This is a genomic window from Comamonas sp. MYb69 (assembly GCF_037479315.1).
GTDB lineage: Bacteria > Pseudomonadota > Gammaproteobacteria > Burkholderiales > Burkholderiaceae_C > Comamonas.
In genome coordinates this window covers 123,737-232,336 of the sequence record NZ_JBBGZG010000009.1, presented here as the reverse complement: position 1 = coordinate 232,336, position 108,600 = coordinate 123,737, and the positions used below count along the sequence as shown (strand labels likewise).

The window sequence follows — 108,600 nt, the reverse complement described above, 5'->3', positions numbered from 1 at the left end:
GATGTCATTGTGTTTACGGACAAGCAGGCTGTCGCCTGCAGTGAATTGGCCGTTTACACAAAATTCTGCACACCCTCGGCTTCGGGTCGAAACCGGCAAATCTGTCAATGCTCGTAATACGTTCAACCCAGGAAACAAGGCCATGCCCCCGGCCAGTGGCCGCGCCCGACCAGGGTCACCCAAAATAAATGCGAGCAGACGGCGGGTGCATGACAGTTGCCTCCTGGTTGCACACCGTGAAGACTCAGCGCTTCCGCAAGCGGCATGGACTACAGCGGACTCCATGCTGGCAAGTCCGCTCGGTGGAGGGGTTGGCATCCACCCGATAGCGCATCCAGGTTTTCAGGCACCCCATCGAATTCGATGACGTCATTGAAGTCATTCAGTGCTGATGGTGGTTCGCCAGTCAGCTACCGTGCTGCCAGCTTTTGTAGACAAACTCCAGACTGTAGCCATCGAGGTCCCGGACCTGGGCGGCGAAGTAACGGGGGTCGTAGTGCAGTTGCGCGCCAGGGGGGTGAATCTCGGTTCCGCCAGCGGCAAGTGCTGCCGCGTGGGCGCGCCTGACCATCTCCTCGGATTCGGCCACCAAGCCGATGTGCAACGCCCCGGGAGCTGCCGTGCCCTGCCGAAGCCAGAAAAACATACGCCCCTTCGCGCCAAAGCCCTTCAAATCAGGATGTCCCGCAGGGCCGTCTGCGCCGTCGTAGTCGTGGCGGGCGCTGATGCCAAGGACAGGGAGCACCTTTTCGTAGAAGGTGAGCGAGCGGTCGATATGGTTCACCGTGAGAAATACATGGTCGAGCATCAATGCTTCCTTTCAGATGGTGTAGCCGCCCGCGACTTCGATGTTCTGCGCGTTGACCCAGGCGCCGTCGCTGGCCAAAAGCATCGCAATCACGCGCGCGACCTCGTCGGGCTCGCCGACCCTGCCCAGCGCAGTTTGCGCGGCCAGCAAACGCTCAAACTCAGCATTGAGGCCGCCACCCAGCTCCGTGCGGATGGCCCCGGGTGACACCGAGTTGACGCGGATTCGGCGCTCGCCAAACTCCTTGGCCATGTACCGTGTCAGCACTTCGAGGCCCCCTTTGAACGACGCATAAGGCGCCACCCCTGCCGTGGCCACGCGCGCCGTTGCACTGGTCAGGTTCACAATGCTGGCGCCGTCTCTGAGCAGCGGCAACAAAGTCTGGGTCAGGAAGAACGGGCCTTTCAAGTGCACGTTCATCAAGCCGTCGAATTGGTCCTCGGTGACGGCCGCAATGGGGTTGAAGATACCGTAACCCGCGTTGTTCACGAGGCCTGATAGCCTGTCAGCCTGCCAGGTCGAGGCCAAGGCCTCCTGCACCGCAAGCCCGAAGGACGCAAACGTGCTGATGTTGGCTACGTCTAGGGGCAAGGCAACGGCCTGTCCCCCGTCAGTGGCGATGTGCTGAACCACCTTTTGCGCAGCCTCCGGGTTTCGGTGGTACGTCAGGATAACGCCCTGTCCGCGGCGAGCGCAGTCAATGGCGGTGCTTGCACCGATGCCTCGGCTGCCTCCGGTGATAACGACGATGTCCATATGAAGTTCCAACAAGTTCCAGTGCTTCAACGATAGGCTTTCACGCGCGATATCGCCCACCTGTTCCTGCCTAACTCCTGCCCATTTCTGCTTGTTCGCTTGTATCGCTGCCAAGATCGCGGTCCAATGTCGCATGAATGAGCAACTGAACGAACTCCGCGCGCTGGCGGCCCATGCCGAAAACCGGAGGACGGAGACCGGTATCCCGCGCGTGGCGATGGTGCAGGGGGCTATTCCGGAGCACCAGCTGGCCGCCGTGTACGAACCGATGGTCAATCTCATTCTTCAGGGAAGCAAATCGATGTCCGTAGGCGGCCAGACCTTGCACTACGATCCTGCCACCTACTTTGTCATGTCCATCGAGCTTCCAGCGGCCGGGATCGTGCGCCCAAGCCGCACCGGGGAGCCCTATTTGGCCGTAAGCCTGACCCTGGTGCCTGCGCTGCTGGCGGATCTGCCCCATGCTGCGCAAGAACCCGCCAGGGAGTCGGGATTCTCCGTTGCGGCGGTGACGCCGCAGTTGCTGGACGCCTGGGTTCGCATGCTGCGACTGATGAAGGCTCCGGCAGACATTGCGGTGCTGGCCCCCGCCTACGAACGCGAGATTCTCTACCGCGTGCTCCAGGGTCCCATGGGTTGGATGCTGCGCGACATTGCCACGCCGGACACCGCCTTGGCACGCATCAACCGGGTGGTGCAGCGCCTGCGCCATGAGTTCGCGCAGCCCTTGCGGATGGAGGCGCTCGCGGCCGACGCGGCGATGAGTGTTTCTGCATTTCATCGCCACTTCAAGGCGGTGACCTCGCTCAGTCCGCTGCAATACCAAAAGCAGGTCCGCCTGCTCCAGGCCAGAACGCTGCTCATCACGGCAGGGCACAACGTCACCTCAGCCGCTCACGAGGTGGGGTACGAGAGCGCGACCCAATTCAGCCGGGAATACGCCAGAGCGTTCGGAATGCCGCCCGCCAAGGATGCGGCTCGTCTTGCGGCAGGCATGCGGTAAATAGGGCATACGCAAGCGGATTTGCGTCCCCTGCAGTGAGCGGCACGGGCATTGGCCTCTTAGCCGTTCCTCCCTTTTCCGCTGCAGTGCGCCGCGTTCAGCCGGCCCGGGGCAGCCGGCCCGGGGCAGCCGGCGATAGATCTGGGCCGCTCGCTGCTGCCCAGGGTCGTGGGTACGCTTCTGCAGGAGGAGAAGGCGCATGCACGGCGGACGTATGTCCAGCCTTTCGCGCCAGGCACCGCACTGCCACCTCAGCGCGCCTTCACAATCTCCGTCACCCCGCCCTCGGTCTTGAGCCGCACCGGCAGCAGCAGCGGCAGCGCCTGGGCAAAGCTGGCCGCCTCGCGCAGGTCAAAGCTGCCGCCCACCCGCATCGCAGCGACGGCCGGGTCGCGCACCACCAGGCGGGTATCGCCATAGCGCTCAAACTCGGCCAGTGCCTGCGCCAGCGGTGCGTCCTGAAAATTCACCCGGCCTTTGCGCCAGGCAGCGACATGGCCCACCGGCAGGGCCTGCGGCGCCGCCAGGCTGCCCTCGGCCTGCGCGGTCACCCGCTGGCCGGCCACCAGCTCCACCGCAGCTGGCCCGGCCAGGGTCTGGGCCTCCACACCCACCTGCGCCACCCGCACCCGGCCCGATTCGACCTCGACCACCGTCTGGCCCGCATCCAACCCGGCGCGGGTATGGCGTACCGAGAATCTGGTGCCCAGCACCGTCACCAGGGTGTGCCCCGCCCGCACCTCAAACGGGCGCTGTGCATCGGCGCTGGCATGGAACAGCGCCTGGCCTTCCAGCAAGCGCACCTCGCGCCGGCCCCGGAACAGCTGCACCTGCGCCTGCGATGCGGCATCGAGCAGCATCTGCGAGCCATCGGGCAGCCGTATCTGCAGCGCCTGGCCGCGCTCGGTGGCGTAGTGTTCGCTGAACAGCGGCTGGCTGCGCCAGTGCGACCAGCCCAGCCAGCCGCCCACCACCAGCACCAGCACGGCAGCGGCCATACCCAGATTGGGCAGCCAGTGGCTGGCAAACCACCAGCGGGCCTGGCGCCGTGCGGCTGGGGGGCTGGGCGGGATAGCGGCCGCAACGGTCGCTGCGGGTTCGGCAGCTTCAGCGGTAGCCGCCACTTGCTCCTGTGCTTGCGCCTGTGCTTGTTCCTTGTCGCGCGCCAAGCCCGCCCGCAGCGCATGCTGCAGCGCTGGCGGCATCGCACGCAGCCGGGCGTGGCTGTGCTCCAGCGCATCCAGCGCCTGCGCATGGGCTGGGTCGGCCGCCAGCCAGTCGGCCAAGGCGGCAGCCTGCTGGGAGGGCAGTGCCTGGCCGCTGCGCCGGCGCGTGGCCCACAGGGCGGCCTGCAGGCCCAGGACATCCTGGCCCTGCGCAAACGCAGCAAATGCGGCCTCATCGGCAGCATCCTGGCGGTCGGCATCGGCGGTGTGGGGGCGGGGCAAGGTCATCGCTGGGGGGTGTCGTCGTGCCGGTATCAAGGCTGGCGGGTGGCAGGCAAGGCGGCATCTGGCCGCTGGGCTGCGCTGGGCGCCCCGCCTTGCTGCAGCAGCTCGCAGGCGCGGCAGGCCAGGCGGCCACGGGCAATATGCTTTTCCACCATGCTCAGCGATATGCCCATGCGCTGGGCAATCTGGGCATAGGGCATGTCGTCAAACACATGCAGCATAAACGCTTCACGGCAGCGCAGCGGCAAGGCCTCAATGGCCGAGGCATAGGCGGCCATCGCCTGCGCGCTCGACAGCAGCGCGTCGGGCTCCTCATGCGCGGGGCCCGGGGGCTGGGCGGTTTCATCGAGCGCATGCAGGTCCTCGTGCGTGCGCAGCTGCGCGCGCCGGTACTGGTCCACCATCACATGGCGCGCCGTCTGGTAGAGCAGCGCGCGCGGCTCGGTGATCGCTGCGCGCGCCTGCTCCATCGCCAGCACCCGGGCATAGCTCTCCTGCACGATGTCGGCAGCGGCATCGCGGTCGCGCACCTGGCGCAGGCAGAAGTTCAGCAGTTCTCGGTAGTAGTGGACGAACACGGGGGCAGCGGCCAGACAGGGGGATCGCAGGGCTATCGCGGTGCCTGTGCAGTGCTTGTGCAGCCATGGCGCCATGCAATAACGCGAATGAATCGCATTATCCATATTTTGACTACTGTTTACATATAATAAGAACCATTCTCATCGCGTCACCCCCAACACCATGCACCCAGGCCCCGGCATTCCGCCCTCACCTTCTGTCGATCCGGTGCAGGCCCTGTACGAGGCACACCACAGCTGGCTGGTTGCGCGGCTGCGGCGCAAGCTCGGCTGCGCCTGGGATGCGGCCGATCTGGCGCAAAACACCTTTGTGCGCGTGCTGGGTACTCAGCGCCAGCAACTCCAGGCGCTGCTGGAGCCGCGCGCCTACCTCACCACCATTGCGCAGCGCCTGCTGTCCAACCACCTGCGCCGCCGCCAGATCGAGCGCGCCTACCTCGATGCGCTTGCGCTGCTGCCCGAGCCCGTGGCCCCGCCACCCGATGCGCAGCTGATGGTGCTCGAAACCCTGGTCGCTATTGACCGCCTGCTCGGCGGCCTGCCCGTGGTTGCCCGCAAGGCCTTTTTGCTGTGGCGGCTGGAGGACCTGACGCAGGAAGAAATTGCCCAGCAGCTGGGCATATCGCGCACCAGCGTGCGCCGCCATCTGGCCGCAGCGGCCGAGCGCTGCTACTTTGCGGACCAGGCCTGAGATGGCCGCGCCCGAACACCTGCCCGGCGGCCTGCCGCTGGGCGCGCAGGCCATGCCAGGCGCGCTGCCGCCCACCATCCCCCCCGCCGTTGCCCAGGCCGCCGTGCGCTGGCTGCTCGATCTGGAGCCCGGCGACAGCGCCGCAGCCCGCCGCAAGCGCCAGCAGTGGCAAAGCTGGCTCGATGCCGACCCGCTCCATGCCCAGGCCTGGCAGCGCATGGCGCAGATCGATGGCCAGTTGCGTGGCGTGCCCACGGCAGTGGCAGTGCAGACCCTCGCCTCGCCCGCCTTGTCGCGCCGCCATGCGGTGCGCCTGGCGGTCATGCTGGGGGCCGGTGCCGGCGGCCTGCTGGCCCTGGGCCACAGCCCGCTGGGCGAACAGGCCTGGCTCAGCGCCAGCGCCGATCTATCAACGGCCACCGGTGAGCAACAGCGCACGGTGCTGGCCGACGGCACGCGCCTGCTGCTCAATACCGCCACGGCCGTGGACCTGCGCTACAGCAGCAGCGAGCGGCTGATTGTGCTGCGCGCCGGTGAGATCCAGATCGAGAGCGCCGCCGACCCCAGCCCCGACCCTGCCACCGGCCAGGCCCGCCCCTTGCGGGTGCGCAGCAGCCAGGGCTGGGCGCGCGCCATTGGCACGCGCTTTAGCGTGCGCCAGTATGCGGACGACACGCTGGTGCAGGTGCAAGAAGGCCAGGTAGAGCTGCAGTTGCTACCAGATTTGCGCCACGACATGGGCCAAACCCTGCGCCTGGCTGCTGGCGAGCAAGGCCGCATCGCCGCCAGCGGGCTGCTGCGCCAGGGGCCCGCCCCCGCTGCCGGCCTGGCCTGGACCCAGGGCATGCTGGTGGCCGACGATATGCGCCTGGGCGACTTTATCGCCGAGCTGGCCCGCTACCGTCCCGGCCGCCTGCACTGCACGCCCGAGGCCGCCGCCTTGCGCGTATCGGGCAGCTACCCCTTGGCAGATACCGACAAGGTGCTGGCGGCGCTCAGCCAGACTTTGCCGCTGCGCATCAGCAGCCGCACGCGCTGGTGGGTCACGGTGGACAAAAGCTGATCACGCAAGCGCATCCCTCAGCGTATTGAAAAAAAGGTGGCCAATTGGCCCAACCCGCGTGTCAAGCCCTGCACAAGCGCCGCAAAACCATGGCGGCGCGCTGCCACCAGCTTGTCAAACTCGGGACCTATTCGCATGTACCGCACTCGCTTCTCTGCCCCCGCCACGCCCCGTGGCACCGCGCTTTGCGCCCATCTGCTGTGCCTGGGCCTGGCCGCCTGTGCCAGCCTGGCCGCACTGGCAACCACATCTGCGCATGCGCAGGCCCAGCAGCCAGCCAACACCCCTGCGGCGCGCAGCTACTCCATCCCTGCCGGCCCGCTGGCTGCGGCGCTTAACCGCCTGGGGCAGGAATCGGGCACCCTGATCTCGTTCGCGCCCGATACCGTGGCCGGCCTGCACAGCCCCGGCGTGCAGGGCGCGGCCGATGTGGGCCAGGCGCTGGGCAGCCTGCTGGCGGGCTTGCCGCTGCAGGCCCAGCGCGATGCCAGTGGCAGCTATGTGGTGCGCCGTGTGGCACCCACCGCCGCAGCACCGGCTGCCGCTGCCTCAGCCGCTGCAGAAGGCGCGCCCAGCATCACCCTGCCTGAGCTGCGCGTGACCGCCCAGGCCGAGCGCAGTGCCACTACCGAAGGCACCGGCAGCTACACCATCCGCAGCACGGCAGCCGCCACCGGCCTGCAGCTGTCGCCGCGCGAAACCCCGCAATCGGTCAGCGTGCTCACCCGCCAGCAGATCGAGGACCAGGGCATCACCAGCATTGGCGAGGCCGCGCGCCATATCACCGGCATCTCGGCCATCAGCTCCGACAGCGACCGCACCGATCTGGACGCCCGGGGCTTCTACATCGACAACTACCAGTACGACGGCGTGCCCACCTATGTCGCCAATGACTTTTTTGGCGCCTCGATGCTCGACCCGATTCTGTACGACCGCATCGAGGTCGTGCGTGGTGCGACGGGCCTGATGACCGGCGCGGGCAACCCCGGTGCTTCGGTCAACCTGGTGCGCAAACGCGCCAGCAGCAAAACCTTCACCGGCTCGGCCAGCCTCAGCCTGGGCTCCTGGAACGAGCGCCGCGCCACCCTGGACCTGAGCACGCCCTTGACCGACGACGGCCGCATCCGCGCCCGCGTGGCCGCGATGGCCGACGAGCGCGACTCGCACCTGGACCGCTACCACACGCGCAACCGCGCCTTGCTCGCCACCGCCGAGGCCGATCTGACGCCCGACACCACCGCCTGGATCGGCCTGGAGCACCAGGCCAAGCGCCCCACCGGCGTCACCTGGGGAGGGCTGCCCATGGTCTACCAGGATGGCAGCGCAACGCACTGGCCGCGCTCGTTCAGCATTGGCGCCGATTGGACCGAGTGGAACACCACCAGCCGCACCACCTACGCTGGGCTGGAGCACCGCTTTGACAATGGCTGGTCCATCAAGGCCAACGCCAGCCGCCTCGATGCCGACTACACCTCCAAGCTCTTTTATCTGCTGAACGAGCCGGACAAAAACACCGGTCTGGGCCTGGGCCCCTACCCCAATTACTCGCGCCAGAGCTTTGCGCAAAACAGCGGCAGCCTGCAGGCCACCGGGCCATTTGATCTGCTCGGCCGCAAGCATGAGGCTGTGCTGGGCCTGACCGGCAGCCAGTCCAACTACGCCTATGGCAACCATGCCTACACCGCCACACCCGTGGGCAATATCTTTGACTGGGATGGCTCCTACCCCGAGCCGGTCTGGGGCGCCTTCCGCCCGCTGGGCGATGACCGCACGCGCCAGACCGCCGTCTATGGCGCGCTGCGCCTGTCGCTGGCCGATGACCTCAAGCTCATCGTCGGCGGTCGCGAAACCCGCTGGGAAAGCCAGAGCCTGACGGAGACGCGCAAGCACAAGGTCTTCACGCCCTACGCCGGCCTGCTGTATGACCTGAACGCCACCTACACCGTCTACGCCAGCTATACCGATATCTTCCAGCCGCAAAACTACCAGGACACCCAGGGCCGCTACCTGGACCCTGTGACTGGCAAAGCCTACGAGGCCGGCATCAAGGCCGCGTTCCTCGATGGCAAGGTCAATGCATCCCTGGCCGTGTTCCGCATTGCCCAGGACAATGTTGCCGTGCAAGACGGCGACAACATGATTGGCGGCACCGGCAACCCCGCCTACCGGGGCGAGAAAGGTGTCACCAGCAAGGGCTTTGAGGCCGAGGTCTCCGGCGAGCTGGCCCGGGGCTGGCAGCTGATCGCCGGTTTTGCCCGGGCCGATGCCCGCGCGGCCGACGACTCGCGCCTGCAGTCACAGCGCCCCAACAACATGGCCCACCTCTACACCAGCTACCGCCTGCCCGGCAACTGGAGCGCCCTCAAGGTGGGCGGGGGCCTGACCTGGCGCGGCGCCACCTACGCTACCACCACCACGTCGACGGACGTGGAAGCGCGCCGCGACCAGGGCTCCATCACCCTCGCCAGCCTGATGGCCAGCTACGACATCTCGCGCCAGCTGTCGCTGCAGCTCAACATCAACAACCTGTTCGACAAGACCTACTTCGACTTTGCCGGCAGCCAGATCTACTACGGCGCGCCGCGCAAGTTCACGCTGACCGCCAAGTACGATTTCTAAGCGGCACCAAGCAGCAACGACAAAGCCCGCTGCTCAACCCAGCGGGCTGCTGGCCACAGGCTTGGTGGAGGGGTCGTAGAACCGCTGCTCTGCCCTATGGCTGGGTCTTATGGGTCCAGCAAACGTGCGGCTTGAAAACCCAAGAACATCTGCAGAATCAGTGCGAGCGGTTGATCGATCCATTCCCAGGTCCTTTGCAAAAATTCCCAATATCTGGGGCAGCAGTCCCACCGGCTGAGGAAACACATTTTCAGCACCCGCGCGTTAGCGCCCCGAGAGTCAAATGGGACTCTCCCAACTCGAAGCCTTTGCTATACTGCCGCGCACTCGCAGGAGAGCCGCCATCAACACCCCAGCTGACATCGACCTGAGCGTCCTCACTGCGACGAACTCCAGGGCCGCACACTACATTCTTGAAATCGTTAAAGCGCAGACTGGCATGGGGCTGGTGGGCATGGCCTGGGTCCGCTCCAACATGTGGCGTGCATGCGCTGTGGTGGACGACATGGGCCTGGGCATGAAAGCCGGTGACGAACTGGATGTGGACAGCACCCTGTGCAAGGACGTCATGGAATCCCAGCTCGGGATTGCATTCGATGACGCGCTGGACCACCCCGTTTTTCGCGACCATAAAACGCCCAAGCTCTACGGATTTCGCGCCTATATCAGCGAACCGATTCTGCTCACCGATGGCAGCTATTTCGGTAATTTGTTTGCCTTGGATGCAGAGCCCAGGCCCATCACCAGCGAGAAAAACCGCGCCATTTTTACCGCTTGCGCCGGTATTCTCGGCAAGCTTCTCCAAGACCAGCTGATATCCCAGCAGCTGACCAACGAGATTCAGAGCTTTAAAGAGACGGGCAACGCCCGCGAGGTGTTTCTGGCCGTTGTCGCCCACGATCTACGCAACCCTTTGCAGGCGATCACAATGGGCGCAAAGATGCTCGCGCGGGGCGACGAGCCCAAGGCGGCCAAGCTCGGCGAGCGCATCGCAACCAGCGCCCGCCGCATGAGCAAGCTCATCGATGATCTGGTCGATTACGCCAAAGGCCGGGCCGGTAACGCCATATCCGTGGCCCCCGAACCCACGCAAAACCTCGCGGCGGCCCTGCACACCGTCATCGATGAGTTTGTGGAAGCGCATCCGCAGCATGCGTTCATCGCAACGCTTGAGCTCCCAGCGGAGGTACGTGTCGACATCCCACGTATCCAGCAGCTCTTATCCAACCTGCTGGGAAACGCGGTGGCCTACGGCGGCTCGGACTTTCCGATTCAGATCACCGGCAGCCTGGAAGGAAAAGACATCGTCATTCTGGTCAACAACCGAGGCCCACTGGTGCCAGATGAAGTGATCGCCCAGATGTTCGACCCCCACTTCCAAGGCCCCAAGTCTGCCGCCACCAGCATGGGGCTGGGCTTGAGCATCTGCAAGCAGATCGTCGCAGCCCACCAGGGAAGCCTGACCGTGCTATCTTGTTCAGATGCCGGCACCACCTTCACGATCAGGCTGCCGGTGGTTCTGTAGGCGGACAAATAAACCGGGCGCTGGAAACGGCACGAGGTCGATAAGTCACCAACACGGCCCAGCAAGTCCAAAATGAGACTAAGACAGCCCCGAACCTGGCGCCCGTCCGAAGGCAGGGCACAGATCACGCCCCATACCAACAACGCAAAAACAGCCCGCTGAATAACCAGAGGGCTGCTTTGTATTTGCACAACGAACTGCGCTACACATTCAAGGGCCATTGCAGTAGGGAATTTGCCCCCAGCAACGTACCCATTCAAGGGGCTAAGACAGTTCTTGAGACTAGGCGTCCCGGGCGTAGGCAGTACTGCAAGTACGACAAGCCCGGGCAACGACGTATCAAGGGCTGTATTAGCCCCGCCCCGATCAGATCCAAGGGACGCCGTAGTATTCATTCACCTTTCGGCCGTATTCGTCGTTATAGTCCTGCGTCGTCTCACGCGCATAGCGCGGCGCGCCTTCCAGCTGCTCCTTGGTGAGCGACACGACATAGCCGCCCAGGCCCGTGTCGTACTTCAGCGTTTCCCAAGGCAGAGGGTACACATCGGTGCCCATGCCCAGAAAGCCGCCAAACTCCATCACCGCGTAGCGGACCTTGCCCGTGAGCTTGTCCAGCAGCAGGCTTTCCACCGAGCCCAGCTTGTCGCCATTGGGGTTGTACACCTTGGTGCCTTGCACCTTGTCCGAAGAGATCACGCTCGATGCTGTGTTGATCGTATTCATAGGGTTCTCCTGTGTTGGAAAGCGGGATTGCAAAGGGGCCGATGCGGGGTGCCGGTAAGAGCGCGTCCCTGATGTCTCGGCCTTGGATTCAATGCTAAACAGCGGCGCGGTCCAGCCGGGTAGTCATCGCCGTCCGATAGCCGTAGGACGGGCCGCACCGGTTTTGCAGGACTGGAAAAAGCGCCCATTGCTGCGGGGCGCATCGTCTCCCGTAAGCCCCTGCGCACGTGGGCTCGCCCACCACAGAAGCTCCTGCACGCCGTCTTGGATGGGCGAGCAGCTGCCACACCGCATTGGCAGGGCTGCGCCACAAGCGCCACGCGTCGCCCTGCCTGCGGTGCACCAGGCGGGGCTAGCGCCGGCGTGCAGCGCAGCCCCAGCGCCAGCCATTGCAGCAACGCCTGCAAACAACCCAGCCTGGGGATGTAACGCCACCAAGCCCAAAAATCCCGCCAATATATCCGCCAGAACCCTATAACCCGCTAGACACTTCAAAATTTCCAGTAATCAACGAAAACCCATCACTCGCACATCAGGACTTATCGCATAAAATTAAAATTATTAACACCCTCAATTAGATAATTTAAAAATAAAATAAAAAGCAAATTATCAATATTGTCTCTCCGCAGAAACAACTGAAGCCGTGACTACGGCATAAGCACGTAGTATCTTTCTTCCTCGGTGGTTAAAAATTCATTCGAATCTTGTATACAAATACCATACCAGCGGGGATTCATCATGGACACAGATCAGTGCATAAACGGCGCTTCAAAAGACAGAGAGAATGCCTTAGCCAAACCCCGGGTTCGCAGCATCGTGCGGGTGCCCATCATTCTGGCCAATGGGCACAAGGCCGCATCAGAAATCATCAGCTTTGGCAACCTGAGCGACAACGGCGAGCACTTTGCGGTGCGGTTCAAGCGCCCAAACGCCAAAGCGCCGCTGGTGCGCCTGCATTCAGAGTGCATCACGGGCGACGCGCTGGCCTCCGCACGCTGCGACTGCGGTCCCCAACTCCAGGAAGCACTGCAACGCCTGCATACCGAAGGGGGCCTGCTCCTGTATTTGCGCCAAGAAGGCCGAGGCATTGGCCTTTATCGAAAACTGGAAGCCTACCTATTACAAGATCAAGGATTGGATACCTTTGCCGCGAATCGGGCCTTGGGCCATAAAGACGACGAGCGCAGTTACCAGGTCGCCGCTGACATGCTCCAAGCGTTGGGCATTCAAACCATCCGCTTGCTCAGCAATAATCCCGACAAACAAAAGCAACTCAGCATGGCAGGCATTACCGTGGAGTCACGCATCCCTACCGGGGTGTTTGTCGATGCCGATAATCGCCATTACCTGGAAACCAAGGTCAAGCACTCACGCCACTCCATCGACGTTCCGGCTCTGCAAAAGGAAGCTCCATGATCTCCCATCTATCGCCCATCAGCGGCGTTGCCACCCATGGCGGTCGCTATATTGCAAGCGCCGTATACGACAACCAGGTGATCTTGTGGGACGCCCACCAGAAAATCGCACTGGCCCGTGCCTGGCATGACCATCTGGCTAACCAGCTGTCCTTCAGCAGCGACGGCCAGCATTTGATCAGCGCCTCCAGCGACCACACGGCCCGGTTGTGGTCCGTGCCTGGCATGAAGCTCATCTGCGTGCTCTCCGACCATGGGGATGATGTTGAAATGGCCCAGTTCCACCCCACCGAGGCGCTGATCGCCACTGCCTCGCGCGACCACCATGTGAGGGTCTTCGACTTCCAAGGCCGGCTCCGGCACTGCCTCGCAGGCCATAGCGCCGATGTGATCTCGATAGCCTGGTCCGCCAATGGCCAGACACTGCTATCGTCCAGCGACGACGGCACGCTCAAGCAATGGTCACTGGCAACGGGAGACCTGCTCCAGGACATTGACCTTGGCGGGGTGGAGACCGACACCATTGCCATCGCCAACAATGGCACCGTCTATGCGGGCAATGATGCCGGCATGATCTTGACCATCGACGGCAGCCATCGCCAGGCAACACCGGCACACCAGGCTGGCATCAAGCGATTGGTCTACCAGGACAACGAGCAATTGCTGGTGAGCTTGAGCTATGACCGGCTGCTGCGCGTCTGGAAAGCGCAATCCAGCGCCCTCACCCCCATGGCGCAGTCGAGCATTCCTGCACCGATATGGCCCAGGTCTTGCGCTTTTCTGGACAAGGACACCTTGGTTTTTGCCACCTTTGGCTCTTCCTACGCGCTCTTCCACATCCCAACGGGCGAATGGAATCTCGACAAGGTCTGCGCCACAGGCGGCATCAATGCCACCGCCACCCTGCAGCCCCCCTGGGGCGTGGTATCGATTGGCGACGCCGGCATTCTCAAAGCCCATGGCGAGCCCATCCGCGACCTGCGCAGCCTGTGCAACTTCCTCACGCCCCTCGGCGGCAAGATATGCACCGGCGGCCAAACTGGGGCGCTGTTCGATGCCGCAACAGGTGAGACGCTGTACCAACACCGATCCCCGCTCAACTGCGGCGCGGCATTCATGCGCAACGGCATTGCCCATATGGTCATTGGCAGCTATACAGGTGAAGGCCTCGTGTTTGCCCTGGCGCAAGATGGGGCTGTGCACCATGTCGCTACGCTGCAGCTGCATGACAACGCCGTCAAATCCATCGCCGCCTCCAGCCATAGGCTGTTTTCCGTGTGTGCGGATGGCAGCGCCGCCTGGTGGTCGATTGCGAGCTTGCACGAACTGTTCAGCAAACGCGATGCCCACAGCCGCATTGCCAATGGTTGCGCGGCACTGCCCAACGACCGCTTTGTCAGCGTCAGCCGGGATCGCAAGCTGCGGATCTGGGACGACTTTGCATCGACCGACCTGAACACCCCCCACCAGCATTCCATCAAATGTGTTGCCGCCAGCCCTGATGGCCAATGGATTGCCACGGGCTCCTACCATGGCTGCGTCGCCATCTACGACCATGCTGCAGGGCAATGGCAGCCCACCATGCGCCCCACCTCAGCGGGCATCTCGTCGCTGTGCTTTGACAGCGACAAGGCACAATTTCTGGCCGGCTCCTACGATGGCAATATCTACGACATCCCGATCGTAAAACGGCACTAAGCAGCGGCGTTGCGCCTTGCCCCATCGGGGCTGCGCAAGCTTGGCTCCATCGTCTCGGCCATCACGCCCAGCTCAGGCTCCCAGCTTGGTCTCCCAGCTCGGTCTGCCAGGCCTGCAGCCACGCTGCGTACCAAGGCGCCTCATCCAAGGCGGCCAAGCGCAGAGGGCAGGTATTGCGCACGCCCTGCCATCGGTCAACATTGCCAAAGCAGCAGGCAGCGCTGCAAATCAGCTGTGCCCTCAAACCGGCACAGACCGAGATGCGCCTATATACCAGCACCACTGCTGCGTGCGCCGCCCCAAACGCCACCAACAACACGGGCAGCCCTATGGGCTGCCCGGTTCAAGGTGTTGGGATGCGGTCGTGCCGTCAAAGGGGCACAAAGATCGCGATCAGCAGAAACACCAAAACAATCCCGCCGATGATGGCAAAACGCTTGTTGGCGAATCGCCCAGCGCGGGTGTTGGGATTGGTGGGCTTGGTAGGTTTGGGGTCAGGTGGGTTCATAGCTCACAATCTATCCATTGGCCTGGCGCGCACGCGTCGGACAAAGGACAGAAAGCAGGTCAGCGCTGAGTCGCGGGGCTTGTCGGTAGCAAAAGCTGGCCCCTACGTTGGGATAGAGGAAAACAGAATGCGTGGTTCGATGACTTTGGCAATGGTGCTGCTGGGCCTGGCACCGGCATGGGCGGCGGCGGGCGCTGCGGCAGCGGTGCCCCAAGCCGCACGCAGCGAGCCCCCAACAGCAACCGCCACCGCTAATGTCTGTGCCAGCGACCGCGACAGTGATTCTGACGAGCGCCCCGATGGCGACAAAACGCCCCGGCGCCCGCCCTCGTCTCAGCCCGCCAGTACGGAAACAACGCCATCTGCCCCCCAGCAGCCGGTCTTTATCATCAGCTGCAATGCCAGCGGCTGTACTGACAACCAGGGCCACTTTCTCACCCGCTCCGGCCCCCAGAACCTGGTGGGGCCCAATGGCATTCGCTGCCAAAGCATGGGCGGCAACTGGCAGTGCAACGCACCCACCGCACCGTAATGCACAGCGCTGGCCCAGCGCGCTTATGGGTTGCCTGACTGCGCCGGTCTAACGCACCGCCAAGGTTCACGCTGCTGGCGCGCAGCGCCTAAACCCCTGCGCCTTGGCGGGTCACTGCCAGCAGCCGCCGTTGTCGCCTGACTGCAACGGCCGGGCGTGGCTGTGCACGGGTTGCGCCAGCGATTGGCGGCGCTGCCAGTTGCGCGTTAGCGTGGGCCCCCAGCCCCTGCCAACCACCGCCAAACACCGGCGGGCGGCATATCCCCTCATCAATGCTGATTCTTGCGCGGCGTGCGCCGTTGCTTAACCAGCGCCCAGGTCGGGGAGCCTTGCTACGAGCGCCAATCCGGCAAGTCCGAGCCAGCAGCAGCGTTCAAACTCCGCCGCTGATCAGCGCAAACTTGATATACAAAAAACCAAATACCGCTATGGAATTGCAAATACTCATTAATTTCTTTCTCCACAGAAATAGATATTAAAAATTACATTGGTTATCAATCATTAATCAATGTCAATGCATCCATTCAATAACCAAAGCGTTCTTTGACCTCCAACATTTCAATCGCAAAGCTGTTTTCGACCTTCGATTTTTTAAAGGAAGCGCTATGCCAACGATTCGCCGCCACGCTTTACGCCGCTACGCCGCCATCGGCCTCTTAGCCTGCGCGGCATCCTGGGCACCGATCGCATCGGCACAAAGCCAGCCACCGCAGGTGGTGATCGACAGCACCGGCTTTGACTTCTACTCGGCGTATCCCGTGAGTGACAGCCAGTGGCGCGGCCCCGCGTTCACCACCGGCACGGTGCCAACGCGGATCACGGAGATCACCTTGGGTCTGGCCAACACCGACCCGGCAACCACCGCCCTGCTCCGCCTGTTCCAGCTCGACGGCAGCACTGAACTGCCCACGGGCGCCGCGCTGGCCTCGGCCACGCTGCCCATCGTCGTTCCCAATGATGGCGCCAACCTGAACGCCAATACCTACACAGCAGCCCAGCTGGGCTCCATCCCCAACACCACGTTGCTGGCGGGCACAAAGTACGCATTGATGGTGTCCAGCCCCTCAGGTGGCTATATCGGCCTGTCGGACAACGACGGCCCCAGCAATGCCTACACCTTTGCAGGTGGGTTTTCAACCTCGGCTGCAGGCTATGTGCAAACCCTTGACGCAGGCAGCACCTGGACCCAGAACGACCAGGTCACCCCCGCCATCAAGCTGACGGTGGTGCCCGTCGATGACCCGATTGTGGTTCCCCCCACTGCACCCACCCCGGTGCCGACGCTAGGCGCCGTGGGCGCCCTATCGCTGGTCTCCGTGATGGGCTGGCTGGGCCTGCGGCGTACGCGCAAATCGGCAGGCTAACGCCGTCCGTTAATAGCCAGCGCTCGCCATTCCCCCAGATTCACAGACCGCACCAAACAGCCAACCCCAGGCATGGTCAGGAGGTAGTACCACCCATACACAACACCCTTTTTGCCTTGGCTGCTGAAAAGCAGCCAATACGCCCTGCGCTACCGATGCCTGGCTAGACATTTGTCATTCATGGCGAATGGCAATGTCGCCAATGCCATGGGCCATCGCTTTATGGCCTATCTCCTGCAGATGGCCATTGCTCCGATGGGCAAGCAGACAGGGTCGGGTACCGTCCATCGCGGCACAACCGCATGTGGGCGACCAGGCCCAGCCCCTTGCCTGCACTGTCCATAGCTTTCTACAGCTTCAATGCATGAGGATTCTGATGAAAAAGCAAACTATGCCGCCCGCCCGCTACGCGCTGCTCGCCGCCTGCATGTTCGCGGGCCTGGCCCAAGCCCAGAGCATTAACTTCTCCGGGGACACCACCCCCACCGGCAACCAAGGCGCCAGCCATACCACCACGCAGGTGATTGTGGGCGACAGCGGCACCGGCGCGCTCAATATCCTCAGTGGCGGACAACTCGCCTCGCAGGGCGGCAATATCGGCCAGCAGGCGGGCAGCTCGGGCACCGTGGTGCTCGATGGCGCGGGCTCCTCGTGGACGCTGACCTCTCCGGGCTTTACCAGCCAGACGGTGGGCAATGGCGGATCCGGCAGCCTGCAGGTGCGCAACGGTGCCAGCGTCTCCACGGTCAGCAACGTCAACGTCATGTTTCGATCAGGCCAGCTTCCTGGATCGAGCGCGTTGGTGGAAGTCGATGGCGCCAACTCGATCGTGGAAGGTGACTACTGCGAGTTTGGCAACAATGGCAACTCGGTCGTTCGCATTACCAATGGCGGCGTGATCTCTTGCAAATTGGGAGGTCTGCTGCTCAATGGCGAAGTAAATATCAGCGGCGCGGGCTCCAAATGGGTCTCGGACACGCAACTCGAATGGGGCGCCCCTGCAGGCCGGCCTGATGCGGTGGTGACCGTTGGTGAAGGAGCATCCATCGAAGCGGTCAGCTACGTGATACCTGCAAGCAATGCGGCGGGGATCACTGGCCCTACCGCGCTCAAAATCGAAGGCGCGATCACGCCCGGTGCCGTTGTGACGCCCTCCATCGACTTTCAATCTATCGAAGGGGGCGTGCTGAACCTCAACCACAGTGATGCCTCAGGCAATTACCAGCTCGCGCCCGATATCTTGGGCTATGGCGGCGTAGATGTGAACAGCGCCGGCACCACCACATTGACGGGCAACAACAGCTACTACAACGCCACAAACATCAATTCCGGGCTGCTGCGCGCTGGCGCTGCCAATAGCCTGAGCCCCAGTTCCGATTTTGTCGTTGCCGCTGGCGGCACGCTGGACACCAATACCTTTAGCCCCACCGTTTTGAGCCTGGACAACAGCGGCTTGGTAACGATGGCAGCGGGCGGCACCAGCACCGTGCTGACGGTGGCCCAAAACTACACCGGCAATGGGGGAGTGATTGCGATGAACGCAGCGCTGGCAGACAGCGGCTCGCCCACTCAAAAACTGGTGGTGCAGGGCAGTACCAGCGGCAACACCATTTTGAATATCAGCAACCTGGGCGGCGCAGGGGCGCAAACCACCGGCGACGGTATTTTGGTGGTGCAGGTCGATGGGGACTCCAACGGCACCTTTAGCCTGCACGCGCCCGGCTATGTGGTGGCTGGTGGTTTCCGCTATTCACTGGTCCAGGTCGGCAACAACTGGTTCCTGCAATCAGAAAACCAGGTGGAAGCGGCCGGCCCCGAAGCCAGCGTGGTGTGCACGCCTGCGCAACTGAGCGATACGGCCAACCAGGTCGCCACCTGCACGGTCACGCTAAGCACTGCCGCTACGGCCGACCTGCCCATTAACCTGGTGCTGCCTGCGGCCAACCCGCGCTACACCACTACCTGCGCATCGCCCATGGTGGTTGCGGCCAATGCCACCCAGGCCAGCTGCACGATTACCGCCACGCCCAACACCACGGCAGGGGATGGCGATGTGACCGTCACGCTGGCCATTGCACCGCCCACCACCGCAGATGCCTATACGCCCGTGGGCCCTGCTGCGCAGGTCGTTATCCAGGATGCCAATGCGCCGCAGCCGCCTGCCAGCCCTACTGCAGTGCCCACGCTGGGCAGCTGGGGCCTGGCTGCGTTGGCAGCGCTGATGGCGGCTCTGGGCCTGCGCCGCTCGCGCAAGTCCGCTGCCTAAGGCAGCATCCAGGGGGTAGCGCCGCCAGGCGCTGCCCCGTATTGGCCATAACGAGCAGGGCGCAGCAGAGGCAACGGTTCTTTGGGTTCCCGACGGCTGCAGATGGGCTGCCGCTCACGCAATCGCCCAGCGTAACGATCAGCTCGCAAGCGGCACCGGCCGGCCCTGCACGGCGATAGCCTTGGCTTCGCTCCCCACCCGACCAGGGCAGAGGCGGCTGCGCATATACGCCACCCTGTCTCATCTATACGACTGTCAGCCAGCGTTCCCGCTTTTACATGCCTTTTCTTTTGTCATAACAATGACATGGAGAGGCTCACACAGATGCGGGTTGGTCACGCGGCATGGCCCCATTTTTAACGGCCGCTCGCCGTGCACCCATGCCTAGGCATCCCCTCTAACAGCGCCCCTACGTACAGCGGCGCTGCCTGCGCGCTGCTGCAGTGCAAAACGCCCCCGCAATAAGGCCATTGCTGCCCGCTATAAGCCCTGGCTCCATCAGCTCCAAGGCTCTGGCAAAAACCTATCAATAGATTAGTTTTTATAAACTATATGAATTGATCGTGCTAGGCTATGCTTTAAATCAATCTTGCATACATTGCTTGCACACATTTTGCGAACTTTCAGAACGCGCATGCCAACGCCCTGTGAGGAGGTCAGCACCATCCATACATCTGATTCGCATTGAATGGCTGAAACGCACCGCCATGCCTTTGGTCGCTGAATTTTTGTTAGACATTTGTTATGAATCACAAATTTCTAGTTGCTTTATGCTATTGATAGACGCTTTATTGCATACCACGCTTGAATGCAAGATAGGTGCCATTTTTTCCAACCTCAGAAGCAGAAAGTGGATGACGCTGCCCCTCTCCTCTCTCCAACCCGCCTCGGCTATCGGTGCGCCACGATGGTGGTGCCATGCGGCTTGGCAACGCCAACCCATGGTTTAACCACAGCTCAGTGCTTGATGCCAGGTACCTGGCTCTGCGCTTTTCCTTTCCCTTCGCTGGCTGTTTAAATAGCTTCATACAACCTATAAATCATAAATCCATATGAAAAAACGATTCACCCCTCCCGCCCGCTATGCGTTGCTCACTGCCTGCCTGCTGAGCGGCTGGGCGCAGGCCCAGAGCATCAACTTTACGGATGACACCAATCCCACAGGCAATATGGGCGCTAGCTACACCGCAGCGTCGGTCAGCGTAGGCACCACAGGCAGGGGCGCGCTGACAGTCATCAGGGGTGGACAACTGACTTCCGAAGAAGCGACCATCGGCGATGCCGTCGCCGGTGAGGGAGCCGTGGAGGTGAGTGACCGCAACTCCGTATGGAACTTTGCATCCGCTGCCCCTAAAAGCCTAACCATTGGCAACTACGGAGCAGGCGCTTTGTTCGTGCGTCAGGGTGCCACCGTATCCGTTATGTGGACGCTGCAATTGTCACGATGGCCAGGCTCCAGTGCTGCGGTGACAGTCGATAACCCCAACTCAATATTGAAGGCGGGCGACTGCCTTTTCGGGCCGGCCTCCTTCTCGAATGTCATGACCAGCGAAGGTGGATTGCTCCACTGCCAACGCAGCGCCAACTTCAGCAATGGCGAGCTGCGAATCACCGGAACTGACTCCAAATTTCTCGCAGACAATAATTTTTCGATCGGAGAGGGACCGACCCAAGCCGGTACAACCGTTAACATCTTTGAAGGTGGTGCCCTAAACGCAGGCGGCGTGATCACGCTACATGATTCCGCGCCGGGCATTCCTGACTCCCCTCTTATCTATATTGAAGGCAGGACCAACCCAGGTGTGGTCACCGCGAGTAGCTTGCGATTTGAGGGCTCTAGAAAGGGTCTGCTGAACCTGAACCACTCGAATGACTCTGGCAATTACCAGCTCACGCCCGATTTGGATGGTGACGGCCAGATCAACGTCAACAACTATGGCATCACTACGTTGACCGGTGAGAACACCAACTACCGCGGCATCACCCGTATCAATAGCGGCGTGCTGCGCGCAGGTGCCACCAATAGCCTGAGCCCTAGCTCCGATTTTGTAGTGGCCCCGGGGGGAACGCTCGACACCAGCACGTACAGCTCTACCGTCAAGAGCTTGGAAAACGGCGGGACGATAACCATGGCGGACGGCGGCACCAGCAGTGTGCTGACGGTGGCCCAAAACTACACCGGCAATGGCGGTGAGATTGTAATGAACACGGCGCTCGGGGACAGCAGTTCGCCCACCGAAAAGCTGGTTGTGCAAGGCGACACCAGCGGCAGTACCACGCTGAACATCAGCAATCTCGGCGGCACTGGTGCACAAACCAGCGGTAACGGCATTTTGGTGGTACAGGTCGACGGTGCATCGAACGGCACCTTCAGCCTGCCCGCGCCCGGCTATGTAGAAGCCGGTGGATTGCACTATGTGCTGGTCAAGGTGGGGGCCAACTGGTACCTGCAGTCAGACAACCATGTGGAAGCCGCCAGCCCCGAGGCCAGTGTGGTCTGCACCCCTGCCGAGCTGAGCGATACAGCCAACCAGGTCGCCACCTGCACCGTCACGCTGACAGCAGCGCCCACGGCCGACCTGCCCATTAACCTGGTGCTGCCGGCGGCCAACCCACGTTTCACCACCACCTGCGCATCGCCGCTGATGGTACCCGCCAATGCCACCCAGGCCAGCTGCACGATTACCGCCACGCCCAACACCACGGCGGGTGACGGCGATGTGAGCCTGGAGCTGGCCATTGCGCCGCCCACTACCGCCGATGCCTACACGCCTGCCGGCCCTGCCGCGCAGGTGCTGATCAAGGACGCGGGTGACACCACCACCCAGCCGCCTGCCACCCTCAAGCAGGTGCCTACGCTGGGCAGCTTTGGCTTGGCCGCGTTGGCGGCGCTGATGGGTGCTGTGGGCCTGCGCCGCAGCCGCAAGACGGTGTAAGCCACCGGGAGCACCTGCCCGGCGTACCACACATGCTGGGCAGGTACGCTGCCAAAGCGCACCCGTTGAACCGGAGACGTTTTACCAGCTGCAGGCTAGTTCCATCGCCAGCTCCCCAATACCAAGTGCCTGTTTCCGTGCTATCGCCCCTCTTCGCTGGCTATTTAAATAGCTTTATACAACCTATAAATTCAAAATTCCTATGAAAAACCGATTCATCCCTCCCGCCCGCTACGCGCTGCTGACCGCCTGCCTGCTGAGCGGCTTTGCGCAGGCCCAGAGCATTGACTTCACGGGGGACACCAACCCTACCGGCAGCCTGGGCGCCAGCCATACCGCCACCCAGGTAATCGTCGGCGACAGCGCTACTGGCGCGCTCAGCATTCAAAATGGCGGGCAATTGACGTCCCAGACCGGAAGCATCAGCGAGCAGAACACTGGAAGAGGCTCCGTCGTTGTGGAGGACACGGGATCTTCATGGCTGCTGACCTCGGCCACCGGTGCGGGCCTGGTGATTGGCAATAGGGCAGCAGCCAGTCTTCGGGTGCGCAATGGTGGCACGGTATTGACCAACGCGACACTGGGTTCTACCCAGTCCACCGTCTTTACCGTGGAAGTCGATGGCGCCAATTCCAGCTTGCGGGGAGCTAACTGCGATTTCGATGGCTCTGACGTCTCAACCCTGCAGATCAACAATGGCGCTTTGATGCACTGCGAGGGTAGCCTAATATTCAGAAACGGCGCACTGTCGCTGAGCGGCGCAGGCTCCAAATTGCTCGCGGGTGACGAAATCAACTTGAAACGCCCACTACCGGGCTATGCTTCACTCACCGTTGGTGAGGGCGCGACCGTCGAGACGGGCAAAATCTTGCGCGTGTCGACCTACCTTGATGGAGACCCAACTGGCCCGACCATGCTCACTATTGAGGGCACCACCACCCCGGGCGCAGTCATTGTGCCCACCATCGGCTTTGAAGAACCCACCACTGCTGCGCTTATGCTGAACCACAGCGATGCCTCGGGCAATTACCGTATTGCCTCCGACATCACGGGTTATGGCAGGGTCTTTGTCAATAACTTTGGCACCACGACCTTGAGCGGCAACAACAGCTACGAGAATGAAACGGTGATCAATGCAGGGCTACTGCGCGCAGGCGCTGCCAATAGCCTGAGCCCCGCCTCTGACTTTACGGTGGCCGCGGATGGCACGCTGGACACCAATACCTTTAGCGGTACGGTCAAAAGCCTGAACAACAGCAACCTGGTAACGATGGCAGCAGGCGGCACCAGCAATGTGCTGACCGTCAGCCAAAACTACACCAGCAATGGCGGTGTGGTAGCGATGAACACCGCCTTGGGCGCAGACAGCTCGCCCACCCAAAAGCTGGTGGTGCAAGGCGACACCAGCGGTGACACTATGTTGAATATCAGCAATCTGGGCGGAACCGGAGCCGCCACCACCGGCAACGGCATTATGGTGGTGCAGGTCGATGGCGCCTCGAACGGTACCTTCAGCCTGCCCGCGCCCGGCCATGTGGAGGCTGGGGGGTACCGCTACACGCTGGCCAAGGTCGGCAATCACTGGTACCTGCAGTCGGACGCGCATGTAGAAGCAAGCGGCCCCGAGGCCAGCGTGGTTTGCACCCCTGCCGAGCTGAGCGATACGGCCAACCAGGTCGCCACCTGCACCGTCACGCTGACAGCAGCGCCCACGGCCGACCTGCCCATTAACCTGGTGCTGCCGGCGGCCAACCCACGTTTCACCACCACCTGCGCATCGCCGCTGGTAGTAGCCGCCAATGCCACCCAGGCATCGTGCACGATTACCGCCACGCCCAACACCACGGCGGGTGACGGCGATGTGAGCCTGGAGCTGGCCATTGCGCCGCCCACTACTGCCGATGCCTACACGCCCGCCGGCCCTGCCGCGCAGGTGCTGATCAAGGACGCGGGTGACACCACCACCCAGCCGCCTGCCACCCTCAAGCAGGTGCCTACGCTGGGCAGCTTGGGCTTGGCCGCGTTGGCGGCGCTGATGGGTGCTGTGGGCCTGCGCCGCAGCCGCAAGACGGTGTAAAAGCACGCATCCGCTAAGCCTGCCTTAGCGCTGAGAGAACAGCCCCAGGTGCCACCACCTGGGGCTGTGTTGTTTGGGCGCTGGCCTGGGGGCAGGTTGGCGGGCGGGGGGCCAGCTAGGGGCCTGGCTGGGCGGCCGGCGAGGTGCGCCCGGCTAGGCGCCTCCGGCTAGGCGCCCCCAGCTAGGCGCCCCCGGCTAGGCGACCCCGGCTAGGCGCCCCCGGCTAGGCGCCCCCGGCTAGGCGCCGCGCCCAAGCGCGATCGGCAACGGTCGCAGTCGCTGAAAGCGCCACCAATGTGCACCGCTTTGGCGCAGCCAACCCGCATGCTTGGCGCCCTCTGCCCTGTCCTTTCACCATTTCCAATCACCACTTTTTCATTTCTTGATTGCGTAAAACTATCAATTATGAGAGGCTGATGGCGCCCTGCCTGCGGCGCAGGGCAGCAGCGCACAGAACGGGTGCCCCCGCACTGCGTAAGCCGCCCCGCCCGCGCCTGTTCCATGCCACCGCTAGTTGATAGCTTCTTACAACCAAACTAATGGAAAATGATGACCAAAAAGCAATACACCTCATCGGCCCTGCACACGCCGCTGTTAAGCGCCCTGCTCGCGGGCGCCTCGCTCTTGGGCAGCCTGCTGCCAGCAGGAGCACAGGCCCAGAGTGTCCACTTCAGCGGTGATGCAAGCCCCCTGGGCGATATGGGGGCCAGCCACCACGCTAGCGATGTGACAGTGGGCCACAGCGGCACAAGCGCACTGGCGATTCTCGCCGGTGGCCAGCTGGTGTCTGACAGCGGAATGGTCAGCGCGCAGGCCGGCAGCGCAGGCACGGTGCGGGTGGAGGGCGCGCAATCGTCCTGGACGGTGGCGGGCGACCTGCTGCTGGGCCAAGCCGGATCGGCCACGCTGCAGGTGCGCCATGGCGCCACGGTGCAAAGCCGCCAGGCCCTGGAATCAACAGCACTGGCGGGCTCCAGCGCGCTGATCGATGTGGAGGGCGCCTCTTCCACACTGCGGGGGGAGGAATGCCTTTTCGCGGGAGAAGGCATGTCGGCGGTGCAGATCCGCGATGGCGGCTTGCTCGACTGCGAGGTCAGCGCCCTTTTGTACTTTGGCACGCTGTCGCTGCGCGGCGCGGGCTCCGAATGGCGGGTGGGCACCCATTTGGAGATTGGCAGCTTTGCCGGCCTGGCCGACACCGCGCTCACCATCGGCGAAGGCGCCACCGTGGATGTGCGCGATACGCTGTGGCTGTCGTCCCCCGCACCGGGCGCGGCCGGCCGCGCAGAGCTGACGGTTGAAGGCAGCATCCGCCCGGGCGCATTGCGCGCACACACCTTGGTACTGGGCAATGCGGCATCGAGCGTGCTGACCCTGGACCACAGCGATGGCTCTGGGCAGTACCAGCTCGGGCCGGATATATATGGCAGCGGCCAGGTCCAGGTCAACGGCTTGGGCACCACGGTGCTGACGGGCAACAATAGCTACCAGGGCAGCACCCGTATCAACGCGGGCCTGCTGCGCGCAGGCGCTGCCAACAGCTTGAGCCCCGCCTCGGACTTTGTAGTAGCCGCTGGCGCCACGCTCGATACCGGCAGCTACAGCCCCACGGTGCAGAGCCTGGACAACAGCGGGCGGGTCACCCTGGCCGCCGGTGGCACCGGCAGTGTGCTGACCGTCACGCCGGGTTACAGCGGCGATGGCGGTGTGATCGAGATACACACGGCCTTGGGCGCTGATGCATCGCCTAGCGCGCAGCTGGTGGTGCGGGGCGATACCAGCGGCGACAGCATTTTGCACATCAACAACCTGGGCGGCGCGGGGGCTGCCACCACCGGTGACGGGATCATGGTGGTGCAGGTCGATGGGGTCTCGAACGGCACATTCCGCCTGCCCGCACCGGGTTATATGGAGGCAGGTGGATGGCGCTACACGCTGACCCAGGTGGGCAAGCACTGGTTTTTGCAGTCGGACCACCCGGCGGAAGTGGCCGGGCCCGCCCCCACCCCAGTGCCTACGCTGGGCACCCTGGGCCTGGGCGCAATGGCCGCGCTGATGGCGGCCGTGGGCCTGCGCCGCCGCAAAACACTGTAAAGGGCGCAGGACACAGCGGGCGCTGGCAGCAGCGAACCGTTGTGTACGGGGGCGGGAGCGCGGGCGCTGGAGCTGCGTTGGCTCAGCCATTTACTTCGCTTTAAAAATAGCTTTTCTCAACCATATAATTAATAACTACTATGAAAAAGCAATATACGCCTCCCTCCTCCACGTTCTGCGCGTTAGCGGCCGGCTGCCCGGCATGGCGCAGGCCCAAAGCAGCCCTTTCCATATTGACGCCGCACCCGCCCATCGGTTGGCGCTGCCCTGCTGGCGCGCAGTGCGCATAAGCGGAGGCGGCCCACGGCTTTTGCCGAGGCCCACTGAGCAAGCGGCAGATGGCGCCAGGCGCTGTCAGCCAGGCAGGGCTTGGTGCTGGCTGATGGGCAGTAGCTGGCCGCAGCCTGCCAGCCCTGCACAGATGCCGCCGCCGCGCATGAGGCGCCACATGGTGCGCCGCCGCCCGGCGAGGCGAATGCGGCACGACGGTGCCAAACAGGCTGCCCTCGCCATATCCATTGCCAGACCTACGCCCTACGCCCTACGCCCTACGCCCTACGCCCTACGCCCTACGCCCTACGCCCTACGCCCTACGCCCTACGCAGCCTACCCGCCTGCATGGCCTTGTGACCATCGGCTTGGCAGGCGCCAGGGTTCCACCTAAAAACAGCATGAAAAAACACCTCAGAACCTGTTGCGCTGCCGCTGGCGCGCTAGGCGCCGCATTCTGCGGGGCGCCTGCCAGCGCCCAGCATGTGACGCTGCCCGTGGTGGTGGTGGACAGCACGGCCCTCAGCCGCCACCATGGCCATACCGTCGATACCCTGCGCTGGATGGGCCCGGCCTTCCATACGGGGACTGTGGCGACACAGATCAGTGCGATTTCGCTGGGCATGCAGCACCCCAAAGCGATCGCCAACCCCTTGGACAGCTGGTGGCCCAGGTCTGAGCGTGACCGCTGGCCATCAGCGGTGGCGGTGGCGGCATCGTCACCTGTGGTGACCACCACGGCGGACTTCAAAAGATGCATGTCGGCACGCCCCCCTCCAGGCGCAGCATCTTGGGCCTGGGGCACACAGACCATTGCTGCGGTATTGCGGCTCTACCAGCTCGATGACAGCACCGAGCTGCCCCAGGGTGGGGCGCTGGCGAGCACGACCATCGATGTCGCCGTCTTTACGCCCAACGATGGGCGCCTCAACACCTACACCGCGGTGCAGCTGGGCAGCGTCGCCCGCACCACACTCCAGGCGTTTAAAAAATACGCGTTGGTGCTTGCCAGCAAGGACGGTTGTCCACTGGAGCTGTATGACAACCGAGGCCCTGCCAACGCCTATCGCTTTGCAGGCGGCTTCTCGGGCGCGGCCACTGGCTATCTGCGAACCCTCGATGGCGGCACTCACTGGAGCAAGGACGGCACGGTGACACCGGTGGTGCGTATGACGGTGACAGCGATAGCCGACCAAGGCACGGACCGCGACATGGGCAGCGACAACGACAGCGACTGGCCCGAGGGGGCGCTGCGCATGCCCGAACTGCCAGCCTGGGCGCAATGGCTATGGGTGGAGCGTTAGGCGGCGCTCTATATAGAGGCATGCAAGCTTGGCTAGGCTGATGGCGCTGCAAGGCCCGCGCTGCAGGCCACAGCCCACGGTGCGCAACCCTCGGGATCACCGCCGCTGAGCGTGGCCCACCCCAGGGGCACCTTCTGTATGCCTCCTGGCATCCCGGGCTGCGGCCCGCAGTCAATCGCTCCACAGGCCGGCAGCCAACCCCACAGGGTGGCTGCTGGCCTTTTTGTTGCCAGGTGGGGCAGATCGAAAAACATGGAGGCAAGGCAATGCCGCCACGGCTGGTGCGAGCCCGTACGAAGCAGCCCGCCCAGCGCGCCCGGGCAAGACTTACAAAAAACTTACATAATACCTAGCTATCGAACCCGTTTTTTAATACTTTTAATTTATGATCAGCACTCCTCTGGAGGGAGGAAAAGCGCTTCTCAGGAAGACGACCCTTGGGCCCGCCTTGTGCGGGCCCTTTTTTTGCGCGCAGTGCTGCGCAAACGACCGGTAACACCTGGGAGCCTCAGGGTTTGCGCGATGCCGCCGAGGGTGGACGAAAATGGCTCTGGCTTCCCACAGCCAATCAGGCCGCCCCGTAGGAGCATGCCTACAGATTTGTTAACAAAGGTACAAGTACAATTTGCCGTTGCTTTTTGTGCCTGTAGCCGCCCTCACCTCCGCCACCTCCATGCCCCAATCTCCTTCTTCGCAGCCGCGCAGCCTGTTCCCTTTGCCGCTGCCCATGCTGATGGGGTTTGCCGCCGCCGCCATTGCTGCGCTGGTCATCGCCATTGTCAATGTCTACTCGGCCGATGTGCGCGCCCGCGCGGTGACAAGCATCGACCGCATGACGGCGGCCATGCGCCAGCTCAATGAATTCTCGGCTTCGCTCAAGGATGCAGAGACCGGGCAGCGCGGCTTTTTGCTGACGGGCGACCCGGCCTACCTGCAGCCCTACCAGCGCGCGCAAGATGCGCTGGAGGCGCAGCTCAAGGGCCTGGCGGCCAGCAACAACAGCGCGCCGCTGCGCCAGGAACGGGTGCAGGCGATTGATGCGCTGGCCCACCAGAAGCTCGGCGAGCTCGAAGCGACGATTAACCTGAAACAAGCGGGCCGGGGCGATGAGGCGATGGCACTGGTGCGCACCGACAAGGGCAAGCTGGTGATGGACAGCCTCAACAACGAGGTCAACAGCCTGTACCTGCTGCAAAACGCCGAGCTCGATCTGCGCCGCCGCGCCTGGGAACAGGCCGCCATCACCTCGACCTATGTCACCTGGGGCGGCTCGGTGGTGATGCTGGTGCTGGTGCTTCTGTCGGCCGCGCTGTCGATGCGCGAGTTCCGCGCCAAGGCGCGCCAGGCCTGGGTGGCCGATGGCCTGGCAGGCCTGAACCAAAGCCTGCAGGGCGACCACCGGCTGGAAGAAGTGGGCGCACGCGCGCTGGAGTTTTTGGCCAGCTACCTGGGCGCCCGCGTGGGTGCCGGCTACGCCCGCCATGGCATGGACGACCGCTACCAGCTGTTTGGCGGCTACGCGCTGCCCCCAGATGCACTGCAGGCCCACCTGCTGGCCGGCGAAGGCCTGGCCGGCCAGGTGCTGCGCAGCGGCAAGCTGCTGAAGGTGGGCGGCCTGGACCAGAGCCACCTGAAGATCACTTCGAGCCTGGGCCAGTCGCAGCCGCTGGAGCTGGTGCTGGCCCCCGCCGTAGAAAACGGCCAGGTGCATGCGCTGATCGAGCTGGGCTTTGCCCGCCCGGTGCTGCCGGCCGAGCTGGACTTGCTCGCAGGCGCGTCGCCCGTGCTGGCCGTGGCGGTGCGCTCGGCGCTGGACCGCTCGCGCCTGGAGAAGCTGCTGGAAGAGACCCGCCAGCAGGCCGAAGAACTGCTGGTGCAGCAAGAGGAGATGCGCGCCAGCAACGAAGAGCTGGAGCGGCAAAGCCAGGCGCTGCAGCGCTCGCAAGCGCAGATGGAGCAGCAGCAGCAGGAGCTGGAGCAGACCAATGTCTACCTGGAAGAGCAGACGCAGAAGTTGGAGCACCAGCGCGAGCAGCTGCTGCGCGCCAAGGATGCGCTGACCGACAAGGCGCGCGAGCTGGAAGTGGCCAGCCAGTACAAGAGCGAGTTCCTGGCCAATATGAGCCATGAGCTGCGCACGCCGCTGAACTCGACCCTGATCCTGGCCAAGCTGCTGGGCGACAACAAGCAGGGCAACCTGACGGGCGAGCAGGTCAAGTACGCGCAGACCATTTATGCGGCCGGCAATGATTTGCTGGCGCTGATCAACGACATTCTGGACCTGGCCAAGATTGAAGCCGGCCAGGCTAATGTGGTGCTCGAGCCGGTGAACCTTGGCACTGCGATGCAGTCGCTCATCGAGCCGCTGCGCCCGCTGGCCCAGCAAAAGGGCCTGGCGCTGAGCTGCCATATTGCCCCGGGTGTGCCCACCTATGCGCAGACCGACAGCCTGCGCCTGGGCCAGATTCTGAAAAACCTGCTGTCCAACGCGATCAAGTTCACCGACCGGGGCAGCGTGAGCCTGCAGCTGTCGCAAAGCCAGCCAGGCACCTTGAGCTTTGCGGTGCAGGACACGGGCATCGGCATCCCCGAGCACCAGCAGCAGCTGATTTTTGAGGCTTTCCAGCAGGCCGATGGCAGCACCCACCGCAAGTACGGCGGCACGGGCCTGGGCCTGTCGATTGCGCGGGATCTGGCGCAGCTGCTGGGCGGCCAGGTGACCGTGCAAAGCACGCCGGGCCAAGGCAGCGTGTTCAGCTTTCATATGCCGCTGGTGGCAGCGGCTGCCCCGGCCGCCGAAGTGCCGGTGGCGCCCAAGGCGGCTGACGCGCTGCGCCCGGCGCAGCCCGCGCCGCTGAGCGCGCCCACCAAGACGATTGCGACGGCCGCTGCGCCCCGGGCCATGGCGCCGATGCAGTCGAATACCGCCGTTGCCACGGCTGGTGCGGCCACCGCAACCACGCTGGCCGATGCCACCGCCTTGGCCACCGCTGCTACCGCTGCTACCGCTGCTACCGCTGCTACCGCTGCTACCGCTGCCTCAGCATCGGCTACCGATCTGGCGCTGCCCACCATCATCCAGGGCCGCCATCTGCTGGTGGTGGAGGATGACCCGCGTTTTGCCGACATCCTGCAAGAGCTGGCGCGCGAGATGGGCTTTAGCTGCCAGGTGGCGCGCAATGCGGCCGATGGCCTGTCGGCCGCGCTGCAGTTTTTGCCCAATGCGATTGTGCTGGACATCAACCTGCCCGACTTCTCGGGCCTGGGCGTGCTGGACCAGCTCAAGCGCAACCCGAGCACGCGCCATATTCCGGTGCACATCGTCTCGGTGGCCGATTACTCGCAAGAAGCGCTGGTGCGCGGCGCACTGGGTTACGCCTTGAAGCCGGTGCAGCGCGAGGAGTTGGCCCAGGCCTTGAAGCGGCTGGAGGCCAAGTTCACCCAGAACATCCACCGCGTGCTGCTAGTCGAAGACGACGAGCGCCAGCGCGACAGCGTGCACAGCCTGCTGGGCAACAGCGAGGTCGATGTGGTGTGTGCCGGCACCGCCACCCAGGCGCTGGAGTACCTGGCCCAGGGCACCTATGACTGCATGATCATGGACCTGAACCTGCCGGACATGAGCGGCTTTGCGCTGCTCGAGCGCATGTCCGAGCAAGACGGCGTGTCCTTCCCGCCGGTGATTGTCTACACCGGCCGGGCACTGTCGCGCGATGAAGAGTTGCAGCTGCGGCGCTTCTCGCACTCGATCATCATCAAGGATGCGCGCTCGCCCGAGCGCCTGCTCGATGAGGTGACCTTGTTCCTGCACCAGGTGGAGTCGCGCCTGTCGCCCGAGCACCAGCAGATGCTGGCCCAGGCCCGCAGCCGCGAGGCCGCGCTGGAAGGGCGCAAGGTGCTGGTGGTGGAGGACGATGTGCGCAATGTGTTTGCGCTGACCAGCATTCTGGAGCCCACCGGCATTGCGGTGGACATTGCCCGCAATGGCCGCGAAGCGCTCGAGGCACTGGACCGCGAAGACAGCAGCGTGGACCTGGTCCTGATGGACATCATGATGCCCGAGATGGATGGCTACACCGCCATGCGCGAGATTCGCAGCCGCGCGCATTTGAAGCGCCTGCCCATCATTGCGCTGACCGCCAAGGCCATGAAGGACGACCAGGAAAAATGCCTGGCCGCCGGTGCCAACGATTACATCGCCAAACCACTGGACGTGGAGAAACTGCTGTCCCTGGTGCGCGTCTGGATGCCCAAATAAAGCCCCATGCCGTTACGCAAAAAGGCCGAGATTGCCGAGATTGAGCAGCGCCTGCTGCTCGACGGTATTTATTACCGTTACCACTATGATTTTCGCGGTTACGCGCAGGGATCGATCAAGCGCGGGCTGGAGGCGGCGCTTGCCTCCTTTGGCTGCAAAACCCTGTCGCAACTGCAGGACAGGATCATGCACGACCCCTCGGCATTTACCGCGCTGTTGGGCTACCTGACGGTACAGGTCAGCGACATGTTCCGCGACCCGGGGTATTTTGCGGCGTTGCGCCGCGAGGTGGTGCCGCTCTTGCGCACCTACCCCTCGCTCAAGATCTGGGTGGCCGGCTGCAGCACGGGCGAAGAGGTCTACTCGCTGGCTATCCTGCTGCAGGAAGAAGGCCTGCTGGAGCGCAGCCTGATCTATGCCACCGATATCAACTCGCAGGCGCTGCGCGTGGCCGAACAAGGCATTTTTGGCATTGAGCGGGCCGAGTCGTTCTCCGCGAATTATTTGAAAGCGGGCGGCAAACGCTCGCTGGCCGATTACTACACCGCCCATTACGGCCATATTGTGCTGGACAAGGAGCTGCGCAAGAACGTGGTATTTGCCGACCACAGCCTGGCGACCGACAGCGTATTTGCCGAGATGCATTTGATATCGTGCCGGAATGTGCTGATTTATTTTGATGCCAACTTGCAAAACCGCGCGCTGGATCTTTTCCGGCAGTCATTATGCCATCGCGGTTTTTTGGGTTTGGGCATGAAAGAATCGCTGCGATTTTCGAACCAGGCGCCCGCATTTGAAGATGTGGCGGTGGTGGAAAAGATATACCAGAAAAAACCCAGCATTGATTAGTTTGACCATACCCGCCCCGCAGATGGCGTGCCGCCGCATGCCATGGGTCCTAGCTTTTGACTTGTAGCGCCATGAAGACCATAGACGGCATCAAATGCCTGATTGTTGATGACATTCCGCAGAACCTGGTCGCCCTGGAAGCGCTGCTCCAGCGCGAGGGTGTGCAGTTTCTCAAAGCCCACTCGGCGCGCGAGGCGCTGGAGCTGCTGCTGCAGCACAACGATGTGGCGCTGGCCCTCTTGGATGTGCAGATGCCGGAGATGAACGGCTTTGACCTGGCCGCGCTGATCCGGGGCAGTGAGCGCACGCGCCATATTCCGCTGATCTTCATGACTGCGGGCACACATGAGCAGAACTGGCAGTTCCAGGGCTATGAGAGCGGCGCGGTGGATTTTCTGTACAAGCCCATCGACCCGGACATGCTCACAGCCAAGGTGAACATCTTTTTTGAGCTGCACCGCCGCAAGCAGGAGCTGGCCCAGCAATTGCAAGAGCGCACCGAGGCGCTGCGCGTCAACGAGATGTTCATGGCCGTGCTCAGCCACGACCTGCGCAACCCCTTGCAGACCATCAAAATGAGCGCCAGCTTGCTCAAGCGCCAGACCGATGCGAGCAAGAACGAAGAGCTGGCCGAGCGCCTGCTGGGCAACAGCCAGCGCATGGCCCGCATGGTGGACGATTTGCTCGATGTGACCCGCATCCGCCAGGCCGGCGGCCTGCGCCTGAGCCTGGCTGACATGGACCTGGCCCCCCTGTGCGCAGCGGCGGTGGAAGACGCCCGCCAGTGCAGCGCCGAGCGCGTGCTGCACTACCAGGCCCAGGGTGACACCCAGGGCCGCTGGGACAGCGAGCGCCTGGCCCAGGTGGTGAGCAATATCCTGGGCAATGCCGTCAAGCACGGCGCGGCCGATGCGCCGATCCGCGTGACGCTGGATGGCAGCCAGCCGGCCGAGGTGCTGCTGGCCATCGAGAACGCCGGGACCATTCCGCCGGCCTTGCTGCCCGATCTGTTCAAGCCCTTTCGGGGCGGCGAGCGCCAGCCGGGTCAAAGCGAGGGCCTGGGCCTGGGGCTCTATATTGCCCAGCAGATTGCCCAGGCGCATGGTGGGTCCATTCAGGTGCAATCGGCCGAGGGCCAGACCCGCTTTGAGATCCGGCTGCCGCGCCAGCCGCTGGCGCAGGGCCGGCAGGCGGTGCTGTAAGGACCTGTTCAAGGTTTACTGACCGGCTCATCCACCCCAGCGCTGCGCTGCTGCGCGCTATAGTTTTTATGGATCGGACTGGCCGGCGGCTGCGCCAGCCCATAAGCAAAAGGACGGCAAAGCCGTCCTTTTTTGCATCAGCGCACGAGGGCACTGGGGGTGCTGAAGTGCTTATTGCAGCGTGGCGCTGGCGCGCTGTGCCTCGATCTGGCCGAGCAGGTTTTCGAGCTCTTCAATCTCAAAAGGCTTGAGCAAGGTGCGCACATTGGGGCCCCACTGCGCCGGGTAGTGGCCCAGGTCGTAGCCGGTGCACAGCACAATCCAGCGCAGCGGCGCTTGCTTGAGCAGCGCCTGGGCCAGGTCGGTGCCCGATTGCCCCGGCAGGCTGACATCGGTCACCACCAGGTCAAACGGCGCCTGGGCATCGAGCTGCAGCGCATCTTCGGCATTGGCGCAGCAGGTGATGCTGCGGCCCGGCCCTTCCATGAGGCAGCCGATGGTCTCGCGCAGCTCTGCATTGTCTTCTATATAGACTATTTTCATTGCAAATCCAATAATAAAAGATTATTGCAATAAAACTATTGCAACCTGAGATTTGCACCAAGGAATTTATCCTTGTAGGACATTTTCTTTTTATGCCGATGGAATATACCACATGGTGCCAGCGGGGGAAATTCCCATGCTAGATGGCGAGGTCAAAAAATCGGTTTCAGCGTTTTGTAGTCCTACACTGACAGTGTCCGTTTGCGCGCACCCACAAGGCATTTGCAAACCATGGTTAAACTAAGGCTCTAGCCATTGAGGCTGTTGAAAAAGGTATTAAACCGACCATTGAGGCAGGTCAATACCAAGTATCAAATTTATAATTTAGCAATACGGCTCTGGATATTATCGCAGCGAATAATATATTTATGGTCTGCATGATTTTGATAATCATGGCCGCTTGTGCCGTGACCTGTGGTTATCCGATCCGGTTGTGCAGTTTCAAAAAAGACCGCGAGCCAGTCAGCCAGAGCTGCACTGCCGCTACCAAGGAAGACCAATGATCAACGTAGGACTTGTCGATGACCACGCCATCGTTCGCTCCGGCCTGAAGCAATTTCTCGCGGATTTTGTAGATATCCGCGTCGTGGGAGAAGCCTCCAATGGCCGCGAAGCCATTGACCTGGTGCGCAATGAATCGATTGACGTGCTGGTGATGGACCTGTCGATGCCCGGCCAAAGCGGTATCGATGCGCTGACCATGCTGCGCGCCAAGGAGCCCGATATGGGCATCCTGATCCTGAGCGGCTACCCGGCCGAGCACTATGCGATCAACCTGATCCGCCAAGGGGTGAACGGCTACCTGAACAAGGAATGCGACCCGAGCGAGATTGTGGAAGCGATTCGCACCATCTCGCTGGGCAAGCGCTACCTGACTCCTATGGTCGCCAACCTGCTGGCCCAGCAGCTGGGCCGCAAGGACGATGCCCCGCCGCACGAGCACCTGTCCGAGCGCGAGTTCCAGGTGTTCCTCAAACTCGCCCAGGGCGAAACCGCCAGCAATGTGGCCGAGCAGCTGTCGCTGAGCGTCAAGACGGTGAGCACCTACCGCACCCGCTTGATGGAGAAGATGACCTTGAGCTCCAACAGCGACCTGACCTACTATGCATTGAAGAACGGCCTGATCAGCTGATCGCCCGCCTCCCCACAAGCCACACGCCACCTTCGGGTGGCGTTTGCTTTGGCGGGGCACGTGGTGTGCGGCAGCGGCCAGGCGCTAACGGCAACCTGGGGCGCAAGAGATCGCCCTCCCCTCACCCGCAGCCCGCTGTTTTTCTGAGCACTGCGCCGCACCATGCCCTTGTCGCCCACCATCGAGCGCTTGGCCACCATGCGCTGATTTGCCGCCTACACTGTGGGCCTGCTGCCGGCGCTGGCTGTGCGGTTGCGGCCTTGTTGCCCGCCCAATTCCGCGCCACTGGCATCTCCATTACCGACTACTTGGCCGCGCCCGCGCTATGCGATGAGGCGGCTAAGGTGGCTGAGGCAATTGCACCGGCTCGGCCGCCCCATCGGCACGCAGCGCCCAGGCACTATTCAGAACGCAAGGACATCCACCATGGCCATCCATATCGAAACCCCGACCATCGCATCGCGCGCGCTGTCGCTGCGCACCGGCAAGAGCGTGCGCCTGAAGCTGGAGACCTTGCAGCCCAGCGGCTCGTTTAAGACGCGTGGCATCGGCCACGCCTGCGAGGTCTACCGTTCGCGCGGCGCCAAGCGCTTTATCTCCTCGTCGGGCGGCAATGCCGGCTATGCGGTGGCCTATGCCGGCCGCATGCTGCAGATGCCGGTGACGGTGGTGGTGCCGGCGACCACATCGCAGCGCGCCCAGGACCTGATCCGCTCCGAAGGGGCTGAGGTGATCGTGCACGGCGCATCGTGGATGGAGGCCCATGCCCATGCCCAGCAGCTGATGACGGCCAGCGATGCCTTTTTGCACCCCTTTGATGACTCCTTGCTCTGGACCGGTCACGCCACGATGATCGATGAGCTGGCGCGGCAAGGCGAGCGGCCCGATCTGGTGGTTTGCTCGGTGGGGGGCGGTGGCCTGCTATGCGGTGTGGTCGAAGGTCTGCAGCGCAATGGCTGGGGGGCCGTGCCGGTCCTTGCCGCCGAGACCGCAGGCGCCGATTCGTTGGCCCGGGCAATGCAAGCCGGCGCGCCCACCTTGCTGCCCGGCATCACCTCGATTGCCACATCGCTGGGCGCACGCCAGGTCTGCGACCGCGCATGGGCGCTGACCCGGGAGCACCGCATCGAGAGCGTGGTGGTACCCGATGCCGCCGCGGTGGCCGCCTGCGAAGAGCTGCTGCTGGAACATCGCATGCTGGTGGAGCCCGCCTGCGGCGCATCGGTGGCGGCGCTGCACAGCGCGTCGCCGCTGCTGCAGCAAGCCCAGTCCGTCGTGGTCATCCTCTGCGGCGGCGTTGGCATTACCGCGCGCCAGCTCGCCCAGTGGAGCGCCGAGTTGGCGAGCTGATACGCGGTAACTGAAATCATGCTGACATGGTGCTGCTGACAAGCCATGGGGTCAGCAGATCCATCGCTGGGGAAGGTCTGCAACACCACGGCATTCAGATCGGCCTGTCAGCTCGATGCCGATTTGCCTGCCATTACGCAGCTTAGCCGCCAGATTTCAAGCCGCATTGACGGCTTTTGGCCAGTATGGTGCACCTGCAGGCGCACCCATGCCTGCCCCCCCTTCAAACTCCTGCAAACCAACCACAGATTGACCAGCGCCAACATTGTCTGCAGCTTGTTGTCGTGTCTTGGCAATGCCCGGGTAGCGCAGCTTGTTGACTCCAAACTGCTGCTTAATCACCCGAAACGGGTACCCCACTTTGGCACGCATGCTGGCTTTGGTTTGCTCGTATTTCTCTTTCAACAGTCTCAGCGGAGTGCCTACAGCGAGCTGCTTGCGCAGGCCTTTGTGCATGGCCATGTGCCAGCCCCGTTGCCGGTTGGAAATTTTCAGAGTTTCCCAAGCGCAACAATATGCTTCGACTTGGTATTCAACATTTCATTTTTTCCTGAATCCAAACAAAATAGTTACCCCAAGGATGAGCGAAAGTGTAGCAATCATCCAATGATTCAATGCAGGCACGCGTTTTATCATCGGCTGTGTGTTAATTGAAGCCTCATAGGGAATGGCATTATTTGCCGATTCCGGATCTGCAGTTGCACTCCCTGCAGTGATCGTTGCTGTAATGGAGCCCATAGCAGGAGCCACAAAGCTAACGTCGCAAGAGATTGCGCTGGATGCAGTGAGTGGCGTCGCAGTGGGGACGGCGGGTGTACAGCTCGTCGTTGCACCTGCTGGAAGTCCAGAAATTCCACATGTTGCAGAGTCTGCTGCACTGGGTCCTGCATTCAGGCAAGTCATGCTGCCAGCAACTGCCTGCCCAGCAGTGACATTAGCAGGCAGCGAAGAACTTGCTTGCATATCGGCAGTGGGCGTGATCACTGCGTTATAGGAGACTGCATTGTTGGCAGGAAGTGGATCTGCAGTTGCGCTGCCCGCCGTGATCGTTGCTGTAATGGAGCCCGTGGCAGGAGCCACAAAGCCAACGTCGCAAGAGATCGCGCTGGATGCAGTGAGTGGCGTCGCAGTGGGGACGGCGGGTGTACAGCTCGTCGTTGCACCCGCTGGAAGTCCAGAAATTCCACATGTTGCAGAGTCTGCTGCACTGGGTCCTGCATTCAGGCAAGTCATGCTGCCAGCAACTGCCTGCCCAGCAGTGACATTCGCAGGCAGCGAAGAACTTGCTTGCATGTCGGCAGCGGGCGTGACTTCTAGATGATTCGATGTATCTGGAAGTGGGGGGTAATAAATTCGTGCAAGCTAATATTATTCTCGTTATTCTGATAAATGCCAGCAGCAGAGGCCATCACGGGCACTGTTATTGTGCATGATGCCATCCCATTAGACAAGCTGCTGGTAACAGAAATGACATTAGCCCCTATTGGCGCTGAAACATGTGTCGAAGCTGCGAGGCAGCTAGTAGTCGGAACTCCTGAAACCGTGAGGCCTGGGGAGAGTGCATCCGTAAAACTCCAAGCTTCCTTTGCCAGCAGATCACTGGTATTCGTGATCGTGAAGACTATGTTGGTGGAATTACCCATCGCTACCGATGGCGGATCAAATGCCTTGTCAAGTTGAGGAGTGGCATCCAAAATTTTTGGATTATCGAATGCGAAATCATTGCCATTTCCAGATCCCTGCGCATTCCGGATTATACACCCAACTGATCTTCCGGAAAATTTAAATGCTGCGGGAGAATTCATAGTTCCTGCAACTGCAGTACCAGCAACATTACCTCCTAGTGCGCTCACTGGCACTCTGGAACCATTAGCGCAGACATCCACAGCATCAGGTGAAATATTTTCCTCTACACCATCCTGATCAACAAATGAAAAGCGCAATAATGGACGCCCTGATTGACAGTTAAGTGCAGCCGTATCTATTGAAGTCAATAGGAATCGTTTGCTCGCAACCAAGGGGATATTACCTTCTGTTCTGAGAATTATCAAGTCAGGACCGGGATCCCCAGTCGTAAATGCAGTCACTGCATAATTGTTGCGCGAAGTTGTATTTATGTCTTGGCCTCTCAAAATCCCTAGCGCTTGACTCAGCTGCTGGGAGAAGTTCCAACTGCCTTTGTGACCTGCACAGGCAGCTATTCCTACTGTTGAGTTAGGATTTTGATGGTATGCAGCCAAAATTCCATTGCACATTTTCGATGGACTGGTCCAAGGCGGGTCTGCCGTGTAAGCCTGGTTGGCAGGATTCAAGCCTGTATAGCCAAGCAAATCAGTGACATCCGACGTTAGCGTCGGGGTTGGTAAATTTTGAAAATCCTCACTCCATACCACCAACGGATCAGCTGGCACGCCTGGAGCTGCCAAAGCGGAATGATTACAAATGCAACCAGCCAAAATCAAAAGAGGTGAAATAATAAATTTAATGTGATTTCTTATCATACAATCCTCTCATGTTTTTCAGAAAATAATACGAAGCCCATTTAGCGCAGTCTGTACACCCGCTATAGCGCAAAGAAAATTTCTTGATTGAAGATGGCACTTTTAAATGAAGTAATTATATGAATTCATGGGCATTTATCCTTGGCTACCTCAAATTTGAAGTGCAACACCTGAGCCTCAGGTGATTTGCACCCCAGGTGCTTTGCCGCAGGTCATTTGCACAGATGACCTACCGACACATGCACCTGCAGCCAGAAGATCGTCTCTCAAGATCAAGCCATCTTTTCTGGCAAGATGAAGGTCCCGTATTGGCGTAACAGGAATCCATTAAGTGGATCAATATTTCCACTGACGTTCTTATCAAAATAATCACGGCTGGGATACAGACCTGGGTTCCTGGAAAAAATCCAGCATGATTTCTTGAGAAAAGCCGCAGTGCGCGTATGCCACCATCAATGCAAACAGGCAATGGCGATCTGATTTTCCAGCCATCAGATTTCTCTTTCATCTATCCGCAGCAACTTTAAGCATGGCATACCACCTCCTTTGCTCATGTGCCCAACGGCTGCGAGCGGTGGCGCTCCAAGCCCAATGGGTTTTTTGATGTACATTCTGGCGAGAACTTTTCATGGTTTTTTATCGACCCTCTGATCAAAAATTTAAACCTATTTTCAATCAACGTCAAACACTCAATAATTATTGACTATGAGCATTAGTCGATTAAAAACTTAGATACTGACATTGAATTTTCAATATGGATTTATAAATACTTAATCAGGTGATCGACTCAAACGAATTCTGAGATAAATTGATGCTGTTGCACAAATTCTCATTGCCCTGATGCATACTTAGTCGCAGTGGGCATATACGCGCAATTTCAGCTACATCTGGCAAACATTAAGAGCGCTTTTAGAAATGAAGGTTTACTGATCCCAGCATTTACTAACACCGCGAACTACCCAAAAATCGCGATAGATACTCTCAAAACATAACTGCCATCTGGCTACAGTTAGCTGAGTTTGCAACGTCCCTGTTAGCACGCTTAGGCCATAGATAGAACCTCAGCCCTTGTTAGCCTGATATGCGTATCAAGCGGTGACGATTTTTGTTCTCTTGCCGGTGCACGGATGGTTGAAACGCGCGCCTTTTTGCCATTCGCCAGCCTTGGGAATGCAAAGCCATCGGCCCACCTATCCGGGCTAGCTGGCGCACCTCGGACGTGCATAGGGCCGCTTATTGAGCCGTTCAGGATGCGTTTGATGCCACTGCTTCATGGCCTGCATGGGCCTTTTGCTTGGACTGCCCTTGGCCAGGTAGCCGAAATCAGCCTATCTAGGGACTGCCCCCTGGCTTTGGGCAGTCCAGGCGGGTACTGGCACCGGTCGCTGGATGACTATGCGCGGTATACCTCGGAGCGCTTTCCAGACATGGCCGGCCGAGCCGATTTCTTTGTGCAGCAGGCCAAAAAACCTGTGCCAAGTGCCCAGCGCATCGGCGGCAGGGTTCAATGCACGCTTGGAGGCCTTTGTGGTGTGGATGCATGGCAATCCCCAGGCATCGGCGCGGCGTTGAAGGGGCCTGCGGTGGGCGGCGTCTGCCCCCCTGCGCTGCCTTGGCGCAAGGCAGATAGATGACCGCTGGGCAGCACGATCTACACCACCCCGCTAAATTGTAAACTTTGTCAGTAAATGTTATTTTTGTTCTACAATCCATCGCTTCGAATCTCCCTCGCGCTCCACAGCATCGCCCGCTGACGGCAAGCCCACCCCAGGCCATGGATCTCCTCAACCGCCCCCTGCTCCCTGCCAGCGGGGCGTATCCACGGATCTAAAGCCCGAACCACCGCGACTCGCCTTCTGATGTGCGAGGGAAATGACTCGTCCCGAAAAAAGACAAAGACGATTCATACCGAAGATTTTGTTTTCTACATTATTCACAAGGTCTATGACAAAAACTTCTGCGGCTTTGACCCTTGCCTGCCTGGCTGGAATGAGCGCCTGGAATGCCCAGGCCAGTGAGCTGACGCTTTATATCTCTGAACCCGTCCGCAATGCGGATCTCAATGCAGCGGTGCCCGAAGGCGCTCTGCCTTGGTCCGACGCTTACAAGCAGTCGTACACCATCGAAACATTCAACGGCGAGACCCTGGGCACTAAAACGTCCGGCAACTGGGCCATCGGAACGTACGAGGTGGGCGTTGGAGGCAATACCAATGTGGCCGCTGCCAATGTGTATGGCGGCGCAGGCACCGACACGGTAATGGGCAGTGGTGGTTCCAACTTTCTCAATGCAGGGACAAGCGGCACACCGGTTGGCGTCACGGTGACCTTGACCAACCCTGCGCGCTATGTCGGCTTCTGGTGGTCCGCAGGCTCCAACGGCAACAACGTGGAGTTGCTCGATGAGAACGACAACGTGCTGACGGCGATGACCACCGACGATCTGATGGCGTTTTTGAACTCGCCCTCCAATCTCACGATGAAGGCCTTGGACCAGAACATCAGCTACAGCCGAGCGCAGTACAACGGCAATCCCTTTATTGAGGGGAACAACGCTGAGCCCTATGTGTATCTGAACTATGTGCTCAAGGACACTACCGCTTTCGGCTCCACCACCATCAAGAAGATACGCTTCTGGGGCGCCGGCTTTGAGCTGGACAACATCGCAGTGCGCGAAGAAAAGCTGCCAGGACTGCCTGCAGAAACGGAACTGCCCCAAACCTGGGTGCCCACCAAGATCACCAATACTTTTGAGGATCCGCCAGCTACGGCCAACGATACGGGTACTACGCGGATCAACACGCCTTCGGCCTCATTGGATCTGACGGACAACGATCCCCATGTGCCGGAGGGCAGCTCGGTCACCGCACAGACCACGTCGGCCAACGGCGGAACGATTGCGGCTGATCCGGCAAATCCTGGGAAGTTTATCTACACGCCTGCCATTGGCTTCGTGGGCGTCGATACCTTTAGCTACGACGTTTGCTTGCCTGCACCCAACCAGACCAAGTCCGCAACGGCTGTGGTCACGATGACGGTGACGGCGCCCGATATGGCCATCGACCTGTCCGGACTGCCGGCCACCGCGACGGTGAGCGTGCCTTACCAAGGGCAATTGCGCTGCAGCAACCTGGGCGATGCCGATGCATTGTCTGCGACGGCTTGCACCACCGGCCCGCTGCCAGAAGGGCTCAGCATCCAGGCTTGCACCGTAAGCCCCGACAGCACGGCCTGGACTGCAGGAAACCCCATCGCGCAAGGCGCGGTCGTCACTTGTGAGGTGGCCGGCACACCCGCCAATGTGAAGAAGACGACGACAACGACGGGCAGCACCGGCACGACGGGAGACCGCGACTTGCGCAACAACACGGCGACCCGGGACATCACCGTGGTGGGCGCTGCGGATGTTGTGATCGATCTGAGCGGATTGCCATCGAAGGGAACGGTCGGCACGCCCTACCAAGGCAGCTACCGCTGCAGTAACCGGGGCAGTGCAGACCAGACGGACGCAAGCTGCGCCGTCTCCGGCCTGCCTGCCGGCATCACCCAAGGGCTTGGCGCTTGCACCATCGTCACGCCCGCTGCCCCGGCTGCCACCAGCTGGACATCGCCCTCCGCCATCCCAGAAGGAGCTGTGGTCACCTGTGTGGTCGAGGGCAAGCCAACGGATGTGGGATCGTCTGCCGTCAGCGCTTCGGGCGTTGACAGCAAGCTGAGCCACGAGATCACGATTCGCGCGGTCCCCGTGCCCACTGCGGTTCCGTCGCTGTCCACCTGGGCGCTGCTGGTACTTGCCGCAGGCCTGGCCATGCTCGGCATGGGGCGTACACGCAAGCACAGTACCTGATCGCTGATCGGCCTTCAAACCGGTGCCAGTCAGTGCCATGCTGACTGGCATTTTTTTGGCCGTGTTGGTGGTGCTTGTCCAGACTTTCGTATGCGGAGTCACGCGGCGAAGACGGGCTTTGCTGAATGCGTGTACGGTTTTCCCGTTACGCCCGGAAGCCTGGAGGCCTGGCCGTCTGCAGCCTTCGGCTGGTACACAGCCTGTACACGGTGCTGTAGCAGGTGAAGGCATCGGCAGTACCCGATGCCTATCCAATAGGCCACTGCACTGGCACGACCTCGGGCGCGGAAGCCGCGAACACACTGACGCAGCCGTTGCCCGTTACCACCAGCCATTCGCGCTGGTGGTAATGTCGCTGTTGCAGTGCGACTTCTTCATCCAACCAGCCGCCCTGCTGCACTTCCAGCACCGGGTAGCCGCGCACCAAGCCATTCAAACTCCAGTACCTCTGCAAGTCCAGCTCACCGAGATAGCGGAACGCGGAGACATCGGCGAAGGAGATATCCAAACCGTCGACCATGTCTTGCGGGCCAAGCCCGAGCGCCAGGCGCAGGCTTAGCCCCTGGGATGAAAAGCGCAGACTCTCCACGTCAGAGTTGGGATGTATCTCACGGGGTTTGCCGTAGGGAAGCGTCGTCAATCGCATAGGAGGTGGTTCGGTGAGGATCTCAAATGACGCTGCCAAGGCGTCCATGCATTGCACCAAGAAAATACGGTCATGGCTCGGCGTAAGCTCTTATTGATACCCGCGTATCTTTTAGATACATTTGCTGCCAAGGCACCACCGCCAAGAAAGCACAAGCTATGAAGATGTTTTACGCCCAAAAAACTGGCTCCTTGGGCCGCATGCATGGGGTGCTGCTGGCAGCAGGTCTACTCTCCGTTGCAGCCGTATCGGCCGAGGCACAGACGGTGGATTTTTCTGCACCAGGGGTGCACAGCTATACCGTCCCCACCGGCGTGCATGCGCTCGATGTGGTCTTGGCGGGGGCGGGGGTGGCAGTGGCACCGGCATTGAGATGGCCATGGGGATGGCTGGGTTTGACGGCAGCTTCCCAGGAGGCAGCGGCGGCAATGGCGCGCAGCTCAGCACCCGGGTGGCGGTATCTCCCGGCGATGTGCTGAGCATTACCGTGGCGCAAGGCGGCGGCGCGGGGGTTGACCGCCAGACGATGCTGGATCCGGCAGAAGGCGGCCTGGGCGGCCAGGGCGCGGGCAGCGGTGGGCGCAGTGCTGATGGCGCCATCGGCCAAAGCCCCGCCATCGATCCCATTTACACCGCAGGCGGTGGTGGCGGTGCGTCTGCACTGGAAATACCGGGCCGCTTGTACCTGCGGGCCGGCGGCGGCGGGGGTGGCAGCAGCGCGGCCTATGGCCAGTCGCTGCGCGATGTGGGTGTATTGGGCCTGGCCGCGCCTCTGGCACTCAACAACACCGCAGACTGCAGCACGCCGGCAGATGGGGGCCAGGGCCTGGCCTCGGCAGATGGGATGTCAGGCGGGGGCTCCACCATCGCCACCGGCGCTGGCGGCGGCGGTGGCTATATGAACGGTGCCGGGGCCGGGGGCGCCTCTGGCGCAGGAACCATGTCGGACAACGGCAACTGGTGGTGGGTGCATGCCACCAAACCCAGCAGCGCCACCGGCGGCGGCAGCTGCTATTACGCAGCCGCTGCGGCCTACACAATCAGCAACACGCAACTGGCAGTCGGCGCGCTTGGCGCGGTGGTGGATCCGGCGTCCTTGCCAAGCTTTCCGCCCGGAGAGAATCTGCAGGGGCTGCCGGGTGCCAATGGCTGGGCGCGTATCACCCCCATTGTCACCACCACCCCGAATGTACCCATTTCCAGCGCCACACCGGTTCCCAGCTTGGGGTGGCATGCACTCGCTCTGCTCGCCATGGGCATTGCAGCTATTGCCTGCGTGCGGCGCCCCCGGCGCAAGCTGCTTGGATGATCAAGGTCCCGGGGCCGGCCATGGCGCGCCCACCCCGCCATGCTGGCGGTAGCGGGGCTGCACGCCTGCCCACGCTAATCCAGCGCTTTATCTGCAGAAGGCTGGCTTGGCACCGGTGCCGCCTGCTCCTGGAATGCCATGCGGTATTGCTTGGGTGACTTTTTCCAGAACTTCTTGAACTCGGTGGAAAAGTTGCCGGAGTTCGCATAGCCGACTTCGGTCGCAATGTCGGCAACGCCCAGTGGGCCGGTCTCCAGCATCATTGCGGCCCTGGACATCCGCTCTTTGCGGATATATTCAAAGACGGTCATGCCCACGGTGGCCTCAAAGACCATATTCAGGCGGTGGGTGGACAGGCCCAGGCTGGCAGCCACATCACGGCCTTTTAGCGTCGAATCACTGAGGTGATGGATTATGAATTCGGTCGCCACCTGCTTGATGCTCATATTGGCCGGCAGGATTCCAGAAGGGGTTTCCCATGCACTCACCGCATCCCCCGTGAGCTGCTCCCATCCGGTTCTTTTACGCGCCAGCGCGATATGGATGCGAACCCTCTCCAGCACTTCATCCACATAATAGGGCTTCAATATATAGTCAACAGCCCCGGCACGAAGACCAAGCAGCCGGTCTTCTTTATCAGACAGCGCAGAGATAAACAGGATGGGTATATTACGGGTCGATGCATTCTCCTGAAGCAATCTTGCCGCCTTGATATTGCTGCGATCGGGCAAGCGCACATCCATCAATACCAGATCAGGAGGCTGTAAAAGAATGCGGGTGTAGACCTGGCTCTCATTGTCAATGACGCTGACGGTGTAAGAGCGGCTGCGCAGCGCGGTGACCAGAAGACGAAGTTGCTGTAGATCGCGATCAACGATCATTACATGTGGGACTTTAATCTCACTATTATTCATATATTGCGCGCAGAACCATTTCCATATCGGACGCCAGGTTTCCGTGGACTTTTCTGCGCTTGCAACCGCACGGGGATCCTGAAGGCAGCCTGGCGTAGCCAGCCCAACCAGCAGCGCAGACCGGTGCCCATGTCGGCAACGGCGAGCGGCAAGCCAGATGGCGGGGATGCAGAAATTTACGGCAAATATAGTACGAGAGACGCTATCAACATTCTATTTTAGAAATTACAATCAGCGACTTGCAATAATGAAATATATAAATGAAAAATGATATTCATTTCTGCATTAAGCAAAGATGTTTCGATTAAAACAAATACCAGAATTTGATTTAGCTGTTACACAACAACGATTTGAAACCACCAGGTTTACCTGCTGTTTACAGATGGCGCTTTTACGGGTTGGTGGGCACTCAAGACAAGGCGCGGGCAGCACCCTCGCCGAAACGGGATCTCTCTTAAACTCATCCGCTGTAGAGGGCAGGTTTGCGCCCCGGAAAGGCCATGCATGAAGCACGACGGGCATGCCGTTGTCGGATCTCCGATCACCGACGTCATCTTTGAAGAAAAGCGCGTTTTGCTGCTGCTGGACGATGGCCGCCAGCTGGCCGCTCCGCTGTCCTGGGTGGGACCCAAGGTGGTGGCGATGAACGCGCAAGAGCGGTCGCAATGGGTGGCCACCGCGGATAGGCGCGGCGTCAACTGGCCCAGCGCCGGTCAGACCTCGGCTGACGGCGCACTCAATGTCTGGACACTGGAGCAGGATGCGCTGTTTGAAGCGGCGTTGGCCGAGCTAAAGGCCTTGGACTGGAAGGCGGACCAGCTCAATCACCGCAGCCGGGCGCTGGTGGCCTTGTGGCGCCTGGTGGCCTTGTGGCGCCTGGTGGCCGATGGCTACAACGGCGGCCTGCTGCAGTTTCTGGGCAACTGGCGCATGGCCGAGATGGACGCGGCGCTGGCTGCGCTTGCCCAGATCCGGGCCAGCGCCACGCTCGCGGTAGTCACCGCGTTCTGGCGCCTGGTGGGCCCCATTGCCCAGTCGGACGAGGTCAACAGCATCGATGATGTGTACCGCGCCGTGGCCGGTGACTTGTCTGAGCAGATTGAAGAACTGGACGAGCAGTTCTGGGAAGCGGCCGAGGAGCTGGTCCAGCGGGTGCCGGAATATTTTGGGCCGGCGCCTTCGGCCGCCTGATGCGCGACACGTAACCCACAGACAGCCCTGGGACGAGGGCTGCGGTGGGCCGGGCCGCCGGGCCGCCGGGGCGCTACTTGTCGTTGTTGGCGCTCAGGTTGTCCAGCAGGTCATCGAGCGATTTGAATTCGATGGTCTCCACACCATCGTTCTCGTCAATGGAGATGTCTTCCAGCAGCAGCTCCTCGCACAGCTGGGCCCGCACCCAGCACTGCGGAAACTGCTTGGGTGCGACAAATGACAGCAGCACCGCATCGGCAAAAACGGCGACCGAATGCAGGCGCAGGTCATCGCGCAGATCGGTGGGCTCTTGCACCTCATCGTCTTCAACGGCTTCTTCTACCTCCAGCGCAATGTCGTGGACCAGCGCAGTCCACTGGTCGGCCGGCATCGCCAAAAAACGCTGGGTATTGGCGATGAGGGCATCGGCATCCATGTCCGGGTTGTCGGCCAGCTCCGGGTCGACATTGACATGGATATCGGCCCCAGCGGCCTGAAACCGCACGCTGCCCACCACAAAGCCATCGTCGGCTTGCACGTCGTTCAAAAGCTGGCTCGCTGCTATCGCGTCACGAAGATGGGCAATCTGGGTCATGGGGCCGTCCTTGCATTGGAGTGAATGGCCATCATAAGCGGCAGCTGGCCACGCATCTACCTTGCCCGCGAATGACTGTCATTCGCTCAACTGGCAAAAATTCGACATTTCTTGTCCTGCTTGCGCGATTGCGCCAGCGCATCTTCCCGTACGCTTGCCGCTTGCCCGATTTCTTTGCCTGCCCAGGTTTGCCCGCCCGACGCCATGACCGCTGATACCGCCACCCTCAACCCCTCGCCTGCACTGGCTGCAGCACCTGCCGCAGCTGCAGACACCCAGCAGCACGGCTTTTTATTGCCCATTGTGGGCGGCGCCGCACTTGCCCACCTGCTCAACGACATGATCCAGGCGATGCTGCCGTCGATCTTTCCGATGCTCAAGGCGAGCTTCTCGCTCAGCTTTGGGCAGATTGGCGTCATTGCGCTGGTCTACCAGGTCACCGCATCGCTGTTGCAGCCATGGATTGGCATGTACACCGACAAGCACCCCAAGCCCTACCTGCTGCCCTCGGGCATGGGCATGACCTTGATCGGCATTGGCCTGCTGGCCACCGCGCAGAGCTATGAGATGCTGCTGGTGGCCGCCGCCGTGGTGGGCGTGGGCTCGGCCACCTTCCACCCCGAGGCCTCGCGCATTGCGCGCCTGGCATCGGGCGGCCGCTTTGGCACGGCGCAGTCCACCTTCCAGGTGGGCGGCAATACCGGCTCTGCGATTGGCCCGCTGCTGACGGCGGCCATCGTCATCCCCCATGGCCAGCCAGCGGTGGCCTGGTTCATGGTGGTCGCGCTGGTCGCCATCTTTGTGCTGTACCGCCTGACCATCTGGGTGCGCCACAACGGCAGCGCCAAGGCCAAGAGCCTGGCCAAGAACCATGCGGGTGAAGGCCTGAACCGCGCGGGCGTCATCCGCGCCGTCACGGTGATCTGCATTCTGATGTTTGCCAAGTTTGTCTACATCGCATCGTTCACCAACTACTTCACCTTCTACCTGATCGAGCGCTTTAACCTGAGTGTGCAAAGCAGCCAGCTGTTTCTCTTCATGTTCCTGGCCGCTGTGGCAGCGGGCACCTTTGCTGGCGGCCCGGTCGGTGACCGCATTGGCCGCAAGGCCGTCATCTGGATCTCGTTTTTGGGCGTTGCGCCGTTTGCGCTGGCTCTGCCCTATGTGGGCCTGGTGTGGACTGCCGTGCTCGCCATCGTCATCGGCCTGGTGATGTCATCCGCCTTTGCCGCGCTGGTGGTGTATGCGCAAGAGGCCGTGCCCGGCCGCGTGGGCCTGGTCTCGGGTTTGATGTTTGGATTGATGTTTGGCATTGGCGGCGTCGGTGCCGCTGGCCTGGGAGAGCTGGCCGATATGCATGGCATCGTCTGGGTGTATGGCCTGACCTCATTCCTGCCGCTGCTGGGGCTGGCGACGGCGTTCTTGCCGGATACGCGGAAGAAGCGCCGCTGACCTGCGCTCGGTTTTCGCCTTGCCTCAGCCAATGCTGCAGAGCCCACTGCCGGGGCTCTGCGCGTGCCTGATCAAGCGGCCTGGGCCGCCAAGCAGCGACAGATCAACCAGGTGCATCACTCGCTGGCGATCTTTCCCACACCACGCCTGTTACCAAACTGGTCCTTCCACTGAATGGCATCCCTATACGGCGTAAAGCCATTGAATACCTCGCGCAGCGTGCCTAGTACGACGGTTCTCGTCGCATCAACATAGAGGTTACAGACATAGGGTTGGAATCCCTCAACGTCTTTAGCGCATTCCACCAAGCCATCGTCACTGATGGCCGAGGTTTCACTGACCGATGAAAAGCGGATGGCTCTCGTGATAGACCCATATATGGGCGTGGCATTCAAAAAGGTCATCACCCACTCGCCGCGAAAACGGCTGAGCAGTGTCATGCCTTGCATATCCAGTCGCTTCAGTGGCTTGCTGTCTTGATGGGGCAGCTTGAGTGACCCTTCAACGTAGGGCGCATAGCTATCTCCATTCCTGCCGGAGAATTCCATCACAGCATCCCCCACATCGTTTGCATTGTGCACCGGTATTGCGGCAGCACTTGGCCCCCCAAAATACCGTCCTCCCTGGTAGCGCTGTATGGGAACCTCACCGTTATTGATAGTCCCGGTCACAGGGTTAAAACCAATCACCGCACTGCCCATATGAAAGGTGGCGCGGCCATCGGGCAGGTAGTTGAATATCTGCAGGATTGCCACTTTGTCCTGCATGTCCACACTGATGCCGCGCCCCGGCTTGCCCGTCAACTCATCAGAAAAGACCCAGGTACCGTTGGCCGGCATGCTCCATTGATCACAACCTGCAGGCATATACGCATAGTCATAATGCCCACACAAGCTCACGGCTCCACCGACAAAACCCATCGCGCTCTGAACGCCGACAATTTCCAGCGTATTGCCACTGCTGTTCCTGAACTCACCGACCACCTCTGGCCCTACCAACCTGAACTTCAACTCCGGATAAGGGCTTACCACCCCTTGCGTAGCAATCGCCTGACAGCTAAAAGACTGTGGCCCTGAGAGACGCTGACAATCGTAGGTTGACGGCGCCCTTGCAGAGCGTGGTCCCATTGAAAGTTGGTAGTTTTTCCCCTCGCCTCTCTTCAGCGTCACTAACAGCAAATCCACAAAATTCTCATCCTGATCAAAAATCAGCCAGCGACTTGTTTTGCCGATATTCATAAAATTGGGCCTGGGCGTCATGACCGCATCGTCAAAATCGGGATCGTTGATCAGAAAACGTTCGATTCGTTTCTCTTCTTCCCCAGGGAAGCGGACCGACCCCAGGATGCCATTCGAGAATGAAACGGTTACCATGCCTGGCGATCCGTCTTCCACCGCGTCCTGCGCGCCGCCGCCAAAACTGCGGCCAGCCTTGTAGCGCATGAGGGGTGCCGTAACGGTAGTGCCATCCATCTGGGCGGTAGCCGTATAAAAAGTGGCGTCGCCATTCTTTTCATAGGCAAACACCTGCATGAAGAAGGTATTGCCTTGCACATCGATGGCGAGGCCTCGACCAGGCTTACCATCCAATTCTTCGCTGACGATCCAGGTACCCGCCTGTGGCGTAAAACTGCGAGCGGCCCAAGCGGCGGTGCATGACAACGCTAGCGCCGAAACCAATACTGCGGTGCCAACAAATGGAATGCGTCTTGCCTTTTTCACGTAGTCTCCTGGTTTAAATCAGTATTTTTGGGATCCTCCAGCAGCATGTTGCGGGAGTTGGTGCTGCTGAATCGGACAGACACAGACAGCGCCACAAGTTAGCCTCAGGCAGGTCTGGGCAGAGGCTTGGGCGCCCGATGTCATAGCCCATATTTCACGACGATCCGCCTTGTCGGCCAGGAAAGAACTCGCCTACTCGGGAATCCGCTGCAAAGCTCCTGCCAGGGTCTGAATGCGGTCTCTGAAAATCCGCGTCCATCCCCTTCAGCAATAGGTTCGCAAGCAAATGCGCAGTGGAAATATGGAGTGCCCTTCAGCCGCATCAATCGTTCGAGATCTGCCCCACACCACGCCAGTTGGCGAATTGGTCTTTAAGCTGAATGGCATCCTCATCGGCGGTAAAGCCATTGAAACGCGCGGACAGACTGCCTTGGACAACGGCTCTCGTCGAATCCGCGTAGAGATGGCAGACATAGCGTGAGAGATCGTAAGGATTCTTGGTGCATTGCACCAATCCATCATCGCTGGTAGCAGATGCGTTATCGGTAGATGAAAAGCGCACCTTCTTAAGGATGGGTACGCCTGGAGGTACTGCATTTGAAAACGCCATCGCCCACTCGCCTGCAAGGCGGTTGAACGGCGTCAACCCTTGTAAATCCAAGCGTTTGACATGCTTCACTTCTTCACCAGGAAGCTGGAACGTGCCTTCAACATAGGGGGCAATCCTGTCTTCATTTCTGCCTGAGAATTCAATGACAGCGGCCCCAGCCTCTTGGCCATCAGACACCGGGGCGGCAGCAGAAGCTGGCCCGCCTAAATACCTTCCCCCCTGGTAACGCTGGATCGGCACTATTCTCGGGTTAGTCGTTCCCGTCACCGGGTTACGACCAATCACTGCGCTCCCCATATGGAATGTGGACCGTCCATCGGGCAGGTAATTGAAGATCTGCAGAATCGCCACCTTGTCCTGCATATCGACACTGAAGCCGCGCCCCGGTCTACCCGTCAACTCATCAGCAAACACCCAGGTCCCGTTGGATGGCATTTGCCATTGATCACAGCCTGCAGGCATATACGCATACTCATACATGCCGCACAGAACTACGGCTCCGCCAAGGGAGCCCATTGCACGCTGCACTCCGGCAATTTCCAGAATATCGCCACTGCTGTTCTTCAGTGTGCCCACGACCTCCGGCCCTATCATCTGAAATTTCAGGTCGGCATATGGGCTTGTCGCTGCATCGCTAACGAGCTCTTGGCAGCTAAATGACTGGACGCCTGACAATCGCTGACAGTCATACGACGCTCGATACCCGCTAAAGCGTGATGACAAGGAAAGTCGGTAATTTCCCCCCTCTGCTTTGCTAAAGCCAGCGCCTAAAAAATCCACAAAATTACCGCCCTGATCAACCAGCAGCCACTTGCCAGTCTTACCTATATTTGTTGCGTCTGGTGAGGGAGCGAGTACCGCATCATCAAAATCGGGGTCGTTGATCAGAAAGCGCTCGATTTTTTTCTCTTCCTCCCCAGGAAAGCGGATCGACCCCAGGATGCCATTCGAGAACGAAACGGTCACCACCCCTGGCGATCCGTCTTCCACCGCATCTTGCGCACGGCCGCCAAAACTGCGGCCTGCTTTGTAGCGCATGAGGGGTGCCGTAGCGGTAGTGCCATCCATCTGTGCGGTAGCCGTATAAAAAGTGGCATCGCCATTCTTTTCATAGGCAAATACCTGCATGAAAAAGGTATTTCCTTGCACATCGATGGCGAGGCCACGGCCCGGTTTGCCGTCAATCTCTTCGCTGACCATCCAGGTCCCCGCTTGCGGTGTAAAGCTCCGCGCGGCCCAACTGGCGGTGCTGCAAAGCGCCAACACGGAGGCCAAAATAGCGGGACGAAGTGCTGAAATGCGATTTATCTTTTTCACTTGATCTCCTGGGTTTTGAACCAGTATAGATGCAAGTAAATTGGCCATCTAAAACTAGAATTACCAAGATCTCTTACTTCATCCAAAGATTCAATCTCCCCATTAAAAATTGTGCAAATCCTCTACTTGTTTCTCTGTATCGCGGGCACCGTATTGCCGCTGTCGCAATTTATCCATGGCTTTGTGCATATGGTCTGGATATGCCACTGCTCTTGCAACAGGCCACGTCCAGCCCTCTGTCTGCTTTTGCATGGTCGGATGTTCTGGTCTCGGGCATTACGGTTGCCGTGTGGATCGTCGCCGAAGGCAGAAGGCTGGCAATGCCCCGGCTGTGGCTGCCCCTATGCTGCCTGGTGGTGGGCCCCTCGTTGGCATTGCCGCTGTTTCTTCTTTTGCGCCAGCGGCATCTGGCTGCTGCAGGCCACACGGACTGGCTTGAACACCGCCAAGATCAAAAGTCAGTTTGAGGACCTGTTCAAGTCTGCAGCCACCTGCGTTGCTGACTCGCGCTCAATCCGAACGCACCACAGCTTGGCAGAGTGATCGATGGCGACCAGGGCCTCACCCACGCCACCCTGGCGCATATCGTTCCTGCAGACGCGTGTCCCACCCCGTCTCACACAGGGTAATCCCCGAAATACAACAAAAAGTTGCATATGTAGCGCTTGATGAATACGATTGAGAATGATTCTTGTTTATTTTTAACCATAGCGTCACTCTTATGTCACATTCAAAACCGCGCAGACACCAACCCAACCTGATCGTTCTGGCTTGGATGGCCGCAGCCGCCAGCGCCGGGGTATCGGCCCAGCAGGCTCAGCCTACCGAGTCAGCCCAAAACGCGGGCGCGACGGCCGAGGCCAGCACCAGCGCACCCGTCAACCTGCCCCAGATCACCGTGCGCGACCGCTATGAGCGCGAAGACCTGCCCGCGCTCGCGCCCGGGCGCAAGGCGGCCAAGGGGGCACGGCTGGGCATTCTGGGGGCGACCTCGATCATGGAGGCGCCCGTGCACGTCAATGCCTATACCCGTGAGCTGGCCGAGGACTGGTCGGCGCTGTCGCTCCAGGATGTGCTGGAAAACGATGCGGCGGTGGTCTTTACCACCAACAAGGGCCATTTGCTGCAGAACTTCAACCTGCGCGGGCTCGATGTGACGGCGATGGACATAGCGACCAATGGGCTCTACGGCATTGCGCCAGCCAACTCGGTGCCCATCGAGATGTTTGAGCGGGTCGAGGTAATGCGCGGCCCCAATGTGCTGCTGTCTGGCATGCCGCCGCTCGCCAGCGTGGCCGGCTCGGTCAATATGGTGACCAAGCGCGCGCTGGCCCAGCCCATTGCCGATCTGACCGCCACCTATGTCTCCGATTCGTACTACCAGCTGCATGCCGATGTGGGCAAGCGCTTTGGGCCCGAGCAGCGCCTGGGCCTGCGCTTCAATGGCGTCTATGGCTCGGGCGACATGGGCGCTGAGGACGAAAAGCAAAAGCGCAATGTGGGCGCGCTGGGCCTCGATTACCTGGGCGACAACTTCCGCCTCTACCTGGATCTGTACAACAGCGTCAACAAGATCGAGGGCGGCAGTCCCGGCATGTTCAGCTTTTTGGGCAGCGCGGCCATCCCCGGTGTGGGTTACCTCCTCTCGCCGCCCGATGGCGATGTGAACCTGTTCAAGGGCTCGCATGGCAAGTACGACAACAGCGGCTTGCTGGCCCGGGCCGAGTTTGACTTCAACCAGAACTGGCAGGGCTATGTGGCAGCGGGCGGGTCGGAGGCCGAAGGCCAGGGCCTGCTGTTTGGCACGCGCGCCATTGTGACCGGCGCAGACGGCACCACGCGCGGCGCGATCTACAACGTGCACACCAAGTCGGAGCGCCGCACGGCCGAGGCGGGCGTCATCGGCAAGTTCGACACCGGCAGCGTGCAGCACCGCCTGCAGCTGTCGTTCAACATCCTCAAGCACAAGGAAGGCACGGTCAACACGGCCTGCAACTACTGCTACACCACCAATATGTACCGGCCGACCGAGCCGACCTTCCCCGCAGCACCCACCTTCAAGGACTACACGACGGAGAACGAATTCCGCTCGGTGGCGATTGCCGACACCATGGGCTTTTGGGATGAAAAGCTGCTGCTGACCCTGGGCCTGCGCCACCAGACGGTGAAGACGCCGCTGGTCAATGGCGTGGCCTCCAACTACAGCGAAAGCCGCACATCACCGATGGTTGCCGGCGTGCTACGCCCCTGGGGTGACAACATCGCGCTGTTTGCCAACTACACCGAAGGCCTGGAGCCTGGCCGCACCGTGGGTGTGGGCTACGCCAATACCGGCGACACCCTCGCGCCGATGCAAACCAAGCAAAGTGAAGTGGGCGTCAAGCTGCAAGCGGGCGAGACCACGCACACGATCAGCGCCTTCCAGATCAAGAAGCCCTCGATCATCACCAACAGCGGCAACTTCCAGGTGCTCGATGGCGAGCAGCGCCTGCGCGGGCTGGAGTGGAGCGCGTTTGGCAAGCTGAGCGAGAGCGTGGCGCTGCTGGGCGGTGTCGAGTACATCAAGTCCAAGCAGACCAACACCGGGCTGGAAAACTATGGCGTGCCCAAGCTGCGCACCCGCATTGGCATCGATTGGGACACCCCCGTGCAAGGCCTGTCGGTGGGCGGGCGCCTGTTCCACACCGGCTCGCAATGGGCAGACTCGGGCAACCGCCTCAAGGTGCCTTCGTGGAACCGCATTGACGCAATGGCCCGCTACGCCACCAAGTTCGGATCGACGCCTGTGCGCTTCAACGCCAGTGTGGAGAACCTGACCAACAAGAACTACTGGATCGGCATGTTCAACGATGGCTTTGTAATGCCCGGCGCGCCGCGCACCTACCGCTTGTCGGCCACCGTGTCGTTCTGATCACAACCAAGGCTCTGGCCATGGCCAGAGCCCACAAACACCACAGCCCGCTGGCACGGACATGCCAGCGGGCTGTGTTTTATCAGCGGTATGGAGCGCTTTATTTCGTCAGGATCAGCTTGCCCAGCTTGGTGGCCTGCAAGGTGTAGACCGAGCCGTTATGCGCTATCTGCACGGTCTTGTGGCCGGCCAGCAGGCTGGCACTGTTCACGCTGCGCACCTGCAGGTTGGCATCGTTCAGCGGCCGGGGCTGCAACGCGATGGTGAGTGGCTCGCCAGCATGGGACTCGGCCTCGCAGGCAGCGGGCGTATCGGCGGCGTCCTGCGGCTGTGGCACAGCTGGGCGGCGGAGTTGCAAGGTACGGCGGGCGCTGGTGGCGGCATGCAAAGTGGTCATGGTGGCGCTCATGGCGGGTTGGAAGGTGGTCAGGCAGATGCAGACAGCTGCACGCTAAGGATGGAAGAAACGCAGCGGAGCGGTTCAGCACCGCTGCCCATTGGCCCCCACAACGCCGGGGCGTTGGCAGCGCCGCAAACGGGGCGCATGGCGGGATGACGTTCATCACAAGAGGGGCAAATCACAGGGACCGAGTCTATCATTGAATGAGATTGATTATCATTTAAAGACCATGTTATTGAAGGAGTCTGATGTCCGTCCCATCTACCTCGGCAAGCACCGCCCGCCCATCCGATGCGGCCCCGTCCACGGCGCCCATGCGCAGCTTCAGCATGCGGCCGCTGATGTTCGAGAACTTTGTCTGCACCTTGTCGATGATGTCCTTTGTGGCGCTGATCGGCCCCATCGCCAGGCTGCTGGGTCTGGCGCCCTGGCAGGCCGGCATGGCCGTGACCGTGGGGGGCCTGGCCTGGGTGCTGCTGGCCAGGCGCTGGGGGGCGGCCAGTGACCGCTGGGGCCGGCGCCCCATCCTGCTGCGGGGCTTAAGCGGCTTTGTGGTCTGCTATGCATTGCTGTGCAGCTTTATCGTGTTTGCGCTGCGCAGCCAGCCGCCGGTGTGGCTGGCATTTGCCGGGCTGGTACTGCTGCGCGGCACGGCCGGGGGCTTTTATGCGGCCGTGCCTGCCACCGGTGCAGCGCTGGTGGCCGACCATGTGCCCGGCCCGCAGCGTGCGGCGGCCATGGCCACCTTGGGCGCCGCCAGCGGTATCGGCATGGTGGCGGGCCCCGGCGTTACCGGCCTGTTGGCCGCGCACAGCCTGGAGCTGCCGCTGCTGATCACCGCCGTGCTCCCTGCCCTTGCGCTGCTGGTGCTGTGGCGCTGGCTGCCGCGCAGCGAGCAGCATGCCAACCCGCCCACCGGCCACCTCAAAATCAGCGACCCGCGCCTGCGCCGCCCGATGGCCGTCGCCTTTTGCGCGATGTTCAGCGTGACCATTGCCCAGGTCGTTGTGGGCTTCTTCGCGCTGGACCGGCTGCAGCTGGAGGCCAGCGACGCCGCACGCGCCGCCGGCATTGCACTGGCCGTTGTCGGTGTGGGCCTGATCCTCGCGCAGCTGGCCGTGCGCAAGCTGGGCTGGACGCCGCAGCGCCTGATCCGCGCCGGCTGCGCCCTGTCTGCACTGGGCTTTGCATCGCTGCTGCTGGCCAGCACACCCTGGGCGCTGTGGGCCGGCTACCTTTTAGGCGCCGCTGGCATGGGCTGGGTCTTCCCCTCCGTCATGGCACTGGCCGCCAATGCCGTGGGCGCGCATGAGCAAGGCGCCACCGCCGGCACCGTTGCTGCAGCCCATGGCCTGGGCATGATCCTGGGACCGCTGGTGGGCACCCTGGTCTATGACCTGCACCCTGGCGCGCCTTATTTGCTGGTGGCGGTGCTGCTGGTGCTGGTGGCGCTGTGGCCTGCGCGTGGGGCGGTATCAGCGTTGCAGGTGGGGCGGGTGGGTTGAGATCCAGCTGTCTGACATTGAGAGGTTCATTTGCGCTGCCTGGCCGCAGCCAGCTTGACCTCCAGGCGGGCAATCACCACCTCTGCAGGGATGCCAGCAGCAGCGCTGTTGTGTCGCCTGGCGGCCAATCCCCGCTGCAGCCATCCAGCCTGTGCTTGCCGCTGCTGAATCTCGCGGAGGACAGCGGTCTCGACAAAAGACGCCAGGCTTTCGTTCGGCTCCAATACACGCTCCACCTCGTGCAGGAAAGCGGGCTCGACGCAGATGGATGGGATGATGGCGTTCTTCATAGGTAGATCGTGGAGTGCAAGTGAATGGATCCTCGGCCATTAAACCTCTGAGTGCGTCTTGTTGGCAGGGGGCGACTACCGCCCGCCAAAGCTGGCTCAAATACCGCCCAAATCCCGCTGCACCGCCCCGCAGCACCTAGCATGGACTACGATAGCGGCACTTTCAGCCACCATCCCCACCAGCCCGTGCAACCCACTGACCGACCGTCCAAAATCCAAGATGTAGCCCGCGCTGCGGGCGTGTCTGCGATGACGGTGTCGCGGGCGATCAACCACCCTGAGCGGCTCAACCCGGAGACCTTGCAGCGTGTGCGCGATGCCATCGCCAGCATGCGCTATGTGCCCAATGCGCTGGCCAGCGGGCTGCGGCTGTCACGGGCGCGGCTGGTGGCGGCCCTGCTGCCGACCTTGGTGGGGCCCGTGTTCCAGGAGTTGATCCAGTCGCTCGACCATGCGCTCAACCAGCACGGCTACCAGCTGATGATTGGCCGCACCGGCTATGACGCCGCGCAAGAGGCGGACCTGATCCGCGCCATCATCCAGCGCCGGCCCGATGGCATTGTGATGATCGGCATGGCGGCATCCGAGGAAGGCCGGGCGCTGCTGCAGGCCTCGCGCATTCCGGTGGTGGAGACCTGGGACCTGACCGACACGGCGATCGACATGCTGGTGGGCTTTTCGCACAGCGCGATTGGCCAAGCGGTGGCGGCGCATTTCATCGCCAAGGGGCACCGGCAGCTGGGCATGGTCAGCGGTGACGATGCGCGTGCCCGGGTACGCGTGGCGGCCTATGCGCAGGCGGCGCAAGCTGCCGGCCTGCCCGAGGTGACGGTGGCCTACACGCCGGCGCCCAGCACCTTGGGCGGCGGGCGGCGCGGTCTGGCCGAGATCCTCGCCCAGCGGCCCGAGGTCACCGCCGTTTTCTGCAGCTCCGATACCTTGGCATTGGGTGCCTTGGTCGAGGCGCAGCACCAGGGCCTGCGCGTGCCCGAGGACCTGGCTGTTGTCGGTCTGGGCGACCAGGAGTTTGCCAAGGACACCGCCCCGCCCCTCACCACCGTGCGGCTGGATGGCACCCGCATTGGCCAGCTCGCAGCCGACATGATTGTGGCCCGCACCCTGGACCAGCCCATCGATGCGCAGCGTGTCGATATCGGCTTTTCCATCACCCAGCGTAGCAGCGGCTAAACAGCCACCCCCGCAAAACTCCCAGCCCTGCCGCACTGGCAATATCGGGTAATTACTGATTTCTCAGCCAAAGTTAACGTTAACAATACGACAAATTCCAATGTTAACGTTAACTAGTCGAAGCGAAACATCGCTCAGCCAGATTTCAGCAACGCCTTAAAAGCAGGAGACAAACATGAGCACCACCCCAAAACCAGGATGGAAAAAGATAGCGGCCCTCGTCTGCGCCAGCGCTGCGGCCTTGGCCGCCAGCCCCAGTGCCTGGGCTTGGCCGGACAAGCCGGTCACGATCATCGTGCCCTTCCCCGCGGGCGGCGCGACCGACACGGTGGCCCGTGCGATTGGCAACAACCTGGGCCAGCAGTGGGGCCAGTCGGTGGTGGTGGAAAACAAGGCAGGAGCCACCGGCAGCATTGGCGCCGCCCAGGTGGCGCGCGCCCCGGCCGATGGCTATACGTTGCTGGTCTCGTCGCTGGCACCGCTCGTGGTGGCACCCCATCTGATCAAGGGCCTGCCCTATGACCCGACGCGTGATTTCAGCTACATCACGGTGGCGGTACAAACGGCCAATGTGCTGGTGGTCAACCCCAGCCTCGCCCCCAAGGTCAACAACGTGCAGGACGTCATCGCGATGCTCAAAGCCAAGCCCGATACGGTCAGTTTTGCGACCTCGGGCGCGGGCTCGTCGGACCACCTGACTGCCGAGCTGTTCTGGCAAAAGACAGGCACCAAGGGCCTGCATGTGCCCTACAAGGGCGGCGCGCCGGCCACCGCCGATTTGCTGGGCAGCCAGGTGGACATGTCCTTCCAGAACGTCAACAGCGTGTTCCCGCACATCAAGTCGGGCAAGCTCAAGGCCATTGCGGTCACGGGCAACAAGCGCTCGGCCGTGCTGCCCGATGTGCCGACGATGGCCGAAGCCGGCATTGACGGCATGGACGTCTATGCCTGGCAAGCCTTTGCCGCCCCCAAGAACCTGCCCGCCGATATCAAGGCCAAGCTCTACGACGGTATTGCCAAAGCGCTGCATGACCCAGCTGTGAGCAAGCAGTTCACCGACATGGGCCTGGAAGTGGTCGGCAACAGCCCCGAGGTCTTTACCGAGTTTCAGCGCAAGGAGTTTGCGCGTTGGAAGCAGGTCATCACCACGGGCAACATCACCGCACAATAATCACCCAGGGCCTGGCGGCGGGACAGAACCACCCGCTGCCCAGCCTGCTTTTCTTATCTTTTGTACCCCCGCCCACCATGCAAGCCACCACATCCGCATCGCCCTCTTCCACCCCCCGCATCACCGGCTACCGCGTGGTGCCGGTGGCCGGGCATGACAGCATGCTGCTCAACCTGAGCGGCGCCCATGCGCCGTTCTTCACCCGCAACCTGCTGATCCTGACCGACAGCGCAGGCCGCACGGGGGTGGGCGAGGTACCCGGTGGCGAGAGCATTCGCAACACCTTGGAAGATGCACGTGCGCTGATCCTGGGCCAGCCGGTGGGCAACTACAACGCCATGCTGAACGCGATGCGCAGCAACTTTGCGGGCCGCGACAGCGCAGGCCGTGGGCTGCAGACCTTTGACCTGCGCACCACCATCCATGCGGTGACCGCTGCCGAATCTGCCCTGCTGGACTTGCTGGGCCAGCACCTGGGCGTGCCGGTGGCGGCGCTGCTGGGCGAAGGCGTGCAGCGCACCTCGGTGCAGATGCTGGGCTACCTCTTCTACGTGGGCGACCGCGAACTGACCGACCTGCCCTACCAAAGCTTTCCCGACGAGGCCGATGACTGGAAGCGCCTGCGCCATGAAAAAGCCATGGACCCGCAGGCCATCGTGCGCCTGGCCGAAGCCGCCTATGCGCGCTATGGCTTTGAGGACTTCAAGCTCAAGGGCGGTGTGCTGCGCGGTGAGGACGAGGTCGAAGCGATCCGCGCGCTGCACGAGCGCTTTCCGAAAGCCCGCATCACCCTGGACCCCAATGGCGGCTGGTTGCTCAAGGATGCGGTGCGCATCACCCGCGATCTGCACGGCATCCTCGCCTATGCCGAAGACCCTTGCGGCGCCGAAGAAGGCTTCTCCGGCCGCGAAGTGATGGCCGAGTTCCGCCGTGCGACCGGGCTGCCCACGGCGACCAATATGGTCGCCACCGACTGGCGCCAGATGGCCCATTCGCTGTCGCTGCAATCGGTCGATATTCCGCTGGCCGATCCGCACTTCTGGACCCTCTCGGGCTCGGTGCGCGTGGCCCAGCTCTGCCAGGCTTTTGGCCTGACCTGGGGCTCGCACTCGAACAACCATTTCGATGTGTCGCTGGCCATGTTCACCCATGTGGGCGCTGCCGCACCGGGCAAGGTCACCGCCATCGACACGCACTGGATCTGGCAGGACGGCCAGGGCCTCACCAAGCAACCGCTGCAGATCAAGGGCGGCTATATCGAGCTGCCGCAACAGGGCGGCCTGGGCATTGAGCTGGACATGGATGCCGTCGAACGCGCCCACCAGCTTTACCTGCAGCACGGCCTGGGTGCTCGCGATGATGCGATCGCCATGCAGTACCTGGTGCCGGGCTGGCGCTTTGACAACAAGCGCCCTTGCATGCTGCGCTAAGCCGCTGCAGCAGTCCCTTGTTCGACGTGCCGCGCGAGGGACGCCGCAGCCACACCCGCGCAGGACTCAGGGGTGCCAGTGGCTGGCCCGCACCAGGGTCGCAGACGGCCCGGTATTGCCCGCCAACGCATAGGACAGCTGGTTGGCCGCAGCGATGACGGTCTTGGACATTTCCTCCAGCTTTTGCTGCGGCAGGCGCGAGGCCGGGCCTGACACGCAGACGGAGCCCAGCAGCCGCCAGTGCTTGCCAAACACCGGCGCGGAGATGGTAGCCACGCCCTGCTCGCGCTCGCCAATCGACCAGTGAAAACCGCGCTGGCGGATGGCTTCGTACAAGTCGCCCGGCTCGCCCGAAAACGCCAGAATCACCCGCCCTGGCGAGCCCTTGTCGAGCGGCAGCCCCTCGCCCATGCGCGCATGGTGGCGCAAGGCCTGGGGGCCCTCCACCCGCACCAGGCAGGTGCGCACATTGCCTTCGCGCACATAAAAAGCGGCGCTTTCGCCACTCGCCATCGTCAGCGCACGCAGCGCCGGCTCCAGCACATTCTGCACATCAAAACCGGCCTGGTAGCGCGCGCCCAACCAGCCCGCTGCCGGGCCCAGGCGCCAGTCGCCATCATCCCGCTGCACCAGGTAGCCCGACTGCGCCAAGGTGCGCGCAATGCGCAGCGCCGTGGTCTTGTGCAGACCGCAGCGCCGGCTCAGTTCGGCCAGCGGCAAATGGGATTCTCCCAACGCAAACGCATCGATCAATTGCATGGCCCGCAGCACCGCAGTGACGGTGCTGGTCGACGATGCGCCCTCTTCTGGCAGCGCCTCGGCAGGGGCTGCTTCAGGCTCCGGGTGCGGCGCAGCAACAGGCGCGGTTTTGGCCTTGGACCGGGGGCTTTCGGGGCGCTGAGAAGGGTTGCTCATCGTGCAATGTGTTTCATTGGTTGAAACGGCATTGTATCCCTTGAAACTTTTTTTTAAAGTGGCGCACCGATTGGCAGCAGACCAAAAGGCCACACCAACAAAACGATACGGAGACAACGTATGACGATCACGACACGAGCGATTTCGATCTCGGCGCGCCTGTGCCGCCTGGCGCTGGGCACGGCGGTACTCGCCGCAGCAGCCACCGGTGCCTACGCCCAAAGCAACTACCCGGCCAAGCCCATCCGTTTGTTTGTGCCCTTTCCGCCCGGCGGCGGCACCGACATGATTGCCCGCGCCGTCGCGCAAAAGATCACCGAGAAAAATGGCTGGAACATCGTCGTGGACAACCGCCCCGGCGCCGGCGGCAACCTGGGCGTGGATGCCGCTGCCAAGGCCGCCCCGGATGGCTACACCCTGGTGATGGGCCAGACCAGCAACCTGGCGATCAACCCGGCGCTGTACAAAAAGCTGCCCTACGACCCGCTCAAAAACCTGACCCCGGTCGCGCTGGTCTCCTCGTCGCCGATCCTGATGGTCAGCGGCTCGGGCACCCCGCTGCATTCGATCGCCGAGGTGTTGAAGGCGGCAAAAGCCAAGCCCGATACCGTCACCGTGGGCTATGCCGGCAATGGCACCGTCGCCCACCTGGCCGTCACCCAGGTTGAGCAGGCCACCGGCGTCAAGCTGCGCCACGTCCCCTACAAAGGCATTGCGCAAGCGATCACCGACCTGTCCGGCGGCCAGATCGACCTCTTTGTCGGATCGATTCCGTCCCTCATCGGCCAGGTGCGCAATGACAAGCTCCAGCCGCTGATGGTCACCTCCAAGCAGCGCTCGGGCGAGTTGCCCTCCACCCCGACGATGGCCGAGTCCGGCAGCAAGGGCTTTGAGGCCATTACCTGGTTTGGCATCCTGGCCCCGGCAGGCACGCCAGAGGCGATCGTGCAAAAGCTCAACAAAGCCATCAACGCCGCGCTGGCCGAGCCCGATGTGGTCGAGAAACTGCGCTCCGAAGGCGGCGATATCCTGGGCGGCAGCGCGCAAGATTTTGGCAAGCTGATGCATGCCGAAGTGCCCCGCTGGGCCAAGATCGTCAAGGACTCAGGCGCCAGCCTGAACTAAGGCCGCAGCACAGCCGGCCCGCACCACCGTCCTTTCCAACCGACCCGCTGAGAGACCGCGCCATGCACTGCGCCAGCTTGGCTATGCCCATCCGTTTCTCGGCGGGCAGCACAGCCCTCTGCCCTCAACCGCTGGGCACGCTGCAAAACGCCGGCTCCGCCAACGGTGTGCAGGCCATCCATCACGGAAAGACCCATGCGGCGCGGAGCGCCAGCCATGCCCCTTTTTTCATCCCTCCCAACGGACCAACACCATGAGCCAACTTCCCGACATCATCCGTGACATCGATCGCGTCAGCGCCGACGTCGTTGCCAAGGCCAGCAGCTTCCAGGCCGCCATTTTGGCCGACGTGGCCGGCCGCCGCGGCACCATGCATGCACGGGTTGCACCCGTCCACCAAAGCATGCAGGTCGCCGGCCCGGCCTTCACCGTCGAAGTGCGCCCCGGCGACAACCTGATGATCCATGCCGCCATTGCGCTGGCCAAGCCCGGCGATGTGCTGGTGATCGATGGCAAGGGCGACCAGACGGCCGCACTGATGGGCACCTTGATGCTGAGCGCCTGCAAGAAGCTTGGCCTGGCAGGGGTCATCGTCGACGGCGCCATCCGCGACAAGCTGGAAATCCTGGACCTGGACTTCCCGGTGTTCAGCGCCGGCTTCAACCCCGCCGGCCCGACCAAGTTTGTGCCCGGCCGCATCAACCACCCCATATCGGCCGGTGGCACCACGGTCAACCCCGGTGACCTGGTCGTGGGCGACGCCGATGGCGTGGTCGTGATCGAGCGCGCCAAGGCGCCTGCGTTGATGGCCCTGGCCGACAAGAAAGTGGCCGACGAAGCCGCCCGCATCGACGCCATTGCCCGGGGCGACACGGCATCGAAATGGCTGCCCGCTGCACTGCGCGCGGCCGGCGTGCTCAAAGAAGGAGAATCGCTGTGAACCCCCGCATCATCGTCACCGGCGCCGATCTGGCGCAGCAAGCGCTGGACCTGCTTGGCGGCTACGACGTCATCTACGCCGGCAAAACGCCGACCGAAGACGACCTGGTGGCGCTGGCCAAACAGCATGACCCGGTCGCCATCATCGTGCGCTACGGTAAGGTGGGCGCGGCGGTGATGGATGCGGCCCCGTCGCTCAAGGTCATCTCCAAGCACGGCAGCGGCACGGACACCATCGACAAAGTCGCGGCCAAGGCGCGTGGCATTGACGTGGTCGCCGCCGTGGGCGCGAACGCCGCCGCCGTGGCCGAGCAGGCCTTGGCGCTGCTGCTGGCCTGCGCCAAGTCCGTCGTGGCGCTCGATGCACGCATGCATGCCGGCCACTGGGACAAGGCCACGCACAAGAGCCTGGAGCTGGGCGGCCGCACCATTGGCCTGGTAGGGCTGGGCGCCATCGGCCTGCGCTTTGCCAAGATGGCCGATGCGCTGGGCATGCGCGTCATCGGCTTTGACCCCTTTGCCAAGAACCTGCCGGCCTATGTGCACAGCGTGGACCTGGACACCCTCTGGCGCGAGGCCGATGCGATCTCGCTGCACTGCCCGCTGACGGAAGAGAACCGGGGCCTGCTCAATGCCGCCACCCTGGCGCAGTGCAAGCGGGGCGTCATCGTCGTCAACACCGCGCGCGGTGGGTTGATCGACGAGGCCGCCTTGCTGGCTGCCGTGCGCGCCGGCCAGGTGATGGCTGCGGGCCTGGACAGTTTTGCGGTGGAGCCGATGGCCGCCGGCCACCCTTTCCAAGGCGAGCCGCACTTTGTCCTCAGCCCCCACATTGGCGGTGTGACCAGCGATGCCTACGTGAACATGGGCGTGGGCGCAGCGCAGAACCTGCTGGCCGTGCTGGCCAAGGCGCCAGCCACGGCCTAAAGCACCGGCTGGCGTACGGGCAAGCCAGCGTTGCTTGCCCTTGCCTAAAAACGGGCCGGGCATGCACCCGGCCCCTACAAACACCAAGAGGCTGCAAGCATGCGGCCCGTTAAGGAACGCCTGAAAGACAGGAGACAAAGATGAAGCAGATTTTTAACCACCGCTGGCCGATAGCGCTTGCAGCCCAAGCGCTGGGCAGCATCGCCTTGGCAGCAGGCATGGCAGGCGCGCTGCCCGCCCAGGCGCAAAGCCACTGGCCTGACAAGCCCATCAAGCTGGTCGTGCCCTACCCGCCCGGCGGCAATGCCGACAACACCGCGCGACTTTTGGCCACCCAGCTGGGCAGCCGGCTGGGCCAGCAAGTGATCGTAGACAACCGCCCCGGCGGCAGCGGCACCATTGGCGCGGCGGCGGTGGCCAAATCTGCGCCCGATGGCTATACGCTGCTGCTCGATGCCACGGCCTTTACCGTCAACCCCAGCCTGTTTGCCAAACTGCCCTACCAGCCAGCCAAGGATTTTGCGCCGATCTCGCTGATCAACCAGGTGCCTTTGCTGCTGGTGGTGCCGGCCAGCTCGGCACTGCACACCGTGGCCGACCTGAGCCGTGCCGCGCAGACCGCGCCGGGCAAGCTCAGCTATGCCTCGGCCGGCAACGGCGGCGCGCAGCATCTGGCGGCGGAGCTGTACAAGCAAGGCGCCAAGCTGGAGATGACGCATATCCCCTATCGCGGTGGTGCGCCGGCGCTGACCGACCTGATCGGCGGCCAGGTCGATGCGATGTTCAGCGCCACCACGGCCAGCGGCCCCTTTGTCAAAGGCGGCAAACTGCGCGCGCTGGCGATCACCTCTGCCCAGCGCAGCGAAGGCTGGGAGCAGCTGCCGACGATGGCCGAATCCGGCCTGGCCGGTTTTGAGGTCAACGAATGGAACGGCCTGTTCGCCCCGGCGGGCACGCCCCCGCCGGTGCTGCAGCGGCTGGAGGCCGAAACCCGCGCCATCGTGGCCAGCCCCGAGATGCAGAAACGCTTTGCCGAACTGGGTGTACAAGGCGTAGGCTCCAGCGCGCAGGCATTCTCCAGCTTTGTGCAGGCCGAAACCGCCAAATGGGCCGGTGTGATCCGCGCCAGCGGCATTCGCATGGATTGAGAAAGAGACAAGCACATGTTCAAGAAGAAAAATCTGCCCGCACTGGCGGTGCAAACGCTGGTGGCGGCGGCAGCGCTGGCGGCCAGCGCCAGTTTTGCCCAGGCCCCCGCCTACCCCGCCAAGCCGGTGCGGCTCATCGTGGGCTTTGCAGCCGGTGGCCCCACCGATGTGGTGGCACGCGCCTTTGCGGATTACGCCGGCCGCACCCTGGGCCAGCCTTTTGTCGTCGACAACAAGCCCGGCGCCAACACCATCCTGGCCGCGCAAGCGGTGGCCAGTGCACCGGCCGATGGCTATACCTTGCTGTTCGCTGCCACCAACCACACGATGATTCCGGGCCTCTACAGCGGCCGGGTCAAGTTTGATGCGCTCAAGTCCTTCCAGCCGCTGTGCACGGTCGCAACCAGCCCCACGGTACTGGTGGTGCAGCCAGGCCTGCCGGTCAAGAGCCTCGCCGACTACATGGCACGCGCCCGCAAGGAGCCCGGCCGCACCACGGCCGGTACCGCTGGCATGGGCAGCTCCGGCCACTTTGCGACCGAGATGTTTGCGCGCGCCAATGGCCTGCAGCTGAACCATGTGCCCTACAAGGGCGCGGCCCCGGTGGTGACCGATCTGATGGGCGGCCAGCTCGACAGCTCCTTTGCCACCCTGGGCTCGGTGCTGCCGCAGATCAAGAACGGCAAGCTGACCGCGCTGGCTGTTGCCTCGCCCAAGCGCTCGTCGCTGCTGCCCGATGTGCCCACCTTTGCCGAGGCCGGTGGCGGCAAGTACTCGGCCGATGCCTGGTATGGCGTGATGGCGCCCGCTGGCCTGCCCGCCGCGATTGCGCAGCAGCTGGAAAAAGCAGCGCGCGACTTTGCCAACAGCGCCGCCACCGTGGACAAGCTGCACAGCCTGGGCCTGGACGCCGACTCGACCTGCGGCCAGGCCTTTGGCAGCCAGGTCGCGCGCGAGGTGACGACCTATACCCAGATTGCGCGCGACCTGGACCTCAAAGCCGATTGATTCTGGCAACGCATCTGCTATCTATTGACACGAACCATTAGGAGACACCATGCCCCGCTTTATCCAACCCCTGATCGCCGCCTGCGCACTGGCCGCCAGCATCGCGCATGCCGCCTTCCCCGAGCGCCCCATCACCATCGTCGTGCCCTACGCCCCGGGCGGCGCGGCCGATGCGGTGGCCCGTGTGCTGGCCACCCGCATGGGCAGCAAGCTGGGCACCAGCGTGATCGTGGAGAACAAGGCCGGCGCCAGCGGCACCATTGGCGCAAGCTTTGTGGCCAAGGCCAAGGCCGATGGCTACACCATGCTCTACGACGCGACGCCCTACTCGATCAACCCGCACCTGTTTGCCAAGATGCCCTATGCAGCCAACGCGCTGCAGCCCCTGTCGCTGGTGCTGCTGGCGCCCAATGCACTGGTGGTCAAGGCAGAGTCGCCGCTGAAGAATGTGAACGACCTGATCGCCAAGGCCAAGGCCGAACCGGGCAAGATCAACTTTGCATCGGGCGGCAGCGGCACGGTGCAGCGCCTGGCGGCCGAGCTGTTCCGCCAGAAGCTGGGCCTGGACATGGTGCATGTGCCCTACAAGAGCGGTGGCCCGGCGATTGCCGATGTGATGGGCGGGCAGGTGGACTTTATGTTTGCCACCGTGGCTGCCTCCTACCCGCTGGTGAGCGGTGGCAAGCTGCGTGCGCTGGCCGTCTCTTCGCCCCAGCGCTCGGCACGCCTGCCGGAGGTGCCCACGGTGGCCGAGACCGTCATCCCCGGCTACGAAGCCTATGAATGGAATGGCGTGCTGTTGCCCGCAGGTACGCCAGACGCTATCTCCCAGCAACTGCACCAGGCGATCGCCGAGGTGCTCAAGGAGCCTGAAGTGCAGCAGCGCCTGTCGGACCTGGGCGCACAGCCCGTGGGCTCGACACCGGCAGAGTTCAGCGCCTTTCTGAAAAAGGAAGATGCCAAATGGGGCGAGGTGGTGAAAAAAGGCAATATCAAACTCGACTGATCCCTTCCCGCTGGCCGCCGCTGCTGCAGCGGCCAGCCCCGCCTTCATAAAACGCCTGCACCGCGATGACCTTGCCTGATCTCACGACCCCTGTCCCGCATTCGGTCGGCCTGAACCGGCCCACGCGCAGCTTGCCTGCGCTGGCCTGCGACAGCCATATGCATATCTTTGACACGCGCTTTGCGCCGTCGGCACACTGGCCGCGCACGCCACCCCATGCACCCGTGGCGGCCTACCGGCAACTGCAGCAGCGCTTGGGCACCTCACGCACGGTGGTAGTCACGCCATCCACCTATGGCACCGACAATGCCTGCACCTTGGATGCGCTTGACCAACTGGGCGACAATGCGCGCGGCGTGGCGGTGGTGGATGCGGCGGTGAGCGATGCCGAGCTGGCGCGCCTGGCGGCGCGGCGCGTGTGCGGGCTGCGGGTGAACTTTGTCTCGCCCCAGTCCTGGGGCACGACCACGCCCGAGATGCTGCAGACCCTGGCGCAGAAGCTGGCGCGCCACCCGGACTGCGCTGGCTGGCATATCCAGGTGTTTGCCGAGCCCGCGCAGATCATCGCACTCCAGCCAGTGCTGCAGCAGTTGCCGGTACCCTTGGTCATCGACCATCTGGGCCGCATGGACCCGGCCGAAGGCGCATCGGCCCAGGCCTATGGCGTGCTGCGCCGTTTGCTCGATGGCGGCCGTTGCTGGGTCAAGCTCTCGGGCGCCTATATGCGCTCCCAGGTACATGGCCCCAGCTATGCCGATACCGTGCCGCTAGGCCGCGCGCTTGTGCAGGCCGCACCCGAGCGTCTGGTATGGGGCTCCGATTGGCCGCACACCACCGAGCGGCCGGGCAGCGTCAACGATACGGACCTGGTCCATCTGCTGCAGGCCTGGTCGGTGAGCGATGCGGTAATGGACCGCATTCTGGTGGACAACCCCGCTAAGCTCTACGGATTCACACCTCTCTGAACCCTGGCAAGATCCTGCACACACCCCTCCCGTTTTTGATGCCAAGAAGGCTGCCCTATGTTTTTGCTGCAATCCCCTGAAGTCCGCACCCTGGATACCTTCAGCGCCATGCCCGAGTCCTTTCGCCGCCGCGAGCGCAGCGCCTGGGCTGATGCCAACAGGGGTGGCACGATTACCGATTCATTTCTGGAAGGCCCGGTGTTCGACGAGGCCGGCAACCTCTATGTCAGCGATATCCCCTGGGGCCGCATTTTTCGCATCGATGCGCAAGGCCAGTGGAGTCTGGTCGCAGAGTATGACGGCGAGCCCAATGGCCTGAAGTTTCTGGCCCCCGGCAAGCTCTTGATCACCGACTACAAGAACGGCTTGATGCAGCTGGATGTGGCCAGTGGCGTAGTGACGCCTTATCTGGAGCGCCGCAATAGCGAGAGCTTCAAGGGCGTGAACGACCTGATTTTTGATGCGGGCGGCAACCTGTACTTTACGGACCAGGGCCAGAGCGGCCTGCATGACCCGAGCGGGCGCCTCTACCGCCTGCGCCCCAATGGCCAGCTCGATCTGCTGCTCAGCAATGTGCCCAGCCCCAATGGCGTGGCGCTGTCACCCGATGGCCGCGTGCTTTATCTGGCGGTGACGCGGGGCAACTGCGTCTGGCGCGTGCCCTTGCTGCCCGATGGCAGCGTTGCCAAGGTGAGCCAGTTCTTCACCTCGTATGGGCCCAGCGGCCCCGATGGCCTGGCCGTTGATGCCCAGGGCCATGTGCTGGTGGCCAACCCGGGCCTGGGCTATATCTGGGTGCTGAACCACCTGGCCGAGCCGGTGCAGGTGCTATGCGGCATCAAGGGCAGCTCCACCACCAACCTGGCCTTTGGGGGTGCAGAGCGCAAACAGCTGTTTGTCACCGATTCGACCTATGGCCGCATCTTGACGGCGAACATGGTCACGCCGGGCATGCCAATTCACCAAGGCAAGACAAGCTAACGCAGCGTAAACGCAAAGCGCAGCGTGTCATTGGCCGCCTGCGCCGGCACGCTGGCATGCACCTCATTGGGGTAGCGCTGCAGCCGCACGCGCAGGCCCCAGCCGGAGAGCGCTTCCAGCCGCTCGGCCAGCATGCGGGCCGATTCCGGATCGCCATCGGCGTCGCGGTCGCCCACGACCACCATCAGGCGGCTGGTGGCGCCGACTTTGCCGGCCTGCACCTTGTCGCGGAACACGCGCTCCTCCTCCAGAATATGCTGGCCGTTCCACTCCATCGAGGGGCTGGCGGCCACAATCGACTCAAAGGCCTGCGGGCGCTCGTACAGCGTATAAAGCGCAAACAGCCCGCCAAAGGAATGGCCGAACAGCGACTGCCGCTCCAGGTTGACGGGGTAGCGCTGGGCGATCTCGCCGCGCAGCTTGCCGGTCAGAAAATCCAAAAACGGCGCGCGCGCACCGCTCTTGTACTTGGCAAAAGGACGCACCTCGGGCGACAGCGGCTCACGCAGTTGGGCCGTGTAATCAGCCATGCGGCGCACATCCCAGGGCTTGTCGCCCGGGTAGCCGACGCCCACGATGATGGCCTTGCCCACGGGCAGGTAGTCCTGCACCCAGCGCGCCTGCGCGAAGGATCCAAAGTAGGCATTGCCATCGAGCACATAGAGCACCGGGTAGCCGCCCTTGGGGGGCTCGCCCTTGTCGGGTGCCGAAACAAAGATGCGGTAGACCTCACCGTTGTCCGATGCCATGTCCCAGACCTGGGTGGCGGGCATCACATAGGGGCTGGCGGGGGTGGCTGCGGTGCTGGGCACGCCCGTAGCAGCTGCACCGGCTGCAGCGCCCTGCGGGGCGGTCTGGGCCCCCGCCTGCGGTGCCGTGGCCAGCAAGCCGGCCAGCAGCGCCGCGCAGGCGCTTGGGTAGAGGGTGGACAAGCGCATGGGGAGCTTAGAAATCATGGCGCAGGTTAGCACTGAACTTGCGCGGCTCGCCAAACGGCGCGTACTCGCGGCCATACAGGTGGCGGTAGCTGCGGTCGGTCAGGTTGCTGACGACCAGGTTCAGCTGGGTCTTGGGGGTGATACGGTACTTGGCGTTCAGGCCCACCAGCACCAGCGCGCCCTGCTCGATGGTCCAGGCATTGGCGCCCGAGCCGCCGTTTTTATAGGCCTTGCTGGTAGCAGCCACATTGCCACCCAGCGACCACTGCGTGCCCGGCAGCTGGTAGTTGGCGGCTAGGCGCATGCTGTGGCGCGGCTGCTCGGTGCGGAAGCGCTGGTCCTTTTGCGGGCCGGCCACATACTCGGCCGAGGTATAGGTATAGCCCGCTGCCAGGTTCAGCTCGCGGCTCACCTGGCCGTTCACGCCCAGGTCGATACCCTGGCTGACGACCTTGCCCGCTGCGGTGTAGCAGGCGCCGCCGCAGGCATTGCTGGGGTTGTTGGGCACGGAGGAATCAAGCACCGCCAGGTTGGACTGCGCCAGGCGGAACACGGCGGCCGAGACATTGAGGCGCTTGTTCAGCAGCTCGCCCTTGATACCCACTTCGTAGTTGGCGCCCACGACCGGGTCCAGCACATTGCCATCCTGGCTGCGGTTGGTCTGGGGATTGAAGATGTCCGAGTAGCTGGCATAGGCCGAGTACTGGGCGTTGATGTCATACACCAGCCCGGCATAGGGCGTGACCACGCCCTTCTCCTTGGGCGCCACGACACCGGTCAAGCTGTTCTTGCGCTCGTAATTGCTGATGCGGGTGCCGGTGATCAGCTTGAGCGCGTCGGTCAGGCTCCAGCGCGCGACGCCATAGACACCCATATTGCTGGTCTTGGTCTTGCTGGTCGATGCGCGCAGGCCATCAGGGATGGGGCCCAGGCCTTCGGGATCAAAGGTGTAGACATTGATTGGCGTGGTGGACGAGTAACCGGTGCCGGCATTCTCGTCGCGGTAGCTGGTGCCGTTGACGCCCAGGGTCAGCTCATGGCGGCGGCCCAGAAAATCAAACGGCCCCGTGGCATAGACATCGACCACATTGGCATGCATGACCGAGGTGTAGTTGCGCTGGCGGCTGCCGATGAAGAGGCCATCGCCGGTCACCGGGTTCAGGTTGCCCGAGAGGCTGCTGAAGTTCTCGATATCGTTGTTGGTCTTTTGCCAGGAGTAGTTGGCCTTCAGGCTCCAGGCGCCGGCCAGCTGCTGGGCCAGGCCCACGGTGTAGATGTTGTAGTCGCGCACCGAACGGTGGTCGGCATCGCCCCAGAAGGACGAGCGGGGCAGCCCGGCATCGCTGCCATCGGCCGCCAGCGGCACGCCAAAGTGGCCCCGGCTCGTGTCCTTTTGCAGCTGCACGCTGGCGCTCAAGGTGGTTGTGGGGCCCAGGTCGGCCTCGACAATGCCGTAGCCCGCATAGCGGTCACGGTAGACATAGTCGGTAAACGACTCGCTGTTATCAGACACGGCCACCAGGCGGCCCCGGATCACGCCCGAGTCGATCAGCGGGCCGGACACATCGCCGACCAGGCGCCGCTCTTTCCAGGAACCCAGCTGGACTTCGCCCTGCGCCTGGAAGGTGTCGGTCGGGCGCTTGAGCACCATATTGACCGTGCCGCCCGGGCTGCCAGCACCGGCCATCAGGCCAGCCGCGCCTTGCAGCACCTCGACCCGGTCGACAAAGGCGCTGTCGAACTTGGGCGAGCGGTTGCCGCTGTCGATGCCCGAAGGCGTGGCCATGCCATCGACCTGGGCCTGCATGCTAAAGCCCCGGCTGTAGTAGTTGGCGCCAATGCTGCCACCATCGACCGCAAACACGCCGCTCACTGCGCGCAGCGCATCATCGACCGAGGTCATGCCGGCGTCGTCCATCTGCTGGCGGGTGATGACCGTCAGGGTCTGCGGCGTTTCGCGCTGGCTCAGGTTCAGCTTGGAGCTGGTGCTCGAATGCGCCGCCGCATAGCTGCCACTGCCCTCGGTGGTGCCGCTGCGCTGGGCCGCGGCCGTCACGGTGACCGTGTTCAACGTCATGTCCGATGCCCCAGCCGCGCTGCCCGCTGCCGCAGGGTTGGCCGCCGGCAGCTTGCGCAGCACATAGGTCGCGCCCCCTTGCTTGACCACTTCAAAACCGCTGCCGCCCAGCAACTGGGCAAAGCCCTCCGCCTCGCCATAGCTGCCTTGCAGGCCACCGCTGCGCAGCCCCGCCAGGGTGGACTGCTCAAACACCAGCTGCACCCCCGCCGTGGCCGCGTACTGCGCCAGCACATCTGAGAGCGGGCCCGCGGCAATCGCATAGCTCTTGGCGCCGGCAGCCGGCTCGGCCGCCAGGGCCCAAGGTGCTGCCAGCGCCAGGCCTGCGGCACTGCCCCCAACCAAGGTGGCACGGATCGCGCCATGCAACAAAGCCAGCGCAAAGCGTTCGCGGTGCCGGCTGCGGCGGTGGGAAGAGAGAGTCATGGTTCGTCGTCCTGGTGATCTGGAAAGAAAAGAGCGGCACTGCATAGCGCCATTGCCCTGTACACCGAACGAGATCCAAAAAGTGATCACCTGAAGCGAAAAATAGTGGGAAAAATTTTCGCGGTGGCAAAAAACGGCTGCAGCGGGCTGCAAAACAAGCAGCGGTGGCTGCAAAACAAGCAGCGGCGGCCGCAAGACAAGCAGCGGTGGCTGCAGAACCTGCGGCTGTGGTGGCCAGCCATGCACACCCCAGCAACGCCCCTGTCGCTCTGGTGATGCCCCCAATACGCCCGTCAGCAAAGCGTAAGACCATGCAGATACATTTTGTAATATAAAGCAGCAAACGGTCTGTGCGTGGCGCTTCCAGCAGCACTGCGCCGCCGTCAGCCAGCCGCACAGAGACAGGCATCCATCAGCCAACCAGGACAGGGGGAGACCATGGCAAGACGCAAGAAAAGCAGCGGGTTCGAAGACATGCTGGATCTGCTGGCGCTGCTCCCCTGGTGGATTTGCGTGGCACTGGCGGGAGCGAGCTATGTCTTCCTGCACCGTTGGGCCGTGGTGCCCCCAACGGCAGAGCTGGCAGGCCGCCCCGCCGACATGATGGCAGCTGTCGTCCAGAAGGGGCTTATCTTTGGGCTGGCCTCCATCGGCCAATACCTGCTGCCCTTGATGTGCTTGATAGCCGCGGCCATGTCGGCCTGGCGCAGAAAGCAGCGCAAGGCCCTGGTCAGCACGGTGGCGCAGGCGCAAGATGTGGCCGCGCTGGGCGACATCAGCTGGCGCGAGTTTGAGCTGCTAGTGGGCGAGGCCTACCGCCTGCAGGGCTTTCGCATCATTGAGCTGGGCGGCAATGGGCCCGACGGCGGCGTAGACCTGGTGCTGCTCAAGGGCAGCGAAAAATTCCTCGTGCAATGCAAGCAGTGGAAGGCCCAGCGCGTGGGCGTTGCCACCGTGCGCGAACTCTATGGCGTGATGGCCGCCAGGGGCGCGACGGGCGGCTTTGTGGTCACTTCCGGCCGCTTCAGCAGCGACGCCCAGGAATTTGCACGGGGTCGCAATATCAGCCTGGTCGATGGCCACCAGCTGTTTGCAATGGTGCAGCGTGCGCGGCAATCGCTGGTGAATGGCCCCAAGGCTACGCAAGCCAGCGGCACCTCGGCTGCAGCAACCGCGCGCACCAACGTTGCGACGGCCTCGGCTGCCGCCCCCGTTGCAGCCAACCCTGCCCCTGCCCAACCCAGCTGCCCACGCTGCAGCGCCGCAATGGAACTGCGCACCGCGCGCCAGGGGGCCCATGCCGGCAAGTCCTTTTGGGGCTGCTCGACCTTCCCGGGTTGCCGTGGCACGCTTGCGGCAGCGTGATGGATGGCTGAAGGTCTGCCGATGCGCTTGTTCTCCACCCCTCGCCATGCCAGCCATTGCCCATCCACGCGCTCGCTGCTGCTGCTGGCCCTGGTCTGCTGCGCCGCACCGGCCTTTGCGCAAAAGCCGGTCTACCGCTGCGAAACGGCCGGCCGCGTGAGCTACTCGGATGCGCCCTGTGTGGGCGCTACGGAAATCGATGCCACGCCCACCCAGGGCATGGACAAGATGACAGGCAAGAGCCGCAAGGGCCAGGACGTGCAGCGCGCCGAACGCAACGCTGCCTTCGCAGAAGCCATCCAGCCCCTGACAGGGATGAACGCCGATGAATACCGGGTCCACCAGCGCCGCTTCAAACTCAGCCCCGCCGACAAGCTGGAATGCGCGCGTTTGGACAACCGCCTGCCCGGGCTCAAAAAGTCTGTGCAAGCAGCTGCAGCCAACGACCTGGCCCAGGCCGAGGTCGATCTGTACAAGGCGCGCAAGCGCTTCAATGATTTGAACTGCTAGCCGCTAACTTGTCTTTTTAAACGGCAAAGCAGAGGCCAGCGCTTGCCAAATGCCAGCGCAGGCTTGTGTCAATCCAGGGGGAACATTCCCCAAGCCCATTCCATGGCCATGGCGATCCTTGACTTGGAGCTGCCCACCAAAGCGATTGTTGGGTTCGTTACTCAGATAGCCGGTCATCAGCACGCCATCGCGAGTCCACAGGCATCGCACCGACGGAAACTCGGCGTCGATACGGTTGCACACGACCTGTCCGTCTTCGCTGGTCAGGTAGTCACCATCCAAGGTCGTCAGTGTCACGAGCTTGAATACCGGGAGGCTTTGACCGTAGAAGCCCATCCACCACTGGCCCAGCAGGCCTTGCAAGCTGGCAGCATCCGGCTCCAGCGACATACGCACAATGCGCTTGGGCTCCTCACCGGGGATGGAGGCAATGCCCACCAAACGGTTGTCATCGTAGCCTTGTCGTACCGCATTCTCAGAAAAGCGAATCGACAGATCGCCTGCGGAATCCACCAAATGTCCGCTCGCTGGCGGTCCACCCAAAGCGCGGCCACCAGCGTATCGGTTGAGCGGAAAACTGGCATTGATGCCTTGGTACAGACCGCTTCCCATATGGAAGGTCGGTGCACCATCTGGCCGGTAATTGAATACCTGGGCCAGCACCATGCCGTTTTGCACATCGATGGCAAAACCCCGCCCCGGTTTACCGAGCAGTTCCTCCTCTACCACCCAGGTTCCACTGCTGGGGCTGGTCACCGGGTGGCAGTTGCGCGGATAGCCAACATATGCGTCGATAAAGGAGCCACAGCCAGTGATGGACACCTCTCCGCCACCAGCCACCGTGATGCCCTGAAGCGGCAGTTGTTGACTGACACCATTGCTCAGAATATCAACCGTGCCGTAGACATCGATACCCGCAATATGCAGACGCAGCGACTGTATATTTGCCTGCTCCGTGGGGATGCCACCATCGATGGGTTTGCAGGTATAAACATCCCGGCCATCCAGCCGCTCGCAATCCATTCGCTGCCGCAAATCACCGGGTATGTCGCGCAAGGTCATCAGCATTCCACGACCCGGGGTGGCAGAAGCACTCAGAGACATATTTGCAAAAAACGCCACCTGGCGATCGGCATCTACCGCCGAAACAATGAATCTGCGGGACCGTCTTTGGATCCAATAGCGGTCTTCAAATTCAGCACTTTGCATATGAAAGCGCTGTATGGCGACCTCCTCCTCGCCAGGAAACTGCACCGTGCCTTGCAGGCCATTGGCAAAGCTGACGGTGACATTGCCGGGCGATCCATCCTCCACGGCATCCCTTGCGGCACTGCCAAAACTGCGCCCACCGCTGTAGCGGTTCAGCGGGGCAGTGATGGTATTGCCGTCCATCTGGCCAGTGGCCATATAGAAAGTGGCATCGCCATTTTTCTCATAGCCAAATACCTGCATGAAAAAGGTATTGCCCTGCACATCAATGGCAAGGCCGCGCCCTGGTTTGCCATCGAGCTCTTCGCTGATGATCCAGGTGCCCGCTTGCGGCGTGAAATCGCGCGCAGCCCAGCTGGAGACATGTGAAAAAGCAAGGCCTGCTGCAAGCACGGCCGTGCGTAAGGCTTGGATACGGATGGGAAGGCGCACTCTCTCTCCTATTTGATTATCAAATCAGTATAGATGAGCAGTTTATAAATTCCCCAAAGAAAGTGACAGCCCTCGCAACGGCACCGGCTATATATCACTCCGAATCAACGCCCCATTTTTAGGCCTAGCCTGCATTAATCCCGCTAGTAAGCTTGCTGAATACCTACGCACCATCACCTATGCAGCGCTGTGAAACATCCTCTGCATAACCCTGGTTCAGTGGAATGGACGCGGATCCTGAAGACCGCCCGCCTGCGCTCCGAACTGCTAGCCGCCGGGGCTTACTTGCTGAGCGACCGGCAAAACTGGGCAATGGCCTCGCCCGCCTGCCGCAAGGCCGCATCATCGAGCGCATAGGCCACACGGATATAGGGCCCCATGCCAAAAGCACTGCCATGCACGGTCGCCACGCCGGCCTCATCCAGCAGCGCGTTGACAACATCTTCATCGCTGCGCAGCAGCGTGCCCACCCGGGTGGTTTTGCCAATCAGTTCCTCGCAGGATGCAAAGGCATAGAAGGCGCCCTGTGGGACATCGCACTGCAGGCCCGGCGCCTGGTTCAGCATCTCCACCACCAAGTCCCTGCGCCTTTGGAACACCGCCCGCGCGCTGACCACAAAGTCCTGCGGCCCCGTCAATGCGGCCAACGCGGCATGCTGGGAAATGCTGCAAGCGCCAGAGGTCTGCTGGCCTTGCAGCTTTTCCATGGCCTCGATCAGCCAGGCCGGGCCTGTGCAAAAGCCGATGCGCCAACCCGTCATCGCATAGGCCTTGGATACACCGTTCATCGTCAGCACCCGATCGCGCAAACGGGGCTCCACCTGGGCGATGGTGTGAAAGGCGATGCCGTCAAACACCAGGTGCTCGTAGATATCGTCGGCCAGCACCAGCACTTGCGGGTGGTCCAGCAGCACCTCTGCCAAAGCCTGCAGTTCAGCACGGCTGTAGACCGCACCGGTGGGGTTGGAGGGCGAGTTCAGGATCAGGCAGCGGGTGCGACTGGTGATGGCGGCCGCGAGCGCATCGGGGCTGAGCTTGAAACCGGTCTGCGCCGTGCATGGCACGGCTACCGCTTTGCCGCCACAGAGCTGCACGATCTCGGGGTAGCTGACCCAGTAGGGTGCGGGCACGATGACCTCGTCGCCCTCGTTCAAGCTGGCAGCCAGCGCATTGAAGATCACCTGCTTGCCACCGCTGCATACCAAGGTGTTGCGCCGCCAGTCCACGGCCAGCCCGTTTTCTTGCTTGAACTTGGCAGCCACCGCTTCGCGCAGATCGCGCAGGCCAGCCACCTGCGTGTAGCGGGTGTGGCCGGCGCGGATGGCGGCGATGCCGGCCTCGCAAACATGGGCCGGCGTGTCGAAGTCGGGTTCACCGGCGCACAGGGATATGACCTGCGCACCGGCGGCCCGGCGCGTTGCCACGCGGTCCATGACCCGGTAGGTGGCCGATGGTTTTACCTGGGCCAGGAAGCGATTCAAACCATGGGCAGGCGCATTCATTGCTGCGTCCTCCAGCTGGTGAGGCCCATCAGCTCCAAGGTCGATTGGCCGTTTTGCAACGCCTGCATCATCCGGGCTTCCTTGTCGGCACGCAGCTGCCCCTGGGCCAGGCTGCGCTCGGCCTGTGCAGCCGGTATCACCAGCACACCATCGTCATCGGCCACGACCAGGTCGCCAGCGGCCACCGGCGTGCCGGTAAAGCTGATGGGCTGCCCCACCGACGGCGCACTGGCCTTGATGGTGCCGCGCATCGAGATGCCGCGCGAAAACACCGCAAAGCGCCGTGCGGTAAGGGCCGCAATATCGCGCACGCCCCCATCAATGACCAGGCCGGCAATACCGGCGGCCTCTGCAGCCACGGTCAATACCTCCCCCCAATATCCAGCGACAAAGCCACCGGTGGAGATCACCAGGATGCTGCCACGCGGCGCCCGCTCCATCGCAATATGGATGGACAGGTTGTCGCCGGGTGAGCATTCCAGCGGATACGCAGGCCCGGCGACTGATGCGCCCGCCCATACCGGACGGATGGCCGCATCGACGGCACTGGTGGCCAGGCCAGAGGCCTCGAACAAGGTGGAGGTTCCCAGCTTGCAGGCCTGGGCAAGCTGCTCGGCTCCGTAAAACGTTGTCATGCTCAGTCCTTGGTTTGCAGTTGGTGGTAGCCCAGCGCAGCACGCGCCTCGCCCAAGGAGGTACCTTGTGCGATCTGCTCGCGGATGCGCGATTCGCTCTCCTCGATCTTGCGGGCCGTTGCTGCCACATCGCGGGCGCGGTGGCGCGGCACAATGACCACGCCATTGGCATCGGCCACCACGATGTCGCGCGATGCGACTCGCACCGTACCGACGGCCACCGTGGTGTTCAGCGACTCGACCTGGACCCGGTCCTTGCCGGTGCGCATAAAGCGGCCCACGCTGAAAATCGGGTAGTTATCGCCCAGCGCCTTGCCCACATCGCGGCACACGCCATCGATCACCGTTGCCGCAATACCGCGCAGGCCGGCGTACTGGGTCATGATGTCGCCCCAGACCGTGCAATCGCTGCGGCCATCGTTGTCGATCACCACCACATCGCCTGGAGCGACGTCATCGATGAAATCACCCACCGTGCCGGGCGGGTTGCTGGCCGGCACGTATTTGACGGTAAAGGCCGGACCGACCACCGTTTTGCTGTAGTTCGCCAGGGGCATGATGCCCAGGGCCTGGCCGTGCAGGCCCAGCTTGTCCATGGCATCGGACACGCCGGGCGTATCCAGTCCTTCAAACAGGGCAACCAGTGCCTGGTCTTCCTGGCTCATTTTTTGGGGATGGGTCATGGTGTGTATCGCTCGATAAAGAAAAGGGCCATCGCCCGGTGATCACTGCGGCTGCGCGGCAATCGCTTCAAACTGCCGGTCATGCATGACCTCGGCCACGGAGCGCCCCGCGCGCACGGCGGCCACCATGCCGTCCTGGCGATGGGCAATGCGCTCGCCCAGGTCCAGCACTTCGTCGATACGGCCCGCTGGTATGAAGACCGTGCCGCAGCGATCGGCAATCACATAGTCGTCCTGCTGCACGGTGACGCCAGCCATCTGCACGGGCTGGGCCGCATGCAACTGCACCACGCGGTTGCGGGCGCTGACCATGGTCAGTCCACGGCCATAAACGGGATAGCCAATGTCTGCACTGCCATCGATATCGCGGCTCAGACCATCGATGACGGTGCCGCGCACCTGCCTGGCAACTGCGGCATTGGCCAGGATGTCGCCCCAGCAGGAGATGCCCTCCACCCCGCCGGCAACCACGAGCACGCGGTCATCCGAGACCACGGCATCGATGACGGGAGAGATCAGGTGCACGGCAGGCTTGGCATCGCCCTTACGGCCCAGCTGTATGGTGCTGGCAAGCCCAACCAGCTTGGGGCAGTTCCACAGCGGCAGCAGGCCGACCGTGGCCCCGGGCAGGCCAAGAAAATCGAGCGCGTCGGAGACCGTATTGGTGTCCAGCGCCCTGAGGCGTTCAAGGTGGAGATTTGAGTGGGTCATCGCGTGCATTCCAGGGAAGTGCTGGCATCATCCGGTCCGCGATCTGATATGTGAAATACTTATCAAATATCTCTCTGATACGAATATCAGAATAGAAATATCACTCGAAGGAGAGCACCATGAGCCACATCGACTTTCGCCTGATTCGCCAGCTGTGGATGTTCCTGGCCGTGGCCGAGGAGCAGAACTTTGGGCGGGCTGCTGCACGCCTGTCCATGTCGCAGCCGCCGTTAACCGAGCAGATCAAGGTGCTCGAGCACTCGCTCAAGTTGCAGCTGTTCGAGCGCTCCAGGCGTGGCACCAAGCTCAGCCCTGCGGGCGCGGCCATCCTGCCAGCAGTGCGGCAGTTCGCACTGCAGGTGGAGCAGCTCGAGCGCGTGGTGCGCGAGGTTGCAGCCGGGCAATCCGGCGTGCTGCATGTCGGCGCCATCACCTCCGCCATGCTGGACACGGTACCGCCATTGCAGGACTACATGCGCAGCCAGCACCCCCATGTGACGGTCTTTGTGCGCGAGATCGACAGCGCCGATGCCATACCCGCGCTGCAAGCCGGCGATCTGGACCTGGCTTTCGTACGCTTGGAGGGCGATGTGGGCCAGGGCATTGCCACCTTGCCGATGATGGAGGACCGGCTGGCCGTCGCCTTGCGCAAGGACCACCCCCTTGCGGGCCAATCCCAGGTCCGCCTCAAGTCGCTGAGCCACGAGCCCATGGTGATGTCGTCGCGCCAGGTCAGCCCGGTGTATTTCGACATGCTGGTGGGGGTGTGCCGCGCCCAGGGCTTTGCACCGCGCGTGATGCATGAGGTGCGCTCGGTGTCTTCACAGATCGCCTATGTGAGCTGCGGCCAGGGCGTGGCCCTGGTGCCTGCTTCCATGCGGCGCCTGGCGCCCGAGAATGTGGTCGTCCGCCCGCTGCGCGAGAAAACCATGGTGGTCACCGCTGCGGCCGCCTGGAATGCGGAGCGCCACCATCCCTTGCTGGACGAGGCAGTCGCCTGGCTGCATGCGCAACGCCTATCCAGGAAGACCCACGCAGCCTCGGCCGGCTAGCTTGTCAGCACTGCACCTGGCTGCGCTGTGGGCGGTTAAAGATTCAACGCCAACTCCGGCCCCTCCGCCCAGGACACACAGGTACACATCGCATGGCCGCGCAATGCAGGCGCGATGCTGTCGCGGTGGATGGGGGTGCCGCTGACCACCTCCGTCAGGCAGGCGCCGCAAACACCGCGCCGGCACTCATAGCCCGTCCAGGCGCCTGCGGCCAGCAAGGCATCGAGCAGCGATTGGCCGGGCGCCACATCGATGCGCTGGCCCGACTGCACCAGCGTGACCCGCAATGGACCGTCGCTGGCGTCGGCAGCCGCGCCAAAGCTCTCGCTGTGGATGCGCTCAGGCGCCCAGCCCAGCTGTGCGGCAGCGGCGCGCACGGCGGCCACCAAACCGGTAGGACCGCAGACATAGACCTGGCTGCCGGGTACTTGCGCGGCCAGCAAGCCGGGCAGGTCCAGGCTGCTGCGGCGGATATGGGTCTGGCCAGGCAGGCCGGGTGCCAGCGGATACTGCCGGGTCGTATCGTGCACGATCTGGTGCAAGGCAAAGCTTTGCCCTGCTTGCTGCAGATGCTCGGCCATGCTCAGCAACGGCGTGATGCCGATGCCGCCGCCGATCAGGAGCGCATGCGGTGCATCGCGCTGCAGTGCGAATTCATGGGCCAGCTCCAGCACGCTCAGCCTGTCCCCCACGGCCAGCTGGTCGTGGATGAAATGCGATCCGCCCTGGCTCTGCGCTGCGCGCAGCACGGCAATGCTGTAGTGGTCCAGTGCCGGGCCGGTGTGCAGCAAGGAGTAGCGCCGCACGCGGCCGTCCAGGTCCAGGGCGATGTGGGCGCCGGGTTCTGCACCGGGCAGCAGCTGGCCTTCGGGGTGGCGCAGCACCAGGCGCACAATGTCGGCGGCGATGGCTTGCTTGTCAGCAACCACCAGGTCCAGGCTTGTCAGGGGTTCCATAACAGTCTCAAGGGTTGTAGGGCGAGGCTTCCAGCAGGCGCCAGCGCTGGGGCAGGTTCAGCGGCGTGCTGCGCCAGCTGTCCACCTGGAACTCAATCCAGCGCCCGGTTCCTCCTGTCTGGTCAATGTCGGCATCGACCCCAAAATGGGCGCGCGCATGGCCGGTCAGCTGCAACTGGCGCGCGCCTTCAAAATCCGGAAAGACCAGGCCACAGCGCGACTCCAGCTCCAGGTTGCCCAAGGTGTTGAACATGCTGTTGCCGTTGAAATCGGGGATGCGCAGCACCTGGCCTTGCTGCTGCACAAAGCCAGGCCGGCCACCCCGGTGCGATACATCGGCGTCCTCGCTAGGGCCCAGGCTGGCGATGAACAAGGTGTCGGCGCCCGCAATCCAGGCGGATGTGGCCTCGTCCAACAGGGTGCCCGAGCTGGCATCCGTGCCTGTGCTGTTGTCGGCTGCGGCTTCTGCCTCCAGCGGCAGCAGTTCGCGCTTTTGGATATAGCGGGGGCAGACCGGGAAGGCCTGGCCTACTGCCACCTCCAGCGTCTGCGCCGATGCCTGGGCTGTTACCTGGCTGACATGGCCATTGATGCGCAGGCGCCTGCGGGTCTGCAGCTCGATCAGCAGCACGGCGATGGATTGCGCGGGCTGCAGATCGGCGATGGGGGCCATGCGGGCCAGCACGCCCTGCGGGTCGCGGCTGGCCACCTGCAGGCTGCGCAGGTCATCGCTGGCCTGCACAAAGCCGGGCTCGCCACTCAGCAGGCAAGCCCACATGGCGCCTGCCGCATCGGCCGCACCCAGCACGCACCAGCGCTGCTGGCCGACAAAGTTGCGCGCTGCCGCCGGAATGCCGAGGCTGATGCTGCGGCTGTTGATGAGCGCGGTGCCGCGCTCGCCCGCGCGCTCCTGCACCAGGCGTTCGCCAGCGTGAAAGATGTGGTCGCCCATAGTGGCTCCTTGGTGGCTGCAGGGTCTCAACAGCTGTCAGCCAGGCGGCTTAAAAGGTCACCAAGGTGTGGCCGGCATCCAGGTGGCGCGACAGATCCAGCACGCCCGTGGTGCCAGGGATGGTCTTGTCGCGCACCAGCTCGATACCGGTAGGTGCCAGGCCTGCGCCCGCACCAAACACATCGGCGCAGCCGCCGCAGGCAACGATGTGGTCCAGCACCGCTTCATACAGTGCATGGCCGGGGTGTTCTGGCTTGGCCAGTTCGGCAGGCCAGCGCACGCCCGTGCCTTGGAACACCAGGTCAAAGTCCCGGTTCTTTTCCTTGAGCTCATAGGCCAGGAACAGCGCGTTCACGACACGGCCCAGCGCTTCTTGCGTGCCGGATTGGGGATCGGAAAAAACAACGATGACGGTTTTCATAAATAGTCCTTTCGAGGACGGCGTGTGACAAAACTGGAGTTGCCGTCTCGGAAGCAAATTTATCTATTTACTCAAACGTGATAAATGCCAGAGAATTGATTTGATTCTTCCACTTTTTGCAGCAATTACCCACCCCATGGACCGCCTCCACGCCATTGATGTCTTTCTGGCGATTGCCGATTTGGGCAGCCTGACCCGCGCGGCCGAAGCGCTGGAGCTGTCCCTGCCCAGCGTGGTGCGCACACTGGCTGCGCTGGAGAAACACCTGGGCGTGCGCCTGTTCAACCGCAACACCCGGCGCTTGGCCATCACCGATGAGGGCCGGGCCTACCGCGAGCATGCGCTGGCCATCCGTGCTGCAGTTGCCGATTCAGAACAGGCCATGAGCCGGGCCCAGGCCGAGCCCTCGGGCAGCATCAGCCTGACGGCCTCCGTCAAATTTGGCGAGCTGCATGTGGCCCCGCTGGTGGCCAGCTACCTGCAGCGCTACCCGCAGGTAGAGGTGCAGCTCTTGTTGCTGGACCGCGTGGTCAACCTGGTGGAAGAAGGGCTGGACTTGGCCGTGCGCATTGCGCCGCTGCCCGATTCCAGCCTGGTGGCGCGCCATGTTGTGGACATCCACCAGGTGATCGCCGCCAGCCCTGCCCTGGTCGCCGCCTGCGGTATGCCCCAGCAGCCGCAAGACCTGGCCGCCCTGCCCTGCATCGAGTTTGGCGGAGTGGGCGATGCCAACCTCTGGGAGTTTGTCAGCAAGGGCCGGCCCGAGCGCGTCAAGGTAAAGGGCCGCATGCGCTGCAATACCGTCGGCGGCAATATCGCCGGCTGCATGGCCGGCCAAGGCTTTGGCCGCTTTTTGCACTACCAGGTGATGGATGCGATTGCGCGCGGCGAGCTGGTACGCATCCTGCCAGGCCACACACCCGCGCCCCGCCCGCTGTCCCTGGTCTACCCGAGCAAGCACCATGGCACGGCGCGGGTATCAACCCTGGTCGAGCATCTGGCTGAGCAGCTGCGTGCGCGGCTGGGGGAGTTTGCGCCTTCTGCACAAAAGCGCTGAAAGGCTGGGCTGCAGCAGCGCCGCTAGTTGGCCGTTGCGGTACCGGCCAGCTCGCCTTTGAAGCGCCCGGCCAAATGCTCGATAAATGCCCGTACCACCGGCGGCAAGCCGCGCCTGGTGGTGAACACGATATGCACAATGCCGGTCTCCGTGCGCCATTGCGGAAACACATGGACGAGGCTGCCGCGCTCGAGCTCCTTGCTGCAAAAGTGCTCGGGCAACAGCGCAATGCCCAGGCCAGCCAAGGCCGCTGAGCGCAGCGCGCCAAAATCGGCGCAGGTCATGCGGGGCGTGTGCGTGATGGCGCTGGGCTGGCCATCGCCATCCCAGAACTCCCAGCTGATGGTGCCGGTCTGCTCGGTGCTGGCCAAGGTGGGCAGCTCGCCCAGCAGCTGCAGATCGCCCTTTTTGCACTGCTTGGCCAGGCTGGGCGCAGCCACCAGAATGCGGCTTGAATGGCCCAGCGTGCGCATCACCAGGGCGGCATCGGTCGTCAAGCTGGTGCGCACACGGATGGCCACATCAATGCGCTCGTCGATCAGGTTGACGGGCCGGTCTGCGGCCACCATCTGCAGCTGCGCCTTGGGGTAGGTCTGCAAAAAATCGGTCAAGGTGGGCGAGAGGATTTCCATCAGCCCCAAGGGGCAGCTGCAGCGCACGACGCCATGGGGCTCGCCCAGCGCATCGGACACCACGGCATCGGCCTGCTGCACATCGAGCACGATGGTGCGGCAGCGCTCGTAAAAAGCCTGGCCGACCTCAGTCACCCGAAAGCGCCGTGTGGAGCGCTCGATCAAGCGCACACCCAGCCGCGCCTCCAGCGCCGCAATGCGCCGGCTCAAGGTGGACTTGGGCATGCCCAGCACACGGCCCGCTGCGGCAAAGCCGCTGTGCAGCACCACCTCGGCAAACAGCGCGTAGTCGTTGATATCTCGCATGGGCCTTATCCCGGTTTTGTCTCAATATTGGAACAATGATATCCACTTTACCCGTCTACCGAAAACTTTGTTCCACCTGCATCATTACATCACTGCAACGAACGGTTCGGCGCACACCTCAAGGAGTAGGAAAAATGGAACGCAAGTTTGACAACAAGGTCGTCGTGGTCACCGGTGGCACCAGCGGTATTGGCCTGGCCACCGCCAAGAAATTTGCCAGCGAAGGCGCCTATGTATTTGTCACCGGCCGCCGCCAGCAAGAGCTGGACAAGGCGGTCAAGGCGATTGGCCCACGCGCCACCGGTGTACGGGCCGACATGTCCCAACTGGCCGACATTGACCGCCTCTACGACGCCGTGCAACAAAGCCATGCGCAAATCGATGTGCTCTACGCCAATGCCGGCGGCGGCTCGATGCTGCCCCTGGGCGCCATCACCGAGGAGCATTTCGACGCCACCTTTGGCACGAATGTGAAGGGCCTCGTGTTTACCGTGCAAAAAGCCTTGCCGCTGCTGCGCGATGGCGCCTCCGTCGTGCTGACCGGCTCGGTCGTCGGCTCCACAGGTACCGCCGCCTTCAGCATCTACAGCGCCTCCAAGGCCGCCGTGCGCAATCTCGCCCGCAGCTGGACCCTGGATCTGAAGGAGCGCGGCATCCGCGTCAATGTCGTCAGCCCCGGCCCCATCCGCACCCCTGGCCTGGTCGAGCTGGCCGGCAACGATGCCGCGCAGCAACAAGGCCTGCTGGACTATATGGCCAGCCAGGTGCCGATCGGCCGCGTCGGCGAAGTCGATGAAATCGCGGATGCGGTGCTGTTCCTGTCATCACCGCAGGCCAAGTTCATCGCCGGCACCGAGCTGTTTGTCGATGGGGGCATGGCGCAGGTTTGAGGCATGGGGTGCAGGTATAAAGCAGTGGGTTGCAAGCGCAGCGAGCTGCCCATCTCCCGCAAGGACTGCATGCTGCGCCCAGCCGCAAAAAAGGCCCGCATGCGCGGGCCTCGTCCTGGCAGCGAAAAGGCTTAGGCGGCTGAGCGGCCAGTGCGCTTTTTGCGCATAAAGGCAAAGAAGCCCACACCAGCGAGCAGGCCCGAGGTCAGGACCAGGTTCCATTCGGACAGCGTGGGCACGGGCACCGATACCGTGGGAGCGACCGGTGTGGTCACTGCACCATCGTCGGCACAGACCTGGACCCAGCCCGGCCAGCCCCCGCTCATCGCCACGGTGATGCTGTTGACGGTGGCCGGGGGATTGTTGGTCAGCGTCAAAGTACCGGACGAGAAGGGGGATGCCGTTCCGGTGTATCCGGTGTCCTTGATCACCAACGGGTTGGTTGCGCTACTGCCCGCCAGCGGCTCGCCAATGTCTGCAGCAACGGATTGGTACAGATCACCGTTGAGGCGCACACGCAGCGACGAACCCAGGGTCCGGATTCCGTGGGCCTTGATGCTTACCGTACTGGTCTGCAACGGTTTGTCAAAGGTGTAGGTGCACGACTGTGCGCCGCCTGTGAGTTGGGCTGTACCTGGCTCAAAAGGCCCTTGAGTAATCGTGTTGTCTTGGCAGGTTCCGCTCACGGTAGCGGTGACGGCGCCATAGGTGGTAGCGCCACCGCTGCCACTGACAAAACACTGTTGAGCGGCATGGGCTGCGTGGAGCGTGCCGAGGCTGAGAAGTACTGCAGAAGCCAAACGAAAAGTGGGGAACATACTGATACATGCAGTTGCACTAGGAATCAATATGTTAACAGCGGACCCAGCACAGTTATGGCAAAAATTGACCTATATCAATTCATTTTTTTCAATAAAAACAATAACAATCAACCTTTTGTACGAGATAGACACCTTCTTGAACGACGCATGCAAAGTAGATTTTTTAACCAAATTGTCAATTATCCAAACCTGGTTGATACACAAAAAAAGCCAGCTCGGTTGGCGGAGCTGGCTGAAGGCCGGTAGGCGAGGGAGCGCTTGGTCCACCGGCGAGGAGACAGGCAAGCGGGCCAGGGCCGCGCTTGCGTATGGATCAAAGGTCAGGGCATCAGAAGGCGGCGGGGCGCCATTTGAGCAGGCGTTTTTCCAGGCGGGTCAGCAAGAAGTCGGCGCCCAGGGCCACCACGGCCAGCACGATCATCGCGGCGAACACGCCACTGGCGTTGAATGCGCCCTGCGCGGTGGAGATCAACAGGCCGATACCTTCCTTGGCGCCGAGGAACTCGCCCACCACGGCGCCGACCAGTGCAAAACCAAAGCTCACATGCAGGCTGGCCAGAATCCAGGACATAGCCGATGGAATCACCACCGACAGGGTGACCTGGCGCGGCGATGCACCCAGGATCTGGGCATTGGCGATCATGTACTTGTCGGCTTCACGCACGCCCTGGAAGGCGTTGGCAAACACCACAAAGAAGACCATCACGACGGCCAGCGCCACCTTGGAGGCCATGCCCAGGCCCAGCGCAATCACGAACACCGAGCCCAGCACCACGCGGGGGATGGAGTTGGCGATCTGGATGTAGATGGAGAACACATCGGACAGCAGCTTGTTGCGGCCCAGCACAATGCCGCAGATGACGCCAGCGATGGAGCCGATCAGAAAGCCGATCACCGTTTCTTCCAACGTGACCAGCACCTGCTGCCACAGCGGGCCTTGTGATGTGCCGTCGCGCATCCACTCCACAATCTGGTTCCAGATCATCGAGGGCATCGAGTAGAAGAAGGGGTCGATCCACTGCATGCGGGCCGAGACTTCCCAGCCGCCGAGGACCAGCACCAGCACCAAGAGGCGCAGCCCGATGATGACGGCCTTGCGGCGCTTGATGGCGGCCTGCGCGGCAATGGATTCCTGCGCGAGCGCGGCGTCGCTCACGGCAGCGGGGGTGTGGTCTGCCGCAGCCGACACGGGTGCCGGGCTGCGCGCGGCGTTGGGGTTCAGGGTGAGTTCAGACATGGTGTGTTCCTTGCCTTGTGTTTACTGGATATGGACTTCTTCGCGCAGGTCATCCCAGATGCGCTTGGACAGGTCGATGAACTGCGGGTCGTAGCGCACCTCGCTCATCACGCGGGGGCGTGGCAGGTCGATCTCGTAGACGCGCTTCAAGGTGGCGGGGCGGGCCGTCAGCACAAACACGCGGTCGGCCAGCGCAATGGCTTCCTCCAGGTCATGGGTCACAAACACCACCGAGCCGCCGGACGCCGACCACAGGCGCAGCAGCTCATCCTGCATCAGGGTGCGGGTCTGCATGTCCAGCGCCGAGAAGGGCTCGTCCATCAGCAGGATTTCTGGCTGGTTGATAAAGGTCTGCGCTAGCGCCACGCGCTTGCGCATGCCGCCCGAGAGCTGGTGCGGGTAGTGGTTGCCAAAGTTGGCCAGGCCCACGCGGTGGATCCACTCATCGGCCAGCTTGAGCGCCTGCTCGCGCGGCGTGCCGCGAAAGATGGGGCCGGCTGCCACGTTGTCGCGCACCGATTTCCAGGGGAAGACGGCATCGGCCTGGAACACAAAGCCGATGCGCGGATCGATCTGCTCGACCTTCTTGCCCATCACCCGCACCTCACCCACTGTCGGCTGCAGCAGGCTGGTGATCAGGTTCAGCGTCGTGGATTTGCCGCTGCCAGTGGGCCCGACGATGGCGATGAATTCGCCCCTGGCCACCGACATCGAAAAATTGCGCAGCGCCAATGTGGCTGTGCCATCTGGCGCAATAAAGCGCAGCGACACCTTGTCGAATTCAATGGCCGCATCGGCCTGGGTTGCAGAGGCAGCGGCATTTTTGGGCTGCACGGTGCTGGACGGCTGCTGGCTGGCAACCGCCTGGGTGGCATAGGACATGGTGGTCTCCCCTGTGGGTGTGGATTGCGGGCAAGCGGCAGCACGGCCTGGCCGCGCTGCTGGCCGGATTGCGCCGCCTTTTTACTTGGCGCTCAGGTAGGCGTTGGAATAGGTCTTGGCCAGGTCAATGTGCGCGCTCTTCACATTGGGCTTGTAGGCCGACAGCACCTTGAGCACCGTCTCTGGGCCGCCTTCGGGCATCTTGCCGTCCTTGGTGTACATGGGCAGCGAGGCCTTCAGCGCCGCCACATACAGCTCCTTGTCATTGCCGTAGTAGTCCTTGGGCATCTTCTCGGCAATCTCTTCGGCGCTGTGGCTGCTGATGTACTGCATGGTCTTGCCAAAGGCGCGCGCGAGCTTGGCCGCCTGGTCCTTGTGGCTGGCGGCCCATTCGTTGCGCACATACAGGCTGGCGGCGGGGTAGAGGCCACCCAATGCCGCCTGGGTGCCCTCTTCGCTGCGCATGTCGACGAGCACCTTGGCGTCCCCGGTCTTGAGCATTTGCGACACGGTCGGCTCGGTGGTCATGCCCGCCTGGATGCGGTCCTGCTTCATGCCGGCGATAAAGGAGTTGCCAGCGCCCACGGGCAGCAGCGAGTAGTCCTTGCTGGCCACGCCTTCCTTGTCGACCAGGTAGCGGGTGAGGAACTCGGTGGACGAGCCCAGGCCGGTGACGCCCAGGGTCTTGCCCTTGGCATCGGCCATCGATTTGAAGCCGCCCGCAGCCGCCTTGGTGGACACCAGCTCGACCTCACCGGGCACCTTGCAGAACACCGCAATGGCCTGGATCTCCTTGCCCTTGGCCTGCAGGTCGATGGTGTGGTCATAGAAACCCACCACGCCTTGCACGGCACCGGCGATCAGCTGGTTTTCCGCATCCACGCCGGCAGGCTGCGACTGCAGTTCCACCTTCAGGCCCTCTTCCTTGAAGTAGCCCAGCGACTCGGCCAGCTTGGCGGGCAGGTAGATGATCTTGTTGATGCCGCCCACCATGATGGTGACGGTGTCGTCTGCCGCCTGGGCAGCCGTGCTGGCCATGCAGCAGACAGCAGCGGCGGCGATGGCAGCCAGGGCATGGCGGCGGGTAGCGTGGAATGGGGTCATGCAGTGTCTCCTTGGAAGTTGTGGTCCTGGCATCTGCAGTGGTGGCTCCCCGAGCTGGGCGACCGCATAATGCACCGGATAGGAACAGAGTCTAGAAACTGCACCCTTTCAGTGCGCTTTCGCTGCACTGCAGCATTTTTAGTGGTTATCCCTGATCTATTTGCGGGCGCCCGGCGCACCCCCTCCTCCGATGAAGATCCTTCTGGTCGAAGACAACCTGGAACTGGCCCAGTCCCTGGCCGAGCTGCTGCGCCAGCATGCTTTTGTGGTGGACCATGTGGACCGTGGCGATGCAGCCGACCAGCTGCTGAGCCAATCGCACTACGACCTGCTGCTGCTGGACCTGAACCTGCCCCAGCTGAGCGGCAAGGCCTTGCTGCGCCGCCTGCGTGAGCGGGGGGACAGCCTGCCGGTGATTGTGCTCACGGCCAGCGATTCGCTCGACCAAAAGGTGCTGTGCCTGGAGATTGGCGCCGATGACTACCTGGTCAAACCGGTGGAAGTGCGCGAGTTGCTGGCGCGCATGCAGGCCATTGCGCGGCGCCAGATGCCCGGGCGCGAGAACCAGGTGCGCTGCGGCAACCTGCAGCTGGACTTGCGCACGCGCCTGTTCAGCGTGGCGGACGAAGAGCTGGCCCTGCCCCCGCGCGAGCGCAGCGTGCTCGAAGCGCTGATGCTGCAAAACGGCAGCGCGCTGCCCAAGCAGCGGTTGATGGATGTGATCTACGGCATGGACGAAGAGGCCAGTGCCGACGCGGTGGACCTGTATGTGCACCGCCTGCGCAAGAAGCTGCAGGCCAGCGACACCACGATCATGACCTTGCGCGGCGTGGGCTACCTGCTCAAGCAAAAACTGGCCGGCGGGGACTGAATGCTGCACAGCCTGCGCGCACGCCTGGCCCTGTGGCTGCTGCTGCCGCTGGCGGTGCTGGTGGGCCTGTGCGGCTGGTTTGCCCATGAGCATGCCGAGGATGCGGCCGACTATGTGCAGGACCATGACCTGCTGTCCTCGGCCAAGATCCTGGCTGACCGCCTGATCTGGGAAGACGGCGATGTGCGCGCCAGCGTGCCGCCGTCGGCGCTCAGCCTGTTCATGTCGCCCGCGCGCGACCATGTCTACCTGAGCGTGATGGATGCGCAGGGCCAGCTGCTGGCGGGCCAGCAGAATTTTCCGCAACCGCCACAACTGAAGCTGAGCGGCAGCGACAACGCCCAGTGGTATGACGCCGTCTGGCAAGGCCAGCCGATTCGCGCCGTCATCACGCGCCGGGCCATGTATGACGTGGCGGGCGCGCGCGAGATCACCATCCTGGTTGGCAAAACCACGCACAGCCGCGACAACATGGTGCAGACCTTGTGGTGGCCGACGATGGAATACCTGCTCTGGGCGCTGGCCGTGGCCGTGCTGGTAAGCGCCACCGCCTTGACCTTGGAGCTGCGCGCGCTGCTGCGCATGGCGCGCCAGCTGGCCGAGCGCCCGGCCCGGGATCTGGATTTTCACCTCGACTCGCGCCAGATCCACCAGGAGCTGCGGCCGCTGACCGATACCGTCAACCAGTTTGCCCGCACCATCCGCGCCCAGGTCGCGCGCCAGCGCCAGTTCATCTCGGATGCCGCGCACCAGCTGCGCACGCCGCTGGCCATCCAGGCCCATACCTTGGAGCAGGCGCTGGGCCAGACCCCTGCCGAGTTGGCCGCCCTGTCGGTCGCGCAGCGCCTGGCTGTGCTGCAGCGGCTGCAGCGCAGCAACCAGCAGTTGCTCAATGTGGCCAACCAGCTGCTGACCCTGGCGCAGGCCGAGGCCGGCGGCGCCGCACATGCCGCCCAAACGCCGCAGTGGCTGGACCTGCGCGCGCTCTGCCTGCAGTGCCTGGAAGCCTTGGCGCCGGCGGCCGACCTCAAGCAGATCGACCTGGGCTGGGAAGAACGCGCAGCGCCAGCTGCAGCACCCGCCGATGGCGCAATGCCCTCAGCCGATGCGCATGCGTTTTCGCTCTACACCAGCAGCCGGCTGCTGCCCGAGCTGATTGCCAATCTGGTGGACAACGCGATCCGCTACACGCCGCCGCAAGGCCAGGTCACCCTGGGCCTGGAGGCCAGCGCCGGCAGCCTGCTGTTGTGGGTGCAGGACAATGGCCCGGGCATACCGGCGCAAAGCCGCGATCGGGTGCTGGAGCGCTTTTACCGCCTGGCCAATGACACGCCCGGCACCGGCCTGGGGCTGGCGATTGTGCAGGAGGTAGCACGTGCCACCGGCGCCAGCCTGCAACTGGCCGATGCCCAGCAGCGCTACACGCCACCCTTTGGCCCGGGCCTGCGCATCAGCGTGCGTTTTGTGCGCGTGGCCGGCCCCGGCTAGGCTTTGTTGGCGGTAGCAGCGGCTGTGAGCGCACGCGGCTGGCGCGCCAGTTCGATAAAGGCGCGCACATAGTCGATGGCCGTCTCCAATTCGCGCGCCCCCAGAAAGATCTGCTTGGCAATGCCGCGTGGGCCCAGCCGCACCGGCACCACATCCATCTTGGCGGCGTACTCCTCCACCAGCCAGCGCGGCAGCGCCGCCACACCCCGGCCGCTGGCGACCATCTGCACCATGATGTCGGTGGTCTCGATGGCCTTGTGGCGCCGGGGCGTGATGCCGGCGGGCAGCAGGAACTGGTTGTAGATGTCGAGCCGTTCGATATCGACCGGGTAGCTGATCAGCACCTCCTGCGCGAGCTGCTGGGGCTTCACATAGGCGGCAGAGGCCAGCGCATGGCCCCGGGGCACGACCAGCACCTGCTCGTAGTCAAACACCGGCTCAAACTGCAGCCCGGGTTTGAACAACGGGTCGGGCGTGACCAGCAGGTCGATCTCATAGCCAAACAACGCGCCGATACCGCCGAACTGGAATTTCTGCTTCACGTCCACCTCCACATCGGGCCAGGCGGCCAGGTAGGGCGAGACGACCTTGAGCAGCCACTGGTAGCAGGGGTGGCATTCCATGCCAATGCGCAGCGCGCCGCGCTCGCCCTGGGCAAACTGGCCCAGGCGCTCTTCGGCCAGGTCCAGCTGCGGCAGCACGCGGTTGGCCACCGCCAGCAGGTACTGGCCGGCCTGCGTCAGCCGCAGGCTACGGCCTTCGCGCAGCCATACCTCCGTGCCCAGCTGCTGCTCGAGCTTTTTCATGCTGTGGCTCAAGGCCGATTGGGTGAGGTGGAGCACGCCGGCAGCGGCGGTGAGCGAGCCCTGCTTTTCGACTTGCTGCACGATGCTGAGGTGGATACGTTCCAACATTCAGATGAACCACATTCATGGGTTTATGAGATAAAACCATTTTACTTCATGAATAACCCGCTCTAACATCCGGCCCATCGGTCTGAGTGACGTCTTGTGCGCTTCAGATCCCCCGCATTCAACGATCGGACCCCCATGAGCAGCGACATCCGCTTCACCCTCCAGCGCCTGCGTTTTGACGAGCACTACCAGCCCTCCGACAGCACGCGTATCACCACCAACTTTGCCAACCTGGCCCGGGGCCAGAGCCGGCAGCAGAACCTGCGCAACACCTTGCGGATGATCGACAACCGCTTCAACGAGCTGGCCCATTGGGACAACCCGAGCGCCGACCGCTATGCAGTGGAGCTGGACATCGTCACGGTGGAAATGCAACTGGGCGCGCAGCGCAACCAGGAGGCCTTTCCGCTGATCGAGATGCTCCAGACCCATATCTTCGACAAGCAGACGGGCCAACGCACGGCCGGCATTGTGGGCAACAACTTCTCATCCTATGTGCGCGACTACGACTTCAGCGTGCTGCTGCCGGCGCACAACCTGGACCGGGCCGGCTTCAGCACCCCGGCGCATTTTGGCGATCTGCATGGCAAGCTGTTCAAGGCCTTTACGGCCTCCAGCACCTACCGGGACAACTTCAGCAAGCCGCCGGTGATCTGCATCAGCGCATCGACCAGCAAGGTCTACCAGCGCAGCGGCAACCAGCACCCGGTGCTGGGCATCGAGTACCAGCAAAACGAGCTGTCGTCGACCGACCAGTACTTTGCCAAGATGGGGATGCAGGTGCGCTTTTTCATGCCCGCCAACAGCGTTGCGCCGCTGGCCTTTTACTTTGATGGCGACCTGCTGGGCGACTACAGCAGCCTGGAGCTGATTGCCACCATCAGCACGATGGAGACCTTCCAGAAGATCTACCGCCCGGAGATCTACAACGCCAATGCCGCCGCCGGTGCGCGCTACCAGCCAAGCCTGAAGCACGAGGATTACTCGCTGACGCAGATCGTCTATGACCGCGAAGAGCGCAGCCAGCTGGCCATCCAACAAGGCCGGTTTGCCGAAGAGCACTTCATCAAGCCCTACCAGGGTGTGCTGCAGGCCTGGGCGGCCCAGGCCAGCGTTTAAGAACCTGTTCCAAAGCCTTGGCGCTGCGGCGCCATGCTGCCGATGTCACCTAGGCAACCCCCTTGCGCAGCGGCGTGCGCACAATGCCTTGCACGCCAACCTGCCCCTCATTTTTGAAAAGGAAATCTTTGATGTTTGAAACCTCCATTGCCGGCAGTCTGCCCAAACCCGCCTGGCTGGCCGAAACCAACAAGCTCTGGCCCCAGTGGATGGCAGAAGGCGATGCACTGCGCCAGGCCAAGGCGGATGCCACCTTGCTGTGGATCAAGGCCCAGGAGGACGCCGGCCTGGACATCGTGGGCGACGGCGAACAGGCGCGCCAGCACTTTGTGCACGGCTTTCTGGAGCAGGTCGAAGGCATCGACTTCGACAACAAGGTGAAGATGGGCATCCGCGACAACCGCTACGACGCGATGGTGCCGCAGGTGGTGTCCGCCCTGCGCCTCAAGGGCCGCGTGCATGCGTTTGAAGCGCAGCTGGCGCGTGCCCACACCCAAAAAAAGCTCAAGTTCACCCTGCCCGGCCCGATGACCATTGTGGACACCGTGGCGGACCGCTTCTATGGCGACAAGGTAAAGATGGCCATGGCCTTTGCGGAGCTGCTGAACCAGGAAGCGCTGGCCCTGCAGGCCGATGGCGTGGACATCATCCAGTTTGATGAGCCGGCCTTCAACGTCTACATGAAGGACGCGGCCGACTGGGGCGTGCAGGCGCTCGAGCGCGCAGCGCAGGGCCTCAGCTGCACAACGGCGGTGCACATCTGCTACGGCTACGGCATCAAGGCCAATACCGACTGGAAGAGCACCTTGGGCGACGAATGGCGCCAGTACGAGACGGTGTTCCCGGCGCTCGCGCGCAGCAGCATCGACCAGGTGAGCCTGGAGTGCATCCACTCCCATGTGCCGCCCGACCTGATGAAGCTGCTGGCGGGCAAGGATGTCATGGTCGGTGTGATCGATGTGGCAAGCGACACCATCGAGACGCCCGAGGAAGTGGCCGACACCATTGCTCGCGCACTGGAGTTTGTGCCCGCGGACCGCCTCTTCCCCTGCACCAACTGCGGCCTGGCACCGATGTCGCGCGATGTGGCCTGGGGCAAGCTCAAGGCACTGGCAGCGGGCACCCAGCTGGCCAAGGAGCGGCTGGCTGCTGCCTGATACGCCAGCATGACCCGGTCAACCTAACCTGGTCTCCCCGACCAGGTCAGCTACTGCACAAACCCGCTCACCCGCCCCCAGGCCTGGTGCATCTCGGCCACCAGCAGGGTCATCTGCGCGGCGACCGTCGTGCGCGCCTTGATGCCGAACACGCTCTGCCCGGCGGCCTCGTAGATCAGCTGGGCATGGTTATGTTCGTGGATGGAGGCGAACACATCACCGGTCAACGCCTGCTGCTGGGGCATGCCGAGCGGCACGGGCGCATCGGCCTCGTCCCAGGCGTCGATCCAGGCACTGCGCACCACGCGGCAGGGCTTGCCGCTGTGGGCGCGCGAGATAACGGTGTCCTCGCTGCTGCTGGCGATCAGCCGGTCCAGCAACGCAGCGGGAGTGTGGTTCTCTTGCGCGGCCATCCACAAGGTGCCCAGCCAGGCGCCCTGCGCACCGCTGCAGATGCTGCCCAGCACCTGCGCACCGGTGGCGATGCCGCCAGCGGCCAGCACCGGCGTGTTCTGTGCCACTTCCACAATCTGCGGCAGCAGCGACATCGTGCCCACCGTGCCGGTATGGCCGCCCGCGTCATAGCCCTGGGCGACGAGCACATCCACGCCCATGTCCAGCGCCTTGCGCGCATGGCGCACGGAGCCAATCAGCGAGAACGTGAGCTTGCCTCTGCGCTTGGCCTCGGCAATCAGCTCGGCACGCAGGCCGATGGCCGTTGCCACCGCGCAAGCCTGAGAGTTCAGCACCGCATCGATCTGCGCCTGGAACAGGGCTTCGGAGCGCGCATGGGCGGTGAAAAAGCTGGGCTGGCTGGGCGGCTGGATTGCAAAGCGCTCGCGCAGCCCGGCGACAAAGGCCACATGCGCGGGTGGCAGCGCCGCCTGCAGGCTTTGCGGATCGGCCTGCTCAGGCACATGGGCGGGCAGCATCAGGTCAATGCCATAGGGCAGCCCCGCCAGGCGCTGCTCCACATCGCGCACGATCGCCGGAATATCCTGCGGCGCATCGCGTGCCAGCCCCAGCACGGGAAAGCCGCCGGCCTGGGCAATGGCGACCACGACATCGGGCTCGTGCGAGAAGCCAAAGATGGGATGCGGGATGCCCAGGCGCTGGCAAAGAGGTGTTTGAAACTGCGGCATGTTCAGTTGGGCTCAATGCCGGCCTGCTTGATGACCTGGCCCCACTTCTCGCTCTCCTGCGCGATGAAGCTATCGAACTGCTCAGCGTTCTGCGGTGCCAGCTCCATGCCCAGCGATTCGAGCTTGGTCCTGACATCGGGCTGCGCGAGGATCTGCGCAATATCGGCCGACAGCTTGTGCAGCACGGGCGCCGGTGTCTTGGCCGGGGCCACAAAGCCAAACCAGGTGCCCACGTTGTAGTGGGGCTGCTGCGCCGCCTCGGCCACGGTCGGCAGATCGGGCGATGCGCTGGAGCGCTTGGCGGTGGTGACGGCCAGCGCGCGCAGCTTGCCACTTTTGACATGGGGGATCGCGAGCGCCGAGGTCAGCGGCATCATGTTGACCCTGCCGGAGAGCAGGTCGTTCAAGGCCTCGGACTGGCCTTTGTAGGGCACATGCGCGAGCGAGATTTTGGCCTCTTGCGCCAGCAGCTCGCCCGACAGGTGGTTGGAGGTGCCCAGGCCGGCAGTGGCATAGGTCAAAGGCGGATCGCTCTTCTTGGCCAGCGCGACGAACTCGGCCATGGTCTTGGCCGGCAGGCTGGGGTGCACGACGATGATATTGGGCACATAGCCAAAGCCGGCGATGGCCTTGAAGTCGCGCACGGGGATCCAGCTGATGCTCTTTTGCAGCGCGGGCGCCACCGCATGGCTGGGGCTGACCGCCAGCAGGGTGTAGCCATCAGGCGCGGATTTGGCGACATAGTCGGTGCCGATGGATCCGCCCGCACCCGTCTTGTTCTCCACGATGAAGGGCTTGCCGTACTGGTTAGAGAGTTTGTCGCTGATGATGCGCGCGACCGAATCGACCACCCCGCCCGCCGAGAACGGCACGATGACCTTGACCGGTTTCGTTGGATAGCCTTCCGCCTGGGGCTGCGCCTGCGCAAGCGCAGTGACGGCCAGACTGCACGCCAGCAAGGCGCGCGCCGCAGGGGCGAGGGATGGGATGGTCTGCATGGCTTTGTCTCCTGAGAAGGGTGGATTCGGCTTTTGTAGGTCTGCTCTTGTTCTAGTCTCGGCGCGGTGATGGTTGGCGGTTACGAAGTCAGCGCTGCCATCGTGCGTTTGGCGATATTGCTGATGTGGACCTGGCTCGTGCCTTCATAGAGCCGGAACAGGCGCACATCGCGGTAGAAGCGTTCGGCCACATTGCCGGCCACATAGCCGCTGCCGCCAAAGATCTGCACGGCCCGGTCGGCCACACGGCCGCAGGTCTCGGAGGCAAAGAGCTTGCACATAGAGGCCTCCATGGTCACGTCCTGGCCATCGTCGCGCTTGCGCGCGGTCTCCAGCACGAGTGCGCGGGCGGCGTGCACCTCGGTGTTGCTTTCGGCAATCAGCTGCTGCACCAGCTGGAACTCGCCAATCGGCTGGCCAAACTGCTGGCGGCGCTGCGCTTGCAGGGCCATCTCCTGCACCAGGCGGATGGCGGGGCCCACGCAAAGACCCGCCAGGTTGATGCGCTGCTTGTTGAGCGCGCGCATCGCTGTGCGAAAGCCCTTGCCCTCCAGGCCGCCGACGATGGCGCTTTCATGCACGCGCACCTGGTCCAGCACCACCTCGCCGACGGGCGAGCCATGCTGGCCCATCTTGCGCATGGCCGGTGGTGTGGACAGCCCGGGCGTGCCGCGCTCGATCAGAAAGGCGCTGATGCCGTTGGCGCCCTTGCTGCCGGGTTCGGACCGGGCAAACACGGTGAACAGGTTGGCAATCGGCGCATTGGTGATAAAGCACTTGCGCCCGCTGATCACAAAATGCGCGCCGTCGCGCACGGCCGTGGTCCGCAGCGCGGTGGCATCCGAGCCGGCCTCGGGCTCGGTCAGCGCAAAGCAGCCCGTCACTTCGCCGCTGGCCAGCAGCGGCAGGTACTGGCGCTTCTGCGCCTCGGTGCCATCGACCACCAGCGACTCCGATGCAATACCGGTATTGCCGCCAAAGCGCGCGCGGAACGTGGTCGCTACCTGCGAGACCTCGATATTGACCAGCGCCAGCTCCTCGGTCGTCAGGCCCGCGCCGCCATAGGCCTCGGGGATGCTGTGGCCAAACAGGCCCAGCTCGCGCATGCGCTGCACCACCGGCTCAGGGATCAGGTCCTGCTCATCGACCTGCACCTCGATCGGCTGGCATTCGTTGCGCAGAAAGCTGCGCAGCTCGGTCAGCATGGCTTCAAACGTCTGGGGGTCTCGGATCATCACGCTTCTTTCTTGGGGGTGGTGGCCTGGCGCTGGCTGCAGGGCTTGGGGCGTTAGCGCCCTAGCGCATGCCCAGCGCCAGTTCCAGTTGAAAAACGGCATCTTTCAGCAGCGGTGCCACCTCGCGGCTAAGCAGGTTCCTGGACGCCCGGTGGGTGGACAAGGTGCAGTTCAGCGCGACGGGCAAGCCGCCCAGGTGGGTGCGCACCGGCACGGCAATCGCATGGATCTCCTTGCGCCAGTCGCCCTTGGAGTGGCAGTAACCCTCTTCTTGGAAGCGCACTACATCGGCCTGCCAGTGGGGCAGTTGGGCCTCGTACTCGGTACGGTCCTTGACCCGGAGGTAATTGATGATGGCGCGCTGCTCGGCCGCCGGACAGGCCAGGATCAGCGCCCGGCCGATGGCGCTGGACAGCAGCGGGCGGGTGGAGCCGATATCGGGCAAGTGCTGGTTGGTGGAATCGGCCCGCACCGAGTCGATATAGACCACCTGGTCGCGGTCGCGTACGCCCATGTTGACGGTGCAGCCGGTGCTGCGGGCGAGTGACTCCATCAGCGGCTTGGCCGCCTGGCGCACGGCCATGCTGGCCAGCAGCGGGTGGCCCAGCGACAGCACGCCCGGGCCCAGCCGGTACTTTTGCAGCTGGCCGTCGCGGCTCAGATAGCCCAGCAAGGTGAGCGTGTAGGTCAGCCTTGAAACGGTGGGCTTGGGCAGGCCGGTGCGGTCGGCAATCTCGCGGTTGCCCAGCACCGGGCTGGCCGGCGTAAACGCCCTCAGCACCTCCAGACCGCGCGCCAGGTTCATCGAGAACTGGCGGTCTTGCGTGAGGTCATGGGGGCTGACAAGCCCAGGCAGAGGGATGGTGTGCACGGCAGGTTTGGCGGTGGTTCGTGTGGTCATGATTGGGCGGCAGCCTTTCCAGGTCAATCGTTTGAGCCGAGTGTTTCGCTAAGCGAAACATGCTATTGCAGCTGCCCATCCGCTGTGGGACAAAGCGGCTATTGCGCTTACTGCACGAAGAGTTTTCATGACCCACCACAAGACCAAGACCAACCCAGGCTCGCTGGCCGGCGTACGCATCCTGGACATGGCCACGGTGCTGGCTGCACCCAGTGGCGCGACCATGTGCGCCGACCATGGCGCCGATGTTGTCAAGCTGGAGCTGCCCGATGGCAACGATGCGCTGCGCCACATGCAGCCCATCAAGGATGGATCGCCGCTGTGGTGGAAGGTGGCGAACCGGGGCAAGCGCGGCATCACCCTGGATGTGCGCAAGCCGCAGGGGCGCGCGCTGCTGCTGGCCATGCTGGCGCAGTTCGATGTGCTGGTGGAGAACTTTCGCACCGGCAGCCTGGACCGCTGGGGCCTGGACATTGGCACCCTGCACCGCGCCAACCCGCGCCTTATCGTGGTGCGGCTGACCGGCTTTGGCCAGACGGGCCCCTACAGCGCCCGCGCCGGCTTTGCGCGGGTGTTTGAGGCGATGAGCGGTTTCACCAACCTGACCGCCCCCGTCGGCGGCGCGCCGATGCACAGCAACTACCCGATCGGCGACTCGGTCGCCGGCATCTTTTGCGCGTTCTCGATCGCTGCAGAAATGGCCCGCCTGCGTGCCGACCCCGAGGCGCTGGGCGTGGAGGTGGACCTGTCTGCTACCGAGGCGCTGTTCCGCATTCTGGACCCGCTGCCCGTCGAGCATGAACAGCTGGGCCTGGCCCGGCGCGGCGAAGGCAATCTGGCCACCTACACGGCGCCGTCCAATATGTACCGCAGCGCCGATGGCGTGTTCTTCTCGATGGTGGCGTCATCGCAGGCCGTCTGGCTGCGGCTGTGCAAGGCGATGGACAAGCCCCAGCTGGCAGACGACCCGCGCTTTGGCAGCCTGCCCCAGCGCGTGGCCCATGTGCATGCACTTGATGCCATCGTCAGCGGCTGGTTTGCCGAGCATGGCTTTGCGCTGATCAGCCAGAAGCTGGAGGCCTGCGAGATTCCGTTCAGCAAGGTCTATGACATCGCCGATATCGAGGCGGACCCGCATTTTCAGGCGCGCGAGGCCATCATCCGCTTGCCCGATGCCGACCATGGCAGCCTGCCTGCGCCCTGCATTGTTCCGCGCATCATCGGCCGCGACATGCCGGTGCCCCGCACCGGCCCGGCACTGGGCGAGCACAACGCCGAGGTCTATGCCGCCTTCGGCATCTCGGCCGATGAACTGGCACAGCTGCGCGCGCAAGGCGTGGTCTGACCGTATACCTCAATAGAGTCGCTAACACGGCCCAGCAAACCGAAGGTTTGCGATTGAGACTAGGCGTCGCCGACTAGGCGTCGAACCGCAGGCAGTACAGTAGTACGACAAGGTTCGGCAACGACGTATCAAGGGTTGTGTTAGCGACTCTTCAGGAGAACTGCATGAACCGCTACCAGGCCATGGTCACGCGCAGCGCGGACAAAGCCATCCACTCACAGATAGAGACCCTGCAGCGCAGCGAGCTCGCGCCCGGCGAAGTGCTGGTCCAGTCCCACTATGCGGGCGTCAACTACAAGGACTGTTTGTCGCTGCACGGGGCGGCCAGGATCATCACGCAGTTCCCCCGCGTGGCGGGGATCGAGGTGGTGGGCAAGGTACTTGAATCGCACAGCGACCAGTTCCGGCCCGGGGACATGGTGCTCAGCCATGGTTTCCAGCGCGGCATTGATGTCGATGGTGGCTTTGCCGAACTGGTGCAGGCGCCCGCCGAGCACCTGCAAGCCCTGCCCGCAGGCCTGAGCGCCGAGCAGGTCGCCATCCTCGGTGTGCCCGGCTTTACTGCCGCAATGGCGCTGGAGCGCTTTGAAGAACTGGGCCTTCAGCCCGACAGCGGCCTGGTCGCCATCTCCGGCGCCGGCGGCGCCGTGGGCCGGCTGGCCCTCCATATGCTGCACCGGGCCGGCTACCGCAGCGCGGCGCTGACCCGCAACCCCAGCAACGAAGCGGCACTGCGCGCCCTCGGCGCCAGCGAGGTGATCGACATCAGCCAGGTGGTGGATTCCAAGCGCCCCATCGAAAAGCCGCAGTTCGCTGCCGGCATCGACAACGTGGGCGGCGCGGTGCTGTCATGGATGCTGCGGTCTCTGGCCGATGGCGGCCTGCTGGCCAGCGTGGGCAATGCCTCGGGCAACAGCTTTGATGGCAGCGTACTGCCCTTTATCATGCGCCGCGCCCAGATGTTCGGCATCGTCGCCAACGCCCCCTGGCCGCAACGGCGCAGGCTGTGGGACAGACTGGCGGGCGACTGGAAGCCGGACTTTGCCGCGCTGCAGCCCGATGTGCGCTTTATCGGGCTGGATGAGCTGCTGGGGCATGCGGCGCGGCAGTTGGAGGGGGCAACAAGTGGGCGCACGGTAGTGCGGTTTGGGGCTGCGGACGCATAAGCCCATACTGGGCCTCCGTAGAATGGCCGATTTCAATGAGTGCTTGGATCTGCGATGAAGGTGGTAGCGCGAAAGGTATTTCCGGACATTCAACTTCCAGCTGGCGAAACCGATGTTTTTGACATCCGTCGCCAGGCCGCATCGCTGGAAATCATCGTGAAAAGTCTGCTGGACGACACCGTCACGCTGCACATTTCGTTCCCACATTACGAAGCGCTGCTGGAGGCCGATGAAGGCAACCACAGCGCCTACTGGTGCAGCGGGCAATTCAAAGACAGCATCGTCTATGAAATTGCAGCGGGCGGCCTGCTCTCGCGAGAGCAGGCCATGCCAGGTTTGCTGACATCGGCTGCGGCATTTTCCGATGTTCGCGAATGGTTCATCGCCACCAGCGGAAGCTGCGTGTCGGTGGTTTCGACGGCGCAGCCTTCATGTCTCCTGAAGTCGCTGGGCACTAGTTAAGTGGTACATCTCCCAGACCGGTCAGATTGCCATGGCGGTCACGCACACGAACAGCGGCCGACGACACGAAAAACGGATCGGAGATCAGCCCAAAAGGCATGAGGTTGGAGGAATTCTTCCATTCGCACTGCACATAGGATATCCCTTGGGCCGGCTGGCATCGCACCGAGCCTTCAGCATTGGTGGCGCTATCGCCGTCCATGCGGTCCAGAATCACTGGCATCGGGATCCAGGGCATATACCATTCGCCGAACAACTTTTCCTCGGCAGTCTGCATGGCATCCAATGTAAAGCGTTGCATGGGCTTGGGCGCTTCTCCCGGAAATTGCAGCATCGCCTGCGTCAGACTCGTTGCGCCGACCGCTGTCAGCTGCACCGCCACCTCACCCGCCTCTTCCAGCAGTTGCCCGCTGGCGGGCGCACCGCCTAGGCTGCGGCCACCGGCATAGCGGTTCAATACAAAGCTTGCGCTGCTGGTGGTGCTGCGCTCAAATTCAGACGCGTAGCGGCCAAAGCCCATGTAAAAACTGGGCTGGCCATCAGCTCGGTAGCCAAATACCTGCATCAGCATCGTGTCGCCTTGCACATCCAGGCTGATGCCGCGTCCGGGCTTACCTGTCCGCTCGTCCTGTACCAGCCAGGTGCCATTGCTGGGCAGATAAGTGGGGGTACGCCGGTAGCTGCCTTCATAGGTACTGTAGGAATCCCATCCTTCGCTGTAGCAACCGGTGATGACCACCGGTACGCAGCGCTCCAGATAGGTTCGGATATTGCTGCCTTGCAAACGCAAAGGGGTCGTGGTATCAGCCTGCAAGGTCAGGGTTCCGGTCACTTGCGGCCCTAGGGATCGGAACTCTGCCGCTTGAACAACGGGAGCCAGCTCAGCATTCGCTGCCACACAACGGATGCTTTGGGACTGCGCGGGGCGCTCGCAGTCCAGCGTGTTGCGCACATCGCCTTTGCTCAGGGTCAAGCGCAGCAGGTCCACACCTGATTGGAGTTCCGCCCGCCAGTCGCTCACCACCTGCCCCTGCGCGTTCAGCCCCAGCCATAGCGCCTCTTGGGTGGTCTCACGCCCAGCCTGTGCTTGGTAGTACGGGGCATCGCGGCCAACAAACACATAACGCTCAATCGCCTCGGCGGGCTCTCCGGGCAACTGTATCGTTCCCTGCAAGCCATTGCGAAAGCTGAGCGTCACATCGCCCATGCTTTTGTCCTCTTGGGCATCGCGGGGCTCGCTGCCAAAACTGCGGCCGCCTTGGTAGCGCATCAATGGGGCTATGACGGTGTTGCCCTCCATCTGGCCCGAGGCAGCGTAGAAAGTGGCATCGCCATTTTTCTCGTAGCCAAATACCTGCATGAAGAAGGTATTGCCCTGCACATCGATGGCAAAACCTCGGCCCGGTCTACCGTCTACTTCATCGCTGATCACCCAAGTGCCGGCCTGGGGGGTGAAGTCTCTGGCGGCCCAACTGCTCACGCAGGTCAGGGCCAACAATGGCGCCATCAGCGTCAGGCCCAAGGCTTGCAATGATCCAAATCTCCTCACATCATCTCCCTGTGTATGCATCCGGACATGGATGCCGTTTTGATAAAGCAAAGCTCCCTCGCTCTGCAGCGCATCCGGTGGCCTGCGCGCTTACTCAATCCATGGGTACATTGCCAAGTCCGGTGAGATTGCCATGGCGATCACGTAAGCGAATTGAAAAGTTGCTCACGACAAACTCGTCGTACAGTTCCATGACATAAGCGGTATCCGTCGAACCATTTTTTTGGCATTCACCTCGCGATACCTGCGCGTTAAATTTGCATCTCACCGAGCCATCTTCAGTGGTGGCGAAATCGCCATCCAAACGATTGAGAGTGATAGTCACTGGTACTCCCTCTCGGAACGAGCCCGGGATATACCATTCGCCGAACAGTTTGTCCTCTATCGTTTGCCAAGGTTGCAAGGAAATACGGCGCATAGGCTTGGCGGGCTCTCCTGGAAACTGCACCACTGCCTCTGCCAGACCGACGCCCTTCGCGCCAGAAATGCGGACCTCCACCTCGCCATCGTCCCGCAGCCATTGCCCACTAGCAGCTGCACCACCCACGCTGCGCCCACCCCGGTACTGGTGCAGGCTAAAACGGGCACCACTGGTTCCCGGCGCCTGGGGATCAGCCGCATAATCGCCAACTCCCATCGAGAAGCTGGGCTGGCCGTTGGGCTGGTAGCCAAAAACCTGCATCAGCATTTTTCCGCCCTGCACATCCAGACTCACGCCTCGCCCAGGCTTGCCCGTCAATTCATCCTCCATCACCCATGTGCCATTGCTGGGCAGATAGGCCGGCCGGTGCGAATAGCCAAATGTCCCTGGCAGATACGACTCCAGTCCGTTCGAACAGCAACCGGTGATGACCGCCCCGCGGTACGGAAAATCTACGCGGGTATTGAAACCGAGCAACTGCAGGGAGGCAGCGCCTTCAGCTTGCAGACTGACAGTGCCAGCCACCTGCGCGCCTAGCAAGCGAAACTTCACCTCTTTGACCTCTGGTGCTTGTCCCGGGGATTTATCCCCTGCCGCGACACAGCGGAAAATATCGCTTTGGACTGGGCGGCTGCACTCCAGCGTCTCAGCATGGCTTTCGCGATACAGGTGCAAGCGCAAGGGTTCGGTCGAACTTGATTGAAGACTGGCATACCAGGCATTCACGACTTCACCTTGCGCATTCAGCCCAAGCCACCGACTAGAACGCGTTGCATTCTTCCACTGCTCAGTCTGGTAATACGCAGCATCTGGCGCAGCAAAAATGAAGCGCTCTATGTCTTTCGCCGGCTCGCCAGGCAGTTGTATCGTTCCCTGCAAGCCATTGCGAAAGCTGAGCGTCACATCGCCTACGCTTTTATCTTCTAGTGCATCGCGCGGCTCACTGCCAAAACTGCGGCCACCTTGGTAGCGCATCAACGGGGCTGTGACGGTGTCGCCCTCCATCTGCCCCGAGGCGGCGTAGAAAGTAGCATCGCCATTTTTCTCGTAGCCAAATACCTGCATAAAGAAAGTATTGCCCTGCACATCGATGGCAAAACCACGGCCTGGTTTGCCGTCCACTTCATCGCTGATGACCCAGGTGCCTGCCTGTGGCGTAAAACTGCGTGCTGCCCAGCTGGGAGATAGGGACAGACCCAGTGCAGATACTGCGAGAATGGATGCAAGCTTTGGAATGCGCGTTTGGTGTGCCACTTTATCTCCCTGGATTGAATCATTTTCAGATGCATGTCATTTGTACTTATCACCTGGATGCCAGCGATGCGGACGAAGCTGGATTCCATGAATACCATTATGAGTATTACATCTTCCAATTCTCTGAAGGCGAAGAAAGCTTTTTTGCGCGCAGCTATACCGATGAGCCCCATGGGGCTCACTTTCTCAATGCGGAAAAAGCCGGTCGATCACGGCCATTGACGACCAAGGATTTAGGCGCACCACTTTTCCTGGAAGCACAGGCCTATTTAAGGCAGGCGGGTAAAACTGAGCTGAGCTGGCTCAGTGGTAAAGGCAATGGTTATGAGCTACTGCAAAATCCGGTGATTCAGGACCCCATCAAACAGCAGTGATGCCTTCGCAAGCCCACAAAGACCAGCACAAATCACCGGTTGCAGATAAGCGATACCGACGTTTGGCGGCGCCAGTGAGTGCGCCGATTCAAAGCGATGGATGGCGCACCCAGCACCCCGATTAACGCCCCACCACCCTCACCACCCCATGCGCCAACCGCTCGATCCGCACCGGCAGCGACTGCGCCAGCAGCGCCAGGCTGGCGTCCGTGTCCTTGAGCGACAGGGCGCCCGATAGCCGCAACTGGGCCACGGCAGGATCACACTGCAGCGGGTCCGCACGGTAGCGGGCGATCTCGGCAACAACATCTGCCAACGGCATGTTCTTGGCCAGCAGCATGCCCTGCTCCCACAGCGCGGCGCTGGCTTGCACATCGGCT

91 protein-coding genes (1 of these 91 running past the window's edge) are annotated in these 108,600 nt (G+C 62.6%); 50 read left to right on the top strand and 41 right to left on the bottom strand.

What is annotated here, in order from left to right; translation table 11 throughout:
* Positions 1-406 precede the first annotated feature (406 nt).
* Together WH303_RS14555 and WH303_RS14550 are read right to left on the bottom strand one after the other, a co-directional pair.
* Complete coding sequence (locus WH303_RS14555) at positions 407-808, bottom strand: VOC family protein (protein WP_339519349.1); 402 nt, start codon at positions 806-808, stop codon at positions 407-409.
* A gap of 12 nt (positions 809-820) precedes the next feature.
* Positions 821-1,564, bottom strand: coding sequence for an SDR family NAD(P)-dependent oxidoreductase (locus WH303_RS14550; RefSeq protein ID WP_339519348.1), 744 nt, complete (start codon positions 1,562-1,564; stop codon positions 821-823).
* Between the two features lie 133 nt (positions 1,565-1,697).
* Between WH303_RS14550 and WH303_RS14545 the strand changes: the two genes are divergently transcribed.
* Positions 1,698-2,567 carry an AraC family transcriptional regulator gene (locus tag WH303_RS14545; protein WP_339519347.1) on the top strand — a complete coding sequence of 290 codons (870 nt, stop codon included), beginning with the start codon at positions 1,698-1,700 and terminating at the stop codon, positions 2,565-2,567.
* Between the two features lie 251 nt (positions 2,568-2,818).
* Here the strand turns inward: WH303_RS14545 and WH303_RS14540 are convergent, their stop codons facing one another.
* Complete coding sequence (locus WH303_RS14540) at positions 2,819-4,021, bottom strand: FecR family protein (protein WP_339519346.1); 1,203 nt, start codon at positions 4,019-4,021, stop codon at positions 2,819-2,821.
* A 26-nt stretch (positions 4,022-4,047) separates the two neighbouring features.
* The gene (locus WH303_RS14535) at positions 4,048-4,596 is read right to left on the bottom strand and encodes an RNA polymerase sigma factor (RefSeq protein ID WP_339519345.1); all 549 of its coding nucleotides are present in this window, start codon (positions 4,594-4,596) and stop codon (positions 4,048-4,050) included.
* A gap of 163 nt (positions 4,597-4,759) precedes the next feature.
* Between WH303_RS14535 and WH303_RS14530 the strand changes: the two genes are divergently transcribed.
* From WH303_RS14530 to WH303_RS14515, 4 genes are all read left to right on the top strand, one after another.
* Positions 4,760-5,287: a sigma-70 family RNA polymerase sigma factor gene (locus WH303_RS14530; RefSeq protein ID WP_339519343.1), complete on the top strand. Its 528-nt coding sequence runs from the start codon at positions 4,760-4,762 to the stop codon at positions 5,285-5,287.
* A 1-nt stretch (position 5,288) separates the two neighbouring features.
* Complete coding sequence (locus tag WH303_RS14525) at positions 5,289-6,350, top strand: FecR domain-containing protein (protein WP_339519341.1); 1,062 nt, start codon at positions 5,289-5,291, stop codon at positions 6,348-6,350.
* 135 nt (positions 6,351-6,485) lie between these two features.
* Positions 6,486-8,969, top strand: a complete 2,484-nt coding sequence (locus WH303_RS14520) for a TonB-dependent siderophore receptor (RefSeq protein WP_339519339.1) — start codon at positions 6,486-6,488, stop codon at positions 8,967-8,969.
* A gap of 283 nt (positions 8,970-9,252) precedes the next feature.
* Positions 9,253-10,494 carry a sensor histidine kinase gene (locus WH303_RS14515; RefSeq protein ID WP_339519337.1) on the top strand — a complete coding sequence of 414 codons (1,242 nt, stop codon included), beginning with the start codon at positions 9,253-9,255 and terminating at the stop codon, positions 10,492-10,494.
* 366 nt (positions 10,495-10,860) lie between these two features.
* Here WH303_RS14515 and WH303_RS14510 read toward each other — a convergent pair whose 3' ends face one another.
* Positions 10,861-11,217, bottom strand: coding sequence for a PRC-barrel domain-containing protein (locus tag WH303_RS14510; protein WP_021028025.1), 357 nt, complete (start codon positions 11,215-11,217; stop codon positions 10,861-10,863).
* 864 nt (positions 11,218-12,081) lie between these two features.
* On the opposite strand from WH303_RS14510, the gene WH303_RS14505 reads away from it, so the two are divergent.
* A complete protein-coding gene (locus WH303_RS14505; RefSeq protein ID WP_339519359.1) occupies positions 12,082-12,633 on the top strand; it encodes a GTP cyclohydrolase II in 552 nt (183 codons plus the stop codon).
* The gene (locus WH303_RS14500) at positions 12,630-14,330 is read left to right on the top strand and encodes a WD40 repeat domain-containing protein (RefSeq protein ID WP_339519335.1); all 1,701 of its coding nucleotides are present in this window, start codon (positions 12,630-12,632) and stop codon (positions 14,328-14,330) included. Before WH303_RS14505 ends, WH303_RS14500 begins: the two co-directional genes overlap by 4 nt.
* A gap of 370 nt (positions 14,331-14,700) precedes the next feature.
* Here WH303_RS14500 and WH303_RS14495 read toward each other — a convergent pair whose 3' ends face one another.
* Positions 14,701-14,838: a hypothetical protein gene (locus WH303_RS14495; protein WP_021028029.1), complete on the bottom strand. Its 138-nt coding sequence runs from the start codon at positions 14,836-14,838 to the stop codon at positions 14,701-14,703.
* A 139-nt stretch (positions 14,839-14,977) separates the two neighbouring features.
* On the opposite strand from WH303_RS14495, the gene WH303_RS14490 reads away from it, so the two are divergent.
* From WH303_RS14490 to WH303_RS14445, 10 genes are all read left to right on the top strand, one after another.
* Entirely contained in the window at positions 14,978-15,370 is a 393-nt protein-coding gene (locus WH303_RS14490; RefSeq protein WP_148293235.1) for a hypothetical protein, read from the top strand.
* 605 nt (positions 15,371-15,975) lie between these two features.
* A complete protein-coding gene (locus WH303_RS14485; protein ID WP_339519333.1) occupies positions 15,976-16,734 on the top strand; it encodes a hypothetical protein in 759 nt (252 codons plus the stop codon).
* Positions 16,735-17,110: 376 nt separating this feature from the next.
* On the top strand, positions 17,111-19,000 hold the full coding sequence (locus WH303_RS14480; RefSeq protein WP_339519331.1) for an IPTL-CTERM sorting domain-containing protein: 1,890 nt from the start codon (positions 17,111-17,113) through the stop codon (positions 18,998-19,000).
* Positions 19,001-20,052: 1,052 nt separating this feature from the next.
* Positions 20,053-21,936 (top strand): IPTL-CTERM sorting domain-containing protein, encoded by a 1,884-nt coding sequence (locus WH303_RS14475; protein ID WP_339519330.1) that lies wholly within the window; start codon positions 20,053-20,055, stop codon positions 21,934-21,936.
* Between the two features lie 202 nt (positions 21,937-22,138).
* Positions 22,139-24,013 (top strand): IPTL-CTERM sorting domain-containing protein, encoded by a 1,875-nt coding sequence (locus WH303_RS14470; RefSeq protein WP_339519329.1) that lies wholly within the window; start codon positions 22,139-22,141, stop codon positions 24,011-24,013.
* 549 nt (positions 24,014-24,562) lie between these two features.
* The gene (locus WH303_RS14465; protein WP_339519328.1) at positions 24,563-26,107 is read left to right on the top strand and encodes an IPTL-CTERM sorting domain-containing protein; all 1,545 of its coding nucleotides are present in this window, start codon (positions 24,563-24,565) and stop codon (positions 26,105-26,107) included.
* 671 nt (positions 26,108-26,778) lie between these two features.
* Positions 26,779-27,681, top strand: coding sequence for a hypothetical protein (locus WH303_RS14460; protein ID WP_339519326.1), 903 nt, complete (start codon positions 26,779-26,781; stop codon positions 27,679-27,681).
* 673 nt (positions 27,682-28,354) lie between these two features.
* Positions 28,355-31,939: a response regulator gene (locus tag WH303_RS14455; protein WP_339519324.1), complete on the top strand. Its 3,585-nt coding sequence runs from the start codon at positions 28,355-28,357 to the stop codon at positions 31,937-31,939.
* A gap of 6 nt (positions 31,940-31,945) precedes the next feature.
* Positions 31,946-32,788 carry a CheR family methyltransferase gene (locus WH303_RS14450; protein ID WP_339519323.1) on the top strand — a complete coding sequence of 281 codons (843 nt, stop codon included), beginning with the start codon at positions 31,946-31,948 and terminating at the stop codon, positions 32,786-32,788.
* Between the two features lie 71 nt (positions 32,789-32,859).
* Entirely contained in the window at positions 32,860-33,990 is a 1,131-nt protein-coding gene (locus WH303_RS14445; protein WP_339519322.1) for a hybrid sensor histidine kinase/response regulator, read from the top strand.
* Positions 33,991-34,161: 171 nt separating this feature from the next.
* Here the strand turns inward: WH303_RS14445 and WH303_RS14440 are convergent, their stop codons facing one another.
* Positions 34,162-34,533 (bottom strand): response regulator, encoded by a 372-nt coding sequence (locus tag WH303_RS14440; RefSeq protein WP_021027374.1) that lies wholly within the window; start codon positions 34,531-34,533, stop codon positions 34,162-34,164.
* Positions 34,534-35,032: 499 nt separating this feature from the next.
* On the opposite strand from WH303_RS14440, the gene WH303_RS14435 reads away from it, so the two are divergent.
* Both WH303_RS14435 and WH303_RS14430 read left to right on the top strand, forming a co-directional pair.
* Positions 35,033-35,665: a response regulator gene (locus tag WH303_RS14435; RefSeq protein ID WP_182323988.1), complete on the top strand. Its 633-nt coding sequence runs from the start codon at positions 35,033-35,035 to the stop codon at positions 35,663-35,665.
* 426 nt (positions 35,666-36,091) lie between these two features.
* Positions 36,092-37,015, top strand: coding sequence for a pyridoxal-phosphate dependent enzyme (locus WH303_RS14430; protein ID WP_339519318.1), 924 nt, complete (start codon positions 36,092-36,094; stop codon positions 37,013-37,015).
* 156 nt (positions 37,016-37,171) lie between these two features.
* Here the strand turns inward: WH303_RS14430 and WH303_RS14425 are convergent, their stop codons facing one another.
* The 3 genes from WH303_RS14425 to WH303_RS14415 all read right to left on the bottom strand — a co-directional run bounded on the left by WH303_RS14425 (position 37,172) and on the right by WH303_RS14415 (position 39,516).
* Entirely contained in the window at positions 37,172-37,477 is a 306-nt protein-coding gene (locus WH303_RS14425) for a hypothetical protein (RefSeq protein WP_339519317.1), read from the bottom strand.
* Between the two features lie 78 nt (positions 37,478-37,555).
* Positions 37,556-37,978, bottom strand: a complete 423-nt coding sequence (locus tag WH303_RS14420) for a hypothetical protein (protein WP_339519315.1) — start codon at positions 37,976-37,978, stop codon at positions 37,556-37,558.
* A 350-nt stretch (positions 37,979-38,328) separates the two neighbouring features.
* Positions 38,329-39,516, bottom strand: coding sequence for a DUF7933 domain-containing protein (locus WH303_RS14415; protein WP_339519314.1), 1,188 nt, complete (start codon positions 39,514-39,516; stop codon positions 38,329-38,331).
* A gap of 1,989 nt (positions 39,517-41,505) precedes the next feature.
* Here WH303_RS14415 and WH303_RS14410 point away from each other — a divergent pair.
* A complete protein-coding gene (locus tag WH303_RS14410) occupies positions 41,506-43,362 on the top strand; it encodes an Ig-like domain-containing protein (protein ID WP_339519313.1) in 1,857 nt (618 codons plus the stop codon).
* Between the two features lie 247 nt (positions 43,363-43,609).
* Here the strand turns inward: WH303_RS14410 and WH303_RS14405 are convergent, their stop codons facing one another.
* Positions 43,610-44,056 (bottom strand): hypothetical protein, encoded by a 447-nt coding sequence (locus WH303_RS14405; protein ID WP_339519312.1) that lies wholly within the window; start codon positions 44,054-44,056, stop codon positions 43,610-43,612.
* 337 nt (positions 44,057-44,393) lie between these two features.
* Here WH303_RS14405 and WH303_RS14400 point away from each other — a divergent pair, with 337 nt between their 5' ends.
* On the top strand, positions 44,394-45,317 hold the full coding sequence (locus tag WH303_RS14400; protein ID WP_339519311.1) for a hypothetical protein: 924 nt from the start codon (positions 44,394-44,396) through the stop codon (positions 45,315-45,317).
* A gap of 74 nt (positions 45,318-45,391) precedes the next feature.
* Here the strand turns inward: WH303_RS14400 and WH303_RS14395 are convergent, their stop codons facing one another.
* Positions 45,392-46,198: a response regulator transcription factor gene (locus WH303_RS14395; protein WP_158400566.1), complete on the bottom strand. Its 807-nt coding sequence runs from the start codon at positions 46,196-46,198 to the stop codon at positions 45,392-45,394.
* A gap of 537 nt (positions 46,199-46,735) precedes the next feature.
* Here WH303_RS14395 and WH303_RS14390 point away from each other — a divergent pair.
* Positions 46,736-47,422, top strand: a complete 687-nt coding sequence (locus WH303_RS14390; protein ID WP_339519308.1) for a DMP19 family protein — start codon at positions 46,736-46,738, stop codon at positions 47,420-47,422.
* Positions 47,423-47,495: 73 nt separating this feature from the next.
* Here WH303_RS14390 and WH303_RS14385 read toward each other — a convergent pair whose 3' ends face one another.
* Positions 47,496-48,017, bottom strand: coding sequence for a hypothetical protein (locus WH303_RS14385; RefSeq protein WP_312989213.1), 522 nt, complete (start codon positions 48,015-48,017; stop codon positions 47,496-47,498).
* 204 nt (positions 48,018-48,221) lie between these two features.
* On the opposite strand from WH303_RS14385, the gene WH303_RS14380 reads away from it, so the two are divergent.
* Positions 48,222-49,469 (top strand): MFS transporter, encoded by a 1,248-nt coding sequence (locus WH303_RS14380; protein ID WP_339519306.1) that lies wholly within the window; start codon positions 48,222-48,224, stop codon positions 49,467-49,469.
* 116 nt (positions 49,470-49,585) lie between these two features.
* On the opposite strand, the gene WH303_RS14375 is transcribed toward WH303_RS14380, so the two are convergent.
* Together WH303_RS14375 and WH303_RS14370 are read right to left on the bottom strand one after the other, a co-directional pair.
* Positions 49,586-51,190 carry a hypothetical protein gene (locus WH303_RS14375; RefSeq protein WP_339519304.1) on the bottom strand — a complete coding sequence of 535 codons (1,605 nt, stop codon included), beginning with the start codon at positions 51,188-51,190 and terminating at the stop codon, positions 49,586-49,588.
* Between the two features lie 322 nt (positions 51,191-51,512).
* Complete coding sequence (locus WH303_RS14370) at positions 51,513-53,117, bottom strand: hypothetical protein (protein WP_339519302.1); 1,605 nt, start codon at positions 53,115-53,117, stop codon at positions 51,513-51,515.
* A 29-nt stretch (positions 53,118-53,146) separates the two neighbouring features.
* Between WH303_RS14370 and WH303_RS14365 the strand changes: the two genes are divergently transcribed.
* Complete coding sequence (locus tag WH303_RS14365) at positions 53,147-53,584, top strand: DUF2834 domain-containing protein (RefSeq protein WP_339519300.1); 438 nt, start codon at positions 53,147-53,149, stop codon at positions 53,582-53,584.
* 254 nt (positions 53,585-53,838) lie between these two features.
* Positions 53,839-56,028, top strand: a complete 2,190-nt coding sequence (locus tag WH303_RS14360) for a TonB-dependent receptor (RefSeq protein WP_339519299.1) — start codon at positions 53,839-53,841, stop codon at positions 56,026-56,028.
* Positions 56,029-56,128: 100 nt separating this feature from the next.
* On the opposite strand, the gene WH303_RS23755 is transcribed toward WH303_RS14360, so the two are convergent.
* Entirely contained in the window at positions 56,129-56,425 is a 297-nt protein-coding gene (locus WH303_RS23755; protein ID WP_445228289.1) for a hemin uptake protein HemP, read from the bottom strand.
* A gap of 251 nt (positions 56,426-56,676) precedes the next feature.
* Between WH303_RS23755 and WH303_RS14350 the strand changes: the two genes are divergently transcribed.
* Positions 56,677-57,933, top strand: a complete 1,257-nt coding sequence (locus WH303_RS14350; RefSeq protein WP_339519297.1) for an MFS transporter — start codon at positions 56,677-56,679, stop codon at positions 57,931-57,933.
* 26 nt (positions 57,934-57,959) lie between these two features.
* On the opposite strand, the gene WH303_RS14345 is transcribed toward WH303_RS14350, so the two are convergent.
* Entirely contained in the window at positions 57,960-58,223 is a 264-nt protein-coding gene (locus tag WH303_RS14345) for a YlcI/YnfO family protein (protein ID WP_339519296.1), read from the bottom strand.
* A gap of 141 nt (positions 58,224-58,364) precedes the next feature.
* Between WH303_RS14345 and WH303_RS14340 the strand changes: the two genes are divergently transcribed.
* From WH303_RS14340 to gudD, 3 genes are all read left to right on the top strand, one after another.
* A complete protein-coding gene (locus tag WH303_RS14340) occupies positions 58,365-59,411 on the top strand; it encodes a LacI family DNA-binding transcriptional regulator (protein WP_339519294.1) in 1,047 nt (348 codons plus the stop codon).
* A 175-nt stretch (positions 59,412-59,586) separates the two neighbouring features.
* Complete coding sequence (locus WH303_RS14335; protein WP_339519293.1) at positions 59,587-60,582, top strand: Bug family tripartite tricarboxylate transporter substrate binding protein; 996 nt, start codon at positions 59,587-59,589, stop codon at positions 60,580-60,582.
* Positions 60,583-60,659: 77 nt separating this feature from the next.
* Positions 60,660-62,012 carry a glucarate dehydratase gene (gudD, locus tag WH303_RS14330; RefSeq protein ID WP_339519291.1) on the top strand — a complete coding sequence of 451 codons (1,353 nt, stop codon included), beginning with the start codon at positions 60,660-60,662 and terminating at the stop codon, positions 62,010-62,012.
* A gap of 66 nt (positions 62,013-62,078) precedes the next feature.
* Here the strand turns inward: gudD and WH303_RS14325 are convergent, their stop codons facing one another.
* A complete protein-coding gene (locus WH303_RS14325) occupies positions 62,079-62,927 on the bottom strand; it encodes an IclR family transcriptional regulator (RefSeq protein WP_339519289.1) in 849 nt (282 codons plus the stop codon).
* Between the two features lie 120 nt (positions 62,928-63,047).
* On the opposite strand from WH303_RS14325, the gene WH303_RS14320 reads away from it, so the two are divergent.
* From WH303_RS14320 to WH303_RS14285, 8 genes are all read left to right on the top strand, one after another.
* The gene (locus WH303_RS14320) at positions 63,048-64,052 is read left to right on the top strand and encodes a tripartite tricarboxylate transporter substrate binding protein (RefSeq protein WP_021026397.1); all 1,005 of its coding nucleotides are present in this window, start codon (positions 63,048-63,050) and stop codon (positions 64,050-64,052) included.
* 253 nt (positions 64,053-64,305) lie between these two features.
* On the top strand, positions 64,306-64,992 hold the full coding sequence (locus WH303_RS14315) for an RraA family protein (RefSeq protein ID WP_339519288.1): 687 nt from the start codon (positions 64,306-64,308) through the stop codon (positions 64,990-64,992).
* A complete protein-coding gene (locus WH303_RS14310; RefSeq protein ID WP_339519287.1) occupies positions 64,989-65,918 on the top strand; it encodes an NAD(P)-dependent oxidoreductase in 930 nt (309 codons plus the stop codon). The genes WH303_RS14315 and WH303_RS14310 overlap by 4 nt, the downstream gene beginning before the upstream one ends.
* Positions 65,919-66,058: 140 nt before the next feature.
* Complete coding sequence (locus tag WH303_RS14305) at positions 66,059-67,066, top strand: tripartite tricarboxylate transporter substrate binding protein (protein ID WP_445228288.1); 1,008 nt, start codon at positions 66,059-66,061, stop codon at positions 67,064-67,066.
* A gap of 15 nt (positions 67,067-67,081) precedes the next feature.
* Positions 67,082-68,074, top strand: coding sequence for a tripartite tricarboxylate transporter substrate binding protein (locus tag WH303_RS14300; RefSeq protein WP_339519286.1), 993 nt, complete (start codon positions 67,082-67,084; stop codon positions 68,072-68,074).
* A gap of 49 nt (positions 68,075-68,123) precedes the next feature.
* Positions 68,124-69,080 carry a tripartite tricarboxylate transporter substrate binding protein gene (locus tag WH303_RS14295; protein ID WP_339519285.1) on the top strand — a complete coding sequence of 319 codons (957 nt, stop codon included), beginning with the start codon at positions 68,124-68,126 and terminating at the stop codon, positions 69,078-69,080.
* Positions 69,081-69,145: 65 nt separating this feature from the next.
* Complete coding sequence (locus WH303_RS14290; protein ID WP_339519283.1) at positions 69,146-70,045, top strand: amidohydrolase family protein; 900 nt, start codon at positions 69,146-69,148, stop codon at positions 70,043-70,045.
* Positions 70,046-70,102: 57 nt separating this feature from the next.
* Complete coding sequence (locus WH303_RS14285) at positions 70,103-71,026, top strand: SMP-30/gluconolactonase/LRE family protein (protein ID WP_339519281.1); 924 nt, start codon at positions 70,103-70,105, stop codon at positions 71,024-71,026.
* On the opposite strand, the gene WH303_RS14280 is transcribed toward WH303_RS14285, so the two are convergent.
* Both WH303_RS14280 and WH303_RS14275 read right to left on the bottom strand, forming a co-directional pair.
* Positions 71,023-71,964, bottom strand: a complete 942-nt coding sequence (locus tag WH303_RS14280; protein WP_339519280.1) for an alpha/beta hydrolase — start codon at positions 71,962-71,964, stop codon at positions 71,023-71,025. The two genes, WH303_RS14285 and WH303_RS14280, sit on opposite strands and share 4 nt — an antisense overlap.
* 7 nt (positions 71,965-71,971) lie before the next feature.
* Positions 71,972-74,467, bottom strand: coding sequence for a TonB-dependent siderophore receptor (locus tag WH303_RS14275; RefSeq protein ID WP_339519278.1), 2,496 nt, complete (start codon positions 74,465-74,467; stop codon positions 71,972-71,974).
* 438 nt (positions 74,468-74,905) lie between these two features.
* Here WH303_RS14275 and WH303_RS14270 point away from each other — a divergent pair, with 438 nt between their 5' ends.
* Positions 74,906-75,832 carry a restriction endonuclease gene (locus WH303_RS14270; protein WP_339519277.1) on the top strand — a complete coding sequence of 309 codons (927 nt, stop codon included), beginning with the start codon at positions 74,906-74,908 and terminating at the stop codon, positions 75,830-75,832.
* A gap of 3 nt (positions 75,833-75,835) precedes the next feature.
* Positions 75,836-76,342 carry a DUF4124 domain-containing protein gene (locus WH303_RS14265; RefSeq protein WP_021026386.1) on the top strand — a complete coding sequence of 169 codons (507 nt, stop codon included), beginning with the start codon at positions 75,836-75,838 and terminating at the stop codon, positions 76,340-76,342.
* A gap of 3 nt (positions 76,343-76,345) precedes the next feature.
* Here the strand turns inward: WH303_RS14265 and WH303_RS14260 are convergent, their stop codons facing one another.
* From WH303_RS14260 to WH303_RS14240, 5 genes are all read right to left on the bottom strand, one after another.
* A complete protein-coding gene (locus WH303_RS14260) occupies positions 76,346-77,983 on the bottom strand; it encodes a hypothetical protein (protein WP_339519276.1) in 1,638 nt (545 codons plus the stop codon).
* Between the two features lie 281 nt (positions 77,984-78,264).
* Positions 78,265-79,485, bottom strand: a complete 1,221-nt coding sequence (locus WH303_RS14255; RefSeq protein ID WP_339519275.1) for a pyridoxal phosphate-dependent aminotransferase — start codon at positions 79,483-79,485, stop codon at positions 78,265-78,267.
* Complete coding sequence (locus WH303_RS14250) at positions 79,482-80,120, bottom strand: RraA family protein (RefSeq protein ID WP_339519274.1); 639 nt, start codon at positions 80,118-80,120, stop codon at positions 79,482-79,484. The genes WH303_RS14255 and WH303_RS14250 overlap by 4 nt, the downstream gene beginning before the upstream one ends.
* A gap of 2 nt (positions 80,121-80,122) precedes the next feature.
* Entirely contained in the window at positions 80,123-80,785 is a 663-nt protein-coding gene (locus tag WH303_RS14245; protein ID WP_027010782.1) for an RraA family protein, read from the bottom strand.
* A 60-nt stretch (positions 80,786-80,845) separates the two neighbouring features.
* Entirely contained in the window at positions 80,846-81,514 is a 669-nt protein-coding gene (locus WH303_RS14240) for an RraA family protein (RefSeq protein WP_021026381.1), read from the bottom strand.
* A gap of 119 nt (positions 81,515-81,633) precedes the next feature.
* Between WH303_RS14240 and WH303_RS14235 the strand changes: the two genes are divergently transcribed.
* A complete protein-coding gene (locus WH303_RS14235) occupies positions 81,634-82,566 on the top strand; it encodes a LysR family transcriptional regulator (RefSeq protein ID WP_021026380.1) in 933 nt (310 codons plus the stop codon).
* Positions 82,567-82,601: 35 nt separating this feature from the next.
* Here WH303_RS14235 and WH303_RS14230 read toward each other — a convergent pair whose 3' ends face one another.
* From WH303_RS14230 to WH303_RS14220, 3 genes are read right to left on the bottom strand one after another with little or no spacing between them, the layout of a single operon-like run.
* The gene (locus tag WH303_RS14230) at positions 82,602-83,522 is read right to left on the bottom strand and encodes a PDR/VanB family oxidoreductase (RefSeq protein WP_339519273.1); all 921 of its coding nucleotides are present in this window, start codon (positions 83,520-83,522) and stop codon (positions 82,602-82,604) included.
* 7 nt (positions 83,523-83,529) lie between these two features.
* Positions 83,530-84,474: a pyridoxamine 5'-phosphate oxidase family protein gene (locus WH303_RS14225; protein WP_339519272.1), complete on the bottom strand. Its 945-nt coding sequence runs from the start codon at positions 84,472-84,474 to the stop codon at positions 83,530-83,532.
* 49 nt (positions 84,475-84,523) lie between these two features.
* A complete protein-coding gene (locus WH303_RS14220) occupies positions 84,524-84,895 on the bottom strand; it encodes a DsrE family protein (RefSeq protein ID WP_339519271.1) in 372 nt (123 codons plus the stop codon).
* A gap of 136 nt (positions 84,896-85,031) precedes the next feature.
* Here WH303_RS14220 and WH303_RS14215 point away from each other — a divergent pair, with 136 nt between their 5' ends.
* The gene (locus WH303_RS14215; RefSeq protein WP_339519270.1) at positions 85,032-85,952 is read left to right on the top strand and encodes a LysR family transcriptional regulator; all 921 of its coding nucleotides are present in this window, start codon (positions 85,032-85,034) and stop codon (positions 85,950-85,952) included.
* A 23-nt stretch (positions 85,953-85,975) separates the two neighbouring features.
* Here WH303_RS14215 and WH303_RS14210 read toward each other — a convergent pair whose 3' ends face one another.
* Positions 85,976-86,890: a LysR family transcriptional regulator gene (locus WH303_RS14210; protein WP_339519269.1), complete on the bottom strand. Its 915-nt coding sequence runs from the start codon at positions 86,888-86,890 to the stop codon at positions 85,976-85,978.
* A gap of 134 nt (positions 86,891-87,024) precedes the next feature.
* Here WH303_RS14210 and WH303_RS14205 point away from each other — a divergent pair, with 134 nt between their 5' ends.
* Positions 87,025-87,780, top strand: coding sequence for an SDR family oxidoreductase (locus WH303_RS14205; protein WP_339519267.1), 756 nt, complete (start codon positions 87,025-87,027; stop codon positions 87,778-87,780).
* Positions 87,781-87,911: 131 nt separating this feature from the next.
* Here the strand turns inward: WH303_RS14205 and WH303_RS14200 are convergent, their stop codons facing one another.
* From WH303_RS14200 to WH303_RS14185, 4 genes are all read right to left on the bottom strand, one after another.
* Complete coding sequence (locus tag WH303_RS14200; protein ID WP_021026373.1) at positions 87,912-88,358, bottom strand: IPTL-CTERM sorting domain-containing protein; 447 nt, start codon at positions 88,356-88,358, stop codon at positions 87,912-87,914.
* Positions 88,359-88,929: 571 nt separating this feature from the next.
* Positions 88,930-89,838: an ABC transporter permease gene (locus WH303_RS14195; protein WP_021026372.1), complete on the bottom strand. Its 909-nt coding sequence runs from the start codon at positions 89,836-89,838 to the stop codon at positions 88,930-88,932.
* Between the two features lie 21 nt (positions 89,839-89,859).
* Positions 89,860-90,720: an ABC transporter ATP-binding protein gene (locus WH303_RS14190; RefSeq protein ID WP_312834627.1), complete on the bottom strand. Its 861-nt coding sequence runs from the start codon at positions 90,718-90,720 to the stop codon at positions 89,860-89,862.
* 81 nt (positions 90,721-90,801) lie between these two features.
* On the bottom strand, positions 90,802-91,758 hold the full coding sequence (locus tag WH303_RS14185; protein ID WP_339519355.1) for an ABC transporter substrate-binding protein: 957 nt from the start codon (positions 91,756-91,758) through the stop codon (positions 90,802-90,804).
* Positions 91,759-92,014: 256 nt separating this feature from the next.
* On the opposite strand from WH303_RS14185, the gene WH303_RS14180 reads away from it, so the two are divergent.
* Together WH303_RS14180 and WH303_RS14175 are read left to right on the top strand one after the other, a co-directional pair.
* Complete coding sequence (locus WH303_RS14180) at positions 92,015-92,695, top strand: response regulator transcription factor (RefSeq protein ID WP_339519261.1); 681 nt, start codon at positions 92,015-92,017, stop codon at positions 92,693-92,695.
* Positions 92,696-94,183: a sensor histidine kinase gene (locus WH303_RS14175; protein WP_339519259.1), complete on the top strand. Its 1,488-nt coding sequence runs from the start codon at positions 92,696-92,698 to the stop codon at positions 94,181-94,183.
* On the opposite strand, the gene WH303_RS14170 is transcribed toward WH303_RS14175, so the two are convergent.
* Positions 94,180-95,097 carry a LysR family transcriptional regulator gene (locus tag WH303_RS14170; protein ID WP_339519257.1) on the bottom strand — a complete coding sequence of 306 codons (918 nt, stop codon included), beginning with the start codon at positions 95,095-95,097 and terminating at the stop codon, positions 94,180-94,182. The two genes, WH303_RS14175 and WH303_RS14170, sit on opposite strands and share 4 nt — an antisense overlap.
* Before the next feature lie 135 nt (positions 95,098-95,232).
* Here WH303_RS14170 and WH303_RS14165 point away from each other — a divergent pair, with 135 nt between their 5' ends.
* Positions 95,233-96,216: a DUF1852 domain-containing protein gene (locus tag WH303_RS14165; RefSeq protein WP_339519255.1), complete on the top strand. Its 984-nt coding sequence runs from the start codon at positions 95,233-95,235 to the stop codon at positions 96,214-96,216.
* 131 nt (positions 96,217-96,347) lie between these two features.
* A complete protein-coding gene (locus WH303_RS14160) occupies positions 96,348-97,373 on the top strand; it encodes a methionine synthase (protein ID WP_021026365.1) in 1,026 nt (341 codons plus the stop codon).
* Between the two features lie 50 nt (positions 97,374-97,423).
* On the opposite strand, the gene WH303_RS14155 is transcribed toward WH303_RS14160, so the two are convergent.
* The 4 genes from WH303_RS14155 to WH303_RS14140 all read right to left on the bottom strand — a co-directional run bounded on the left by WH303_RS14155 (position 97,424) and on the right by WH303_RS14140 (position 101,649).
* Positions 97,424-98,515 carry an NAD(P)H-dependent flavin oxidoreductase gene (locus tag WH303_RS14155; RefSeq protein WP_339519254.1) on the bottom strand — a complete coding sequence of 364 codons (1,092 nt, stop codon included), beginning with the start codon at positions 98,513-98,515 and terminating at the stop codon, positions 97,424-97,426.
* A gap of 2 nt (positions 98,516-98,517) precedes the next feature.
* A complete protein-coding gene (locus WH303_RS14150; protein ID WP_339519252.1) occupies positions 98,518-99,513 on the bottom strand; it encodes a tripartite tricarboxylate transporter substrate binding protein in 996 nt (331 codons plus the stop codon).
* Between the two features lie 80 nt (positions 99,514-99,593).
* Positions 99,594-100,748: an acyl-CoA dehydrogenase family protein gene (locus WH303_RS14145; RefSeq protein WP_339519251.1), complete on the bottom strand. Its 1,155-nt coding sequence runs from the start codon at positions 100,746-100,748 to the stop codon at positions 99,594-99,596.
* A gap of 61 nt (positions 100,749-100,809) precedes the next feature.
* On the bottom strand, positions 100,810-101,649 hold the full coding sequence (locus WH303_RS14140; RefSeq protein WP_339519250.1) for an IclR family transcriptional regulator: 840 nt from the start codon (positions 101,647-101,649) through the stop codon (positions 100,810-100,812).
* Between the two features lie 127 nt (positions 101,650-101,776).
* Here WH303_RS14140 and WH303_RS14135 point away from each other — a divergent pair, with 127 nt between their 5' ends.
* The 3 genes from WH303_RS14135 (at position 101,777) to WH303_RS14125 (ending at position 104,622) form a co-directional block, all read left to right on the top strand.
* Positions 101,777-102,994 carry a CaiB/BaiF CoA transferase family protein gene (locus WH303_RS14135; protein WP_339519248.1) on the top strand — a complete coding sequence of 406 codons (1,218 nt, stop codon included), beginning with the start codon at positions 101,777-101,779 and terminating at the stop codon, positions 102,992-102,994.
* Between the two features lie 164 nt (positions 102,995-103,158).
* Positions 103,159-104,160 (top strand): YhdH/YhfP family quinone oxidoreductase, encoded by a 1,002-nt coding sequence (locus WH303_RS14130; RefSeq protein ID WP_339519246.1) that lies wholly within the window; start codon positions 103,159-103,161, stop codon positions 104,158-104,160.
* 54 nt (positions 104,161-104,214) lie between these two features.
* Positions 104,215-104,622 carry a hypothetical protein gene (locus WH303_RS14125; RefSeq protein ID WP_021026358.1) on the top strand — a complete coding sequence of 136 codons (408 nt, stop codon included), beginning with the start codon at positions 104,215-104,217 and terminating at the stop codon, positions 104,620-104,622.
* Here the strand turns inward: WH303_RS14125 and WH303_RS14120 are convergent.
* The gene (locus WH303_RS14120; protein WP_339519243.1) at positions 104,615-106,222 is read right to left on the bottom strand and encodes a hypothetical protein; all 1,608 of its coding nucleotides are present in this window, start codon (positions 106,220-106,222) and stop codon (positions 104,615-104,617) included. The genes WH303_RS14125 and WH303_RS14120 overlap by 8 nt on opposite strands.
* A 43-nt stretch (positions 106,223-106,265) precedes the next feature.
* Entirely contained in the window at positions 106,266-107,846 is a 1,581-nt protein-coding gene (locus WH303_RS14115; protein WP_339519242.1) for a hypothetical protein, read from the bottom strand.
* Between WH303_RS14115 and WH303_RS14110 the strand changes: the two genes are divergently transcribed.
* Positions 107,813-108,220 carry a hypothetical protein gene (locus tag WH303_RS14110; protein ID WP_339519241.1) on the top strand — a complete coding sequence of 136 codons (408 nt, stop codon included), beginning with the start codon at positions 107,813-107,815 and terminating at the stop codon, positions 108,218-108,220. The genes WH303_RS14115 and WH303_RS14110 overlap by 34 nt on opposite strands.
* 121 nt (positions 108,221-108,341) lie before the next feature.
* Here WH303_RS14110 and WH303_RS14105 read toward each other — a convergent pair whose 3' ends face one another.
* Positions 108,342-108,600: the 3' portion of a FecR domain-containing protein gene (locus WH303_RS14105; RefSeq protein WP_021025562.1), read on the bottom strand. It continues 698 nt past the right edge of the window; the window shows 259 of its 957 coding nt (coding positions 699-957); its start codon lies beyond the right edge, outside the window; it ends in the stop codon at positions 108,342-108,344.

Bases quoted from the DNA above. Each gene is read 5' to 3' on its own strand.
- WH303_RS14555 (WP_339519349.1), bottom strand. From the start codon at position 808: ATGCTCGACCATGTATTTCTCACGGTGAACCATATCGACCGCTCGCTC.
- WH303_RS14550 (WP_339519348.1), bottom strand. From the start codon at position 1,564: ATGGACATCGTCGTTATCACCGGAGGCAGCCGAGGCATCGGTGCAAGC.
- WH303_RS14545 (WP_339519347.1), top strand. From the start codon at position 1,698: ATGAATGAGCAACTGAACGAACTCCGCGCGCTGGCGGCCCATGCCGAA.
- WH303_RS14540 (WP_339519346.1), bottom strand. From the start codon at position 4,021: ATGACCTTGCCCCGCCCCCACACCGCCGATGCCGACCGCCAGGATGCT.
- WH303_RS14530 (WP_339519343.1), top strand. From the start codon at position 4,760: ATGCACCCAGGCCCCGGCATTCCGCCCTCACCTTCTGTCGATCCGGTG.
- WH303_RS14525 (WP_339519341.1), top strand. From the start codon at position 5,289: ATGGCCGCGCCCGAACACCTGCCCGGCGGCCTGCCGCTGGGCGCGCAG.
- WH303_RS14520 (WP_339519339.1), top strand. From the start codon at position 6,486: ATGTACCGCACTCGCTTCTCTGCCCCCGCCACGCCCCGTGGCACCGCG.
- WH303_RS14515 (WP_339519337.1), top strand. From the start codon at position 9,253: ATGGGACTCTCCCAACTCGAAGCCTTTGCTATACTGCCGCGCACTCGC.
- WH303_RS14510 (WP_021028025.1), bottom strand. From the start codon at position 11,217: ATGAATACGATCAACACAGCATCGAGCGTGATCTCTTCGGACAAGGTG.
- WH303_RS14500 (WP_339519335.1), top strand. From the start codon at position 12,630: ATGATCTCCCATCTATCGCCCATCAGCGGCGTTGCCACCCATGGCGGT.
- WH303_RS14495 (WP_021028029.1), bottom strand. From the start codon at position 14,838: ATGAACCCACCTGACCCCAAACCTACCAAGCCCACCAATCCCAACACC.
- WH303_RS14490 (WP_148293235.1), top strand. From the start codon at position 14,978: ATGACTTTGGCAATGGTGCTGCTGGGCCTGGCACCGGCATGGGCGGCG.
- WH303_RS14485 (WP_339519333.1), top strand. From the start codon at position 15,976: ATGCCAACGATTCGCCGCCACGCTTTACGCCGCTACGCCGCCATCGGC.
- WH303_RS14480 (WP_339519331.1), top strand. From the start codon at position 17,111: ATGAAAAAGCAAACTATGCCGCCCGCCCGCTACGCGCTGCTCGCCGCC.
- WH303_RS14475 (WP_339519330.1), top strand. From the start codon at position 20,053: ATGAAAAAACGATTCACCCCTCCCGCCCGCTATGCGTTGCTCACTGCC.
- WH303_RS14470 (WP_339519329.1), top strand. From the start codon at position 22,139: ATGAAAAACCGATTCATCCCTCCCGCCCGCTACGCGCTGCTGACCGCC.
- WH303_RS14465 (WP_339519328.1), top strand. From the start codon at position 24,563: ATGACCAAAAAGCAATACACCTCATCGGCCCTGCACACGCCGCTGTTA.
- WH303_RS14460 (WP_339519326.1), top strand. From the start codon at position 26,779: ATGAAAAAACACCTCAGAACCTGTTGCGCTGCCGCTGGCGCGCTAGGC.
- WH303_RS14455 (WP_339519324.1), top strand. From the start codon at position 28,355: ATGCCCCAATCTCCTTCTTCGCAGCCGCGCAGCCTGTTCCCTTTGCCG.
- WH303_RS14450 (WP_339519323.1), top strand. From the start codon at position 31,946: ATGCCGTTACGCAAAAAGGCCGAGATTGCCGAGATTGAGCAGCGCCTG.
- WH303_RS14445 (WP_339519322.1), top strand. From the start codon at position 32,860: ATGAAGACCATAGACGGCATCAAATGCCTGATTGTTGATGACATTCCG.
- WH303_RS14440 (WP_021027374.1), bottom strand. From the start codon at position 34,533: ATGAAAATAGTCTATATAGAAGACAATGCAGAGCTGCGCGAGACCATC.
- WH303_RS14435 (WP_182323988.1), top strand. From the start codon at position 35,033: ATGATCAACGTAGGACTTGTCGATGACCACGCCATCGTTCGCTCCGGC.
- WH303_RS14430 (WP_339519318.1), top strand. From the start codon at position 36,092: ATGGCCATCCATATCGAAACCCCGACCATCGCATCGCGCGCGCTGTCG.
- WH303_RS14425 (WP_339519317.1), bottom strand. From the start codon at position 37,477: ATGGCCATGCACAAAGGCCTGCGCAAGCAGCTCGCTGTAGGCACTCCG.
- WH303_RS14420 (WP_339519315.1), bottom strand. From the start codon at position 37,978: ATGCAAGCAAGTTCTTCGCTGCCTGCTAATGTCACTGCTGGGCAGGCA.
- WH303_RS14415 (WP_339519314.1), bottom strand. From the start codon at position 39,516: ATGATAAGAAATCACATTAAATTTATTATTTCACCTCTTTTGATTTTG.
- WH303_RS14410 (WP_339519313.1), top strand. From the start codon at position 41,506: ATGAGCGCCTGGAATGCCCAGGCCAGTGAGCTGACGCTTTATATCTCT.
- WH303_RS14405 (WP_339519312.1), bottom strand. From the start codon at position 44,056: ATGGACGCCTTGGCAGCGTCATTTGAGATCCTCACCGAACCACCTCCT.
- WH303_RS14400 (WP_339519311.1), top strand. From the start codon at position 44,394: ATGGCTGGGTTTGACGGCAGCTTCCCAGGAGGCAGCGGCGGCAATGGC.
- WH303_RS14395 (WP_158400566.1), bottom strand. From the start codon at position 46,198: ATGATCGTTGATCGCGATCTACAGCAACTTCGTCTTCTGGTCACCGCG.
- WH303_RS14390 (WP_339519308.1), top strand. From the start codon at position 46,736: ATGAAGCACGACGGGCATGCCGTTGTCGGATCTCCGATCACCGACGTC.
- WH303_RS14385 (WP_312989213.1), bottom strand. From the start codon at position 48,017: ATGACCCAGATTGCCCATCTTCGTGACGCGATAGCAGCGAGCCAGCTT.
- WH303_RS14380 (WP_339519306.1), top strand. From the start codon at position 48,222: ATGACCGCTGATACCGCCACCCTCAACCCCTCGCCTGCACTGGCTGCA.
- WH303_RS14365 (WP_339519300.1), top strand. From the start codon at position 53,147: ATGCAAGTAAATTGGCCATCTAAAACTAGAATTACCAAGATCTCTTAC.
- WH303_RS14360 (WP_339519299.1), top strand. From the start codon at position 53,839: ATGTCACATTCAAAACCGCGCAGACACCAACCCAACCTGATCGTTCTG.
- WH303_RS23755 (WP_445228289.1), bottom strand. From the start codon at position 56,425: ATGACCACTTTGCATGCCGCCACCAGCGCCCGCCGTACCTTGCAACTC.
- WH303_RS14350 (WP_339519297.1), top strand. From the start codon at position 56,677: ATGTCCGTCCCATCTACCTCGGCAAGCACCGCCCGCCCATCCGATGCG.
- WH303_RS14345 (WP_339519296.1), bottom strand. From the start codon at position 58,223: ATGAAGAACGCCATCATCCCATCCATCTGCGTCGAGCCCGCTTTCCTG.
- WH303_RS14340 (WP_339519294.1), top strand. From the start codon at position 58,365: ATGGACTACGATAGCGGCACTTTCAGCCACCATCCCCACCAGCCCGTG.
- WH303_RS14335 (WP_339519293.1), top strand. From the start codon at position 59,587: ATGAGCACCACCCCAAAACCAGGATGGAAAAAGATAGCGGCCCTCGTC.
- gudD (WP_339519291.1), top strand. From the start codon at position 60,660: ATGCAAGCCACCACATCCGCATCGCCCTCTTCCACCCCCCGCATCACC.
- WH303_RS14325 (WP_339519289.1), bottom strand. From the start codon at position 62,927: ATGAGCAACCCTTCTCAGCGCCCCGAAAGCCCCCGGTCCAAGGCCAAA.
- WH303_RS14320 (WP_021026397.1), top strand. From the start codon at position 63,048: ATGACGATCACGACACGAGCGATTTCGATCTCGGCGCGCCTGTGCCGC.
- WH303_RS14315 (WP_339519288.1), top strand. From the start codon at position 64,306: ATGAGCCAACTTCCCGACATCATCCGTGACATCGATCGCGTCAGCGCC.
- WH303_RS14305 (WP_445228288.1), top strand. From the start codon at position 66,059: ATGAAGCAGATTTTTAACCACCGCTGGCCGATAGCGCTTGCAGCCCAA.
- WH303_RS14300 (WP_339519286.1), top strand. From the start codon at position 67,082: ATGTTCAAGAAGAAAAATCTGCCCGCACTGGCGGTGCAAACGCTGGTG.
- WH303_RS14295 (WP_339519285.1), top strand. From the start codon at position 68,124: ATGCCCCGCTTTATCCAACCCCTGATCGCCGCCTGCGCACTGGCCGCC.
- WH303_RS14290 (WP_339519283.1), top strand. From the start codon at position 69,146: ATGACCTTGCCTGATCTCACGACCCCTGTCCCGCATTCGGTCGGCCTG.
- WH303_RS14285 (WP_339519281.1), top strand. From the start codon at position 70,103: ATGTTTTTGCTGCAATCCCCTGAAGTCCGCACCCTGGATACCTTCAGC.
- WH303_RS14280 (WP_339519280.1), bottom strand. From the start codon at position 71,964: ATGCGCTTGTCCACCCTCTACCCAAGCGCCTGCGCGGCGCTGCTGGCC.
- WH303_RS14275 (WP_339519278.1), bottom strand. From the start codon at position 74,467: ATGACTCTCTCTTCCCACCGCCGCAGCCGGCACCGCGAACGCTTTGCG.
- WH303_RS14270 (WP_339519277.1), top strand. From the start codon at position 74,906: ATGGCAAGACGCAAGAAAAGCAGCGGGTTCGAAGACATGCTGGATCTG.
- WH303_RS14265 (WP_021026386.1), top strand. From the start codon at position 75,836: ATGGCTGAAGGTCTGCCGATGCGCTTGTTCTCCACCCCTCGCCATGCC.
- WH303_RS14255 (WP_339519275.1), bottom strand. From the start codon at position 79,485: ATGAATGCGCCTGCCCATGGTTTGAATCGCTTCCTGGCCCAGGTAAAA.
- WH303_RS14250 (WP_339519274.1), bottom strand. From the start codon at position 80,120: ATGACAACGTTTTACGGAGCCGAGCAGCTTGCCCAGGCCTGCAAGCTG.
- WH303_RS14245 (WP_027010782.1), bottom strand. From the start codon at position 80,785: ATGAGCCAGGAAGACCAGGCACTGGTTGCCCTGTTTGAAGGACTGGAT.
- WH303_RS14240 (WP_021026381.1), bottom strand. From the start codon at position 81,514: ATGACCCACTCAAATCTCCACCTTGAACGCCTCAGGGCGCTGGACACC.
- WH303_RS14235 (WP_021026380.1), top strand. From the start codon at position 81,634: ATGAGCCACATCGACTTTCGCCTGATTCGCCAGCTGTGGATGTTCCTG.
- WH303_RS14230 (WP_339519273.1), bottom strand. From the start codon at position 83,522: ATGGAACCCCTGACAAGCCTGGACCTGGTGGTTGCTGACAAGCAAGCC.
- WH303_RS14225 (WP_339519272.1), bottom strand. From the start codon at position 84,474: ATGGGCGACCACATCTTTCACGCTGGCGAACGCCTGGTGCAGGAGCGC.
- WH303_RS14220 (WP_339519271.1), bottom strand. From the start codon at position 84,895: ATGAAAACCGTCATCGTTGTTTTTTCCGATCCCCAATCCGGCACGCAA.
- WH303_RS14215 (WP_339519270.1), top strand. From the start codon at position 85,032: ATGGACCGCCTCCACGCCATTGATGTCTTTCTGGCGATTGCCGATTTG.
- WH303_RS14210 (WP_339519269.1), bottom strand. From the start codon at position 86,890: ATGCGAGATATCAACGACTACGCGCTGTTTGCCGAGGTGGTGCTGCAC.
- WH303_RS14205 (WP_339519267.1), top strand. From the start codon at position 87,025: ATGGAACGCAAGTTTGACAACAAGGTCGTCGTGGTCACCGGTGGCACC.
- WH303_RS14195 (WP_021026372.1), bottom strand. From the start codon at position 89,838: ATGTCTGAACTCACCCTGAACCCCAACGCCGCGCGCAGCCCGGCACCC.
- WH303_RS14190 (WP_312834627.1), bottom strand. From the start codon at position 90,720: ATGTCCTATGCCACCCAGGCGGTTGCCAGCCAGCAGCCGTCCAGCACC.
- WH303_RS14185 (WP_339519355.1), bottom strand. From the start codon at position 91,758: ATGGCCAGCACGGCTGCCCAGGCGGCAGACGACACCGTCACCATCATG.
- WH303_RS14180 (WP_339519261.1), top strand. From the start codon at position 92,015: ATGAAGATCCTTCTGGTCGAAGACAACCTGGAACTGGCCCAGTCCCTG.
- WH303_RS14175 (WP_339519259.1), top strand. From the start codon at position 92,696: ATGCTGCACAGCCTGCGCGCACGCCTGGCCCTGTGGCTGCTGCTGCCG.
- WH303_RS14170 (WP_339519257.1), bottom strand. From the start codon at position 95,097: ATGTTGGAACGTATCCACCTCAGCATCGTGCAGCAAGTCGAAAAGCAG.
- WH303_RS14165 (WP_339519255.1), top strand. From the start codon at position 95,233: ATGAGCAGCGACATCCGCTTCACCCTCCAGCGCCTGCGTTTTGACGAG.
- WH303_RS14160 (WP_021026365.1), top strand. From the start codon at position 96,348: ATGTTTGAAACCTCCATTGCCGGCAGTCTGCCCAAACCCGCCTGGCTG.
- WH303_RS14155 (WP_339519254.1), bottom strand. From the start codon at position 98,515: ATGCCGCAGTTTCAAACACCTCTTTGCCAGCGCCTGGGCATCCCGCAT.
- WH303_RS14150 (WP_339519252.1), bottom strand. From the start codon at position 99,513: ATGCAGACCATCCCATCCCTCGCCCCTGCGGCGCGCGCCTTGCTGGCG.
- WH303_RS14145 (WP_339519251.1), bottom strand. From the start codon at position 100,748: ATGATCCGAGACCCCCAGACGTTTGAAGCCATGCTGACCGAGCTGCGC.
- WH303_RS14140 (WP_339519250.1), bottom strand. From the start codon at position 101,649: ATGACCACACGAACCACCGCCAAACCTGCCGTGCACACCATCCCTCTG.
- WH303_RS14135 (WP_339519248.1), top strand. From the start codon at position 101,777: ATGACCCACCACAAGACCAAGACCAACCCAGGCTCGCTGGCCGGCGTA.
- WH303_RS14130 (WP_339519246.1), top strand. From the start codon at position 103,159: ATGAACCGCTACCAGGCCATGGTCACGCGCAGCGCGGACAAAGCCATC.
- WH303_RS14125 (WP_021026358.1), top strand. From the start codon at position 104,215: ATGAAGGTGGTAGCGCGAAAGGTATTTCCGGACATTCAACTTCCAGCT.
- WH303_RS14110 (WP_339519241.1), top strand. From the start codon at position 107,813: ATGCAAGCTTTGGAATGCGCGTTTGGTGTGCCACTTTATCTCCCTGGA.